This window comes from Streptomyces sp. NPDC056452, assembly GCF_042796085.1.
GTDB lineage: Bacteria > Actinomycetota > Actinomycetes > Streptomycetales > Streptomycetaceae > Streptomyces.
Genome location: NZ_JBHTRI010000033.1, coordinates 1 through 95670 on the forward strand (window position 1 = coordinate 1; position 95670 = coordinate 95670).

86 protein-coding genes are annotated in these 95670 nt (G+C 70.6%); 44 read left to right on the forward strand and 42 right to left on the reverse strand.

Annotated elements, in window-relative coordinates:
- Positions 1-53 precede the first annotated feature (53 nt).
- The 8 genes from ACFQ6X_RS27835 to ACFQ6X_RS27870 form a co-directional block, all read right to left on the reverse strand.
- Complete coding sequence (locus ACFQ6X_RS27835; RefSeq protein WP_383185307.1) at positions 54-1256, reverse strand: oxygenase MpaB family protein; 1203 nt, start codon at positions 1254-1256, stop codon at positions 54-56.
- A gap of 274 nt (positions 1257-1530) precedes the next feature.
- Entirely contained in the window at positions 1531-3522 is a 1992-nt protein-coding gene (locus ACFQ6X_RS27840) for an acetoacetate--CoA ligase (protein WP_383185309.1), read from the reverse strand.
- A 47-nt stretch (positions 3523-3569) separates the two neighbouring features.
- Positions 3570-4154 carry an RBBP9/YdeN family alpha/beta hydrolase gene (locus ACFQ6X_RS27845; protein WP_383185311.1) on the reverse strand — a complete coding sequence of 195 codons (585 nt, stop codon included), beginning with the start codon at positions 4152-4154 and terminating at the stop codon, positions 3570-3572.
- A complete protein-coding gene (locus tag ACFQ6X_RS27850) occupies positions 4151-5485 on the reverse strand; it encodes an MFS transporter (RefSeq protein WP_383185312.1) in 1335 nt (444 codons plus the stop codon). Before ACFQ6X_RS27850 ends, ACFQ6X_RS27845 begins: the two co-directional genes overlap by 4 nt.
- Positions 5486-5514: 29 nt before the next feature.
- Positions 5515-6432, reverse strand: a complete 918-nt coding sequence (locus ACFQ6X_RS27855; protein ID WP_383185314.1) for a TauD/TfdA dioxygenase family protein — start codon at positions 6430-6432, stop codon at positions 5515-5517.
- Positions 6433-6498: 66 nt separating this feature from the next.
- Positions 6499-7470 carry a quinone oxidoreductase family protein gene (locus ACFQ6X_RS27860; protein ID WP_383185316.1) on the reverse strand — a complete coding sequence of 324 codons (972 nt, stop codon included), beginning with the start codon at positions 7468-7470 and terminating at the stop codon, positions 6499-6501.
- An 87-nt stretch (positions 7471-7557) separates the two neighbouring features.
- On the reverse strand, positions 7558-8616 hold the full coding sequence (locus tag ACFQ6X_RS27865; RefSeq protein ID WP_383185317.1) for a 3-keto-5-aminohexanoate cleavage protein: 1059 nt from the start codon (positions 8614-8616) through the stop codon (positions 7558-7560).
- A 337-nt stretch (positions 8617-8953) separates the two neighbouring features.
- Positions 8954-9976, reverse strand: a complete 1023-nt coding sequence (locus ACFQ6X_RS27870; RefSeq protein ID WP_383185319.1) for an AraC family transcriptional regulator — start codon at positions 9974-9976, stop codon at positions 8954-8956.
- A 176-nt stretch (positions 9977-10152) separates the two neighbouring features.
- Between ACFQ6X_RS27870 and ACFQ6X_RS27875 the strand changes: the two genes are divergently transcribed.
- Both ACFQ6X_RS27875 and ACFQ6X_RS27880 read left to right on the forward strand, forming a co-directional pair.
- Positions 10153-11181: a TauD/TfdA family dioxygenase gene (locus ACFQ6X_RS27875; RefSeq protein WP_383185321.1), complete on the forward strand. Its 1029-nt coding sequence runs from the start codon at positions 10153-10155 to the stop codon at positions 11179-11181.
- Between the two features lie 48 nt (positions 11182-11229).
- Positions 11230-12717: a long-chain fatty acid--CoA ligase gene (locus ACFQ6X_RS27880; protein ID WP_383185323.1), complete on the forward strand. Its 1488-nt coding sequence runs from the start codon at positions 11230-11232 to the stop codon at positions 12715-12717.
- Positions 12718-12797: 80 nt separating this feature from the next.
- Here the strand turns inward: ACFQ6X_RS27880 and ACFQ6X_RS27885 are convergent, their stop codons facing one another.
- Both ACFQ6X_RS27885 and ACFQ6X_RS27890 read right to left on the reverse strand, forming a co-directional pair.
- Complete coding sequence (locus ACFQ6X_RS27885; RefSeq protein WP_383185325.1) at positions 12798-16187, reverse strand: S8 family serine peptidase; 3390 nt, start codon at positions 16185-16187, stop codon at positions 12798-12800.
- Between the two features lie 215 nt (positions 16188-16402).
- On the reverse strand, positions 16403-17476 hold the full coding sequence (locus ACFQ6X_RS27890; RefSeq protein WP_383185327.1) for a helix-turn-helix domain-containing protein: 1074 nt from the start codon (positions 17474-17476) through the stop codon (positions 16403-16405).
- 384 nt (positions 17477-17860) lie between these two features.
- Here ACFQ6X_RS27890 and ACFQ6X_RS27895 point away from each other — a divergent pair, with 384 nt between their 5' ends.
- Positions 17861-19420, forward strand: coding sequence for a PQQ-dependent sugar dehydrogenase (locus ACFQ6X_RS27895; protein WP_383185328.1), 1560 nt, complete (start codon positions 17861-17863; stop codon positions 19418-19420).
- Between the two features lie 146 nt (positions 19421-19566).
- Here ACFQ6X_RS27895 and ACFQ6X_RS27900 read toward each other — a convergent pair whose 3' ends face one another.
- Positions 19567-20010: an SRPBCC family protein gene (locus tag ACFQ6X_RS27900; protein WP_356422939.1), complete on the reverse strand. Its 444-nt coding sequence runs from the start codon at positions 20008-20010 to the stop codon at positions 19567-19569.
- 257 nt (positions 20011-20267) lie between these two features.
- Between ACFQ6X_RS27900 and ACFQ6X_RS27905 the strand changes: the two genes are divergently transcribed.
- Complete coding sequence (locus tag ACFQ6X_RS27905) at positions 20268-20708, forward strand: ATP-binding protein (protein WP_383185331.1); 441 nt, start codon at positions 20268-20270, stop codon at positions 20706-20708.
- A 145-nt stretch (positions 20709-20853) separates the two neighbouring features.
- Here ACFQ6X_RS27905 and ACFQ6X_RS27910 read toward each other — a convergent pair whose 3' ends face one another.
- Positions 20854-21582: a type 1 glutamine amidotransferase gene (locus ACFQ6X_RS27910; RefSeq protein ID WP_383185333.1), complete on the reverse strand. Its 729-nt coding sequence runs from the start codon at positions 21580-21582 to the stop codon at positions 20854-20856.
- A gap of 386 nt (positions 21583-21968) precedes the next feature.
- Between ACFQ6X_RS27910 and ACFQ6X_RS27915 the strand changes: the two genes are divergently transcribed.
- Positions 21969-24062 (forward strand): SpoIIE family protein phosphatase, encoded by a 2094-nt coding sequence (locus ACFQ6X_RS27915; protein WP_383185335.1) that lies wholly within the window; start codon positions 21969-21971, stop codon positions 24060-24062.
- An 85-nt stretch (positions 24063-24147) separates the two neighbouring features.
- Here the strand turns inward: ACFQ6X_RS27915 and ACFQ6X_RS27920 are convergent, their stop codons facing one another.
- Entirely contained in the window at positions 24148-24273 is a 126-nt protein-coding gene (locus ACFQ6X_RS27920; RefSeq protein WP_383185336.1) for a hypothetical protein, read from the reverse strand.
- 334 nt (positions 24274-24607) lie between these two features.
- Between ACFQ6X_RS27920 and ACFQ6X_RS27925 the strand changes: the two genes are divergently transcribed.
- Positions 24608-25210 carry a hypothetical protein gene (locus ACFQ6X_RS27925; RefSeq protein ID WP_383185337.1) on the forward strand — a complete coding sequence of 201 codons (603 nt, stop codon included), beginning with the start codon at positions 24608-24610 and terminating at the stop codon, positions 25208-25210.
- 172 nt (positions 25211-25382) lie between these two features.
- On the forward strand, positions 25383-26879 hold the full coding sequence (locus ACFQ6X_RS27930) for a PepSY-associated TM helix domain-containing protein (protein ID WP_383185339.1): 1497 nt from the start codon (positions 25383-25385) through the stop codon (positions 26877-26879).
- Between the two features lie 276 nt (positions 26880-27155).
- Here the strand turns inward: ACFQ6X_RS27930 and ACFQ6X_RS27935 are convergent, their stop codons facing one another.
- Positions 27156-27824 carry a response regulator gene (locus ACFQ6X_RS27935; RefSeq protein WP_383185341.1) on the reverse strand — a complete coding sequence of 223 codons (669 nt, stop codon included), beginning with the start codon at positions 27822-27824 and terminating at the stop codon, positions 27156-27158.
- Positions 27821-28948 (reverse strand): sensor histidine kinase, encoded by a 1128-nt coding sequence (locus ACFQ6X_RS27940; protein WP_383185343.1) that lies wholly within the window; start codon positions 28946-28948, stop codon positions 27821-27823. The genes ACFQ6X_RS27935 and ACFQ6X_RS27940 overlap by 4 nt, the downstream gene beginning before the upstream one ends.
- Positions 28949-29143: 195 nt before the next feature.
- On the opposite strand from ACFQ6X_RS27940, the gene ACFQ6X_RS27945 reads away from it, so the two are divergent.
- On the forward strand, positions 29144-29560 hold the full coding sequence (locus ACFQ6X_RS27945) for a DUF6223 family protein (protein WP_383185344.1): 417 nt from the start codon (positions 29144-29146) through the stop codon (positions 29558-29560).
- A gap of 28 nt (positions 29561-29588) precedes the next feature.
- Here ACFQ6X_RS27945 and ACFQ6X_RS27950 read toward each other — a convergent pair whose 3' ends face one another.
- Positions 29589-30860: an APC family permease gene (locus tag ACFQ6X_RS27950; RefSeq protein WP_383185346.1), complete on the reverse strand. Its 1272-nt coding sequence runs from the start codon at positions 30858-30860 to the stop codon at positions 29589-29591.
- Positions 30861-30962: 102 nt separating this feature from the next.
- Positions 30963-32783: a cholesterol oxidase substrate-binding domain-containing protein gene (locus ACFQ6X_RS27955; RefSeq protein ID WP_383185348.1), complete on the reverse strand. Its 1821-nt coding sequence runs from the start codon at positions 32781-32783 to the stop codon at positions 30963-30965.
- Positions 32784-33026: 243 nt separating this feature from the next.
- Here ACFQ6X_RS27955 and ACFQ6X_RS27960 point away from each other — a divergent pair, with 243 nt between their 5' ends.
- The 5 genes from ACFQ6X_RS27960 to ACFQ6X_RS27980 all read left to right on the forward strand — a co-directional run bounded on the left by ACFQ6X_RS27960 (position 33027) and on the right by ACFQ6X_RS27980 (position 36135).
- Positions 33027-33353, forward strand: coding sequence for a PadR family transcriptional regulator (locus ACFQ6X_RS27960; RefSeq protein ID WP_383185350.1), 327 nt, complete (start codon positions 33027-33029; stop codon positions 33351-33353).
- Entirely contained in the window at positions 33350-33706 is a 357-nt protein-coding gene (locus ACFQ6X_RS27965) for a DUF1048 domain-containing protein (protein ID WP_383185352.1), read from the forward strand. Before ACFQ6X_RS27960 ends, ACFQ6X_RS27965 begins: the two co-directional genes overlap by 4 nt.
- A 1-nt stretch (position 33707) precedes the next feature.
- Positions 33708-34034 (forward strand): DUF1048 domain-containing protein, encoded by a 327-nt coding sequence (locus ACFQ6X_RS27970; RefSeq protein ID WP_383185354.1) that lies wholly within the window; start codon positions 33708-33710, stop codon positions 34032-34034.
- 326 nt (positions 34035-34360) lie between these two features.
- Complete coding sequence (locus tag ACFQ6X_RS27975; protein WP_383185453.1) at positions 34361-35347, forward strand: ATP-binding cassette domain-containing protein; 987 nt, start codon at positions 34361-34363, stop codon at positions 35345-35347.
- Positions 35344-36135: an ABC transporter permease gene (locus tag ACFQ6X_RS27980; RefSeq protein WP_383185356.1), complete on the forward strand. Its 792-nt coding sequence runs from the start codon at positions 35344-35346 to the stop codon at positions 36133-36135. Before ACFQ6X_RS27975 ends, ACFQ6X_RS27980 begins: the two co-directional genes overlap by 4 nt.
- A 1-nt stretch (position 36136) precedes the next feature.
- Here the strand turns inward: ACFQ6X_RS27980 and ACFQ6X_RS27985 are convergent, their stop codons facing one another.
- Positions 36137-36502: a YybH family protein gene (locus ACFQ6X_RS27985; RefSeq protein ID WP_383185358.1), complete on the reverse strand. Its 366-nt coding sequence runs from the start codon at positions 36500-36502 to the stop codon at positions 36137-36139.
- A gap of 98 nt (positions 36503-36600) precedes the next feature.
- Between ACFQ6X_RS27985 and ACFQ6X_RS27990 the strand changes: the two genes are divergently transcribed.
- Entirely contained in the window at positions 36601-37497 is an 897-nt protein-coding gene (locus tag ACFQ6X_RS27990) for a LysR family transcriptional regulator (protein ID WP_383185359.1), read from the forward strand.
- A gap of 23 nt (positions 37498-37520) precedes the next feature.
- Here the strand turns inward: ACFQ6X_RS27990 and ACFQ6X_RS27995 are convergent, their stop codons facing one another.
- From ACFQ6X_RS27995 to ACFQ6X_RS28005, 3 genes are all read right to left on the reverse strand, one after another.
- Positions 37521-37664, reverse strand: a complete 144-nt coding sequence (locus ACFQ6X_RS27995; protein WP_383185361.1) for a hypothetical protein — start codon at positions 37662-37664, stop codon at positions 37521-37523.
- Positions 37665-37833: 169 nt separating this feature from the next.
- On the reverse strand, positions 37834-38082 hold the full coding sequence (locus ACFQ6X_RS28000; protein WP_383185363.1) for a hypothetical protein: 249 nt from the start codon (positions 38080-38082) through the stop codon (positions 37834-37836).
- 57 nt (positions 38083-38139) lie between these two features.
- On the reverse strand, positions 38140-38652 hold the full coding sequence (locus tag ACFQ6X_RS28005) for a universal stress protein (protein WP_383185365.1): 513 nt from the start codon (positions 38650-38652) through the stop codon (positions 38140-38142).
- 196 nt (positions 38653-38848) lie between these two features.
- On the opposite strand from ACFQ6X_RS28005, the gene ACFQ6X_RS28010 reads away from it, so the two are divergent.
- The 6 genes from ACFQ6X_RS28010 to ACFQ6X_RS28035 all read left to right on the forward strand — a co-directional run bounded on the left by ACFQ6X_RS28010 (position 38849) and on the right by ACFQ6X_RS28035 (position 45574).
- Entirely contained in the window at positions 38849-39184 is a 336-nt protein-coding gene (locus tag ACFQ6X_RS28010; RefSeq protein ID WP_383185367.1) for an SAV_915 family protein, read from the forward strand.
- Positions 39185-39222: 38 nt separating this feature from the next.
- Positions 39223-40557 (forward strand): diaminopimelate decarboxylase, encoded by a 1335-nt coding sequence (lysA, locus tag ACFQ6X_RS28015; protein WP_383185369.1) that lies wholly within the window; start codon positions 39223-39225, stop codon positions 40555-40557.
- A gap of 462 nt (positions 40558-41019) precedes the next feature.
- Entirely contained in the window at positions 41020-41109 is a 90-nt protein-coding gene (kdpF, locus tag ACFQ6X_RS28020; RefSeq protein ID WP_383185371.1) for a K(+)-transporting ATPase subunit F, read from the forward strand.
- An 8-nt stretch (positions 41110-41117) separates the two neighbouring features.
- On the forward strand, positions 41118-42782 hold the full coding sequence (gene kdpA / locus ACFQ6X_RS28025; protein ID WP_383185373.1) for a potassium-transporting ATPase subunit KdpA: 1665 nt from the start codon (positions 41118-41120) through the stop codon (positions 42780-42782).
- On the forward strand, positions 42779-44887 hold the full coding sequence (gene kdpB, locus ACFQ6X_RS28030; protein ID WP_383185375.1) for a potassium-transporting ATPase subunit KdpB: 2109 nt from the start codon (positions 42779-42781) through the stop codon (positions 44885-44887). Before kdpA ends, kdpB begins: the two co-directional genes overlap by 4 nt.
- 6 nt (positions 44888-44893) lie before the next feature.
- Positions 44894-45574 carry a potassium-transporting ATPase subunit C gene (locus tag ACFQ6X_RS28035; protein ID WP_383185377.1) on the forward strand — a complete coding sequence of 227 codons (681 nt, stop codon included), beginning with the start codon at positions 44894-44896 and terminating at the stop codon, positions 45572-45574.
- 172 nt (positions 45575-45746) lie between these two features.
- Here the strand turns inward: ACFQ6X_RS28035 and ACFQ6X_RS28040 are convergent, their stop codons facing one another.
- Positions 45747-45914 (reverse strand): hypothetical protein, encoded by a 168-nt coding sequence (locus ACFQ6X_RS28040; RefSeq protein ID WP_383185379.1) that lies wholly within the window; start codon positions 45912-45914, stop codon positions 45747-45749.
- Between the two features lie 478 nt (positions 45915-46392).
- On the opposite strand from ACFQ6X_RS28040, the gene ACFQ6X_RS28045 reads away from it, so the two are divergent.
- The 3 genes from ACFQ6X_RS28045 (at position 46393) to ACFQ6X_RS28055 (ending at position 51616) form a co-directional block, all read left to right on the forward strand.
- Positions 46393-47511 carry a lytic polysaccharide monooxygenase gene (locus ACFQ6X_RS28045; RefSeq protein WP_383185381.1) on the forward strand — a complete coding sequence of 373 codons (1119 nt, stop codon included), beginning with the start codon at positions 46393-46395 and terminating at the stop codon, positions 47509-47511.
- A gap of 258 nt (positions 47512-47769) precedes the next feature.
- Positions 47770-49980 carry a cellulose binding domain-containing protein gene (locus ACFQ6X_RS28050; protein ID WP_383185383.1) on the forward strand — a complete coding sequence of 737 codons (2211 nt, stop codon included), beginning with the start codon at positions 47770-47772 and terminating at the stop codon, positions 49978-49980.
- Between the two features lie 235 nt (positions 49981-50215).
- Positions 50216-51616, forward strand: coding sequence for an MFS transporter (locus tag ACFQ6X_RS28055; RefSeq protein ID WP_383185385.1), 1401 nt, complete (start codon positions 50216-50218; stop codon positions 51614-51616).
- A gap of 65 nt (positions 51617-51681) precedes the next feature.
- On the opposite strand, the gene ACFQ6X_RS28060 is transcribed toward ACFQ6X_RS28055, so the two are convergent.
- The 4 genes from ACFQ6X_RS28060 to ACFQ6X_RS28075 all read right to left on the reverse strand — a co-directional run bounded on the left by ACFQ6X_RS28060 (position 51682) and on the right by ACFQ6X_RS28075 (position 55270).
- Positions 51682-52167 (reverse strand): NUDIX domain-containing protein, encoded by a 486-nt coding sequence (locus ACFQ6X_RS28060; protein WP_383185387.1) that lies wholly within the window; start codon positions 52165-52167, stop codon positions 51682-51684.
- A gap of 9 nt (positions 52168-52176) precedes the next feature.
- On the reverse strand, positions 52177-53799 hold the full coding sequence (lnt, locus tag ACFQ6X_RS28065; protein ID WP_383185389.1) for an apolipoprotein N-acyltransferase: 1623 nt from the start codon (positions 53797-53799) through the stop codon (positions 52177-52179).
- 51 nt (positions 53800-53850) lie between these two features.
- On the reverse strand, positions 53851-54414 hold the full coding sequence (locus tag ACFQ6X_RS28070; protein WP_383185391.1) for a hypothetical protein: 564 nt from the start codon (positions 54412-54414) through the stop codon (positions 53851-53853).
- A 70-nt stretch (positions 54415-54484) separates the two neighbouring features.
- The gene (locus tag ACFQ6X_RS28075) at positions 54485-55270 is read right to left on the reverse strand and encodes a glutamate racemase (protein WP_383185392.1); all 786 of its coding nucleotides are present in this window, start codon (positions 55268-55270) and stop codon (positions 54485-54487) included.
- A gap of 58 nt (positions 55271-55328) precedes the next feature.
- Here ACFQ6X_RS28075 and ACFQ6X_RS28080 point away from each other — a divergent pair, with 58 nt between their 5' ends.
- Entirely contained in the window at positions 55329-56510 is a 1182-nt protein-coding gene (locus ACFQ6X_RS28080) for a glycosyltransferase (protein WP_383185394.1), read from the forward strand.
- Between the two features lie 36 nt (positions 56511-56546).
- On the opposite strand, the gene ACFQ6X_RS28085 is transcribed toward ACFQ6X_RS28080, so the two are convergent.
- Positions 56547-57866 carry a TerD family protein gene (locus ACFQ6X_RS28085; RefSeq protein ID WP_383185395.1) on the reverse strand — a complete coding sequence of 440 codons (1320 nt, stop codon included), beginning with the start codon at positions 57864-57866 and terminating at the stop codon, positions 56547-56549.
- Positions 57867-58123: 257 nt separating this feature from the next.
- Between ACFQ6X_RS28085 and ACFQ6X_RS28090 the strand changes: the two genes are divergently transcribed.
- The 4 genes from ACFQ6X_RS28090 to ACFQ6X_RS28105 all read left to right on the forward strand — a co-directional run bounded on the left by ACFQ6X_RS28090 (position 58124) and on the right by ACFQ6X_RS28105 (position 62877).
- Entirely contained in the window at positions 58124-58594 is a 471-nt protein-coding gene (locus ACFQ6X_RS28090) for a DUF6643 family protein (RefSeq protein ID WP_383185396.1), read from the forward strand.
- Positions 58595-58642: 48 nt separating this feature from the next.
- The gene (locus ACFQ6X_RS28095) at positions 58643-59500 is read left to right on the forward strand and encodes an MOSC domain-containing protein (protein ID WP_383185397.1); all 858 of its coding nucleotides are present in this window, start codon (positions 58643-58645) and stop codon (positions 59498-59500) included.
- A 103-nt stretch (positions 59501-59603) separates the two neighbouring features.
- A complete protein-coding gene (locus tag ACFQ6X_RS28100) occupies positions 59604-60221 on the forward strand; it encodes a hypothetical protein (protein ID WP_383185399.1) in 618 nt (205 codons plus the stop codon).
- 220 nt (positions 60222-60441) lie between these two features.
- Positions 60442-62877, forward strand: a complete 2436-nt coding sequence (locus ACFQ6X_RS28105; RefSeq protein WP_383185401.1) for a right-handed parallel beta-helix repeat-containing protein — start codon at positions 60442-60444, stop codon at positions 62875-62877.
- Here ACFQ6X_RS28105 and ACFQ6X_RS28110 read toward each other — a convergent pair.
- Complete coding sequence (locus ACFQ6X_RS28110) at positions 62847-65315, reverse strand: hypothetical protein (RefSeq protein WP_383185403.1); 2469 nt, start codon at positions 65313-65315, stop codon at positions 62847-62849. The two genes, ACFQ6X_RS28105 and ACFQ6X_RS28110, sit on opposite strands and share 31 nt — an antisense overlap.
- Positions 65316-65452: 137 nt before the next feature.
- On the opposite strand from ACFQ6X_RS28110, the gene ACFQ6X_RS28115 reads away from it, so the two are divergent.
- The 3 genes from ACFQ6X_RS28115 (at position 65453) to ACFQ6X_RS28125 (ending at position 69719) form a co-directional block, all read left to right on the forward strand.
- Entirely contained in the window at positions 65453-66283 is an 831-nt protein-coding gene (locus tag ACFQ6X_RS28115; protein WP_383185405.1) for a DeoR/GlpR family DNA-binding transcription regulator, read from the forward strand.
- Positions 66284-66349: 66 nt separating this feature from the next.
- Positions 66350-66787, forward strand: coding sequence for an SRPBCC family protein (locus ACFQ6X_RS28120; protein WP_383185407.1), 438 nt, complete (start codon positions 66350-66352; stop codon positions 66785-66787).
- A gap of 1378 nt (positions 66788-68165) precedes the next feature.
- Positions 68166-69719 (forward strand): PQQ-binding-like beta-propeller repeat protein, encoded by a 1554-nt coding sequence (locus tag ACFQ6X_RS28125; RefSeq protein WP_383185409.1) that lies wholly within the window; start codon positions 68166-68168, stop codon positions 69717-69719.
- Between the two features lie 385 nt (positions 69720-70104).
- Here ACFQ6X_RS28125 and ACFQ6X_RS28130 read toward each other — a convergent pair whose 3' ends face one another.
- The gene (locus ACFQ6X_RS28130; protein ID WP_383185410.1) at positions 70105-71238 is read right to left on the reverse strand and encodes a PLP-dependent cysteine synthase family protein; all 1134 of its coding nucleotides are present in this window, start codon (positions 71236-71238) and stop codon (positions 70105-70107) included.
- Positions 71239-71475: 237 nt separating this feature from the next.
- Here ACFQ6X_RS28130 and ACFQ6X_RS28135 point away from each other — a divergent pair, with 237 nt between their 5' ends.
- On the forward strand, positions 71476-71793 hold the full coding sequence (locus ACFQ6X_RS28135; protein WP_329213767.1) for a hypothetical protein: 318 nt from the start codon (positions 71476-71478) through the stop codon (positions 71791-71793).
- 217 nt (positions 71794-72010) lie between these two features.
- A complete protein-coding gene (locus ACFQ6X_RS28140; protein WP_383185412.1) occupies positions 72011-72532 on the forward strand; it encodes an ATP-binding protein in 522 nt (173 codons plus the stop codon).
- 46 nt (positions 72533-72578) lie between these two features.
- Here ACFQ6X_RS28140 and ACFQ6X_RS28145 read toward each other — a convergent pair whose 3' ends face one another.
- The 3 genes from ACFQ6X_RS28145 to ACFQ6X_RS28155 are packed head-to-tail and all read right to left on the reverse strand — an operon-like array spanning position 72579 to position 76215.
- Positions 72579-75149: an ABC transporter permease gene (locus ACFQ6X_RS28145; protein WP_383185413.1), complete on the reverse strand. Its 2571-nt coding sequence runs from the start codon at positions 75147-75149 to the stop codon at positions 72579-72581.
- Entirely contained in the window at positions 75146-75925 is a 780-nt protein-coding gene (locus ACFQ6X_RS28150; protein WP_383185415.1) for an ABC transporter ATP-binding protein, read from the reverse strand. The genes ACFQ6X_RS28145 and ACFQ6X_RS28150 overlap by 4 nt, the downstream gene beginning before the upstream one ends.
- Complete coding sequence (locus ACFQ6X_RS28155; protein WP_383185417.1) at positions 75922-76215, reverse strand: SHOCT domain-containing protein; 294 nt, start codon at positions 76213-76215, stop codon at positions 75922-75924. The genes ACFQ6X_RS28150 and ACFQ6X_RS28155 overlap by 4 nt, the downstream gene beginning before the upstream one ends.
- Positions 76216-76417: 202 nt before the next feature.
- On the opposite strand from ACFQ6X_RS28155, the gene ACFQ6X_RS28160 reads away from it, so the two are divergent.
- The 3 genes from ACFQ6X_RS28160 to ACFQ6X_RS28170 are packed head-to-tail and all read left to right on the forward strand — an operon-like array spanning position 76418 to position 78510.
- The gene (locus ACFQ6X_RS28160; RefSeq protein WP_383185418.1) at positions 76418-76987 is read left to right on the forward strand and encodes a TetR/AcrR family transcriptional regulator; all 570 of its coding nucleotides are present in this window, start codon (positions 76418-76420) and stop codon (positions 76985-76987) included.
- A gap of 36 nt (positions 76988-77023) precedes the next feature.
- Positions 77024-77605 carry a DUF4865 family protein gene (locus tag ACFQ6X_RS28165; RefSeq protein ID WP_383185420.1) on the forward strand — a complete coding sequence of 194 codons (582 nt, stop codon included), beginning with the start codon at positions 77024-77026 and terminating at the stop codon, positions 77603-77605.
- Entirely contained in the window at positions 77599-78510 is a 912-nt protein-coding gene (locus ACFQ6X_RS28170; protein ID WP_383185422.1) for a phosphotriesterase, read from the forward strand. Before ACFQ6X_RS28165 ends, ACFQ6X_RS28170 begins: the two co-directional genes overlap by 7 nt.
- On the opposite strand, the gene ACFQ6X_RS28175 is transcribed toward ACFQ6X_RS28170, so the two are convergent.
- Positions 78511-79725: an ROK family protein gene (locus ACFQ6X_RS28175; protein ID WP_329213751.1), complete on the reverse strand. Its 1215-nt coding sequence runs from the start codon at positions 79723-79725 to the stop codon at positions 78511-78513.
- A 121-nt stretch (positions 79726-79846) separates the two neighbouring features.
- On the opposite strand from ACFQ6X_RS28175, the gene ACFQ6X_RS28180 reads away from it, so the two are divergent.
- The 3 genes from ACFQ6X_RS28180 to ACFQ6X_RS28190 all read left to right on the forward strand — a co-directional run bounded on the left by ACFQ6X_RS28180 (position 79847) and on the right by ACFQ6X_RS28190 (position 82298).
- Entirely contained in the window at positions 79847-81076 is a 1230-nt protein-coding gene (locus ACFQ6X_RS28180; protein ID WP_383185424.1) for an MFS transporter, read from the forward strand.
- 79 nt (positions 81077-81155) lie between these two features.
- Positions 81156-81524 (forward strand): SCO4225 family membrane protein, encoded by a 369-nt coding sequence (locus tag ACFQ6X_RS28185; protein ID WP_383185426.1) that lies wholly within the window; start codon positions 81156-81158, stop codon positions 81522-81524.
- Positions 81525-81545: 21 nt separating this feature from the next.
- The gene (locus ACFQ6X_RS28190) at positions 81546-82298 is read left to right on the forward strand and encodes a maleylpyruvate isomerase family mycothiol-dependent enzyme (protein WP_383185428.1); all 753 of its coding nucleotides are present in this window, start codon (positions 81546-81548) and stop codon (positions 82296-82298) included.
- A 33-nt stretch (positions 82299-82331) separates the two neighbouring features.
- Here ACFQ6X_RS28190 and ACFQ6X_RS28195 read toward each other — a convergent pair whose 3' ends face one another.
- Positions 82332-82733, reverse strand: a complete 402-nt coding sequence (locus ACFQ6X_RS28195; protein ID WP_383185429.1) for a MarR family winged helix-turn-helix transcriptional regulator — start codon at positions 82731-82733, stop codon at positions 82332-82334.
- A 126-nt stretch (positions 82734-82859) separates the two neighbouring features.
- On the opposite strand from ACFQ6X_RS28195, the gene ACFQ6X_RS28200 reads away from it, so the two are divergent.
- Positions 82860-83156, forward strand: coding sequence for a DUF6332 family protein (locus tag ACFQ6X_RS28200; protein WP_383185431.1), 297 nt, complete (start codon positions 82860-82862; stop codon positions 83154-83156).
- Here the strand turns inward: ACFQ6X_RS28200 and ACFQ6X_RS28205 are convergent.
- From ACFQ6X_RS28205 to ACFQ6X_RS28215, 3 genes are all read right to left on the reverse strand, one after another.
- Positions 83117-83782, reverse strand: a complete 666-nt coding sequence (locus ACFQ6X_RS28205) for a response regulator (RefSeq protein ID WP_383185433.1) — start codon at positions 83780-83782, stop codon at positions 83117-83119. The two genes, ACFQ6X_RS28200 and ACFQ6X_RS28205, sit on opposite strands and share 40 nt — an antisense overlap.
- Positions 83779-85047, reverse strand: a complete 1269-nt coding sequence (locus tag ACFQ6X_RS28210) for a sensor histidine kinase (protein ID WP_383185435.1) — start codon at positions 85045-85047, stop codon at positions 83779-83781. The genes ACFQ6X_RS28205 and ACFQ6X_RS28210 overlap by 4 nt, the downstream gene beginning before the upstream one ends.
- 145 nt (positions 85048-85192) lie before the next feature.
- Positions 85193-85933 (reverse strand): TetR/AcrR family transcriptional regulator, encoded by a 741-nt coding sequence (locus tag ACFQ6X_RS28215; protein WP_383185437.1) that lies wholly within the window; start codon positions 85931-85933, stop codon positions 85193-85195.
- A gap of 125 nt (positions 85934-86058) precedes the next feature.
- On the opposite strand from ACFQ6X_RS28215, the gene ACFQ6X_RS28220 reads away from it, so the two are divergent.
- Positions 86059-86508, forward strand: coding sequence for a nitroreductase family deazaflavin-dependent oxidoreductase (locus ACFQ6X_RS28220; RefSeq protein WP_329213733.1), 450 nt, complete (start codon positions 86059-86061; stop codon positions 86506-86508).
- Between the two features lie 58 nt (positions 86509-86566).
- On the opposite strand, the gene ACFQ6X_RS28225 is transcribed toward ACFQ6X_RS28220, so the two are convergent.
- Positions 86567-87853, reverse strand: coding sequence for a geranylgeranyl reductase family protein (locus ACFQ6X_RS28225; protein ID WP_383185439.1), 1287 nt, complete (start codon positions 87851-87853; stop codon positions 86567-86569).
- Positions 87854-88048: 195 nt separating this feature from the next.
- Here ACFQ6X_RS28225 and ACFQ6X_RS28230 point away from each other — a divergent pair, with 195 nt between their 5' ends.
- Positions 88049-89413, forward strand: a complete 1365-nt coding sequence (locus ACFQ6X_RS28230) for a dipeptidase (RefSeq protein WP_383185441.1) — start codon at positions 88049-88051, stop codon at positions 89411-89413.
- Between the two features lie 99 nt (positions 89414-89512).
- On the opposite strand, the gene ACFQ6X_RS28235 is transcribed toward ACFQ6X_RS28230, so the two are convergent.
- The gene (locus tag ACFQ6X_RS28235; RefSeq protein ID WP_383185443.1) at positions 89513-90550 is read right to left on the reverse strand and encodes an NUDIX domain-containing protein; all 1038 of its coding nucleotides are present in this window, start codon (positions 90548-90550) and stop codon (positions 89513-89515) included.
- Between the two features lie 207 nt (positions 90551-90757).
- Here ACFQ6X_RS28235 and ACFQ6X_RS28240 point away from each other — a divergent pair, with 207 nt between their 5' ends.
- On the forward strand, positions 90758-90934 hold the full coding sequence (locus ACFQ6X_RS28240) for a hypothetical protein (RefSeq protein WP_383185445.1): 177 nt from the start codon (positions 90758-90760) through the stop codon (positions 90932-90934).
- 32 nt (positions 90935-90966) lie between these two features.
- Here the strand turns inward: ACFQ6X_RS28240 and ACFQ6X_RS28245 are convergent, their stop codons facing one another.
- The gene (locus ACFQ6X_RS28245) at positions 90967-91935 is read right to left on the reverse strand and encodes an ROK family protein (protein WP_383185447.1); all 969 of its coding nucleotides are present in this window, start codon (positions 91933-91935) and stop codon (positions 90967-90969) included.
- 197 nt (positions 91936-92132) lie between these two features.
- Here ACFQ6X_RS28245 and ACFQ6X_RS28250 point away from each other — a divergent pair, with 197 nt between their 5' ends.
- Positions 92133-93161 carry a LacI family DNA-binding transcriptional regulator gene (locus tag ACFQ6X_RS28250; protein ID WP_329213721.1) on the forward strand — a complete coding sequence of 343 codons (1029 nt, stop codon included), beginning with the start codon at positions 92133-92135 and terminating at the stop codon, positions 93159-93161.
- Between the two features lie 81 nt (positions 93162-93242).
- Here ACFQ6X_RS28250 and ACFQ6X_RS28255 read toward each other — a convergent pair whose 3' ends face one another.
- Positions 93243-93968 carry a dienelactone hydrolase family protein gene (locus tag ACFQ6X_RS28255; RefSeq protein WP_383185449.1) on the reverse strand — a complete coding sequence of 242 codons (726 nt, stop codon included), beginning with the start codon at positions 93966-93968 and terminating at the stop codon, positions 93243-93245.
- 139 nt (positions 93969-94107) lie between these two features.
- Positions 94108-95406, reverse strand: a complete 1299-nt coding sequence (locus ACFQ6X_RS28260) for a DUF6986 family protein (protein WP_383185451.1) — start codon at positions 95404-95406, stop codon at positions 94108-94110.
- Positions 95407-95670: the final 264 nt, after the last annotated feature.

The window sequence follows — 95670 nt, forward strand, 5'->3', positions numbered from 1 at the left end:
GCCCCTCGGCTCGACGGCCGAGGGGCGGGCACCTGTGGGTTCGGACCGGCACCTCAGCCGGTCGGCCTGTTCCCGGTCGGGATCGTGATCGGGGTGGTGGTCCCGGAGCTGCCCTTGTTGAGGAACAGCATCGCTACGCCGCGAAGGAACTGGTCGAACATGTAGAAGGCGCCGGGCGCGACGGGCGACAGCCCCTCGCGGAAGAGGATGAAGGCCGGCCACACCGTGCGGATCAGAGCCGCTGCCGCGTAGTCGCGCGGCAGCCCCAGCCAGTCGCCGACCTCGTTGCTGAGGGCGTAGCGCACGAACTCGTTCAGGAACCCGCGTGTGACACCGAGATCGATCTCCGCGGTCAGACCGAGCAGCACCTCGGCCAGGTCGAGGCCCTCGGGCGTCGGGGCGAGGATCGGCGTGAGCACCTGTGCCGACTGGGCCTCCGCGGCCGCCCAGGTCTTCGGAATGAACTCGTCCGGCACGCCGAGCAGATGAATGGCGACCTGCCACGAGTGCAGGAACGCTTCCTGGTCCGCCGCCGACATCGGGATCCTCCAGTCGAGCATCTTCCGGCGGACGAAGGTTCCCAGGCTGTGGAAGGTGACCAGGATGTCGGCGGCACTGATCGGGATGGCCTGGTCGGCGCCCGCCTTCCAGTGCGGCGACTGCGGCAGCAGGTGACGTACCGCGCCGTGCACCAGTCGCGTCTTGTTGGCGGTGACGACGAACTGCCCCGTCGGCTTGAAGGCGTCCAGCTGGGCCAGGTCGTAGCCGAACGTGAACGTCTTGGCCGCGCGGTCCTTCATGTCGGCGCCGCCCACGGACCAGTAGACGCTTCTGGCCTCCCGCGGGATCACGGTGCTCATGATCCCGCTGCCGAGGCCGTACAGCATGAACAGGTAGGTGTCCTTGCGCCGGTTGAAGTCGGCGGCGCGGGCCAGCTTGACGGGGTCGGCCCAGGACGGCAGCTTGTTGGCCGCCTCAAGATGCGCCCTGAGTTCGGCCGGCAGACCGCCGGGCAGCGCGTCACCGTTGTCCACCCACCCCGCCATCGCGGTGTTGACCGACGGAACCTGGCCGTTCGTGAGCAGCGAAACCATCAGAGGATCCACCGCACTGTCCCAGACGTACTCCGGGTCGACGCCCGTGCCGGTTCCGGCCACCGAGTCCGTCGACGCCCATGCCTTGGCGGGGGCTGCCACGCCCACGAGGCCGAGTGCGACACCGAGGGACAGGAATCGTCGCCTGTCGGGATTGTGCATTAACTTACCCACTTCCCTGCTCGACCAGTTGGCGCTACATGTCCTCTCTCCATTGCCAGTTGCGTCACGACCACGTTTCCGATCATGCTGAGCAATGTGATTATCAATTAACATAGCGAGGTGCACTGTCGTCGGCAATGGCCGTGACAGAGGCTGTGCACGACCATCCGGGCACGGGCAACGCAACTCACCACGGGGGGACTTCGGCTCCGCAGCGATCCCGGCAGGCCCGGCGTGGTCCGCCGGCCGCACCCGTGGCGCCCCTCGGACTTCTTCAGCCGCGGGTCGGGAGCAGGGCCGCGAAGTCCTCGAACCAGGCAAGCATCTCCGGGTGGGTGACCGCGCCCTCGGCGGTCACCTCGGCGGCACGGACCCCCTGGAGGATCCGCTTCACGGGGACCTCCAGCTTCTTACCGGTCAGGGTGCGGGGGACGGCGGCTATCGGAACGATGGCATCCGGAACGTGCCGGGGCGAGAGCTTGTCCTTGATGGATGCCGCGATCGCCGTCCGGAGGGTTTCGTCGAAGGATTCCCCTTCGGCCATGACGACGAAGAGCGGCATGAAGTAGCGGCCGTCCGGCAGTTCGGCACCGATGACCAGGCTGTCCGCGATCTGGGGAAGCTTCTCGACGACGGAGTGGATGTCGGCGGAACCCATCCGCACGCCCATGCGGTTGAGCGTTGAATCCGAGCGTCCCGCCACGACGACCGACAGGTCGGCGTAGATCGTGGCCCAGTCGCCGTGCCGCCACACCTGGGGGTAGACATCGAAGTAGCTCGCCAGATAGCGCAGGTTCTCCGGATCGTCGACGAAGCGCAACGGCATCGAGGGCATGGGAGCGGTGACCACCAGTTCGCCCTGCTCGCCGACGAGCGGCTGTCCGGAAGCGTCCCAGGCGGCAAGGGCGACGCCGAGCGCGGCGCACTGGATCCGGCCGGCCCGCACCGGGAGGAGGGGGGAGCCGCCGGCGAGGACCGAGCAGACATCCGTTCCTCCGCAGATCGACTGCAGCCACACGTCCGGGGCCAGACGGTCGTACACCCAGTGCCATGTGGTGCCGGGTAGCGATGAACCGGTCTGCAGGATCGACCGCAGGGCGCTCAGATCGGTCTCGGCCGCCGGGTGCGCATCCGCCTTCTCCGCGGCGACCAGGTAGGCCGCTCCCACGCCGACCATCGTCGCCCGGGTCTGTTCTGCGATCTTCCACACGGCGTTGACGTCGGGGTACGTGGGGCTGCCGTCGTACAGGACGATCGTGGCGCCGTGCAGCAGGCCGCCGACCATGAAGTTCCACACCATCCAGCTGGTGGACGTCTGGAAGAAGTAGCGGTCGTCGCTCCGCAGATCGACGCCGAGGCCCAGGGCCTTGAGCAGTTCGACGACGATGCCGCCGTGGCCCTGCACAATGCCCTTCGGTACGCCCGTGGTGCCGGATGACCACAGGATCCACAGCGGGTGGTCGAAGGGGACATCGGCGAAACTGAGTTCCGCCCGACGGGCGAGCAGCGTGGACCACTCGTGCTGCACCACCTCGGGCCGCCGGCACCATGGCGTCGAAGCGGTGGACGGGTGGAGGTGGTCGACCGCGATCAGATGCCTGACCGTGGGCAGCCCGTCCACGATCTCGGCGGCCGCCGTGCGCCGGTCGAAGTCCTTGCCCCCGTAGGAGTAGCCATCGGCGGCCACCAGCACCGTGGGCTGCGCCTGCCGCAACCGGGCGAGCACGCTGGGCGTGCCGAAGTCCGGCGAGCACACCGTCCACACCGCCCCGACAGCGGCACTGGCCAGCAGTGCGACCACGGCGTGCGAGGTGTTCGGGAGGTAACCGGCGACGCGGTCACCAGGACCCACACCCATCTCTCGCAAGGATGCGGCGACAGCGGCGACGTCGCGGCGGAGCCGGCGCCACGACGTCTCCACGGGAACACCGCCCTCGGAGACGCTGATCAGGGCCGGGCGTTCGTCGGTGGCACGGGAGAGGCACCGTTCGGCGAAGTTGATCCGTGCGCCCGTGAACCAGGTGGCCCCGGGCATCGACGTGTCGGCCAGCACCTCGTCGTACCCGCTGACGGCATCGAGGCCGTAGAACTCCCATATCGCGGACCAGAAGGCGGGCGTGTCGGTGGTGCTCCAGCGCCACAGCTCCGGATAGCCGGAGAAGTTCAGTCCCCTCGTCTCGCTCAGCCAGAGCATGAAGCCGGCCGTGTTGGAGCTCTCGGCAGTGGTGCGGCTCGGGGACCACAGAAGGTCGGTATCGGTGCTCATCAGCGCCTCCGGGGGCGGGGTCGTGCGGGTGGGGAGAGGTGCGCGGGTCAGGTGGACCGGTCGGACGGGGTCCGGCCGAGCTCGCGGACGAACTCCTCCGCCCGGGGCCATGCGCCGTAGCCGGAGGCGGGGTTGAGATGCCCGACCGGGCCGAGGTCGACGAGGCTGCTGCCCCACGCCCGGGCCAGGCCGGCGACGCGACCGGCATCGGCCAGGGGATCGTTCGTGCTTGCCGCGACGATGCTGCGGAAGGGCAGGGCTGTCCGCGGCACGGGTGTCCAGCCGTTGTCGCGCAGGGCCTCCGCGGTGGGATAGCCCTCCGGGAGCCTGGTCTCGAAGTCGGGCGGTGTCGCGAGCAGCGCCCCCCGGACGGGACGCCTGTGTCGTTGCGCCCAGTGCACGGTGGTCATCACCCCGGCGCTGTGCGCGACGAGTACGACAGGGCCGGAGATCTCCGACAGCACCTCGTCCAGTGCGGCGACCTGGGCGTCGCGGCTCAGCCTGTCCTTCTCCAGCGGGGGTACGGTCCGGGCGTCGGCGATCCTGTGGGCGAGGACGGTCTGCCAGTGCTCCGGCACATGATCGCGCAGCCCCGGGACGATCACGACCGTCGGCTCTGCGGTGGGCCTCATGACTGCGACTCCGCTGTCTTGGGCGCCGGGTCGGGCAGCAGCCCCAGGCGGCGCAGATCCCTTTCGTAGGAGAACATTCCGATCGTGAAGACCACGCTGGTCACGAGGGCCACGAGCGGGATCACCCGCAGCGCGCCGAGCAGGCCCAGGCTGTCCGCGAGCATGCCCGTCACCGCCGGCCCGGGGGCGAGACCGAGCAGGCTGTTGGCCAGGGTGAGGGTGGCGAAGGCCGTCGCCGCGATGGCGGCGGGGGTCAGATTGGCGACCATCGCGGCCGCCGGTCCGGCGGTGCCCGCGGCCACGAGGGTCCCGGCCCCGATCAGCACGAGTTGCGGCGAACCGGTCGGCAGATGGAATCCCGCCATCAGCAGCACGAGCGACCCGAGGCTGCACGCAATCGCGACGACCCACTTCCGGGCCGCGGCCTTCCGGCTCAGGCGGTCCGCGACGATCCCGCCGAGGACCATGCCGCTGCCACCGACCAGCGCGAAGACGCCGGCTCCGAGGCCCGCCTCACCAGGAGTCATGTCGTAGTACCGGTTGAGGAAGCTGGGCATCCAGGCGAGCAGGGCCATCGCGATGAACATCTGCAGCCCGCTGCCGATGTACGCGCAGACCACCGAGACCGACGAGAACAGCCGCGGCAACTGGACCCGGATGGGCCCACGTTCGCCGGCCGTCGGCTTGTTTCGGCTCGTCGAGGCCGAACCGAGCCTCTTCTCCGTGATCACGAGACCGTAGACGGCGGCCAGCGCGAGCCCGAAGAATCCCATCGCGCCGAAGGCCCAGCGCCAGCCGAACTCCTGGGCGATGGCACCGCCGATCGACACGCCCAGCACGGATCCGAACGACCCTCCCGCGATGAAGGCCCCGGAGAGCGTGGCCCGTACGCCGATGGGGAACACGCTCAGGACGACCGCGATGCCCACACTCCCGTAGGCCGCCTCCCCGACTCCGACCATGAACCTGCCCAGGAGCATCTGGCCGTAGCTCGCGGCTACGGCGCAGCCCAGCGTGGCAAGGCTCCACGCCGTCGCCGAGAGGACGAGGATCCTGACCCGGCCCCACCGGTCCGCCAGCAACGACAGGGGGAAGGTGAGCACACCGACCATCAGGGCCACGACGCCGCTGAGCGTGCCCAACTCGGCGTCGGAGACCAGCCATTCCGCTTTCAGCAGGGGAAAGACGGCGTTGAGGACCTGTCGCGACATGTAGTCGGACAACAGCAGCCCGAAACTCAGGGCGAACACCAGCCAGGCATAGCCACGGGACACGGCCGGAGTGGCGGGAAGCGTGTCCGGCACCTGGGTGCCGGCGGTGTGAAGTCTCATGGGCGTCACCTTTCGTCTCCGGTCGGGGCTCAGAACGTGGCGTCGCCGACGATCCCGGCGCGCTCCATCTTTCGGACGGCGGGCCAGTAGTCCTGGACGGCGTAGTGCTGGGTGGAGCGGTTGTCCCAGATGGCGACGCTGTTCCTCTGCCAGCGCCAGCGCACCTGGTATTCGGGGACGGCCGCCTGGCTGATCAGATAGTTCAGAAGGTTGGCGGCGCCGGGCGCGTAGTCCTGGCCGAAGCGCACGTTCTCCGGTGTGTGGTAGTTGACGAAGTGCGTGGTGAAGGCGTTGACGAAGAGGATCTCCTCGCCTGTCTCCGGATGGGTGCGCACCACCGGGTGCTCGGGGTCCGGGAAGCGGGCCTTCAGTTCACGGCGTCGCTCCGCCGGCATCACGGCGCCGAAGGTCGCCTCGATGCTGTGCCGCGCGCGCAGGTCCGCGATCTGGGCCTTGATGTGCTCGGGCAGCCTGCGGTGGGCCTCCGCCATGTCGACCCAGATCGTGTCACCACCCACCTCCGGCGTCTCCACGCAGCGCAGTACGGCACCCATGGGCGGGGCCGCGCGCCAGGTCGCGTCGCAGTGCAGGGCGTTCTCGTAGTGCTCGGCCTTGCTGTCCAGGTCCTTGTAGATACGGACCAGGCCCGGGTGTTCGGGGTCGCTGCCGGCCACCGGGTGGTCCTCCAGCGGTCCGAAGCGCGCCGCGAAGGCGACGTGTTCGGCGCGGGTGATGTCCTGGTCGCGCAGGAAGAGGACCTTGTACCGCAGCAGCAGTTCCTTGATCTGTGTGAACAGGTCGTCGTCGCGCGAGGCGTCGCCGAGGTTCACGCCGAAGAGTTCGGCTCCGATGGTGCAGGTCAGAGGCTCGACCCTGATCGGGGCACGGCGGCTGCCGGTGCGCACCGGAGCCGGTGCGCCTTCCCTCGGGCGAATGGTCTGGGGCATCGTGCTCTCTCCTGGTTGTCGTGGGATCGGTGCCGTGGGTTGCGCGATGTGCTCGTTGCGGCGTACTCAGACGACGAAGACGGAGGATCCCGTGGTGCGCCCTCCTTCGAGATCCCGGTGGGCCTGCGCCGCGTCGGGAAGGGCGTAACGCTGGTTGGTCTCGACCTTGATGCGGCCGGACGCGACGTGTCCGAACAGCTCACCGGCCAGTGCGGCGCGCTCCGCCGGTTCGGCGATGTAGTCGGCCAGGGCCGGCCGGGTCACGAACAGCGAGCCGTGGATCGCCAGTTGCATGGCATCGAGCGGTGGCACCCCGGAGGCCGTGCCGAAGCACACCAGCAGGCCGCGGCGTTGCAGCGAGGCCATGGATCCGGCGACGGTGTCCTTGCCGACGCTGTCGAAGACGACCGGGACTCCCTTGCCGTCCGTCAGCTCGCGCACCCGCTCGGCCACGTTCTCCCGCCTGTAGTAGACGATGTGGTCGCAGCCGTGGGCGCGGGCGATCTCGGCCTTCTCCTCGCTGGAGACCGTCCCGATGACGGTGATGCCGAGCAGCTTCGCCCACTGGGAGAGGATCAGGCCGACGCCGCCGGCCGCCGCATGGAGCAGTACGGTGTCGCCTGACTTCAGCGGGTGGATGCGCCGCAGCAGATAGGCGGAGGTGAGGCCGCGCATGGTCATGGCCGCCGCGGTCTCGCAGCTGATCCCGTCCGGCAGTCCGATCAGTGAGTCCGCGGGCATGACCCGCTCCGTGCTGTAGGCGCCCAGGGGGCTGCCGGTGTACGTCACCCGGTCGCCCGCGGCGACATCGGTGACGCCCTCGCCGACGGCCTCGATCACACCCGATGCCTCCACACCGAGGCCGGCGGGCAGCGGAGACGGGTACAGGCCGGTGCGGAAGTAGGTGTCGGCGAAGTTGAGTCCGACGGCGACGTGGCGGATCCGTACCTCGCCCGGGCCGGGATCACCGGCTGTGACCTCTTCCCACTTCATGACGTCGGGGCCACCGGTTTCATGGAAGCGAATGGCGTGTGCCATGACGTGCTCCGTTTACTCGTGTGCAGTCTGGGTGGGGTGGTGCGGGGCGGCGGCAGGGTCCTCCGGCCGCCGCCCGCGGGAGCCGGGTCAGCTCGTCACGTCGCGCAGCATGGAGCCGCGCTGTCCGGGGCGGCGGTTGGGCACCATGCCGAGCCGGGCGAGGGTCTCGTCGGCGTCCGCGTACCATTCGCCGATCCGGTAGATCCGCTTGGCGTCCTGCCCGGTGGCGACGTCACGGCCCAGCGCGTCGGCGATCCGGACCATCTGCTCGACCTGCTCGACGGACGACATCCGCTCGCCCTTGCGCTGCCACAGGTTGTCCTCGTTGCCCACCCGCACGTGCGCACCCAGAGCGATGCCGACCGCGCCCATGGGCGCCACCGCGCGCATGGAGGCCTCGATGGTGAGCACGGCGCCGTCCGGGACGCGGCGGATGAACTCGACCAGGTCGGCGGGGTGCCGGCCGGCGAATCCGCCGCCGATGGCGACGTAGTTCAGGACGAGGGGTCCGCTGTAGGCGCCCTTGCGGATCAGTCGCTCCACGGTCTCCAGCTGCGCCATGTTGGCGAGCTGGAAGTGCGGCTGGACGTCCTTGGCCCGGAGCCTCTCGAGATGTTCGAGGTAGAAGTCCGGCCCGGCCTCGACCACCATGTCCCGGTAGGCCTTGTAGTACCCCGGCTTGGCGATCGAGGTGCCTTCGATGTCCTCGTCGTCGAAGAGCTCGACGATGTTCATCTGGTTGGTGTTGATCGCGATCGTCACCTGGTCGGGCCGCGGGGTGATCTCGGCCAGCATGTGGCGGGTGTCGTAGCTGAGCCACTTGGCGTCGCCGCCCTCGTCCTCGGGGGCGAAGGATATGGATCCCCCGATCTGCAGGACCATGTCCGGCACGGCCTCGCGCAGCCGGGCCATCAGCTCGTTGAACATGGAGATGCGCTTGGAGCCGTGGCCGTCCAGTTCGCGTACGTGGATGTGCAGCACCGTGGCGCCGGCGTTGTAGCAGTCGACGGCCGCCTGCACGTGCTCGTCCATGGTGAGCGGAAGGTCGTCGGCGTCACCGGGCAGCCACTCCGGCCCGTAGGGCGCGGCCTGGATGACCAGCTTCTCCTGGTTCTCCGGGTACAGGGAGTCGTCGAAGAAATGCATGGTCCATCTCCTTTGTGGAACGGGACTTCTGTCGGTGGGGCTCCACTCGCTGCCCGCAGCGCTGCCTGTGACGTGATGCCGGAAGGGCAGGCGAGGAACGGACGCGAGGGTGCGGAAGGGATTCCCGGGTTCGCCGGTCGCTCGGATGCGACCGGCGGGCGGTGGTGGAGGGGTCACGCGGCATCGGGCAGGGGTTCCTGCTCGTCCTCGTGGGCCGACCGTCGTCCCTTGCGGTGATCCCACGTTAAGCGCGGGTTACGGCACGCGCTTGACCGAAGGTGACAGAAGACTTATCGCTTGGGGACATGCGCAGCGGACTGCGGGCGGTTGCCTCCGGTCATTCCTCGCCCGTGCGCCGCTGCGCGGTCCCGCGGACCCGCCAGTCCCTCGGGCTGCAGCCGAACCGTTCGCGGAACCAGCGCGAGAAGGCGCTCGGTGCGGAGAATCCCAGCAGTCCGGCGATCTCCGTGAACGATCGGCGGGGGTTCGCGACGAGTTGTTCCGCGAGCTGGACGCGTGTCGCGTTGAGTACCGAGGAGAAGGTCTCGCCCGAAGCCGCCAGGTGCCGGTGCACCGTCCTCCGGTCGATGCCGAGGCTGTCCGCGACCTGCTCGATCGAACAGCGTCCGGTGGGCAGCAGGACTTCGATCAGCTCGCTCACCCGGTCCAGCACGGTGGTGTCCCTGGACACCGCGATGGACTCGAAGTACTGCCGGGCGTAGGTCCGCAGCAGCGGGTCCGACATGGGGTTGGGAGCCTTGAGTTCGCTGGCGTAGAAGACGATCCCGTTGAACTCCCGGCCGAACTCCACCACCGGGCCGAAGAGACGCCGGTGGGTGCCGAGATCCGCCGGCGCGTCGTGCGTGAAGCACACGGACAGCGGCTGCCACCGGTCACCCAGAAAGCTGCGGAGCACGCCGTGGAAGGCGCCCACGGCAAGTTCGGTCGCCTGGCGGGTGGACATGGCCTCACCCACTTCGAGACTCACTCTGAGGGTGGCGAGGCCACGCGCCTCGGAGAGCCGGCTGTGGAGCATCTCGTTGTACATGTACTCGTGGCGGACGAGGAGTTCGAGGGCACTGCGGACATCGGGCTCGTCGCGCAGGACCAGACTGATCGGGCCGAGATTGGAGAAGCGGCGCCGCTCGGCGAGGAGCAGGCCGAAGTCCGCCCGGTGTGAGGCCTCCGCGGAGAGTTCCAGCAACTGGATGACCGCCGCGCCGGGGATCCACCGGTCCTGGACCGCGAGGCCGACGGGGTCCAGGCCCACGCGCTTCATCAGGGCCCGCGGATCGATGCCGAGCGACTGGCTGACCTCGACATAGCTGTTCAGCGCTGCGTTGCGGACAAGCGGCTTCATGACGCACTCCAGGGGGCCGAGTCCCCAAGTGATAAGTGAGATGTCACGTCAAGTCAAGTAACGCGTCACTTCGTGACCTAGCGTTGCACCACCGCGGCGGAGCTCTCCGCCTGGACGCGGCGACCCGGACGGTCGGAGTTCCTTCGCTAAGGAACCAGAGAGCAAGGGAGGCCACCATGACGAGCGAGATCAGCGTGCTGCGCCGGCCCCATACCGGGCCGGCCGTGTGGAAAGGACCGGAGCAGGCCGCCTCGGGGGATGACGTCCTACGGCTCTCACCTGCGCAGATCGCCGAACTCGACGCGGCCCTGCAGGCAGTGCACGAGCGGAGCATTCCGCTGCTGAAGGTCACCTCCGGTGATTTTCCGCTGCCCACGTTGGCCGGCGAGCTGGAGCACATCGCCGACGTACTGAAGAACGGCCGGGGCTTCGTACGTGTGAAAGGCGTTCCGGTCGAGCGGTACGGCCAGGCCGCGGCGAGCACCGTCTTCTGGGGAATGGGCCGCCATCTGGGTACGCCGGTCTCCCAGAACGCGTCGGGTCACATGCTCGGCCATGCCCGGGACACCGGCCGCAGCCTCACCGACCCGGCGACACGCGGATATCAGACCCGCGAGCGACTGCCGTTTCACAGCGACGGTTCCGATGTCCTCGGACTGCTGTGCCTGCGAGCGGCCCGCTCCGGCGCGCGGAACGCCCTCGTCAGCTCGGCAGCGGTCCACAACGCCGTCCTGGAACGACGGCCGGATCTGGTCGAACGGCTGTACCGCACCCACTTCTTCGACCGTCGGGAGGAGCAGGGCCCCGGTGACCTCCCGTACGCGGCGCTCCCGCTCGCTTCCTGGAGCCGGAGCGGGCTCAGCATGCGCTACAACCGCTGCTACCTCGAATCCGCACAGCGCTTTCCTGACGTTCCCCGCCTCGACCCGGCGGACAGGGAGCTGTTCGACCTCCTCGATGCACTCGCGGAGTCCCCGGAGTTCCGGCTCGATGTCGGCTTCGAGGCCGGCGACCTGCTGTTCGTGAACAACCACACGGTTCTTCATTCCCGCACGGGCTACGAGGACTTCGCCGAGCCAGGAATGCGGCGCCACGTCCTACGGCTGTGGCTTGCCCTGGGGCGGGGACGCGGCGGGGTTTCCCCTCGCGACGTCGTCGCGACACAGAATTCCGCACGTCTCCGCGGCTTCCGTCCCTGCCGGTGACCGTCACCACGTGCGCCCCACCGACCCAGTCCGAACAGGAGAGACCTCATGGACAACCTCGCCTCACTCCTGGTGAAGTCCGCCCGGTCGGGCGGCGACCGCGTCGCAGTCCGCCAGGACGACATCGCCCTCACCTACGCCCGACTCGACGACGCGAGCGCCAGGTTCGCCACACTGCTGCGGAACAGAGGGGTACAGCCGGGCGATCGCGTCGCACTGGTCATGCCCAACATCTGCTGTTTTCCCGTGGCGTACTACGGCATCCTCCGCTGCGGTGGCGTGGTCGTGCCGATGAACCCGCTGTTGAAGTCCCGTGAAGTCGCCTTCGCTCTCAGGGATTCCGGATCCCGGATCGTGGTGAGCGCGCCTCATTCCGCGCAGGAGGTGGCGACGGCCGCGGCAGAAGTCGACATCGACTGCCTGGTCACCGACACGGCGACGTTCGACACGTTGGTCCAGGACTCCGAGCCGATGCAGCGGGTCGCCGACCGGGCGGCGGACGACACCGCCGTGATCCTCTACACGTCGGGCACGACGGGAACCCCCAAGGGGGCCGAGCTGACCCACCGCAACCTGATGACCAACGCGGCCACCACGGCCGGGACCCTGCTCCACGTCGGTCCGGCCGACGTGCTGTTCGGGGGCCTGCCACTGTTCCACGCCTTCGGGCAGACCTGTGCCCTCAACACCGCCGTCGCCGCCGGCGCCACGCTGACCTTGATGCCGCGGTTCGATCCGGCCGGGGCGCTGGAGATCATGCGGCGGGACGGGGCCACGATCTTCCTGGGTGTCCCCACGATGTACTCGGCGTTGCTCAACTACAGGGTTTCCGGCGGGCACGCGCTCCCACGCCTGCGTCTGGCCGTTTCCGGCGGTGCTTCCCTGCCGGTCGAGGTACTGCACAACTTCGAACGGGAATTCGGCGTCACGGTGCTGGAGGGCTACGGCCTCTCGGAGACGTCGCCGGTCGCCTCGTTCAATCCTCCGGACCGGCCCCGCAAGGCCGGCTCGATCGGTGTCCCGGTCCACGGCGTCGAACTCAGGCTCATGGCCGACGACGGCACTCCGGTGGGCCCGGGCGAGGTGGGCGAGATCGCGATCCGCGGCGACAACGTGATGAGGCGCTACTGGAACCGTCCGGACGAGACCGCGGAAGCTGTCCGGGACGGGTGGTTCCACAGCGGGGATCTCGCTCGGGTCGACGACGACGGCTACTACTTCATCGTCGACCGGAAGAAGGACCTCATCATCCGTGGCGGATACAACGTCTATCCGCGCGAGATCGAGGAGGTCCTCTACGAGCACCCGGCCGTCGCGGAGGCCGCGGTCGTCGGCGTGCCGCACGCGATCCACGGCGAGGAGATTGCCGCCGTCGTCACTCTGCGGGACGGTTCCCGGATCACTGCCGACGAGATTCGCGACCACGTCAGAGCACGGGTGGCTGCCTACAAGTACCCGCGGATCGTCACCTTCGCCGACGCGCTCCCGAAGGGAGCGACGGGCAAGATCCTCAAGCGGGAGATCGTCGTGGAGTAGAGGGCGCCACGGCCCCGAAATCGTGCTGCTGTACGGCCGGGCGGTCCCCCGTTGCGGGAGACCGCCCGGCCGGACCGTGGTTACCGCACGTCGTAGGCGCGGGTGACGGTCTGCGTGACCGCGTTGCTGTGGGAGTCGGTGAGGCCGACCCTCAGCATGACCTGCTTGCCGGCGGCACCGGTGTGGTCGAGGACCGCCGACCACTTGCCGTGCCGCTGCGTGGTCGGCGCCTTCGTCCAGGTGGCGCCGCCGTCGTAGGAGTAGGACAGGGAGGCTGCCTCGATCGTCCCCGGGGTGTATCCGGCGTGCCCCTCGGCCGACAGGCCGACCTTGATGCCGCTGACCGCGGGCAGTGTGTTCGTACCGTCCGTCGGCAGGTCGTACGCCGGGAAGAGGATCGGCAGGCCGCGGGAGTAGACGTCCGACTCCAGGTGGGAGCGGAAGCTCCAGGTGGTGGTGACCGCGGTGGAGCGCAGCCAGTTCCGGTCCGAGGTGGGAATCTTCTCCAGATTCTGGGTGAGCTCGTACGCGGAGTCCTCGGCCGGCACCCTGAAGGCGTCGTACGGATAGGCGCTGGTGGCGATCTGCTCACCGTTGCGCTTCAGCACCAGGTTGCCGAGGTCGCCGAACGATCCGCCGTAGGACCAGTGGTCACCGGAGGCGTCGAGCCAGAGCGCGCTCTGGAAGCCGATGAGTTCGCCCTGCCGCTCGGCCGCCAGTGCCGGCTTTCCCGCGCTGTCGCGCGCCGCCGCGGGCCGCAGGAGTCCCCCGTACCACTCCTCGGTACGCCGGTCTCCGGGCCGGTAGGTGCGGTCCTGGTCTCCCATGAACGCGGCGAACGGGAAGCTGGTCATCGCGCCGTGCAGCCAGGCGTCGTCGCCGGTCGAGTAGTAGGCGGTACGGGTGCCCGGCACGTGGACGGTGCCGAACGGGCTGACCGGAACACTGGTGTTGCGGTTCCAGGACGGAACGAGGAACAGGGCGTCGATGTAGTCGGCCTCCTTCCCGAGGGCATTCCACTTCTCCGTGACCTGGGCCAGCCTGTGGTCCCGGAGCTGGTAGGTCCGGTCGGAGCGCAGCGGACCCTGGGTCGGGAACGAGAGGTTGTAGACGTAGGACGAACCACCCTGCGAACCGGTCGTACGCCAGGTCGGCCGGAACTCGAAGTAGCCCTTCTCGGCGCGCCCGTCGACGGAGGCGTAGAACTTCTGCACGGTGCTGCCGGCCATGAGTGAGCCGCTCAGCTGCCAGGTGTCGTCCCAGGTGCGGCCGTAGCTGAACGTGGTGCTGCTCACCGTCGAGGGGCGGTCGGTGCGCACGCTCAGCCGGTTGGCCTTGCGAGCGTCGAGAACGATGGTGGTGTCCCGGGTGACCCGAAGCTGCGGGCGCCCGAGGTAGCCGATGGATTCGGCTGCGTTGTCCGCGCCGTAGGTGGCCGTGAACGCGGAGAGGGAGTAGTCGCCCGGACGCACGCTGAACCTCTGCTCGGCCGCTCCCTTGTTGATGCGGCGCTCGCCCGTGTCGGTGTCGAGACTGACCAGGTCCAGAGAGGAAGAGCCGTCCGCGGGCTTGCCGTTGCGGTCGATGACCTTGACCCGGAGGATGGCTGTTTCCGGCTGGACATGGAGGGTGACGGGCACGGAGACGTGCGTGGTGCCGCCGGAGGCCATGATCCTGCCCGTCACGGCACCGTACTGGGCTGCCTCGAGGCGGGCGGCGGGGTCGATCCGGACCGGCACCTGGACCGCGGCCCCCGCGGGAACGGTCACCTTGCCCTGCTCCAGCCTGATGACATCGGAGTCGACGTCGCTGCCGTCGTTGCCGTGCACACCACTGACCTTGAGACGCAGGTCGAGGTCGTCGGCGCCGGTGTTGGTGAAGGGCACCTGCACGGTGGTGCGGTCCGAGGCGTCCTGCGGCCAGTTGTAGTCACCGCCCTGGACCGCGGGCGCGGAGAGCACCTTCTGATGCACGGCTGCGGACACGTCGAGCACGCCCGCCCCGGTCTGGTCGGCTCCGGCCACCTTTCCGCCGGTGCGGGCGGACGAGACCAGGGAGGCCTTGATCTGCTGCGCGGTCCAGTCCGGGTGGGCCTGGCGAACGATGGCCGCTGCGCCCGCGACGTGCGGGGTCGCCATGGAGGTGCCCGACATCTCCCGGTAGGCGTAGACGCCGCGGCCACCGGCCGCGGCGGCCGAGATGGCGACGCCGGGGGCGGCGATCTCGGGCTTGAGGGTGTGGGTGACGGCCACCGGACCGCGGCTGGAGAACCACGCGGTGGTGTCGTCGCGGTCGACAGCGCCGACGGTCAGCACGCCGGGCGCACAGCCGGGCGAGGAGACGGTCTCGACGGCCGATCCGGCGTTGCCGGCGGCGACGACGAACAGGGTGCGGGTGCTCTGCGACAGTTGCTTCGCGGCTTCGGCCAGTGGATCGGAGCAGTCGCCGATCACCGGGCTGCCGAGGCTCATGGACACGACATCGGCCTTCTGGTCGACGGCCCACTGCATACCCGCGATGAGCCAGGAACTCGCCCCGGAGCCCCAGTCGTTGAGGACCTTCCCGATGAGCAGGGACGTACCTGGGGCAACGCCCTTCCTGCTGCCGTCGCCAGCCGCTCCGGAGCCGCCGACCGTGGAGGCGGTGTGGGTGCCGTGGCCCTGCCGGTCGTCGGTGCTGCTGGAGTCCGTGAAGTTCTCCGACGCGGCGATCCGGTCCTTCAGGTCCGGGTGCTCGGCGTCCACACCCGTGTCCAGTACGGCGACCTTGGTGCCCTTGCCGTCGTAGCCGGCCGCCCAGGCCTCCGGGGCGTGCACCTGCTTGGTGGAGCGGTCCAGCGTGGCCTCGACCCTGCCGTCCAGCCACAGCTTCTTCAGCGTGGAGGTGGATCGCGAGCGGGCGTCGGTGACGTCCTGCCAGAAGGTGGTGACGGTGTCCTTCCGGGCCTTGAGGGCGACGCCGTTGACCGCGGGGAGGCTCAGGCCCCGCTCGGCCCCGCGAGGGGCGGCCTGCGCGCTGCCGGCGACGTCCGCACCCTTCTCGTAGGTGGCGATCAGCGGCAGCGTGTCGGAGTCCGCGTCGTCGTATCCCTGGCGGATGAGCCCGGTGACGTTGAACAACTGCTCGTCGACCTTGCCTTCGGCGATCGCCCGGGAAGCGTGCTCCGGGTAGACGTAGAGGTCCTTGCCCATCTGATGGGTCTGTACGAGCGGCTGCGTGCCGTCCTCGCGGGGCAGCACCGCAGCCGAACTGCGGCCCGACGGGTCCGTGGTCACCAGGACCTTGTCGCCGGTGACGAGCGTGACGGTGGTCTGCTTGCCGCCCGTCGCCGGTGCCTCGCTGCCGATGACGGGTCTCTTCCCCGAGGCGCCTCCGGACGGCGTATCCGCCGCTCCCGAAGGCGTGACCGCGGTGACTGCCAGGACGGCGGCGGTCGCCGCACCCAAGGCCATGCGCGATATGGGATGCATGAGTCTCCCTCGTTGACGCCGTGAACATGCCAGGTAGCGGCTGAATCCTGGCAGACACGCGGATCACCCAGGGGCGTCGGAACGTGGCGGATATCCCACTTGGCGGTGTTCCGTCACTCGCGCACACCCATCGGTCCGAGCAGGTCCCGGAGTCGCTCGGACTCGTCCCGTGAGGCCGATTCCTCCCGGTCCGGACGATGAGGACCGAAGGAAGGTCAGAGCCAGCCCGCCCGTGCGGCGTGCCATCCCAGCTGCAGACGCGACTCCGCTCCGGCGAGGTCCATCAGGCGCCGGATCCGCCGTTCCACCGTGCGTATGGAGAGACCGAGTTGGGATGCCACCCGCCGGTCGGAGACCCCTGCCAGCAACAGGGCGAGGACCTCCCGCTCCTCCCCGGTCGGCTGCTGATCGGCCGCCGTCCCCTCGCGCACGCCCGAGGCCGTGGTGTACATCGGCCGGGCCTGGTCCCATTCCTTCTCGAAGAGGCGGACCAGGGCCGCCAGCAGACCACTTCGGTGCACCACGATCGCGCTCGGCTCACCTCCGGAGTCCGACATGTCCAGGGGCACCATCGCGCGCTCCCGGTCCGCCACGACCATTTTCAGCGGCAGCGAGTCGACCACCCGGAGCGCGACGCCTGCCATGACGGCCGCCCGCACGTCCTGGACGACATCGTGGCCGTCGAGATAGCCCTTGTCGGCCACGATCCGGAAGTCGACTCCGCGCTCGAGCGCGGAACTCTCCGACGAGTCGGTGTCCTCGCGCGGCACGGCGATCGGAGCGCCGACGAGGAAGACGAGCAGCTCGCGCTGGGCGCCGGACTGCAGTTGGTGAAACCGGTGAGCGACCTGCTCCACTCCGACGACCACCTCCACGACACCGCCCGCGGTGTGTGCGGCGGTACTGCGGTACTGCTCGGCCAGTATCGAGAACGCGGCTTCGGCCTTGTGCAGTGCGTTGCGCTGTTCGACGAGGAGCGGGGCCAGGGCCACCGAGGGCGGCGTGAGCCGGTAGCGCGCGGGCGGGTTCCCCGTCTCCCCGTCGGCCGGTCCGCGCACCCCGCCTTCGGGCTCCACGGCCGCCAGGCCGCGCGCCGCCAGGTCGGCCAGGACCCGGGCACTGTCCGCGTACTCGAGTCCGGTCCGCCGGGCGAGGTCCTGCGCGGACGCCGGCTGACGGGCCATCAGCGCCGTATAGACGGCCTCCTCGGCCGGGCCCAGTCCGAGCGCCTCCAGCATCCGGCTCCCCTCGCGCGGTCCCGCGTCCGGCCCGGCACACCTGATACGCACCGGGCGGATCTTCCCCGCCGAAGCCTATCCCTCGACCTTGTCGGCGCCTCGGGCTGCCCGCTACGGCCAGGAAGCCTCCGGCCGGGCGTCGTTCGACGATCGCATCGTTTGCGCCACACGGTACGGAAGTGGCGCAAACGAGTGTTGCCCGCTCCGCCTCTTCACGAGCAGTCTGGGGTCGCGGGAGCGCTCCCACATCCAGCTTCGCCGGGAACCGGTACCCCCACCGGAAAGAAGGCGGGCCTGGATTGTCATGCGCATGCCATCTGACCGGCACCGGTGACATCCGCTACGACAAGCGTCCGTGCGGGACGCGTCACCGGGTGCGAACCACTTGTGTGCGCCTTCCACCGCCGTGCAAGCGTCCTCGACACTGGAGCCGACATGTTACGACGCCGCTGGACCGGACAGTTCCTGCTGGCCCTCCTGCTGACCACCCTTGCTCCGTTGCCCGCCGCCGCGACCCAGTCCTTCGCGGCGGCCCCGACCGCGACGGCGGACACAAGGGCGACCGGCGCGGAGGCTGCCCCCTCCTCAGTTCCCCTGCCGTCGCTCCGTGCGACCACTACCCAGGTGGCCTCCGGGCTGAGACGGCCCACCGCCCTTGTCGCCCCCGACGACGGCACGGACAGGTTGTTCATCACCGAGAAGTCCGGCACCGTACGCGTGTACCACCCTGACACCGGCCTGGCCGCGGCCCCGCTCCTCGACATCAAGTCGGCCGTGGACGAATCGGGCAACGAGCGCGGTCTGCTCGGCATCGCCGCCCCGCCCGACTTCGCCGACAGCCACTACCTGTACGTGGCGTACACGGCACTGCCCGACGGCGCGGTCACTCTCGCCCGCTACCGCCTCGACGAATCCCGCCTCGAGGTCCTGCTCTCCCAGCCGCACGCCGAGTACAGCAACCACAACGGCGGCCAGCTCGCGTTCGGCCCCGACGGCCACCTGTACTGGAGCATCGGTGACGGCGGCGGCTCCGCGGACCCCTTCCGCTCCGGGCAGCGACTGGACACCCTCCTGGGCAAGGTCATGCGCATCGACGTGAGCCGCGGCTGCGGCCCGCTCCCCTACTGCGTTCCCGGCGACAACCCCTTCGTGGGCACCCCCGGCGCCCGCGAGGAGATCTGGCTCTACGGTCTGCGCAACCCGTGGCGGTTCTCCTTCGACCGCGCCGACGGCTCGATGTGGATCGGCGACGTCGGACAGGGCCGGTGGGAGGAGGTCGACCACCTCACGCCCGGAGAGGGAGGGCTGAACCTCGGCTGGTCCTGCTACGAGGGCCTGGAGAAGTTCGGCGGCGGCGACTGCGTTCCCGGCGAGAAGTACACCGAGCCGGTTTTCACCTACTCCCCGTACACCGGGGGCTGCTCGGTCATCGGCGGTCACGTCTACCGGGGCCAGAAGTACGCCGGCCTCGTCGGCGGTACGTACATCGCGACCGACTACTGCTCGTCGACGGTCTGGGCGCTGCGCCCCGATGGCGAAGGCGGCTACGAGCAGGCCGAGATCGGGGAGATGCCCACCCAGGTGACGTCCATCGGCACCACCGTCGACGGCGAGTTCTACGTGGTCAACGACCTGCCCGGCGGCCTGCACCGCGTGTCCTTCGCGCGGGAGGAACCCGCCTGCCGTGTGGACCTCACCGTGCAGACCTGGGGCACCGGCACGACGGTCGACCTCACCGTCACCAACACCGGCAGCACCCCGGTGAACGGCTGGACGCTCGAGTTCCCGCTGGCCCTCGGGCAGACCGTCACCTCCGACTGGAACACAGACCTCACCCAGGGAGGCAACACGATCACGGCCACCAACGCCTCGCACAATGCCACGATCGCTCCCGGCGCGAACATCACCCTCGGCTACCTCGCCGCGCACACAGGTGACTCGTCGTCGCCGCCACGGTTCATGCTGAACGGAGACGCCTGCGCCGTGGGCAGCTGAGCCGTCTGAACCCGAAGCCGGTCACACCGCGGACCATCGCCGGCCAGGCTCTCCGTACGACGCAGAACCGCCCGTGCGCACGTCGGAAGTGCGCACGGGCGGTTCCGTGTCTGCGGGGCGCTCCACACCCGGCAAGCGGTCCGTGGTCACAGGCCCCGAGGGCCGTCACCCGCCGCGGTGGACTCGGCCAGCTTCTGGAACTCGCCCAGGTCGTAGTTGGTGAGTGCCGAGTCGAGGTTGGTCAGGGCACCCAGGTGCTCCACGAATCCGCTGGGGTCGTACTCGATCTGCAGGGCGACCCGGCTGGAGGTGTCGTCGAGCCGGTGGAAGGTGACCACGCCTGCGTGATGTACACCCTCGATCGTCTTCCAGGCGATCCGGTCCTGCGGGACGACCTCGGTGAGCTCCGCGACGAAGCTCTTGTCGGCGCCCGGCAGGGACAACTGCCAGGAGAACCGGCGCTCGTCCATCGGATCGACCCGTCGCACGTGGCTCAGGAACTTCGGCCACTGCGACACATCGCTCCACAGGGCCCAGGTGACGCTGACAGGCGCCTTGATGTCGACGGTCTCGACGAGGGAGGAGGACATGAGCAACAACCTTTCTTTCGCTCGGTTACGCCTTGGGCTGCCGACTACCCGATAGGCGGCAGCCCACGCATGCCCCGCCGCCACCCGGTCGCGGCGGCAGGCGCCCGGCGGTCCTCACGGCCGGGATCCCTGCCCCGGTCGGCCCCCGCTTCCGCTCCGGCTTCGGGACGTCGGCCGGGCCGCGCGCCGGGGCTGCCATGGTGGGCCTCGAATGCGGGGGTAGACGAGAAGGAGAGAGCCGAGCGAGGAGGGGCCGAATGACGAAGGACATGTCGCTGTGTGCGGTGGGATGGGCTCAGTCGTTTCCCGTATCGCACGGGGTACGGGCCGGCCGCCGCTGGACGCGGGACCACCTGGCGTCCCTGGGGTGGACTGAAGCCGCTCCCGAAACCGTGGACGCGATCCTGCTCACTGTTTCCGAACTGATCACCAACGCGCACGTGCACGCGCACAGCGACGCCCAGCTGGTCCTCACCTGGGACAGCCGCTGCCTGCATGTGAGCGTCCACGACTCCGATCCTGTGCCCCCCGCCCAGCAGCCCGAAGACCTCACGACGACCGGTGGGCGCGGACTCGCCATCGTCGACGCGCTCGCCGACGGATGGGCCACGCACCCCCAGGCGTCGGGCAAGACGATCACCGCCTGCTTCGTTCCTCCCGGCGCTCCGAAGCCCCCGCACGGCGAGGCCATCGGCTGATCCCGTGCACGGGCGCGAGGTAGCCCCGCCCGACCGCCGGCGGCGCTACCTGCTGGGGGCTGCTCGCGGGCGTGCTCGCCGGCGTCATCGCATCAGAGATACGGCGGCAACCGAGTCGCCGTATCCGCGACCGCACCGCTGCCGGTCACCGCAGCCTCGCGCACACCTGGGCGAACCGCCGTGTGAACACCGACCACGCCGAGACCGCCGCGTCCTCGTGGGCCAGGGCCTCGGTGTGCAGCCGGTCCCGGTCGAAGCCCTGCCGGGCCAGCCGCTCCCGGTCCCAACCGCCGATCCGCCGGGCCTCCGCCTCCGGGTGGAACTGCACACCCCAGGCCCGCGCCCCGACCCGGAACGCCTGGTGGGGGCAGGCTGTGCTGGACGCCAACCAGGAGGCACCCGGCGGGAGTTCGGTGATCGCGTCGACGTGCCGCTCGATCGCGGGAACCGTCGCACCGAGCCCGTACAGAAGCGGGTCGTCGGCGGCTTCGGGGCGCAGCCGGATCTGTGTGCTGCCGCATTCGGGCTGCCCGTGACGCGCCCTTACGCTGCCGCCCGCCACCTGTGCGAGCATTTGGCCGCCGAGGCAGATACCGAGGAAGGGCGTGCCGTCGTCCAGGGCCTGCGCGACGAGGCGGCGGGTGGCCGGGAGCCAGGGCGCGCGCTCGTCGTCGTCCGGCAGGAAGTCGCCTCCGAGCACGAGGAGCGGCCTGCTGCCGAGCGTCCGGGGCAAGGCCTCACCCTCGTAGGGGCGCACCACTTCGAGGTCGATCCCCGCCTCACGCAGCCAGGCCCCGACCCGGCCGGGACCGCCGTTCCTGGTGTTCTGTACGGCCAGGGCGATCGGTGGGTCCGGTACGTGCGAGGGCGTCATCCGCCTCGGCTCCCCTGCTCGGCATCTGCGTTCGCTGCGGTGATCTCTTGCTGGTCCTCGTACGGTCCGGCCGTCCACATTCTCACCTGTTCGCTGCCCGGAAGTCGGCGGAACGGCAGCTCCGGCGGCCCGGCTGCCGCCGGCACCTCACCTGGACCGGCGATACCGCCGCATCTGTTGTAGCGTCGACGAAACCGGCACTGAGCTGCACAAAGAGCCGTCAGCTCGCCTCACACCTCCATTCCTGTCCGAGCGATTCGGCCGTTGTGCAGCTGGACGGCCGTGATGTCCGAACGGCGCGGGGCGGGCAGAATTGCCCTGACAGCCCCGTCCACCAGCGACTGAGTGCACACGGCCGGCCCGTGCGCGCCTGAAAAGGGGGCCCGGTGTCATCCGACCGGCCGGGGGAAGAGCGTGCTCCTGGTCCGCTGTGGTCGGAGCCGGGCACCCTGCTGGAGCATGTGTCCGTGGCTGTGCTGGGCATCGACGACCACGACCGGATCTGCTACTGGGGGCCGGGCGCTCAGCGGCTCTTCGGCTACGCGGCCGCGGATGTCCTGGCCAGGCCGGCCGCCGCCCTCTTCCCCGAGGCCCCGCAGGACGGTACGGGCGCGGCCGAGCGACTCGCGGAGCGCGGCCGGACCCTGGGCTACTGGCGGGCGAGGATGCCGGCCCTGCACCGGGACGGCACCCTGTTCGACTGTGGCTTCCGGGTCTTTCCCGTGACGGGCGAGCACGGCCGTTCCGTCGTCGTGGGCCTGGCCAGCAGTGGCGACGAACTCGACCGGGTGAAGACCAACCTCGCCTTCCTCGACGCACTCTTCGAGACGTGCCCCATCGGCCTCGTCATGCTCGACGAGGACCTGCGTTACGTCCACCTCAACCAGGCCCTCGCCGACATGGACGGCATCCCGATCCAGGACCACATAGGGCTGCCCATGACCGACATCATGATCACCTCGGACGGCGGTGAGTACGGGCGACTGCTGCGCGCCGTCGCCGACGAGGGCCGGCCCGTCGTCAGCGCACTGGTCGGTTTCCGCACGCCCGGACACCCCGACCGCGACCAGGTACGTTCCGTGAGCTTCTTCCCTCTGAGCCAGGCCGTGGGCACGCGGCCGGGGCTGGGCGGCCTGCTCGTGGACGTCACCGACCGCGAGCGGGCGATCGTGGAAGCGACCGCCGCGCGGCAACGCCTGGCTCTCCTCGACCGGGCCTCCACACGGATCGGCACCACCCTGGACGTGAACGTGACCGCCCGCGAGCTGGTCGAGGCGGCCGTTCCGGACTTCTCCGACGCGTCGGTCGTCGAGGTCGTGGAGTGGGCGGACGAGCGTGAGGTGTTCGACCCGGCTGCTCCGCTGATCACCCGCCGGATCGCCTCCGGAACCAGCCTGCCCCCTCCCGCCACCGAGCTCGTGAGCGGACTGGCGAAGGTCACCTACCCGCCGGGCTCCACGATCCACGAGATGATCCGCACCGGCGGCCCCGTGTGCGTCCCGGTCGACGACGAGTTCATGACGCGCACCGTCATGCACCAGTCCCGCGTCCGGCTGCTTATCGACAGCGGCCTGACCAGCCTGCTCCTCGCCCCCCTCATCGCGCGGGGCACGGTGCAGGGCATCGCCATGTTCGGCCGCTCCGCCGCCCGCCCCGTCTTCACCGAGCTGGACCTCAGCCTGGCCGGCGAACTCGCCTCGCGCGCCGCGCTCTGTCTGGACAACGCCCGCCTCTACAGCCGCGTCCAGGACATCGCGCTCACCCTCCAACGCGCCCTGCTCCCCACCGCCCTCATGGCCGGCCCGTATGTGCGGACCGCACACAGGTACCTGCCCGGCAGCCGTATCAGCGAGGTCGGAGGCGACTGGTACGACGCGATCGAGCTGCCGGGCGGCCAAGTGGCGCTCGTCGTGGGCGACGTGGTGGGACACGGTGTACCGGCGGCCGCGGCGATGGGCAGACTGCGTATCACCGCCAAGACCCTGGCCCGCCAGAACCTGGAACCGCACGCCGTTCTCGAAGAGCTCGACGTGTGTGCGCAGGAAGCCGGGATCGAGCTGGCGACCTGCCTCTACATCCGCTACGACCCCGCGACCGGGGAAGCCCGCATCGCGAACGCGGGCCACCCTCCACCTCTGGTCCGGCAGCCCGACGGCACGGTCGACATCATCGACGAGGTCCTCGGGGTTCCCCTCGGCGTGGGCGGCTTCCCGTTCCGCACGACCGGGATCGCACTCCAGGAGGGCGCCACTCTGGCCCTGTACACCGACGGTCTCGTCGAAGCGGGTGGGGACATCAGCGAGGGCATCGAAGCGCTCCGGTCCCAACTCGTCCGCGCCGAAGGGGGACTGGAAGCGACGGCGGAGAGAATCCTCGCGAGCATGCTGCCGTCCGCGCCCACCGACGACACGGTGATCGTCCTCGCACAGGTGAGCCGGTCATCGCCTCATCCGGCCGGGGCGAGCCCGGGTGACGGTTAGCGAGTTCGCGGTCGGTCCTGCCGGTTGCAACGGCCACCAGCCACGTCATGACCCGGCATCGGGCTCGTGTGTCGACGGGATGCTCTCACAGCCGCCGGACGCGCAGCACGCCGGTCAGCATCGGGAGAGTGAACTCGCCGCGGGTCTCCGGCCGGCTCGTGAGGAATGCGCGGATCCGGCCGAGCACGGCCTCCTGTTCCTGTTCCGGCATGACCAGCACCCCCGCGCGCGTCGCGATTGGTTGCGAGGTGGGAGTCGCCCGTGCGGCGCTGCCCGTGCGGGAACTCCGGCGCCGAGGTCGAGCACACGCGGGCCTGGGGCGAGGCCGAGCGCCCAGCACACCGCGGCCTGCGCGTAGTCGGGACGGTGCTCGGCGTATGCGGCCGCCGCCGCCGAACGACGAGGAATGAAGCAGCCGTTCGCCCTGATCCATCCGGCCGCTCCATTGATGCTGCGGGCGGTCGGCCACGCCGCCTCCACCCGGTGACTCGTGCACCGTACAGACACACACGCGCCGCCGTGTACATGCTCGATAGGTTGTATCCGTGCGCGGGCCGGGAGAATGGACCGGGCGGACCGGCAGAGGTCTGCTCTGCGCTTCGGCATGCCTTTTTCTGGGCGCGGTCAGCCATGCCTCCGCCGGTGGGCGGCTGCCGGGCGCAGGTCCGCTGGTACTCATCCTCGCCACGCTGACCGTGCTCGGCTCGGTGTTCTTCGCCGACCGCCGGCGCCGCTTCGACGTCACGGTGCTGGCAATGGCCGGAACACAGTTCGCCCTCCACCTCGGTTTCCACCGTCTCTCGATGCCCGAAGCCGGCCATGCGGTACACCACATGACGGGCCGGCACATGGTCATGGGCCCGGCAGACATGGCCGAGCGCGGTGTCGGGCATTCGCTGTCCTCCGCCATGACCTCGGCCCATGCGGTCGCCACGGTCGGGACCGCGCTGTGCGTCATCTACGGAGAACGCGTTCTGCGGGGGCTGGCCGCCCTGGTCGTCCCGGCCTTCTCCTTTCGCGAGCCCCCGGTCCTCCCTGCCACCCCACGGCTTCGGCCCGTACCCCTGTCGTCTGCGCACCCCCGATTCGGGGTACTGCTCGCTCGTTCACGGACCCGGCGGGGTCCTCCCTCGGCGGCCCCGGCCTGACGATCCCCTTCTGCGCTACGTCGCACCGGCTGTTCACGGTGCGACGGTGCATGCGTGCGGGCGGAGCGGGGCCGGGGCACTGGCGCCGCACCGTCTCCCCAGGCGGAAACACCTCACCGACTTCGCGGCGTCCCCGGCTCGTCCGGCGGACCCGTCAACCTGAGGAATACGCATGTCTTTCGGAACCGAAGAACCACCACAGAACGACCGCCGTCGTATCGACGCCCCGTCTGCCGCGGCGGCAACAGTCGCCGTCGCCGAACCCGCCACCACCCCTGCGGACGAGCCCGGGCCCGGCCGCTCCTGGCAGGCCGTACGGGGCCTGCTCGTCCGCCTGCACTTCTTCGCCGGCATCTTCGTCGCCCCCTTCCTGATGGTGGCCGCCCTGACCGGGCTGGCCTACACCTTCACGCCACAGCTCGACCAACTCGTGTACGGCGACCAGTTGCGCGTCGAGCAGGTCGGCGAGGCGCCCCGTCCGCTGGCGGAGCAGATAGCCGCCGCAAGGACCGCCCACCCGGAGGGCAGCCTGGCCTCGGTCGTCACCCCTCCCGGACCGGAGGACACCACACGTGTGGTGCTGTCCCTGCCGGAGCTCGGTGACAAGCAGCGCACCGTGTTCGTCGATCCCTACACCGCCGAGGTGCAGGGCGACCTGACCACGTGGTTCGGCTCGACGCCGCTCACCACCTGGCTCGACGACCTCCACCGCAATCTGCACCTGGGCGAGACCGGTCGCCTCTACTCGGAGGTCGCCGCGAGCTGGCTCTGGGTGATCGTCGCGGGCGGTCTCGTCCTGTGGCTCGGACGCAGCCGCGGGCAGCGGGCCAAGTCCGCACGGGGCGTTCTGCTGCCCGACCGTTCGGCCCGGGGCGTGCGCCGCACCCGCAGTTGGCACGCGGCCACGGGTGTGTGGCTGGCACTCGGTCTGTTCTTCCTGAGTGCCACCGGCCTGACGTGGTCGCACTATGCGGGCGACCGGTTCGGGCAGCTGCTGGACGCGGCCAGGGGCAATGCTCCCGCGTTGGACACCACGCTGCCCGGCGCTCAGCCACCCGCGGAGGACGAGGGCGGGGAGCACGCCGGGCACGGCGCCGCGGAGGAGTCAGCCGCGGCGGATCCGGCCGACTTCGACGCGGCTCTGGCCGTGGCCCGGGACGCCGGGTTGGGCGGCACCGTGGAGGTGACGCCTCCCGCCGACAGTGCGGGCGCGTGGGTCGTGGCCCAGGGCGACAACGTCTGGCCGGTGCACTACGACCAGGTCGCTGTCGACACCGAGAAGGGCGAAGTCACCTCCCACAGCCGGTGGGCGGACTATCCGCTCCTCGCCAAGCTCAGCAAGCTCGGGGTGCAGGGGCACATGGGCGTGCTGTTCGGCATCGCCAACCAGATCGTGCTGGCCGCGATCGCGCTCGGCCTCACCGCCGTGACCGTCTGGGGCTACCGCATGTGGTGGCAGCGCCGCCCGACCCGCGACGATCGCAAGGCGGTGCTCGGCACGGCGCCTGCCCGCGGAGTCTGGCGCCGGCTGCCGCTGCCCGTGCTCGTCCTGGGCATCCCCGCCGTGGCCGCTCTCGGCTGGGCGCTGCCGCTCCTGGGGGTGACCTTGGCCGCCTTCCTCGTCCTGGACGTGGTGACAGGACTGGTCCGGCACGTGCGGGCCGCATAGGAGGCAGAGGGCCCGGAGGACGGGGCAACAGATCCTGTCCTCCGGGCCCGGCGTCGGCCCGCTCCGTCAGGCGACGCACGGCGAGTCGAGCGTCAGAGCGTCGATGGTGCGGAACACACGACGCACTCACTCCGGAGCTCGACATCATCCCGGTCGACCTCCCTGCTGACAGCAGCTCACGACTGGTCGTCATGTGCTCGGGGGGATCCGCTGTGAGCGGGTGGACCTTGTGGCTCTCATCAGGTGGACATGTGGTTGGACGATGAGCGTCGTTCGTCAGGAGTTGTGGGGCCGTACCAGGCCGGATTCGTAGGCAAGGACTACGAGTTGGGCGCGGTCGCGGGCGTGGAGCTTGGTCATGGCGCGGTTGATGTGGGTCTTCGCGGTCAGCGGGCTGATCACCATGCGGTCTGCGATCTCGTCGTTGGAGAGGCCGTGCGCGACCAGGACGACGGCCTCGCGTTCGCGGCCGGTCAGCTCCTCCAGAGGCTTGCCGGTGCCGCTGGAGGTGGGGGGCGGCTGGGCGACGTACCGGTTGATCAGCTTGCGGGTGATCGAGGGTGCGAGGAGGGCGTCGCCGCGTGCTGCGACGCGCACGGCGTGCAGGAAGTCCTCCGGCAGGATGTCCTTGACGAGGAATCCGGCGGCGCCGGCGCGCAGGGCGTTGTAGACATGTTCGTCCAGGCCGTAGTTGGTCAGGATGACGACGTGGACGCCGGTCAGTGCAGGGTCGGCTGCGATGTGCCGGGTCGTCTCGATGCCGTCGAGGACCGGCATCTGGATATCGATGAGTGCGATGTCGGGGAGGTGCTCTCTGGCGAGCTGCAGGCCCTCCTGGCCGTTGGCGGCTTCAGCCACGATCTCGATGTCGTCTTCGAGGTCGAGGAACGCGCGGAATCCGCTGCGGATGAGCGGCTGGTCGTCGATCAGTAGGACACGGATCATGAGGCTCGTTCCACGGGAAGTTCGGCCTGGATGGTGAAGCCGCCCTCACTCCTCGGTTCGGCGCGGAGCCGGCCGCCGAGGGCGGTGACACGTTCGCGCATCCCCAGGAGCCCGATGCCGGGTTCCGGCGCACTGTCCGGCGTGGCTTTGCCGTCGTCGTCGATGCGGATCGCGAGAGTGTCCGGCCGGTAGTCGATGTGGACCGATGCCGTGACCGTGTCCGCATGACGGGCGATGTTGGTCAGCGATTCCTGAACGACCCGGTAGGCGGTCCTGCCCACTGCGATGGGCACGTCGTGTCGCTGGCCTTCGATCGTCAGCGTCGCCTCCAGGCCGCTCCTGCCGGCCCGTTCGACGAGTTCGGGGATGTGGTCGAGGCCGTGTGGTGGGGTGGTGTCGTCGTCGCGCAGCGCCTCCAGGGTCGCGCGGAGCTCCCGGGACGCCTCCCGGCCGGCCTCCCGGATCGCCAGCAGGGCCTCCGGCACCTCTTCGCCCCGCTTGCGGGCCACGTGGACGGCGGCTTCTGACTGCACCTTGATGACCGAGATCTGGTGGGTGAGCGAATCGTGCAGCTCCCGCGCGATGTGCAGCCGCTCCTCGTCGGCGCGGCGCCGCGCCGTCTCCTCCCGGGTGCGCTCGGCTTCGTCGGCCCGCTGCTCGGCCTGCCGGAGCGCTTCACCGGCGGCTCCGGCGGCGATGAGCCAGGCGACCTGGAGGGCGCCTCGGGCCTGCGCGAACGCCTCACCCGTGTCGTGGAGTCCCGATACCAGGGCCGCGAGAGGGAGGGAGGCCAGCACGACGACGCTCACCACCGCCGTGACGATGCGGTGTCCCGCCCGCATGGCCGCGTACACCGCGAAGAGGAACGCGACGGCGGCCACGTCGAAGCCCGCCGCCTGGTAGCCCACCGCGCACAGCCCGGCGACGGCGAGGACGGCAACCGGAGCCCGCCGTCCGGCGGCGAGTGCCAGGCCGCCGGCTACCAGCAGCACGTAGCCGAGAAGGCCGAGGCCCATGGCGGAGTGCTGCCCGGACAGACCGGTGACCAGCAGCGCCGCCGCCACGCCTACGGCGATCAGCCAGTCCCTGACACCGGCCCGAACGCGGAACCGTCCTATGTTCATGCGCGCACCGTAGCCCGCGGCTGCCGCGGGCGAATCCCGCTCGCGGACGAGCGGTCGACTACCACGCGCGCAGTAGCTCCCCCGCGTCTGCCGCGTTCGCGGTAGCGCGAAGTGCCTGCGCCTGCTGGACGACCGGCCATGGGCCCGGCCGACATGCTCGAACCACATCCAGCCGTGGAAGAGAAGGAGCACCCCATGTCCGCTCGTCGCCTGTTCGCCGCCTCCGCGACCGCCCTGTTCGCCGGGCTCGGTCTTGCCGCACCAGCTGCCGCGCACGACGGGGTCCAGCCCGTCGCCGCCGTCACCGACTTCAGCATCGGGAGGCTCGGAGCCACCACCGGCGGGCTGCTGGGACTGGCCGCCGTGATCATCGCCGTGCTCGCGCTGAGGCCCTTCGGTCGTCTCAGCATTGCCAACGGGTCGCTCGGTGCCGCGGCGGCCGTGGGCTCGGGACTGATCGCCACGGCACTCGGCGCTCTGGTCGCGGCCGGCGCCGACGGTGGACTCGGCACCGGCAACGGGCTGGGCGGAGCGTACGTGGCCCTGCTGCTCGGCCTGGCCGGCACTGCTCTGGGCGGGCGGGCTCTGGCCCGTTCCCGGTCCAGCCGTTGAGCCACGGCGGACACCTGTTCTGCCGCGGTCACGCCCTGCGGGCGGTTACCGCCCGACGTACCGCGTAGGCAGCGGCGCCGACGGTCAGGACTGCGGCGCCGCTGATCACCGAGGAGGCCGGGAGGGCGAAGGCGAGGACGAGGCAGCCGGCCAGCCCGACAACCGGGATGATCCGCGCCGGTCGGCCCTCGTCCGGTGTGAGCGTCCAGGCGGAGGCGTTGGCGATGGCGTAGTAGGCGAGCACCCCGAAGGAGGAGAAGCCGATCGCCCCGCGTACGTCGGCGCTCGCGGCGAGCACGGCGACGAAGGCGCCGACCACGAGTTCGGCGCGGTGCGGCACTTGGAACTTCGGGTGGACGGCGGCCAGGGCGTGCGGCAGGTGGTGGTCGCGGGCCATGGCCAGGGTGGTGCGCGAGACCCCGAGGATCAGGGCGAGGAGCGAGCCGAGCGCGGCTACCGCGGCGCCCACCCGTACGACCGGAGCCAGCCAGTCCGCGCCTGCGGCCCGTGCGGCATCCGACAGCGGAGCAGTGGAGTCCCCCAAGCGCTGCGGGCCGAGCACGAGCAGGACGGCGACGGCGACGGCCGCGTAGACGACCAGTGCGATACCGAGGGCGAGTGGGACGGCCCGCGGGATGGTGCGGGCGGGGTCGCGGACTTCCTCGCCGAGCGTGGCGATGCGGGCGTAGCCGGCGAAGGCGAAGAAGAGCAGGCCCGCGGCCTGGAGCACCCCGCCGAAGGACGCGTCGTCCCCGATGCCGAGTCCGGCGGTGTCCGCGTCGCCGGAGGTGGCCGCGGCGACCACCACTGCGGCCAGCACGGCCAGGACCACGGCGACGATGACGCGGGTGAGCCGGGCGGACTTCCGCACCCCGGCGTAGTTGACGGCGGTCAACGCCACCACGGCCGCGACCGCAACCGCATGTGCCTGGCCTGGCCACACGTAGGACCCGACGGTCAGCGCCATGGCCGTGCAGGAGGCGGTCTTGCCGACCACGAACGCCCATCCGGCGAGGTAGCCCCAGAATTCGCCCAGCCGCTCCCGCCCGTAGACGTAAGTGCCTCCGGAGGCGGGGTACCGGGCAGCCAGGCGCGCCGAGGACATCGCGTTGCAGTGTGCCACCACCGCTGCCAGCGCCAGGCCGAGCAGCAGCCCCGACCCGGCCGCACCGGCCGCCGGAGCCAGGGCCGCGAAGATCCCGGCCCCGATCATTGACCCCAGGCCGATCACCACGGCGTCAAATACACCCAGGTGCCGCTTCAACTCGCCCGTGCCCGCCGGTCCCGACACCGCACCCATCGCTTGCTCCCCAACCCCACTCCGGCAGACGTACCGGCGCACCGTATAGGAACGAGGTGACGAAACAACTTGGTACAACGCGACCAGGGCGTTTCTTTCGGGTCATCGTTGAGAAGCGGCCCGGCGCACCAGTTGATCCGTGAAGCCGTTGCCGAAGACCCGGTGGGGGTCGAGCCGATCCAGGAGGGAGACGGCTTCGGACCATTGCCCGGCGCCGTACGAAGCGGGCACCGCGGACTCGATGATCTGCTCGTCGGCCCAGGCCGCCGTTTCCGTATAGCCCCAGCCCTTGGACCACTCGACGCGCGCGAGCGCGTATTCGCCGTCGAAGGTGCTCATCAGGAAGCGTTCCAGTTCCCGGTAGAACGCGTGGGCTCCCGGTGAGGTCGGCTGGGTCAGCACGTCCACCCACACCACGCAGTCGTACTCCGGGTGGTCCGGGTGCGGGCGGACGACGGAGAGCAGCGGCGGGCGTGCGCCCGGCGCGGCGGAGTCATCGGGCTGGTCGAGGCCGCTGACCCTGATCTCCACCTGGCCGTTGATCGGGAATCTGCCCGCTGCGGCCCAGGCCGCCAGCCTCTGCTTGTAGTAACCGGCGAACTCGGAGACGACGCGCTGGACGTCGGCGCGGCGGGTGAGGATCCCGTACCCGTTCGCGGTCTCGCGAAGTGTTGTGGGGCGCAAGTAGAACTGGAGGGTGTGCGAGGGGCCCCACAGGTCCGTCGCGAGGGTGGCGGTCAGTCCGGTCGCCGCCACCGTGTACTGCGCGGCGCCGAGCAGTGGCGCGAGATGCCAGGAGCCTCCGACGAGGAGTCCGGCCAGCCGGGCGACCGGGGTCGGGACGACGTCGCTGAACGGGTAGTTGTACGGGCTGTGCACCGGCCTGGAGCTGACCGGGCGCTCGGGGCTGAGGCTCCATACCTTGAGCCAGGGCCGGTCGGTGAAGGCGAACCAGATCGTCTCCACCCGCCCCGACTCGGCCATGAAGTCCGCGAAGGTGTTGCCCCGGGCGGCGAGGGCGCTGCCCGGGGCGGCGAACAGTTCGTCGGCGGTGAGATCGACGCGGCTGCGGCAGCGCAGCGGGATGTCCTCGCCCGCCTGGATCTCGGCCTCCACGATGAGGCCGCGCCCGAGGTGGGTGGCCAGCGCCTCGCACTCCTCGTCGGTTCCCCGGTGGAAGGTCTTCACAGCGTAGGCATCCTGGTCCGGGTCCCAGACGACGGCGGTGAGGGACAGGACGAGGTTGCTGAGGCTGCCGTAGGTGTGGCCGGGGCGGGCGGACTCGCCGTCCGCGGGGACGCTGGTGCCGTGGGCGTCGATGGCCAGCGTGCCGCCCAGGGTCAACTCCCCGGGTGCGGGAGTGTTGGTGACGCCCAGTCCGTGGTCGGCGAGGAAGGCCATCAGCGTTTCGAGGGTCACTCCGGCCTGTGCACGCACCGCGCCGGGGGCGCCGGCGGGCGGGGTCGTGAGTTCCATGTGCGTGAGATGCGCGGTGGTGTCCAGCAGGAGGACCTGCGCGTCGCGCTCCGTGGTCGAGGTGATGGTCAGGGGCGACCAGTTGTGCGCCTTGCCCCGGGCGCGCAGCCGCCAGCCGTTGGCATGGGCCCAGTTGGCGAGGTCGGCGAGGTCCTGCCCGGTGCGGGGGGCGCACGCCCACAGCCCGCCGTGGGTGATCTCGCCGGCCCAGTTGATGTAGGGGGAGAGGTAGGGCACGAGACCGGCGGGCAGTTCGGGTGCGGCCGTCGGAACGATGACCGGCGCCGCCGCGGCCGGGGAGGTCCCGGCTAAGGCGGCGCCGAGCGGGATGCCCAACGCTCCGGCAGCCGCTGCGGCCCGCAGAACACCACGGCGGGAGAGGCCGGAGGGTTCGGAGGGATGGGAGGAGGCGGCAGGACGCGAGGGGGACTCCGAGTGATCAGACATGAACTGAATGTATGGGCTGCCGGCACGTCACCGACGCTCCATGCCAAAACTGCCGAGAACCCGCTCCAAAAGGTCGGACACCAGCGCGTCGAACCGTCCGCGATCAGTTCGTTGCCGCTCAGCCCCTCCGGCGCGGTTCCCGAAAGTCCGTGTCCGACGATCGCTGACACCCCCACTACTCGGTGATACGGTATAGCAGTACTCGGTAGCACGTAGTACCGAGAGCGCCGAGGAGGATTCGCCATGGACGACCTGACGGAGATGCTGAAGGGCACGCTCGAAGGATGCGTGCTCGAAATCATCGGCAGCGAGGAAACCTACGGGTACGCCATCACCCGTCAGTTGAACGAGCTCGGCTTCGCCGATGTCATCGAGGGCACGGTGTACACCATCTTGCTGCGGCTGGAGAGGAACGGACTCGTCCAGGTGACGAAACGGCCCTCCGGGGTCGGTCCGCCGCGCAAGTTCTACGCGCTCAACGACGCCGGACGCGAGGAACTCGCGAAGTTCTGGGCGAAATGGCAGTACGTCTCAGCACGCATCGACAAGCTCAAGGAGGGCGGGAGATGAACTTCTGGGAGAAGATCACAGGCAGCGATCTCACCAGGGAATGGAAGGCGTTCGCGGCCCGGGCCGAAGCCCTGCCGGACGACCACCGGGCGGCGTGGGAACAGATCATCGCCCACCTCTTCCCCTATGGGGACTTCACCGGCCGCAACCTGATGCCGATCCTCGACACCGCCCTGGGACTGCTCGAAGACACTGCGGCGGACGGGCTGAGCATCCACGAGGTACTCGGCGACGACATCCGCGGCTTCTGCACGGCACTCGCCGGCGGTGAAGGGGCTCGAACGCATCGCGACCGCTGGCGCGAGCAGCTGAACAGGAACGTCGCAAGGAAACTGAGCCGGCTGGGAGGCTGACGTGAGCATCCAGGACATCATCGAGGGCAAGAAGCAGTGGCGGGCGCACATGGCCCGGGTCAAGGCGCTCCCACCGGACTACCAGATCGTCTACAAGGAGATGCAGAGGTACCTGTTCAAGGTCGGCCCGGTCGACCTGCCCGACGGGCCCCTGCTCCCCGGGATCGTCGACTTCTTCGAGGAGGGCGCCGCGACGGGCAGGGGGGTTCTGCAACTCATCGGCAACGACGTCGCCGCGTTCTGCGACGACCTGGTCAAGGACTCACGCACCTACGCGGACCTCTACCAGGAGTCCATCAGCGGGAAACCCGGCTCCGCCGAGAAGTAGCACCCTGTCACCTCAAGCCCGCGGGCGAAGCCCGCACGCACGCCAGCTCCGCCTCCGCGCAGCGCGAACATGCGCAAGCAGACCGGCCACCGGCAGCCGCCGCAGGCCTGCCGCCGAAAATGGTCGAGCAGGCCGACGAGACCTGACTCAGCCCTGCCGACACCCGCAGGCGAGCAGGTCTCCGCGGCGGGGCCGCTCGACACCGTTCCCCAGGACGACACGACTGACGTGCAGTCACGGACAGTCCCTCGATCCCAGCCCCGAGACAGCTTCCACTCCCCCTGCGCCTTCAGCCTCCGCAAGGAAGTCACATGCCTTCATCTGTCATGCCCACATCCAGACGCGGTGACGGTCACCCGTCGCCGACCGCCGTCTCCGCCGTCGGGCTGAGCAAGTCGTACGGCGACAAGCTCGTCCTCGACGGCATCGATCTGCACATCCCGGCCGGGTCCGTGTTCGCGCTGCTCGGCCCGAACGGTGCCGGCAAGACCACCGCCGTGAAGATCCTCTCCACCCTCGTCACCGCGGACGCCGGTGACCTGCACGTCGGCGGGCACGACCTGGCCGCCGACCCGCAGGCGGTGCGTGCCGCGATCGGTGTCACCGGTCAGTTCTCCGCCGTCGACGGGCTGATCACCGGCGAGGAGAACATGCTCCTCATGGCGGACCTGCACCACCTGCCCAAGAGCGAGGGGCGGCGGGTCGCCGTCGAGCTCCTGGAGCGCTTCGACCTGGTGGAGGCCGCGAAGAAGCCCGCCTCCACCTACTCCGGCGGCATGAAGCGCCGCCTCGACCTCGCGATGACCCTGGTCGGCAACCCGCGCATCATCTTCCTCGACGAGCCGACGACAGGGCTCGACCCCCGCTCCCGCCACAACATGTGGGGCATCATCCGCGGCCTCGTCGCCGACGGCGTCACCGTCTTCCTCACCACCCAGTACCTGGAGGAGGCCGACGAACTCGCCGACCGCATCGCCGTGTTGAACGACGGCAGGATCGCCGCCGAAGGCACCGCCGAGGAGCTGAAGCGGCTCATCCCGGGCGGGCACGTCCGGCTCCGCTTCACCGACCCGGCCGCGTACCGTTCCGCCGCCGACGCCCTGCGCGACGTCACCAGGGACGACGAGGCACTGTCGCTGTCCATCCCCAGCGACGGCAGCCAACGCGAACTGCGCTCCATTCTCGACCGCCTCGACTCCGCCGGTATCGAGGCGGACGAACTGACCGTTCACACCCCCGACCTGGACGACGTGTTCTTCGCCCTGACCAGCGGCACCGCAGTCCCCGCCCCGTCCAAGGAGACCGTACGATGAGCGCCCTCTCCCTCGCCGTACGCGACTCGAACACGATGCTGCGCCGCAACCTGCTGCACGCCCGGCGCTACCCGTCGGGGACCCTGAACCTGCTGCTCACGCCGATCATGATGCTGCTGCTCTTCGTCTACATCTTCGGCGACGTGATGAGCGCGGGCATCGGTGGCGGCGGCGCGGACCGCTCCGACTACGTCGCCTACATCGTCCCGGGCCTGCTGCTGATGACCATCGGCAGCACCGTGATCGGGGCTGCGGTGAACGTCTCCATGGATGTGACCGAAGGCCTCATCGCCCGCTTCCGCACGATGGCTGTCTACCGCCCTTCGCTCCTCATCGGGCACGTCGTCGGCAGCGTGCTGCAATCCGTCATGAGTGTGGTCCTCGTGGGCGCTGTCGGCGTGGCCATCGGCTTCCGCTCCACGGACGCGACCGCCCTGGAGTGGCTGGCGGCTTTCGGGCTCGTCGTGCTCTTCGCCCTCGCGCTGACCTGGATCGCGGTCGGCATGGGCTTGGCAAGCCCCAACCCCGAGGCGGCCGGCAACATGGCCATGCCGCTGATCCTCCTCCCCCTCATCTCCAGCGCCTTCATCCCCGCAGCCACCATGCCCGACTGGTTCCGGCCCATCGCCGAGTACCAGCCCTTCACGCCGGCCATCGAAACCCTCCGGGGCCTTCTCCTCGGCACGGAGATCGGCACCAACGGATGGCTCGCGATCGCCTGGTGTGTCGCCCTGATCGCGCTCGGATTCCGCTGGTCGACGGCGCAGTTCAACCGCGATCCGAAGTAGCTCAGGGGGTGGGTGGGACGAACTCGGGCTGGTCGAGCAGGCGCAGCCAACTTCCGTCGGACTGGAGCCTCACGACCTGCGCCCGCGCGCCGGCACCGTCCTTCGGCGGGGTCGAGGTGAGGGCGATGTCGCCGCTGATCAACGTCGGCAGAGACTGTTCCGGCTCGAAGCGGGGGCCGTTGGCCAGCACCTTCTCCCACAGCGCGCGGATCGCGTCCCGCCCCACCGTGAGCTCTCCGGGCGGGTAGGCCATCACCGCATCCATTTCGTAGAGCGCGGCAACCCCGGCCGCGTCACCGGCGTTGGATCGCTCGACGAACAAGCGGGTGATGTCCTCGGGCCGCATGGCCTTCTCGTACTCCGGCATGGGTTCCTCCTGACGTAGAACTCCGGCGTTTCTCAGCCTGGTCGCCCCCCGGCCAGAAGTCCAACAGATGGATCTTCTCCAAACTAGAATCTGCAGTCATGGAGCTGAGACAGCTGGAATACCTCGTCGCAGTCGCCGAGGAGCAGAACTTCACCCGTGCGGCCGAGCGTGTGCACATCAGTCAGTCCGGCATCAGCGCACAGATCCGGCAGCTCGAACGGGAACTCGGTGCCGAGCTGTTCGACCGTTCGGCCCGAACTGTCACCCTCACCGTCGCAGGGGAGGCCGCGCTCGAACACGCCCGTGCCGCACTCGCCGCAGCCGGGGCGGTCGGCCGGGCGGTGGGCGAGGTGACCGAGCTGATCCGGGGTCGCCTCACCGTCGGAATGGTCATCGGCTGCACCGTCACCCCGTTGTTCGACGCTCTCGCCGCGTTCCACAAGACGCATCCCGGTGTGGAGATCTCGCTGCTTGAGGACAGCTCCGACCGGCTCGTCGACGGGGTGCGTACCGGCGCCGTCGACGTCGCACTCATCGGGGCCGCCACAGCCGCCCCCGACGGGCTGGAGGCGCTGACCATCATCAGCGAACGGCTCGTCGCGGCAGTCCCGGCCGGGCACCCCTTGGCGAAGCAGCGGCGGGTCACTCTGCGCGACCTGATCGCGTACCCCATCGTGTGCATGCCACCGGGCACCGGCCTGCGCACGGTATTCGACCAGGCTTGCGCCGCACGGAGCCTCCGACCGTCGATCGCCCTGCAAGCCAGCGCCGCGGATGCCATCGCCGACCTCGCCGCCCGCGGGCTCGGCGTCGCCATCCTCAGCAACTCGATGGCCGCGAGCTACCGCGACCGGCTCACCGCCCGCACCATCGATGACGTCGACACACCAGCATTGCTCGCCCTGATCTGGAAGAGCGCACACAACCCCTCGGTACGCGAGCTGCTCGTGCACAGCCGACAGGCATTCACGGACCTTCTGGAGCCGCACCGGTAGAGGTTGACCAACTGCCGACGGCATCAGGGCCGGTAGATCATTTCGATGAGCAGCGCGCCGATCAGCATCCAGGCCCCGATCCCGAGCAGCCACAGCGACTCGGCGAGGAAGCCGACGACGATCAGCACCGTTGCGGCCGACAGGAGAGCGTGCAGAAGCCGCTTCATACCGCGGTCACTACGAGGAAGAACGATCACTCTGCCTCCTCCGGGCATCGAGCTGAAGTGCAGACGCCAGAAGCACCGAGAGTCTCCAACGGTGGGCAAGGACCCGTCATGGGCAGACCGTAGACGTGATCGAGCGCCAGACCGAGGGCGGCGTACAAGCCCCGCCGTTTCATGACGGGCCTCTAACGGGTCTGGTTCGGTCAAGCTGCCGACGCACGGTGCGGAGCCGAGAAATGGCCCGCTGCAGATCGTCATAGGCCCGCTGTTCGTCCCGGGGGCTGAAGCGGACAGGATTGAGGATGCTGTCACGTGCCCTGCGGAAACGGGCGTAGACGTCGAAGCAGCCGAGCACTTCCTCAACGATGGTTTCCTCCGGCGCGGAAGGGGACGAACCTGAAGCATTTTCCGAGAAGGACATCACGGTGCTCCTTCCTCTCGTGCATCCCGCTCCGGCGCTGACGCCGCCGTGTCCCCCTCATCGCCCTGGTTCCCGCGTCATGTACGGCACGGACCACGTCCTGCGACGTACCGATGCGAGTTCGGCTTCGAGCGGGTTCGGGGGGACCGCGAGCACGGGGCACGGTGCATGTGCCAGGCAATGCCGGGCCACCGGCGCCCGTAGCCCCGGGAGCCACCTGCCGCGCGGGCCCGTGCCGACGACCAAGAGGTCGTCGGCGGACCGAACGGCCTCGACGAGCACCGCCCCGGGCTCGCCGCGCACGGTCAGCCCGATCAGCGTGACTCCCGGCCTTCCGGCGGCGAACGCTGTGTCCAGAACCGTGCACAGGTCTTCCACGGCCGCTTCCCGGCACTCCCTCAGCACAGCGGTGCCGTACGTGGCACGGCTGCCCAGCCCTCCGCCGGGAAGCTGCCAGGCCAGGACCGCGCACAGCTCCGCGTTGCGCTCCTGGGCCTCGGCGGTGGCCCGGTGCAGGGCCGCGAGGCTCCCCAGGGAACCGCTGACACCGACCACAATCCTCCGCCGCACTGCATGTCCTCCTGGTCGTCCGGTACCGGACTTCCATTGAACGGCGGTCCGAGGGCTCCGAGCGTCAGTGATCCGTATGAACCGGACGACAGCCGTCAAAGTTGCGTCAGGTGACAGACCACTGCGGACGGGGACGGGCATAGCTTCGACGTCACGCGCCGGGCATCAGCCTCGCGCAGATCCTTCGGAGAAACCCATGTGCCTCTTCCAGTACGACGACGACCCCGACCCCGAAGAACAGGCCCCGGCCGGGCTCCTGTTCGTGCCCGTCCGGCGGGGAACAGCGGGACCCGCGCTGCGGATGTTCCGCACTCCCCTGGGGGAGCGGACCGCAGTCGGCTTCACCCGCCAGGACCTGCTGACCGCGATCCTCGGAGCCGGCCAGTCCTCGATCAGGATCTCCGAGCCCGCGCTTCGCTCCCTCGCTGCTCCTCTCGGCATCGAACGGCTCGTCCTCGACCCCGTCCTTTCGGCTCCTGCTGTCACTGCCGAGCCGGTACGCGCAGCCGACGAGCCCGTCCGCGCGCTGTGACCCACGCTTCGATACCCGTCTCTCGAGGAGATGCCGCCATGTCCGCTCCCGTTCTCACCGAGCTCCCGACCGGACTGGACGACCTGTCCGTCTGGCCGGCCTCCACCACCCGTCTCCCGAACGGAGATCTGAGTGTCGGCGGGGTCTCGCTCGCCGACGTGGCCGACCGGTTCGACACCCCCGCCTATGTGTTGGACGAGGACGAGGTGCGGGCACGGTGCCGGACGTACCGGGCCGCCTTCCCCGACGCGGATGTGCTGTACGCCGCCAAGGCGTTCCTGTCCCGGGCGATGGTTCGGTGGATCGACGAGGAGGGCCTGGGGCTCGACGTCTGCTCCGCCGGTGAACTCGAACTCGCCGTCCTGGCAGGGTTCCCAGCAGCGCGGATGGTGCTGCACGGAAATGCGAAGAGCCCGCGCGACATCGAGACCGCACTGCGGCTCGGGGTCGGACGGATCATCCTCGACAGCCCCTCGGAGATCGCTCGCGTCGCCGCACTGGTCGGCCCCGACGGCCGGCAGAAAGTCATGGTGCGGGTGGTACCGGGGGTCTCCGCCGGTGGGCACGAGAAGATCCGGACCGGCACGGACGGGCAGAAGTTCGGCCTCTCACTCACCGACGGGTCCGCCCAGCACGCCGTCGCCAGGGTCCTCGGCCAGCCACAGCTCGAACTCAGCGGCCTGCACTGCCACATAGGCTCCCAGATCACCGACGTCAGGCCCTACCTGGTGGCCGTGCGCCGGATGGTCGGGCTGATGGCCCGGATCAAGGAAAGCCATGGCGTGACGTTCCCCGAACTCGACATGGGCGGCGGGCACGGCGTGGCCTATCGGCCTGGGGAAGCCGCCCTGGACCTGACCTCGCTCGCACGCCGCCTGGGCCGGGAGCTCTCCTCGAGCTGCGCGGCAGCGGGACTGCCCGTGCCCAGGCTCGCCATCGAACCCGGACGGGCGATCGCGGCCCCGGCCGGAGTGGCGCTGTACCGCGTACTTGCCGTCAAGCACACCGGGTCGACGGTGTTCGTTGCCGTCGACGGCGGTATGAGCGACAACCCCCGGCCCGCCCTGTACGGGGCACGCTACGCACCGCGCCTGATCGGCCGCTCGGCGACGGCCGAGCCGGTCGCGACCACGGTCGTGGGCCGGCACTGCGAGGCGGGCGATGTCCTCGCGGCCGATGTCCTTCTGCCCGGCGACGTCCGTCCCGGCGATCTGCTCGCCGTGCCGGTGTCCGGCGCGTACCAGCTGTCCATGGCTTCCGCGTACAACCTGGTCGGCCGGCCTCCGGTCGTCGCGGTGCACGACGGTGCGGCGCGCCTGCTGGTCCGACGCGAGACCCAGGAAGACTTCCGACGGCGCGACATCGGCGCCTGATCGCGAGGATCCACGCAGCCCCCTGAGCTGTAGGGGGCCCGCCGTCTCGTGCCTGAGTCCCTTCGACGCGGAGGAGTAGCGGGCGCATTCCCGTGCCCCTCGGAGCCGGATTGCCTGCCGAGGGGCCGCTCCGTCCTGTCCTCACGGCGGCAGGACGAGCGGCCGGTGGTGTCCCCGCACAACGCGTCGACGCACGTCGGCGTCACGTGTTCGGCAGCAACGCTCCGTAGCCGGTGGAGGTCGACCGCATCAGGTTGGCGTCAAGGGAGCCCCCGTCCTCGTATGGACCCCGTCAAGGCGGCTTATCACCGGTCAAAAGCCGAGGTTTCCTCATCTTGGCCGCACGGCCGATTCCATTCCTCACGTCAATCAGGAGCTCACGATGGCCGACCTGGCCTTCGTCGTCACCACAGTCGCGGTGTTCGCGCTGGTGGCTCTCATCGCCCGGGGGGTGACCAAGCTGTGACCGCCGAGAACATCGTCGGCCTCATCGTGGCCGTCTCCCTGCTGGGATATCTCGTGCTCGCCCTTCTCCACCCGGAGAGGTTCTGAGCGCCGCTATGAGTCCCCAGACCGCTGGTGTGCTCCAGCTGCTCGCCCTGATCGCCGCCCTCGCGCTCGCGTACCGTCCGCTGGGCGACTACATGGCCAGGGTCTACTCCTCCGAGAAGCACTACCGACCGGAGAAGTGGATATACAAGGCCATCGGTGCCAACCCTGCCGCCGAGATGAGGTGGCCCGCCTACCTACGGGGCGTGCTCGCCTTCTCGGCGGTGAGTGTTCTCTTCCTGTACCTCATGCAACGGGTACAGGGCTCGCTGCCCGGTTCGCTGGGCTTCTCCTCCATCGACCCGGACCAGGCGTTCAACACGGCCGCGTCGTTCGTGGCCAATACCAACTGGCAGTCGTACTACGGCGAGCAGGCCATGGGCCACGTCGTGCAGACCGGCGGCCTCGCGGTGCAGAACTTCCTCTCCGCCGCCGTCGGCATGGCCGTTGCGGTGGCGCTCGTCCGGGGCTTCGCACGGGCACGTACCGGTGAACTCGGCAACTTCTGGGCCGACCTGGTGCGCGGCACCGTCCGCATCCTGGTGCCGATCGCGGTGATCGGTGCGCTCGTTCTGGTCGCCTGCGGTGCCATCCAGAACTTCTCCGGCATCCACGAGGTCGGCCAGTTCATGGGCGGCACGCAGGAGTGGAACGGTGGCGCGGTCGCGTCCCAGGAGGCCATCAAGGAGCTGGGCACCAACGGCGGCGGCTACTTCAACGCCAACTCCGCCCACCCCTTCGAGAACCCCGATCCACTCTCGAACCTGTTCGAGATCTTCCTCATCCTGCTGATCCCGTTCGCGCTGACCCGCACCTTCGGCCGCATGGTCGGCTCGCTCAGGCAGGGGTACGCGATCCTCGGCACGATGGCCACCATCTGGCTCGGCTTCACCGCGCTGATGATGTGGACCGAATTTGCCCACCACGGACCTGCGTTCGACATCGCGGGCGGGGCGATGGAGGGCAAGGAGACCCGCTTCGGGATCGCCGGCTCCTCGATCTTCGCGGTGGCCACCACGCTGACCTCGACCGGTGCGGTGAACTCCTTCCACTCCTCCTTCACCGGCTTCGGCGGAGGCATCACGATGCTGGGCATGCAGTTGGGCGAGATCGCACCCGGTGGTGTCGGATCCGGCCTCTACGGCATGCTGATCATGGCGATCATCGCGGTGTTCATCGCGGGCCTGATGGTCGGACGGACCCCGGAGTACCTGGGCAAGAAGATCGGCACGCGCCAGATCAAGCTCGCGGCCTGCTACATCCTCATCACCCCGGCACTCGTGCTCGGTTTCACCGCCGTGGCGATGGCTCTGCCCACTCCGGGCAACTCGATGACGAACTCCGGGGCGCACGGCTTCTCCGAGATCCTGTACGCCTACACCTCCGGGGCGAACAACAACGGATCCGCCTTCGCGGGACTGAACGCGGACACCCAGTGGTTCAACAGCACCATCGGCATCGCGATGCTCCTCGGCCGCTTCCTCCCGATCGTCTTCGTCCTGGCCCTCGCCGGGTCGCTGGCCGAGCAGAGGCCGGTGCCCGAGACCGCGGGCACATTGCGCACCGACAAACCCCTCTACGCGGGTCTTCTCGTCGGCACCATCCTGATCATCACCGGTCTGACCTACTTCCCCGCCCTTGCGCTGGGTCCGCTCGCCGAAGGGCTCGCCTCATGAGCACCGTCACCCCCACTCACGCTCCGCACGGAGACCTGCCGCCCTCCGGCAACCACGCGGTCACCGACCGCGTCGGCAGCGGCCTCTTCGACCCGAAGCAGCTGCTGAAGTCCTTCCCGGACGCGGTTCGCAAGCTCGACCCGCGCGTGATGATCAAGTCGCCCGTCATGTTCGTCGTCCTGGTCGGCTCGGTGGTCACCACCGTGCTCGCAGCGCTGGACCCGACCGACTGGTTCGGCTGGGCCATCGCCGGCTGGCTCTGGCTGACCACCGTCTTCGCGAACCTCGCGGAAGCCGTGGCCGAGGGCCGGGGCAAGGCCCAGGCCGACACCTTGCGCAAGGCCAAGACCGGAACTGTCGCCCGCCGGGTGATCGGTTCCGACGAGGAGCGGGTCGCCGGGACGGAGCTGCGCATCGGGGACCTGGTGGTCTGCGAGGCCGGCGACACCGTTCCCGGCGACGGCGATGTCGTGGAAGGCGTCGCCTCCGTCGACGAATCCGCGATCACCGGAGAATCGGCCCCGGTCATCCGCGAATCCGGCGGCGACCGCAGTGCGGTGACCGGCGGTACGAAGGTGCTGTCCGACCGCATCGTCATCAGGATCACGACGAAGCCGGGCGAGACCTTCATCGACCGGATGATCAGCCTGGTGGAGGGCGCGGCCCGGCAGAAGACCCCCAACGAGATCGCCCTGAACATCCTTCTGGCGTCCCTCACCATCGTCTTCCTGCTGGCCGTGGTCACCCTGAAGCCGTTCGCCGTCTACGCGGGCGCCGACGGCCAGACCTCGATGATCGTGCTCGCCGCGCTCCTGGTCTGTCTGATCCCGACCACCATCGGCGCGCTGCTCTCCGCGATCGGCATCGCCGGTATGGACCGCCTCGTCCAGCGCAACGTCCTGGCCATGTCGGGGCGCGCGGTGGAGGCGGCGGGCGACGTGTCGACCCTGCTCCTCGACAAGACGGGGACCATCACCCTGGGCAACCGGCAGGCAGCCGAGTTCCTGGCGGTCGAAGGCGTGACGGAGGGCGAACTCGCGGATGCCTCGCAGCTGTCCTCGCTCGCCGACGAAACCCCCGAGGGCCGGTCGATCGTCGTCCTGGCCAAGGAGAAGTACGGGCTTCGGGAACGGGACCAGGGCGAGCTGGCCGATGCCGCATGGGTCGCGTTCACCGCGCAGACCCGCATGTCGGGCGTCGACCTGGACGGGCGCAAGGTCCGCAAGGGGGCGACCGGTTCCGTCGTCGCCTGGGTGAAGGAGCGGGGCGGGGTTGTCGCCGAGGACGCACACGCACTCACGGACGGGATTTCCCAGGCCGGCGGCACGCCGCTGCTGGTGGCTGTGGAAGACGCTCGCGGTCCGCGGATCCTCGGGGTCATCCATCTCAAGGACGTGGTGAAGGAGGGCATGCGCGAGCGGTTCGACGAGCTGCGCCGCATGGGCATCCGTACGGTCATGATCACCGGCGACAACCCGCTGACCGCGAAGGCGATCGCCGAGGAGGCGGGGGTCGACGACTTCCTGGCCGAGGCGACGCCCGAGGACAAGATGGCCCTCATCAAGCGGGAGCAGGCCGGCGGCAAGCTCGTCGCCATGACGGGTGACGGCACCAACGACGCCCCGGCCCTCGCCCAGGCGGACGTCGGTGTCGCGATGAACACCGGTACCTCGGCCGCCAAGGAGGCCGGGAACATGGTGGACCTCGACTCGAACCCCACCAAACTCATCGAGATCGTCGCGATCGGCAAGCAGCTCCTCATCACCCGCGGCGCCCTCACCACGTTCTCCATCGCCAACGACGTCGCGAAGTACTTCGCGATCATCCCCGCCATGTTCGCCGTGGCGTACCCGTCGCTGGACAAGCTGAACGTCATGGGCCTGGCCTCGCCGGAGTCGGCGATCCTGTCCGCGGTCGTCTTCAACGCTCTGATCATCGTCGCTCTGGTACCGCTGGCCCTCAAGGGAGTGCGCTACCGGCCGGCCGGTGCTGACAAGATGCTGCGCCGCAACCTCGGCATCTACGGCCTCGGCGGCCTGGTCGCCCCGTTCATCGGCATCAAGATCATCGACCTGCTCATCTCCCTCATCCCCGGAATCGGCTGATCCGCCATGACCAACACCTCCGTCAGCAACACCGTGCGCCTGTTCGGGGCCGGGCTGAGGGCCCTGCTCGTCCTCACCCTGGTGTGCGGGGTCATCTACCCGCTGGCCGTCACCGGGATCGCCCAGACCCTCTTCAACGACAAGGCCAACGGCTCCGAGATCAAGGACAAGAGCGGGCAGGTCGTCGGCTCCTCCCTCATCGGGCAGACCTACAACCTCCCGAAGAACGACCCGAACGACGCCGAAGAGGCAGCCAGGCCGGACCTGAAGTGGTTCCAGCCGCGCCCCTCCAACGGCCTGGGCAGCAACAGCGTCAACACGCAGTACTCCCTGATCCTCTCCGGCGCCACCAACCGCTCCGGCGACAACGAGGACCTGATCAAGTGGGTCACGGACGCCAAGGCGGCCGTGGTCAAGGACAACTCGACGGCCTCGTACAAGGTGAAGCCCGCGGACGTACCGGCAGACGCGGTCACTTCCTCCGGCTCCGGTCTGGACCCGGACATCTCTCCTGCGTACGCGAAGCTCCAGATCCACCGGGTCGCGGAGGAGAACGACCTCCCCGTCAAGGACGTCGAGGGCCTCGTCGCCGATCACACGACGGACCGGCTCCTGGGCTTCATGGGCGAGCCCCGGGTGAACGTACTCGAGCTGAACACCGCGCTCCGGGACCTGATCCAGGGCTGACGGACCTGGGACGAGGAACCGGGAACCGGTGGGGTGCGAAGGCTCCGCACCCCACCGGCCGGGCGCCGTTCCTCTGGAGCCGGCCTGCCGCGCCGTCCCCTCCGACGCCCCCCTTGCCGAACATCGGGGCCATCCCCTGCTCGCCGAGATCCGCAGCGTCGTCCACAAACGCTCACTTCCCCTCACCACCGGCAACCTGCCGATCGTCATGTCCGAACTCGGCCCCCGCGCGGGGGCCGTGGGCGCAGCGCTCCTGGCCGGTGAACTCGCGTACGGCGAGGCGTCGGTGGCCGGGGACGCCGGGCGGGAAGACGTCACCGGGCAGAGCCTTCTCCGGCACCGACCACCACCCAGGCTTCGCCTCCAGGCCTGGACGGCCCACCGCCCTGAGCAGCCCCGAAGACGGCACGGACCGGTACCCGGCACACACCGCACCGCCCGGCCAGGTCTCGACGGCCTCCCGACGGCCTCCCGAAGGCCTCCTGACGGCCTCCCAATGGCCAGGTTCTCGGGAGCGCTCCCAAATCGGCACCTGCCGGGAGGGGGCCGTCGCATCCGCCTACCTCTCCGACCTGCCTCTTCGGAATCCGTGCGACGCATTTCGCCCCGATGGGTTGTCAGGGACACGCACCGCTCTTACAGTCCCCTACAAACCAGCGGATGGGAGCGCTCCCATGTCGGGTGGTTGCGCGCTCCGATTCCCTGCTCGCCCATCCGGCCATGCGCCTTACCCGGACAGGTGAGGGCCGTCACGGAACGGTGCCCGCACGAGACAGGCCCAACCGGAAGAAAGTCCCCACACAGGCACAGGAGACACCATGACTCGACGTAAGAAACAGCTTGCCTCCCTGGCAACGGTGCTCGCGACGCTGCTCGGCGGGTTAGCCCTGACGCTCCTCGGCCAGGGCAATGCGCAGGCGCACGGCGTGACGATGACGCCGGGGTCGCGTACCTACCTCTGCATGCTGGACGCCAAGACCAGCACCGGCGCCCTGGACCCGACCAACCCGGCGTGCAGGGCCGCGCTCAACGAGAGCGGTGCGACCGCGCTGTACAACTGGTTCGCCGTGCTCGACTCCAACGCGGGTGGGCGAGGGGCTGGTTACGTCCCGGACGGAAAGCTGTGCAGCGCCGGCGACCGGTCGCCGTACAACTTCACCGGATACAACGCCCCCCGCGGCGACTGGCCTCGGACGCACCTGACCTCCGGGAACACGATCCAGGTCAAGCACAGCAACTGGGCGGCGCACCCGGGCTCGTTCCGGGTGTACATGTCCAAGCCCGGCTACTCGCCCACCACCGCACTGGGCTGGGACGACCTGGAGCTGATCGAGACCGTCACCAACCCGCCGCAGACCGGCTCGCCGGGCGCGGACGGCGGCCACTACTACTGGGACCTGAACCTGCCCTCGGGCCGCTCGGGTGACGCGGTGATGTTCATCCAGTGGGTGCGCTCGGACAGCCAGGAGAACTTCTTCTCCTGCTCCGACATCGTCTTCGACGGCGGCAACGGGGAAGTCACCGGCATCCGCGGCTCAGGCAGCACTCCGACACCGACGCCCACGGACCCCACGCCCACACCGACGCCCACGGACCCCACGCCCACACCTACGCCCACCGACCCGCACTCCGGGTGCATGGCCGTCTACAGCGTGACCAACTCGTGGAGCGGCGGATTCCAGGGTTCCGTCGAAGTCATGAACCACGGCACGACGCCGCGTGAGGGCTGGGCGGTGAAGTGGACACCGGGTACGGGCGCCAAGGTCAGCAGCGTGTGGAACGGCGCGCTGACCACGGGGTCCGATGGTTCGCTCACGGTCAGGAATCTCGACTACAACCGGACCATCCCGCCGGACGGCAGCGTCACCTTCGGATTCACGGCGACATCGACCGGCAACGACTTCCCGATCGGCTCGATCGGCTGCGTCAACCCGTAGCCGCTGAGTGAAGCAGTGCCGGTTCCCGCACCGCGCAGGAACCGGCACCTCCGTGCCTCCGGACTCAGGACGGCTCACGACCTCAACGCACCGCGCCACCCCCCGCGTCCACGCACGCCGCACCACCCGCGCACCGTCCGTTCCCCGTGCCCGGCGAGAAGCACTCTGCCGCCGCGCCGGCGCCCGCCCGTCCGGCCGTACGGACTGCCCGGCACCCGCCGGCCAGTCCGTGTCGCCGGGCCCTAAGGAAGGACCCCCATGGCCTTGCCGCAGAGACCCGTCGGACCGGCCCGCGCCGGCCGCCCCCGTCACCTCGCACGCACCGCCGCCGCTCTGGCGGCCACGCTCGCCCTGCTGTCCCCGTTCGGCGCCGCCGGTGCCGCGTCCGCCGCCGAGCAGGAGGCGCCGACCGCGGACGTCGATGTCCGGGTCAACACGCAGGCGTCGCTGGGCCGGCTGTCCGACACCGCGCGTGGTGTCAACGCCGCTGTCTGGGACTCGCACATGAACGACCCGGAAGTGGCCGCCCTCATGAAGACGGCAGACGTCGGGGCGATGCGCTACCCGGGAGGTTCGTACGCCGACATCTACCACTGGGAGACGCACACCGCGCCCGGCGGATACGTCGCCCCCGGCACCGGCTTCGACGCCTTCATGGGCACCGTCCGGGCCACCGGGGCGCAGCCGATCCTCATCGCCAACTACGGCTCCGGCACGCCCGAGGAGGCGGCCGGCTGGGTCCGGTACGCGAACGTCACCAAGGACTACGACGCCAAGTACTGGGAGATCGGCAACGAGATCTACGGCAACGGCCACTACGGCAGCGGGTGGGAGCACGACGATCACGCGGACAAGAGCCCCCGGGAGTACGCCCGTCAGGTCCGCGCCTACGCCGCCGCGATGAAGGCCGTCGACCCGACCGTCAAGATCGGCGCGGTCCTCACCACCCCGGGCAACTGGCCGGACGGCGTCGTGGGCGAGGGCGATCCGGGCGACTGGAACCACGCCGTGCTCTCCGAAGTCACCGACGTCATCGACTTCGTGAGCGTCCACTGGTACGCGGGCGGTTCCGACACCACCGCCGACGCCGCCATGACCCGGCTGACCCGGCTGCCCGGCGAACTGCGGGAGGTGCGCAACCAGATCGACCGGTACGCGGGCGCCGACTCCCCGCGCATCGGCATCGCCCTCACCGAGGTCAACACCAACACCGGCGGCGCCATGCTCACCGCCCGCCCCAACGGGCTGTTCGCCGCCGATGCCTTCATGACGGCTCTGGAGAACGGTGTGTTCAACGTCGACTGGTGGAACACCCACAACGGGCCGGGCGCCATCACCACCGTCGACGGCGACACCGACTACGGCGACATGGGCATGCTGTCCGGAGGTTCCTGCACGGGTGACGTCTGCCAACCGGCGGCGAACACGCCGTTCCACCCGTACTACGGCATGAAGATGACCAGCGAACTGGGCACCGCCGGCGACACCATGGTCGCCGCCTCGTCCTCCGCACAGGAAGTCTCCGCGCACGCTGTGCGCCGTCGCGACGGGCGCCTGAGCGTCCTGCTCATCAACAAGAACCCCGACGCGGCACGGACCGTGGACCTCGCATACGCGGGCTTCACCCCGTCCGCCGCCGCACCCGAGGTCAGCCGCTACGCGCGCGGCGACAACGACATCACCGACGTCACCGGCAGTGGGGCGTCCGCCTCCCAGGTCACCGTGCCGCCGTACGCGATGCTCACCGTCACCCTCACCCCGCAGCCCGGCACCGGGCCCGGGGCCTCGGTCGCAGGCGCTCCGGGCACCCCGAAGCTGGAGGCGCTGACCGACTCCACCGCGCGCCTGTCGTGGGAGGGGGCGGCCGGTGCGGCCCGCTACCTGGTCCAGGAGCGGGACGGCGCGCACACCCGGCTGGTCGGGGAGGCCACCCGGGCGGCCGGTGCGGCCCGCTACCTGGTCCAGGAGCGGGACGGCGCGCACACCCGGCTGGTCGGGGAGGCCACCGGCACGTCCGTGACCCTGCGGAACCTGCCACCCGGCAGCTCCCACACGGTCAACGTGCTGGCCGCCGACGCCGCGGGACGGATATCCGCCCCGTCCGATCCGCTGACCTTCACCACCGGCACCCCGCCGGACGCCGCCTGCGCGCTGACCTTCCACCGCGACACGAGCTGGGGCAACGGCTTCGTCACCACGGTCACCGTCCAGAACCTCTCGGACACCCCGATCACCGGCTGGACCGTGGACTGGGACTGGCCGACCGACGGCCAGTCGGTGTCCTCCGGCTGGAACGCCACGTTCCAGCAGACCGGTCGGCACGTACGGGTGACCGCACCCGAGGGCGCCGGGCCGCTGGCCCCGGACGGCGCGTCGACGGCTTCCTTCGGTTTCGTCGGTGCCAACGACGGCCCCAACCCCGATCCGACGGCCTTCCGGCTCAACGGCACTGTCTGCTCCGGCGGTTGAGATCCGGTCCGCCCGGGAGCGGCGGCAGGACGACCTGCCCCGGGCGGACCGGTTACCGATCCGGCTCGTCGCCGCCCCCAAGGCGGAAAACAGGACCGCAGCACCTCCCCCGTAGCGCCCGCCCGCACACCCGTGACCCCAACTATGGTGTCCCGCCACATACGCCCCTGACCTGCCCCTTCCTACGGTATGGCGACACGGAAACGTCCCCGCCAACCGTCCGGAAGTGGTATCCATGGCCGCCCCAGCAACCGCTCCCCCACCCCCCTCGAACCTCCGCCGCGTCGTCGCGGCGAGCCTCGTCGGGACCACTGTGGAGTGGTACGACTTCTTCCTCTACGGATCGGCTGCCGCGCTGGTCTTCAACAAACTGTTCTTCCCCGGCTCCGAACCGCTCGTCGGAACCCTCCTCGCCTTCCTCACCTACGCGGTCGGCTTCGCCGCCCGGCCCCTCGGGGCGCTGGTGTTCGGGCACTACGGTGACCGGCTCGGCCGCAAGAAGCTGCTGGTACTGAGCCTCCTGCTGATGGGTGGCGCGACCTTCGCCATCGGGCTCCTGCCGACACACGCCACCATCGGGCTGGCCGCCCCTGTCCTGCTCACCGTTCTGCGGCTGGTGCAGGGCTTCGCCCTCGGCGGCGAATGGGGCGGGGCGGTACTGCTCGTGTCGGAGCACGGTGATGCCAAGAGGCGGGGGTTCTGGGCGTCATGGCCCCAGACCGGTGCACCCGCGGGGCAGCTGCTGGCCACCGGGGTGCTCTCCGCGCTCACCGCGCTGATGTCCGACTCCGCCTTCGAGGCGTGGGGCTGGCGCATCCCCTTCCTGCTCTCCGGGGTCCTCGTGATTCTCGGCTTGTGGATTCGTCTCTCTGTCGATGAATCACCGGTGTTCAAAGCCGCCCTGGCCCAGGCCGAGCAGCGCAGGACCACGGCTGCGACGGCCGAGAAGATGCCGCTCGTCGCCGTGCTCCGTGATCACTGGCGCGATGTGCTGATCGCCATGGGCGCCCGGATGGCCGAGAACATCAGCTACTACGTGATCACCGCGTTCATCCTCGTGTACGCGACCACGTCCGCGGACCTGAGCAAGCAGACGGCGCTCAACGCCGTGCTCATCGCGTCCGCCGTGCACTTCGCCGTGATCCCGGCCTGGGGCGCACTGTCCGACCGCATCGGGCGCAGGCCGGTCTATCTGGTCGGCGCGATCGGCGTGGGGCTGTGGATGTTCCCGTTCTTCGCGCTGATCGACAGCCGGAGCTTCGGGAGTCTGCTGCTCGCCGTCACCGTGGGGCTGGTCTTCCACGGCGCGATGTACGCGCCCCAGGCGGCGTTCTTCTCGGAGATGTTCTCGACGCGCATGCGCTACTCGGGTGCCTCGATCGGAGCGCAGTTCTCGTCGGTCGCCGCGGGTGCCCCGGCGCCGCTCATCGCCACGGCCCTGCTCGCGGACTTCGGCACGTCGACGCCCATCTCCCTGTATGTCATCGCGGCCGCGCTGATCACGGTGCTCGCGATCGTCTGCGCCAAGGAGACACGGCACAGGGACCTCGGCGACATCGACGCGGAGGCCGGAAAGGGGGCCGGGGTCGTCCCGGGTGCCCGGACCGCGCTGCCCGCCGACTCCCGTACTTCCTGAGCCGTTCACGCCGAGGGGCCGGCCGCCACCCGACGGGTGGTGGCCGGCCCTCGGCGTCGTGCGCGTCAGACGCCGGGCTCGGGGGTGGGCTCGAACCAGGTGGGGCCGTCGCTGAGGGCCTGCTTGATGCGGAACAGGGAGAACTCGTTCAGCGGCGGCAGGGAGTCGACGGGGAACCACGCCACTTCCAGCGACTCGTCGTCGTTCACCCGTGCCTCGCCGCCGGTGGCCCGGCAGCGGAAGGTGATGTCGAGGTACTGGCACCGGTCGCCGTTGTCGTACTGCACGGGCTGCAGTGCCTGGGTGAGCACGACCCGTTCCGCGACGCAGTGCACGGCGGTCTCCTCGTACACCTCCCGTTCCGCGGTCGCCGCGGGCTCCTCGCCGGGCTCGGAGATACCGCCGATGACGGCCCACATACCGGTGTCGGACCGTCGGCCGAGCAGCACGCGGCCCTCGTCGTCGAAGACGATCGCCGTGATGCCCGGCAGCAGCAGCAACTGGTGCCCGGCGGTGGCGCGGATCTCGCGGATGAAGTCGGGAGTAGCCATGCGGCGAGCCTACGTGGCCGTGGGGCTGTTCCCGGGGCGTGCCCTCCGGTCGTTCCTGGCACGCGCGGACCGGATCGTCACCCAGCCGAGGCCGGCCACCGCGAGCAGCGCCAGGATGCCTTCGGGCAGGGGACCCATCCGAGTGGCGGGCGTGAGCGAGGACCGCAGCGGCACCTCGTCCACCAGGGCGTCCGCGGTGAACATCCCGGTCTTCTGCACGATGGTCCCGTCCGGCCGGATCACCGCACTGACGCCGCTGGTGACGGGCACGACGACCGCCCGGCCGTGTTCGACCGCACGCACCTGGGACATCGCCAGCTGCTGGTAGGTCATCTCGCTGCGCCCGAAGGTCGCGTTGTTGCTCGGCACGGCGATCAGCTGGCCGCCGTTCTTGACGGTGTCGCGCACGGCGTCGTCGAAAGCCGCCTCGTAGCAGGTGACGAGCCCCACCTTGGTGCCCGCCAGGTCGAATACGCCGACCTTGCTGCCGGATCCGAAGTCGCGCTGGACCCGGTCGACGTCCTTGCTGAAGATCCGCACGAAGGACCGCATGGGCATGTACTCGCCGAACGGCTGGATGTGCCGCTTGTCGTAGGTGTCCACGGGGCCGCTGTCCGGGTCCCACTCGATCAGGGTGTTACGGAGGTTTCCCGTGTCGGGCGCAAGCACGGCGCCGATGACGGTGGGGACACCGATGGCCTTGACCGCCTTGTCGATCACGTCGCGGGCGTCGGCGTTGCGGTACGGGTCGAGGTCGGAGGAGTTCTCGGGCCACAGGACGAAGTCCGGCTGGGGCACCTTCCCCGCCTTCACGTCCTGGGCCAGCTGCTCCGTGCGCTTCGCGTGGTTGTCCAGGACCTGCCGGCGTTGGGAGTTGAAGTCGAGGCCCAGGCGCGGCACGTTGCCCTGGACGGCGGCGACTGTCGCGGTGCCGTCCTCGGCGGAGTCGTCGACGAGCGGCAGGGACGCGAGGGCGGCGACGACGGGGACCGCGACGGCTGCGGCGGCCGCCGCGACGGCGATACGGGGCACCGTGCCGGTGGCGCGGTACCTGCGGATCTGTCGCAGGGCCTCGAAGAGTCCGAAGCCGCACAGCACCACGGCGAAGGAGAGCAGCGGGGTTCCGCCCAGCGCGGCGAGCGGCAGGAACACGCTGTCCGCCTGGCCGAAGGCGATCCTTCCCCAGGGGAAGCCGCCGAACGGCACGCGGGCGCGGACCGCTTCGTCGAGTGCCCAGACCGCGGCAGCCCAGAAGGGCCAGTACGCGAGCCGGGAGACCGCGGCGATCCCGACACAGCCCACCGCGATGAACACCGCCTCGGCGAGCGCCAGGGCGAGCCACGGGACGGGGCCGACCTCTTCGCCCGTCCAGTGCAGCAGCGGGAGCATGAAGCCGAGACCGGCCAGGAGGCCGAGGCCCAGCGCGGCGCGCAGCCTGCGCGCGAACAGGACCCATCCCAGCAGCGCGAACCCGGGCAGGACCAGCCACCACAGGGGCCGGGGCGGGAAGCTCGCATAGAGCAGCGCACCGGACAGGATGGCTGCGGCCGGCCGGACGAGCCGCGGCCACAGCTTCCTGCTGCGGGGCACGGGGGCGGACGGCGGTTCGACTGTGGTGATGGTGGCGCTCACCTGGCGGAGTCTACGGTGGGCGGCTGTGGGAGCGGCATCCCGCTCCGGCCGTCACGACTCCGCGGACTTCCCGGTGGTGCTCAGGTGCAGCCGGTCGCGGATGAACCGTACCGCCGCTTCGGCGTTGTCCACCGTGACGGTGAAGGTCCTGCCGTCGCCGAGTCTCAGCACCAGCCCCTCGCCCCGGCGCACCACCACGGCGGTTCCCTGCTCGGGGCGCCAGCGGTAGCCCCAGCCACCCCACTGGCGCGGGGTGACCTGGGGGGCGAAGTCCGCGCCGACCACATGGGTAAGCAGGATCCGGCGCCTGGGCAGTCCGATGTGGCCGCAGCGCACCTCGAGGGCGTCGCCGTCGACCTTGACGGCCACGTGGACGAAGGCGAGGGTCCCGAACAGGATCAGCAGTCCGGCGGCGAGGCAGCCGATGACGGACATGAGCAGGGGGGCGATTCCGGCACTCCAGGCCGAATCGACAGCGAGTTCGATGCCGAGCGCCAGGCATCCCGCTCCGGCGGCCGCGAGCAGCCACTGGAAGCGGTTGCGGGCCCTGCCCGTCCAGATGGTGGCCGGGGCCTGGCTCGAACCGTGCCTCGCAACGCCGGGGTGGTCCGTCATGCCAAGCAGCGTACCCACGTTCCGCGTCCCGAGGAGGGGGCCCGCAGGCCCGGCAGGCCGCGCGGGAGGGTCAGAGCGCGGGGCTGACGGCCTTGAGGAGCAGGCCCTCCGCGTAGGCCAGAGCGGTTTCGGGCAGGTCGGCGGCGTGTCCGCCGAGGAGGACCGCGAGTGTGCCGACCGGTTCGGCCGACGGAGCGGGTTCGGAACCGATACGGCGCAGCGCGTGTGTGGCGACCGCCACGGCGGAGCCGTGCAGGACGACCCCCGGCCGGCCGGGCTGCTGCACAGCGGCGCGGATGCGCTCGGCCACCAGCTCGTAGTGGGTACAGCCCAGGACCACGTCCGTCACGCCGGGCGGGGTGAGGGCGGCGGCAGCGGCCACCGCACGGTCGATCCCCGCCTCGTCCGCGTGCTGTACGGCGTCGGCGAGCCCGGGGCAGGGGACTTCGGTCACGTCCACCGATCGGGCGAAGTCGCGGATCAGCCCGCGCTGGTAGGGGCTCCCGGTGGTGGCCGGGGTGGCCCAGATGGCGACGGGGCCGCCGCCCGCCGCGGCGGGCTTGATCGCGGGGACCGTGCCGATGACCGGCAGTCCGGGTTCCAGTTCGGCCCGCAGGGCAGGCAGCGCATGGACGGAAGCGGTGTTGCAGGCGACGATCAGGGCGTCCGGCCGGTGGGCCGCGGCCGCGCGTGCCACGGCGAGCGCGCGGGCGGTGACGTCCTCGGGAGTACGGGGGCCCCAGGGCATCGAGCCGGGGTCCGAGGACAGCACCAGATCGGCGTCGGGCCGTATCCGGCGCACCACGGCAGCGGCGGCGAGCAGGCCGATTCCCGAGTCCATCAGTGCGATCTTCACCCGGTCACCATAGTCGACAGCCCTTGCGGCACCGCCGATGTGGGGCAGACTTCGGCGGATGAGCGCCGTTGCCTGGATCGCCGTGGGTTCGCTGGTCGTGTGGGTGTGGCTGCTGCTGGGGCAGGGGTTCTTCTGGCGGACCGACCAGCGGCTCCCCAGGCGTGCCGACCCGGTGCGCTGGCCCTCGGTCGCCGTCGTCGTGCCCGCCAGGGACGAGGCCGAGATGCTGCCCGTCAGCCTCCCGTCGCTGCTCGCCCAGGACTATCCGGGGGACGCGGAGATCTTCCTGGTCGACGACTGCAGCGAGGACGGCACCGGCGCGCTCGCACGCGCGCTGTCGGTGAGGCACGGGGGGCTGCCGCTGACGGTGGTGTCGCCGGGTGAGCCGGAGTCCGGCTGGACGGGCAAGCTCTGGGCCCTGCGGCACGGAATCGCGCTGGCCAGGCAGCGTAAGCCGGAGTTCCTGCTGCTGACCGACGCGGACATCGCGCATGAGCCGGACAGCTTGAGGGAACTGGTCGCCGCGGCCGGCGACGAAGGGGCGGGCGGCTTCGATCTGGTCTCGCAGATGGCCCGGCTGAGGGTGACGAGCACCTGGGAACGGCTCGTCGTGCCGGCCTTCGTCTACTTCTTCGGGCAGCTCTACCCCTTCCGCCGGGTGAACCGGGCGGGCAGCCGGACGGCGGCCGCGGCGGGCGGCTGCGTGCTGCTGCGCACCGGGGCCGCCGAACGGGCACGCATCCCGGAGTCCATCCGGCAGGCGGTGATCGACGACGTGTCGCTGGCACGCGCGGTGCAGCGCAGCGGCGGCCGGATCTGGCTGGGGCTCGCGGAGCGGGTGGACAGTGCGCGGCCCTATCCGCGGCTCGCTGATCTGTGGCAGATGGTCTCGCGCAGTGCGTACGCGCAGTTGCGGCACAGCCCGCTGCTGCTGGCCGGGACCGTTCTCGGCCTGGGTCTGGTCTACGTCGCCCCGCCGGCGACGCTCGCCGCCGGGCTGCTGACGGGCGACGCGGTGGCCGCCCGGGCGGGCGCGGCGGCATGGGCCGTGATGGCGGGGACGTACATGCCGATGCTCGGCTACTACCGGCAGTCCCTGTGGCTGGCACCGCTCCTGCCGTTCACCGCCGTCCTCTACCTCCTGATGACGGTGGACTCGGCGGTACAGCACTACCGTGGCCGAGGCGCGGCCTGGAAGGGGCGTACGTACGCCCGTCCCGAGGCCGCACCGGAGCCCTGAGCCCGGCCGTGGGAGGCCGGGCTCATCCGGCCGGGGTCACTTGCGGCCGGGGGTCCAGTTCATTCCCCAGCCGTAGGCGGCGTCTATGGTCCGCTGGGGGCTCACCCCGCGCTGCGGGACGAGATAGCGTGCCTCCCGCTGCACCGTGAGCTCTCCCCCGTTGTTGGTGATCAGCGCGAGAGCGCAAACGGTGGAGGGCACGGTGCATTCATCGAGAGAGAAGTCGATCGCCGCTCCGTTCTGTGGCTGCAGAGTGACGGTGGCATGCAGATCGGCGAAACTCCGGGCGCCTTCGTAGATGGTTACGAAGATCAGAACGCGGCGCAGCCGGTCCTTGTGGTCGAGGTTGACCGTGAGGTTCTCGCCGGTGGAGAGCGCGCCGGTGCGGTCGTCTCCGTCGAGGTGGATAAAGGGGGGCCGCCGGAGATCGCCGAAGGCGTTTCCGAGCGCCTGCACAACTCCCTTGCTTCCATCGGTGAGTTCGTACAGCGCGCAGAGATCGAGATCGAGGTCGGCGTGCATGGCGACGGCCCTGCCGAGTTTCGCGCCCCAGCTCTTGAACTGCTTGCGCACTTCCCAGTTGAGATTGACGCGCAGGGCCCCGGAGGTGCCGCCCTGCTTCGAGAGGGAGACGGACGGCGCCTCCTTCGTCAGGGTGACCTTGGTCAGCCTCACCGGCTGCGTGACAGGGGGTGCGGCGGGAGGCGCGACCGGGGGCGCGGCCTGCGGGGCGGGGGCGGCCTGGGGTGCGCGGTGGGGCGCCGGGGGCGCCTGCGCCGGCTGCGGGCGGGCGGCCTGCTGAGGTGGTGCCGGCTGCTGCGGTTCGTCGACGGAGATGCCGAAGTCCGTCGCCAGACCCGCGAGTCCGGTGTCGTACCCCTGTCCGACGGCCCGGAACTTCCACGCGCCCTGCCGCAGGTACAGCTCACCGAGAATGAACGCGGTCTCGACCGTCGCGTCCGCGCTCTCGAAGCGCGCGATCTCGGAGCCGCTCGCGGAGTCCACGATCCGTACGTAGAGGCCAGTGACCCGGCCGAAGGTGCCGCCGTCCGCCGAGGCCACGACGACCACGCGGTCGATCGCAGGCTCCATCGCCGCGAAGTCGACAACGAGGCTGTCCGTGACCGCGTCTCCCGCCGTCCGCTTGCCCTCGTGGCGCACCGCGCCGGATGCGTGTGCCGACTGGTTGTAAAAGACGAAGTCCGCGTCGCTGCGTACCTTTCCCGACACGAGAAGTAGCGCCGAGGCATCCACGTCCGGCGCCCCGGGGGAGGTCCGCCAGCCCAATTCGACCTGTACGACCTGAGCAGGCACAGGAACATTGGTTCCCTTTTGCATGGTCATGCTCGCCCCCATCACGAGTCCGGCTGCCCGGAGAGTTTCACGCCAACCTAATCCCCGGCCCGCCGAGGAGCCCACAGTACGGCGGAGACTGCTCCCGGCGATCCGCCGGTAACCCCCCGTGAACTCGCTCTTTACACGATCACAACGCGGCTCGGTGCCCCTTTTTGCCAAGTTCGCTCGCATTGGGGAACGCGGTTCACTCACAACGCGTAAAACAACCCTCTTATCGGGCTCCCCAACCAGCACATCGTGGGCTTAACTTATGTGTCATGACCTCCCCCCGCTCCACCTACGGCGGCGGCTACTACGCCGCGCCGTCGTTCCCCGACACCCCGATCTACGACTCCCTGGTCGCCGAGCGGGGCACTCCTCAGATCGCGCCGATCCGAGTCCCCGCCGCGTACGACACGGGCAACAGCTATCTGCCGGCCCTGCCGTCGTCGCTTCCCGCCCTGCCCGCGGCCCCGTCCAACGGGTCCTACGGCTACCCGCAGCAGGCGCCGCAGCCGCAGTACCAGAACGCCGGCATGCAGCACGCGCCGATGCAGCCCGCACACCTGCAGCACGCGCCCGCCCCGTACATCCCGCAGCAGCCCTCGGCGCCCCGCGGCTACCAGCAGCAGCCGCAGCGCCCCGGCACGGGTTACGAGTCGATGCGCCCGGCTTCGCCCCGGCCCGCCCCGAATCCCTCTCCGTACGAGGACCCGTACAACCGTCCGTACCAGAGCCGGGGGTACTGAGCAGGGGCGCTCCTGCCCGCTGTCGGATTCGGCTGGCAAAATGGATGCATGGTCTCTCCCGTACTCAGGGCTGTCCACATCCACCCGGTCAAGTCGCTGGCAGCGTGCGCGGCCGAACAGGCCGTCGTCGAGCCATGGGGACTCGACGGCGACCGTCGCTGGATGCTGATCGACGGCCGGGGCAAGGTGGTCACCCAGCGTCAGCAGCCGGGCATGGCCCAGCTGTCCGCGATGCCCCTGCCCGGTGGCGGGGTGACCGTCTCGGCGCCGGGGAGTGCCCCGCTGACCGTGGACGTGCCGGAACCGCTCTGCACCGTCGGCGCGGAGCTCTTCAGGGACAAGGTCGAGGTGGTGGAGGCGGCCGAGGCCGCGCACTCCTGGTTCAGCGCGCGCCTCGGTACGGAGGTCCGGCTCGTCCATCTCGACGCGCCGTCGCACCGCAGGCCTGTCGATCCGTCGTTCGGGCGCCCGGGCGAGACCGTCTCGTTCGCCGACGGCTACCCCCTTCTTCTCACGTCGTCCGCCTCGCTGGATGCGCTCAACGCACTCGTGGCACGCGGTGACCACCCGGAGGAGGGCCCGCTGCCCATGAACCGCTTCCGGCCGAACGTGGTCGTGGACGGGACGGACCCGTGGGCCGAGGACGACTGGGACCGGATCGCGATCGGGGAGGTCGCCTTCCGCGTGGCGAAGCCCTGCGGCCGCTGCATCGTGACCACGACCGACCAGCGGACGTCGAAGCGCGGCAAGGAGCCCCTCCGTACGCTCGCCCGCCATCGTCTGGTCGGAAGGGACCTCCTGTTCGGCCAGAATCTGATCCCTGAAGGCACCGGGGTGATCCGGGTCGGGGACCCGGTGCGGATCCTCGGCCGAACGCCGGGCCACCCGGCACCGGCGGGGAACTGACCGGAGTGGCCCGGGCGTTGGACGGCGTGAGGTTGCTCTCTCTTCGCCGCCCCAGCAGGTGATCAGTGCCGTTCCGGGCTATGACGGATACGGAAGGGGGTGCATGACTGTGCGAGCAGTCCTGGGAATCCGGCGGTGGCGGCACAATCCCCTGTGCAGGCCCACCGACCGCCACGAGGCATGGGGGGCACTGGCAGCGCTGCTGCTGATGCTGATCGCCGCCCCGGTGCTCGGCTGGCTGTGCGGTTCACTCACCGACGAGGCCCTCCAGCAGGCGGTGCGGGCGCAGCATGCGCAGCGGCACCTCACCACGGCTGTCGTCGTGCGCGGACCCTCCGGCGTTTCGCGCTTCGCCCAGGACCCCGAGGCCGCCGTCGCGGAACGCGCCGCGCGATCCTCCGCGGTGGCCCGGTGGCATGCCCCGGACGGTACGGCCCGCACCGGCAGAGTGTCCACGGCGTCCGAGGTCACCGCTCCCGGCGCGCGGATACGGATCTGGACGGACGGCCAGGGCAACCCGGTGATCCGCCCCATGGACACATCGACGGCGCGCACCCATGCGGTCCTGGCCGGAATCGGTGCGACCCTGCTCGTGGCGGGTCTGGTGGAATCCGCACGCCGACTGGCCGTATGGCGCATGATGCAACGGCGGTACGGTCGTCTCGACCGGGCCTGGGCCGAAACCGGTCCCGACTGGGGCCGGACCGGGACGGGCTGCTGAACCCACCGGTGCGCGACGTCGGGTGCCGGGCCGCTCCATCTGTTTCACCGGCCTCATGAGCAGCCGACTCGTCAACTCGCCGCCGCCGCGCGCGCTACGGTGGACCGGCCCGCCCGACTCCTCGGCAGGCGGGCCCGGAGCTGCCGCGACACCGGTGGCACGGGCATGCGGACAGGCACGAGGCAGCGCACACGGCACGAGGTGGGGGCACAGCAGCACCATGGCACAGGGCACGGTCCAGGTGACGCACACCGGCACATCGCGATGGCGCCGCCGCACGGGCGAATACGCTTCCCTCACCGCAGCCCTGGAGGCCGCAGCGGACGGTGACGTCCTCACCGTCGCACCCGGTACCTACCGGGAGAATCTCGTCGTCCACCGCGCGGTGACCCTGCGCGGCCCGGAGGGATCCGTCGGTTCCGTGCGCATCGCGCCGGTCGACGGCGTACCTCTGACCGTGCGCGCCTCGGCGGTGATCCAGGATCTTCACGTGGAGGGCCAGGATTCCGCCGCCCCGGCGCTGCTGATCGAGGAGGGCGCTCCCGAGCTTTCCGATCTGCGCGTCGTGACCCGGTCGGCCGCCGGGATAGAGGTGCGGGGCGCGGCCCGGCCCACCGTGCGCCGCTGTACCGTCGACAATCCGGCCGGCGTCGGCATTGCCGTACTCGACGGTGCCGGGGGCGTGTTCGAGGAGTGCGAGATCGTGTCGGCCGGGCAGTCCGGCGTCTCGGTCCGCGACGGGGCGCACCCGAGGCTCGAGCGGTGCCGTGTCCACCACGCTTCCGGGGCGGGGCTGAGCGTGACCGGCGAGGGCAGCGGTCTGGAGGCGGTCGGCTGCGAGGTGTACGAGATCAAGGGCAGCGGGGTGCAGGTCACGGCCCGCGGTGCCGCTCATCTCACCGACTGCACCGTGCACCGCACCTCCGCGGACGGGGTCACGCTGGACACCGACGCGGTCCTCACACTCGCCGACTGTGACATTCACGACATCCCGGAGAACGCGGTCGACCTGCGGTCCCGCTCCGTCCTCACACTGACCCGCTCGACCGTGCGCAGGTTCGGCCGCAACGGCCTGTCGGTCTGGGACCCGGGCACCCGTGTCGATGCCAACCAGTGCGAGATCCACGACAGTACGGGCGACTACCCCGCGGTGTGGGTCAGCGACGGCGCCACCGTGATACTCGATTCGTGCCGCGTCCACGACGTTCCCGATGCCCTCTTCGTCCTGGACCGGGGTTCGCGCGCCGATGTGGTGGACAGCGATCTGTCCCAGATCCGCAACACGGCGGTCTCGGTGAGCGACGGCGCCACCGCCCAGCTCGACGACTGCCGGATCCGCGAAGCGTCGACCGGAGCGTGGTTCCGTGATCACGGCAGCGGCGGAACCCTGAACAACTGCACCATCGACGCCGCCCAGACCGGTGTCATCGTGACCAAGGGCGCCGACCCGACGATCGAGCGCTGCACGGTCACCTCGCCCGCCGAGGCCGGCTTCTACGTCTCCGCCGAGGGCCGCGGCACCTTCGACACCTGCCGTGTCACCGGGAGCGAGGGCTACGGCTTCCATGTCATGGACGGCTGCCGCTCCACGCTCACCCGCTGCCGCACCGAGCGGTGCGCCCGCGGCGGGTACGAGTTCGCGGAGGGCTCGGGCTTCCCGGGCGACGGGCTCAGCGGTGGTCCGGTGGTGAAGGACTGCACCAGCGACGAGAGCGGACTGCGCGGTGCCACTCCCCCGGCCCCGCCGGTCCTGACGGCGACCCAGTCGACGCCCGGACTGCTCGGCGCGATGCCGGGACAGCGCGCCGCCGAACCCGCCGCCCCGCCCGCTCCGGCGGAGCCGGTGCGCGATTCGGGCGCCGTCCTCGGGGAGTTGGACGCGCTGGTGGGTCTGGACAGCGTCAAGCGCGAGGTGCGGGCGCTGACCGACATGATCGAGGTCGGCAGGCGCCGCAGGCTCGCGGGCCTCAAGGCGGCGTCGGTGCGCAGGCACCTCGTGTTCACCGGCTCCCCCGGTACGGGCAAGACGACGGTGGCCCGCCTGTACGGCGAGATCCTGGCCTCGCTCGGCGTGCTGGAGCACGGCCATCTCGTGGAGGTGTCCCGGGTCGACCTGGTCGGCGAGCACATCGGTTCGACCGCGATCCGCACGCAGGAGGCGTTCGAACGGGCCCGTGGCGGAGTCCTGTTCGTCGATGAGGCGTACGCGCTGTCGCCCGAGGACTCCGGCCGGGACTTCGGGCGGGAGGCCATCGACACGCTGGTGAAGCTGATGGAGGACCACCGGGACGCCGTCGTCGTGATCGTGGCCGGGTACACGCACGAGATGGAGCGCTTCCTCACCGTCAACCCGGGTGTCGCGTCGCGTTTCTCACGGACCATCACCTTCAGTGACTACGTTCCCGAGGAGCTGTTGAGGATCGTCGAGCAGCAGACAGAGGAGCATGAGTACAGCCTCGCGGACGGAGCCGGGGAAGCGCTGCTCAAGTACTTCACAGCGCTTCCCAAGGGCCCCGCCTTCGGTAACGGCCGCACGGCCCGTCAGACCTTCGAGTCGATGGTCGAGCGGCACGCGGGCCGGGTCGCCCAGCTCGCCGAGCCGAGCACGGACGACCTCACCCTGCTCTATCCGGAGGACCTTCCCGAACTCCCCTGAGTCTCCCCGCCGGTCTGGTGGGGCACGACCGGTCCGAGCCGTTCCAGGAGTGCGGCCCGCTCCACGGCGAAGACCGGGTCGGCCTGGTAGTCCGAGTGTCCCAGGATCGGTTCGGGCAACGGGTGTTCAGGGGTGCGGCCGTAGACCAGCGGGTCCTTCAGGGGGCCCCGGTCCACCTCGGGGCCCTGGCTCTCGTCGATGCGGACGGGGCCGCCGATCGGGTCCGTCGCCCGCCAGAGGTTGCGCCAGCAGTGCACGGACCGGTGCAGCCCGTCCAGGGGTACCGGTCCGAAGTAGGCGGGGAACCAGCGCCCGTAGAGCCGCTCGATCGGTGAGCCGTAGGTGAGCAGTGCGACCCGGCGCCGTGTCGCGTCGGGCAGCTGCCAGACCGCGGACGCCGCAAGGACGCTGCCCTGGGAGTGGCCCGAGATGACGAGCCGGCCCCGGGTGCGGGCCGTCCAGGCGGACATCCGGGAGGAAAGGTCGGGCACGGCACGCTCCGCGTAGCAGGGCGGCGCGAAGGGATGGGCGGCGCGCGGCCAGAACGTACCGACGTCCCAGAGGATGCCGATCGTGCGCCGGGCGGACACGTCGCGGTAGGCGCGGCGGCCCCAGGTGACGAACAGGACGAATCCGAAGCCGATCATCCAGGACCCGGTCGACTGGGCCGCCTCGGCGAGGGATTCGACGAGGGGAACCGCACCGTCCATCGCCCGGCCGGGCACCTCGCCGGTGAGCCAGGACCCGGCGACCGCTCCGGCGCCGAGGAGCAGGGTGGCGCCCGAGACCAGGGCGACGAGCCAGGGCACTGAGTCGGTGAGGGCGGCCGTGGCCCTGGTCCCCGCGATGGCCCGGGTGCGGGCGCGGTCGGGCCGTGCCTGTTCGTACTCCGCCTCGACCACGGGTCCCAGCCGGCGGGCGCGCAGCCCGGTGCGGACGGCCAGCCAGGCGAGGGGGGCGAGCAGGAGCAGCAGGAGGACCGGGATGACGGAAGCCTGCCAGCTGAGAAGCACGGGCGGCCCCTCTATGGTCGAGCCGGCGCCCATGCCGGGTGTACCGGAGCCGTCGAGCCAGTCGGCGACACGCTGGGCGACCCCGCCGGTCATCACACCGCCGAGCGCGCAGGCGAGCATCGCCACGGCGGGCCCTCCGAGGCCGCGGAGGGTCGTGCGCGGCTCGGGAACGCGGTGGTACAGGCTCAGCGCCACCGCGGCGAGCAGGACGACGAGAGCGCCCTGTCCGACGGCGAGCACGCGGAAGGCGGTCTCTCCGGGGAGGGTGCCCGAGGACGCCCAGGCGGGACGGGACCAGGCGGCGTACACCGTGCCGACGAGCAGCAGCGCGAGCGCCGTCCCCGGCAGGAAGGTGATGACGGCACGGTCGAGGGTGTTGTCGAGGCGTCGCTCGCTGCGGCCCCGGCGGCAGACCACCGCGACCACCACCAGAGCGCACACGGCGAGGGCCGTCTCGAACAGGCCGCCGATCACCGCGGGCACGGGACCGTCGGTGACCCTGTCGTGCCGGGCGGCGGCTCCCCCCACCGCGGCTGCGACGGTGAGGAATCCGGCGGCGGTGTGGGCGGCCCGCAGCCGGGCGACCAGTCGGCGGCCGTACCAGAACCCGGGCCGGCCGAGGGCGGGACGGACGGGCGGTGCGGCGGACGCGGAGGTCTCCGGGGTGTGCGCGGTGTCCTCCTCATGTTCGTCCCCGCTCAGCGGGCGCTGCGACTCGTACGCGCTCCAGGTGCGGTTGGACAGGTACCAGAGCAGTCCGACCAGGGCCGTGGGCACGAGTGCGGCGACCGCGAGCCGGCGTCCGGGCTGGGACCACCAGCCGCCCTGCTCGGTCGACAGGAAGCCGAGCCAGGACCGCCGGCCGGAGCAGTCGGGTGCACCCGCGCACTGCCAGGCCACCAGGTCGAGGGCGACCTCGCAGACGGCGGCGGTCAGCAGCACGGTCAGGCTGAGCGCGATGAGCCGCACCACCGTGCCGTACAGCCGCACCGACACGGTGCGGCCCCGTGCCGTGGGCCGCATCCAGTGGGCGAGGTTGACCACCATGAAGGGGAGCAGCAGCAGCCACAGGGCGCGGGAGCCGTTTCCCGAGGTGAGGTTGGACCAGCAGTAGGCCTCGGCGACGGGTCCGTCCCGATGGCGTTCGGGGTGCTGTTCGGCCTCGATGTCCTCGGTACGCCGGTAGATGGCGGCCGTCGCGTCACCGGTGATCCTGGTCGTACGGGGGTCGCCGAGCATCTCCTGGGGAGTGGCTCCGCCGACGCCGTGGACGAGCAGTTCCAGCGCTGCCCCGGTGCTCTGCGGGGCCTGGGTGGCAGGGGGCAAGGTCGTCTGCTCGCTCTCTGGTCCTGCCGGCCTGTCGGCCGGCGGGGAAGGGACGGGGGCACGGCGCGGAGCTACGGGCTGACGCGCAGTCACCACCATCTCCGACGGAGGGTGCCTGCCGCATCGCTCTCACCGAATCTCCCCAGTGACGCCGCCGGCAGGGCTGCGTGGCAGGATGAGGGCGTCCCGCAGGCCGGTGTCGGACCTGCGGCCAGAGGGAAGGACCGGACCCGGCGTTGAGCGATAACCAGAACCTGCTCGCGGAACAGCGGCGCGCGCTCATCCTCGACGAGGTGCGCAAGCGCGGCGGGGTCCGGGTCAACGAGCTGACCCGCAGGCTGAATGTCTCCGACATGACCATCCGCCGGGACCTGGACGCGCTGGCCCGACAGGGCGTCATCGAGAAGGTGCACGGCGGGGCCGTTCCGCTGGTCGAGGCGAGTACGCACGAGCCCGGGTTCGAGGCCAAGTCGACGCTGGAGCTCAGCGCCAAGGAGGACATCGCGCGGGCGGCGGCGGCAATGGCCGTGCCGGGCAGCGCGATCGCCCTGTCCGGCGGCACGACCACGTTCGCGCTGGCCCGGCACCTCCTGGACGTTCCGGCCCTGACCGTGGTGACGAATTCGGTGCGGGTCGCCGACGTGTTCCACGACGCGCAGCGGCCGACGGCCGGGGGTGGCCCCCGGGCCGGAGCGGCCACCGTGGTGCTGACCGGCGGGGTGCGCACGCCTTCGGACTCACTCGTCGGGCCGGTCGCGGACCGCGCGATCGGCTCGCTCCACTTCGATGTGCTGTTCCTCGGGGTGCACGGGATCTCTGTCGAGGCCGGTCTCTCGACACCGAACCTCGCGGAGGCCGAGACGAACCGCCGCTTCGTGCGCGCCGCGCGACGCGTCGTGGTGGTGGCCGACCACACCAAGTGGGGCACGGTCGGCCTGAGCTCGTTCGCGACGCTGGACGAGGTGGACTCCTTCGTCACCGACGCGGGGCTGCCGGACGGCGCCCGGCAGGAGATCGAGGAGCATCTGCCGGGGCTGGTCGTGGCGGGCGATTCCGCACCCCGGTAGCCGCGCTCCAGGACGCGTGGGTTCCGCTCAGCCTCTGACAGGCCGCGGACGTCCTAGGATCGGGCCGTGGCCGTCTTCCGGATCGAGCGTTTCACTCCCCTCCCCGCCGCCGAGGCGTGGCGGCGGGTGACTGCCTGGGAGGCGCACGCCGGCCCCGTGCCGATGACGTCGGTCACCGTCCCGACAGGTACGCCGACCCGGGTGGGGACGGTATTCGTTGCTCGTACGGGTCTCGGGCCGTTCGGGTTCGACGATCCGATGGAAGTGGTGCGGTGGACGCCGCCGGTGGCCGGCCGTGCCGGGATCTGCCGGCTGGAGAAACGCGGCCGGATGGTGCTGGGCAGGGCGTCGATCGATGTCCGGCCGACCGGCGAGGGTTCGCACGTGGTGTGGGTGGAGGAGCTGCGCGTACGGCTGCTGCCCGGGTGGGGCGATCCGCTGCTCTCGGGTGCGGGCCGCCGGGTCTTCGGGCGGGTGCTCGACGCCCTGCTCGACAGCCCTTGAGCCAGGACCTGCTCGGAGCATCTGCCTCTTCGTCGCGCCCGAAGGGTCGTCGTCCGAGAGGCAGTGAAAAGTCTCTCGTGGAGTCTCCCACCTCACGACATTCTGTCCCTGACCGGTCTCACGGATTCATAGGCGTTCGGCTTTCTGGCGTGCCGCAGGGGGAGGAACTCGGCCGGCCGGCCCTTGAGTGCCCGCAGCGCCATAAGCTCCCGCAGAAGGGGCAACCGGCATCCGGCGGTCACGGTCACCACCGCCGCCCAGAGGCCAGCCCGCTCTGCGGCTCATCCCGCCACCACCAGCGGAATCCGTCAGCGGCCCGGCATTTCCTCGTCACCTGCCTGCCGAGCAGGGCGTTCTCCCGCAGACGTCGTCAACTCAGGCGCATACAACGTGGCCAATGGTTCGGGGCCCGCATACTGCCGACACCTGCATCGCCGGGGGGACCTTCCAGCGTCGCCGTTACTGACCTTATCTCCGTTGCCGTCCTTGACGGATGCGTAGCAAAGCCCCTCCTTGGCATCGTGATACGCAAGGTGATGCCCACATCCGCAGACTGGTTCGGGCCCTGCCAGCACCTTCTCCTTCGCCCTTCGGCGATCGGCTATGGCCCCCTTCACACGGTCATACGCTCCGCCGGCCACATAGCCGCTCGCCAGGATCACTAATGCGACTTCGAACCCCGTCACAGTTCCCCCCACCTCGACTGATGACCTGATCATGACAGTCACGCCTGCGCGAACTCCACCAAGGATCAGAAACAGTCACGAAAAGAGCGTTCTCAATACCGCCTGACGAGCGTTGCCGACGACGGCCCACGAGGGGCCGTTTCCAGCCCTTCGCTCCTATCTGATCCCAAATCGACTCCGCTCACCCCTGATTGCGCCCTGTGACGAGCCGATGCTCGGCATACCGAAGACCATCCAGGCCCGAGCGTCAGCTCCGGCTGGAGGCCCAGTTTGCGGACAAGCTCCGGGTGGGACAAGCCGTCCTCGCTGGTGACAGTCGCGGCGCGCCGGCAGCCGCCGGAACCGCAGCTGGTGCCTTCGTCAATCATCGTGATGCCTGGCGGCAATGAGGGGGGGGCTTGGGACGACGGGGCGGCCGAGACTTCGCTGATCATCGGCGCGTGCAGGAGGCCGACCACGAGAGCGAGGGCGAACTGCGTCCCCAGGAAGCCGCGTCGAGGGTGGTTGACGGCTTCTCAGCGAACGTGCGGTCCCTTGCCGTTGCGGGAGAACCGCATCGGCGCGTGTCGCGTCCATACCAGTGATCTTCGCGGGCGGCCTCGTGAGACGACGGAGCACACCTCCGCCCCGGCGTCTCCCGAGCCTGAGCCCGAGAAGTCCTGACCGAGTGGCACGTCTCAGGGGGAAGACCCATGCCCAACCCGCCGCAGCCCTGGTATACACCGGGCTCGCCGCAGCAGCCCGTTCCCGGCAACCCGTATGCCTCGCAAGGCTTCGGGCCACCGCCCGGACCGCCACCGCGCCGGCGGCGCTTCGGCGGAGCACCGGTCATCGCGGCCGCCGTCGCCCTTCTGCTCGTAGCCGTGGGAGGAGGGGTGTACGCCCTCGTCGACCGGGGAGAGGACGGGTCCGCCACCCCCGTGGCGAAGGAATCATCCAGCCCCTCCGCGCCGACGGCCCCGCCCGGTTCCCCGGCGGTCAGCACCCCGCAGGCGAAGCACATCCCGACCCCGGAGGAGATCAGTGCCGCACGGAAGCCGGGGGACGCAGCGGCATGGGTCGTCGACGACAGCACCGATCTTCCCAGGGGGCGCCAGAAACTCTACGACCTGTGGATCGTCGGCGACACCGTCGTCCAGGCCCTGCACAGAAGGGTCGCGGCCTACCGCCTCTCGGACGGTGCCGAGGTCTGGAGCATGCCGTTGCCCACCCCCGTCTGCGAGACACCGGTCAACCCCACGCCCGACGGCAAGGTCGTGCTCGTCCACCACAAGAGGGCCGACTCCGGGAGGAACAACCGGTGCAACCAACTGCAGATGGTCGATCTGAGGACCGGGAAGCCGGGATGGCACAAGGAGCTCCCCGAGACCGGTGACGGGGACAACACGTTCATCGTGCACAGCGCCATCAGCGCCGGTACTTTCGCGATCGCCCGGAGCATGAAGGCGACCGCCTATCGGGTCGATGACGGTACCGAGTTGTTCGACATCCCCTGGGAGAACCCGGGGAAGTGCTTCCCCGACGACGTGGCGGGCGGTTCCCGGCTCCTGGTGAAGTCCGACTGCGCGATCGACATCGACCAGAGCAAGAACCACAGCCAGCTCCGCGAGATCGACCCGCTCACCGGCAAGGTCCTGTGGCGCCACCGGACCAGGACCGGATGGCAGGTCGGAAGCATGATCTCCGTCGATCCGGTCGTCTTCACCACGGAAAACGCCGTGGACCACATCGACGACTGGCGGGTCGTGGCCCTGGGCCCGGGAGGAAAGCCCGGTACCACCATCGACCCACGGGGCAAGAGTATCGAGCGATGCGCCGGGGACGGGAGCGGCGGCGACATCCAGCCATGTCGCGGCACCGCGGTCGGCAACGGCCACATCGTTCTGGGCGGCAACGACAGGATCGGCTTGTACGACCTGGCCACCGGGAAGTTCCTCTGGGGGGTCAAGAACAACGATCTGCGCACCTTGCACCCACTGCGTGCGGAGAAGGGCAAGGCGGTGCTCGTCTACGAGTCGGCCACACCGAGCCGCCCCGGCCGGACCTTCCTGATGGGCCCGGGGGCCGCAGGTACGGAGAAGGTGGTGCTGCGACACCCCGCATCGACCACGGCGCAGGAGTACGAGATGGCCGGCGGGCGGCTGGCATACGCCGGCGGACGGGTCGTCCTCACGCCGGCGGGCCTGAGCGGCGACGACGACCAACGTGAAGCCCGCATGCTGTCCTTCGCTCCCGGCCCGCCCTGACCGGGCACCGGGTGGGTCGACCACCGCGCACGCCGGGCACTGGGCTTGTTCTTTTGTGACGCCTCCGCGAACGCTTCCCTCCGGACAGCATCAGGCAGAGGACTCACCCTCACGGCTTCGTCGTGGTCACGTGCACCTCGGTCGGAGCACATGATCAGACGAAGGCCGCCCGCGCGCCCGGCGAATCCCCAGGTGAGCGGCTCGGTTCGAGGCCGCTGGACAAAGAACAAGCTGAGGGTGCCGCCGAGGCCCCACGGCTGAGGGCGGCTCACCGGACGACGGTCCGGCTGTCTTTCGCTCGATCATGCGGTGATCTGTGCAGGTGGGCTCGGGGCGGACGAGAGTCGCACTTCGGATGGGTACGACGAGAACGAACGACCCCGGCTCAGGCGGGCCAGCTGCCGGTGGCCAGGAAGTGGTCGATGGTCCGCGTGTACGGGTCGATGTCCAGGCCCTGCTCGCTCAGCCAGCTGTCGGAGTAGTACTTGTCGAGGTAGCGCTCGCCCGGGTCGCAGAACAGCGTGACGATGCTCCCGGTGCTGCCCTGGCCGACCATCTCCGCGACGAGCTTGAACGCGCTCCACAGCCCGGTGCCGGTGGAGCCGCCGGCCTTGCGGCCGATGGCCCGCTCCAGTGCGCGCACGGCCGCGATGCTCGCCGCGTCCGGCACCTTCATCATCCGGTCGATGGCGCCGGGCACGAAGCTCGGCTCCATGCGGGGCCTGCCGATGCCCTCGATGCGTGATCCGCAGTCGCTGGTCGCCAGGGGGTCCTGCCGGGTCCACCCGTCGAAGAAACAGGAGTTCTCCGGGTCGGGTACGCAGATCTTCGTGTCGTGCTGCATGTAGCGCACGTAGCGTCCGATGGTCGCCGAGGTACCGCCGGTTCCGGCCGTGGCGACGATCCACGCGGGCTCCGGGTACCGCTCCAGCCTGAGCTGCTGGTAGATGGACTCCGCGATGTTGTTGTTGCCGCGCCAGTCCGTGGCCCGCTCGGCGTAGGTGAACTGGTCCATGTAGTGGCCGCCGGTGCGGGCGGCGAGGGCTGCGGACTCCTCGTACAGCTTCCGCGAGTCGTCGACGAAGTGGCACTGTCCGCCGTGGAATTCGATCAGCCGGCACTTCTCGGGACTGGTGGTGCGAGGCATCACCGCGATGAACGGGACACCGATCAGCTTCGCGAAGTACGCCTCCGAGACGGCTGTCGAGCCGCTGGACGCCTCGATGACCGGCTTGCCGCGACGGATCCAGCCGTTGCAGAGCCCGTAGAGGAAGAGCGAACGAGCGAGCCGGTGCTTGAGGCTGCCCGTGGGATGCGTCGACTCGTCCTTGAGGTAGAGGTCGATGCCCCACTGCTCGGGCAGGGGGAAGCGCAGGAGGTGGGTGTCCGCGGAACGGTTGGCGTCCGCCTGGACCTTGCGCACGGCCTCCTTGAGCCAGGCACGGTAGTCGGGATCGCTGCGGTCGATGTCCGTGGTGGTCGCGATCTCGCCGTCACGTCTGTGCTCACTGGTGTCCATCAGCGATCTCCTCCTCGTGTCACCGGTACCCGACACCACCACGATATTCCCCCCACCTGCGCAAACGATCGCTTTGATACCCCATAGCCCTTCCTTGGCCCTGCGTGGCAGCAGGTGCCCGTGGTGCCTGGGATCCGCTCCCGAAACGCACGGTTCCGGCCTGATGCGACCTGGTGCAAAGGCCCCGATGCGGGCAGACTTCCCATCAGAAGCCGGTACAAGGGGGGCGAAGTCGCCATGTCCGAGGCAGAGTTCAGTGCGAGTGGAGTCAGGATCGAGCGGTGGACCCGTTCGCTGACCCGGGCCGGTCAAGTCGTCGTCAAGGACGGCCGGCTGGCGCTGCTGACCAGTAACGGCCGGGAGATCGACAGCGCCCCGGTGACCACCGTGAGCGCGGGCAAACGATGGTTCCTTGCGGCGGACTCCGCGGTCGCGCGGGTCAACGGAGTGCGCTACCGGCTGACCATGGGGCAGCGCAACCGAAGGCCCGGCGGGGCCGCTCCGGTGCGCAGGTTCCTGGAGGCGCTGCGCCGCGCGGGCGGGCGGCGGACCTGACGCAACGGTTCCGTACGGACACCGCGAGTTGCGGACCCCAACCCCCTGAGTCACGCTGGTAACACGTCACTGATGGTGTACCGGCGGTGACCGCGCAAGCCGCTCCGCCGGGTGCCACAGGGCGGACCACGCACGACCAGACCAGAAACAGCAGCGCGCCACACTGCTGGATCCGTTCCTTCGTCTTCTTCCGGACCTATTTCGGGGAGTCGCAGCCGTGATCAGCGAGCCAAGCAGGCACTGCGCGGTGGAGCTCCAGGCCCTGCCGTCGCGGATCGGTCAGGTCCGCAGAATCATTTCGGCGCAACTGCGCTACTGGCATCTCGATCCTCTGATCGATCCGGCAGCGCTCGGCGTCACCGAACTGCTGACCAATGTCCACCGGCATGCACAGCCGGACAAATCGTGCACCGTCGAGATCGAGCTGCTGCTCGACCGCCTCACGGTTTCCGTCCACGACCACGACCCACGGCTGCCGACCGTGTGCGATGCCGATGCGTCCGCCACTTCGGGGCGCGGACTGGCGATGATCGCCGCGGTCAGCGAGAGCTGGGGAGTACGACCGACCGACGACACGGGCAAGGTCGTCTGGTTCACCCTTCCGGCCCCGTCCTTCGCCACCGCCCTGGCTCCTCTCCCGGTGTACGGGTCGATGACCGACGGTCCTTTCGGCTCCGGACGGGACACCCTCGTGGAGCACACGGCACAGACCCGGGCCCGGTCGGCCGTCGTCGGCTGACCGGGCAGGGGGCGAGCGCGTCACTTCCTCGGCGCGATCGTGCGCGCTACTGCGTGGCGATCGCGCGGAGCACGTCGAGTCGTGCGGCGCGCCGGGCCGGCCGCCAGCCGGCCAGGGCGCCGGCGGCGAGCCCGACCAGGGCCACGACCAGCAGCTTCAGCGGCGGCAGCGCGAAGACGAACGCCGTGTCGCCGGTGCCCTCCGACGCCTTGACGAGGACCCAGCCCAGGAGCGCACCGAGCAGCAGGCCGCCCGCCGTACCGAACGCGGCGACCAGGAGCGATTCCCAGCGCACCATGCTCCGGAGCTGGCTCCTGGTCTGTCCGACCGCCCTCAACAGGCCCAGTTCCCTGGTGCGTTCGTGGACGGCCAGGGTGAGGGTGTTGGCGATGCCCAGCAGAGCGATCAGCACGGCGAGTGCCAGCAGCGCGTAGACCAGCGTGAGCATCATGTCGATGCCGCCCGCCGAGGACTCGGCGTACTCCTGACGCGTCTGCACGTCCGGGTCTCCGTAGGCCGCAGCGATCTTCTCGACCGCGCGCTTCCCTTCGTCGGCCGAGACGCCTTCCCTGAACGAGACGGCGACCAGGGTGTCGGACTCCTGGCCCCTGTGCGGCGCCCAGGCCTCGCGGGTGATGACGTAGTCGCCCGCCAGCTCGGACTGTTCGAAGACGGCGCGGACGGTGAAGTCCGCTTCCGTGCCGTCGGTGAAGGTGAGCCGGGCGGTGGATCCGGTGTCCAGGTGCCGCTTGCCGGCCTCGGTGTCCGAGAGGGCGATGCCGTTCGTGCCGAGCGAGTCCAGCGAACCCTGGACCGCGCCTAGAGCGAACACGTCGGCGAGGCGGGCCGGGTCGGTGACGGTCAGCGCACGGCCGGAGCCGTTTACCTCCGCAACGCCCTTGCCGAGCCCGACCGCGGATTCGACCTCGGGCTGCCGCTGTACCGCAGGGGCGAGACCGGGGCTCAGTCCGCTGCCTCCGGCGCCGAACGCGGGTGCGCTGATGGCCACATCACCCGCGAAGGACCTGTCGACCGTCCGGTCCATCGTCGCCTTCAGTGAGGCGCCGAAGACCGTGAAGAGCGAGACGACGGCGACACCGATCATCAGCGCGGTGGCGGTGGCGGCGGTCCGCCTGGGGCTGCGCAGCGCGTTGCGCCTGGCGAGTCCGCCGGTGACGCCCCGCAGCCGGTCGAGCGGTGCGCCGAGGATGCGTACGGCGTACGAGGAGGCGACCGGGCCGAGCACCACGAACGCGGCCAGGGCCAGAACCGCGCCGGCTGCCGAGAGCCAGAGGGAGGGGGCGGCCAGGACCCCGGTCAGGATGACGCCGACGGCCGCCGCCAGGAGCACGCTTCCGGTGAGGGTCCTGCTCCGGGAGACCGCGGAGTCGTCGACGGTGCTCTCGCGCAGGGCCGCAAGGGGGGCGGTACGTCCTGCCCGTACCGCCGGCACGAGTGCGGAGGCCAGGCAGACGAGAATGCCGACGCCCAGGGGCAGCAGCATCGAGAGACCGCTGATCACCAGCGCGCCCTCGGGGAACGGGAATCCGATGGCCGGGAACAGTGCCTGCAGTCCGGCGGCGATCCCGATGCCTCCGGCCAGGCCGGCGACGGACGCGGCAGTCCCGACGGCGAGGGCCTCGACGAGGGTGGATCCGACGACCTGGCGCCGGGCGGCGCCCAGCGCCCTCAGCAGGGCGCTCTCCCGTGTCCGCTGGGCGACGACGATCGCGAAGGTGTTGTGGATGGAGAAGGTGGCGACCAGCAGGACGATGCCGGAGAACACCAGCAGGAGCGTGGTGAACAGGCTCAGGAACGCGCCGGAGATCATGTCCTGGTTCTCGGCGGCCGAGGCGTCGCCGGTGATGGCTTCGGTGCCTTCCGGGAGCACGGGCGTGAGCGCGTCCACCAGTTCCTGCTGACCGGTGCCGGGCCCCGCACGCACCTGGATGCTCGCCGCCTCACCGGGCTTCGGGGTGAGGTACTTCTCGGCGTCGGCCCGGGTCAGGCCCGTGTAGGTGACCTGGGCCATGCCGTCCTCCCCGCCGAAGGTGGCCAGGCCGACGACGGTGACGCGGACCGGGTCGGGGGTGCGCAGGACCGTGGTGTCGCCGATCTCCAGGCCGCCCCGCTCGGCCGTACCGCGGTTGACGACGACCTCGCCGGGTGCGGACGGTGCCCGTCCGTCGGCGAGACGGTACGGGTTGAGTTCGGGATCGGCGATCCAGTTCCCGGCGAGGGTGGGCGGCCCCTGGCCGCCGATGGGTTCGCCGTCGGCCCCCAGGAGCTGCCCCGCCCCCTCGATCTTCGGAGCGGCCGCGGCGACACCCGGTACCTGTTCGATCCTGCGGACCAGATCGGCGGCGACGGGCTGCCGGGTGCCCTGGGCCTCGCCGGCGACGGTGACCACGTTGGTGCTGCGGACGACCACGTCCGTGCCCTGCGCGGCGTTGCCGAACATGGTGTCGAATCCTGCCCGCAGGGTGTCGCCCATGACGAGGGTTCCGGCGAGGAAGGCGACACCGAGCAGGACGGCGGTGAAGGTGCCCATGAAGCGCCGCTTGTGGGCGCGCAGGGAGGAGAGGCTGAGGCGCAGCGAGGCGCGGGTTCCGGTCATGGCGTCACCGCCGGTGTGCGGGCCGCGGTGTCGAAGGCCTTGAGGCGGTCGAGGACGCGTTCCGCCGTCGGGCTCTGCATCCGGTCGACGAGCCTGCCGTCCGCGAGGAAGACGACCTCGTCGGCGTGCGCGGCCGCGACCGGATCGTGGGTGACCATCACGACGGTACGGCCCGTCCGGCGTACGGTGCCGCCGAGGAGCCGCAGCACCTCTTCCCCCGCCCGGGAGTCGAGGTTGCCGGTCGGTTCGTCGGCGAACACGACATCGGGGCTGCCCGCGAAGGCGCGGGCCACGGCGACGCGTTGCTGCTGACCGCCGGAGAGTTCGCTCGGCCGGTGGCGCAGCCGGTCCCGCAGCCCGACGGTGTCGATGAGGGCGTCGATCCACTCACGGTCGCCACGCTCCCCCGCGAGGTCGAGGGGGAGCGTGATGTTCTCGGCGACGGTGAGCGTCGGGACGAGGTTGAAGGCCTGGAAGACGAAGCCGATGCGCCTGCGGCGCAGCAGGGTGAGCCTGCGGTCGTCGAGTGCTCCCAGCTCGGTGTCGCCGATGAAGGCGGATCCGGAGGTCAGGGTGTCGAGACCGGCGGCACAGTGCATCAGGGTCGACTTGCCGGAGCCGGAGGGCCCCATGATCGCGGTGAAGCGGCCGGCCGGGAAGCCGACGCTCACTCCGTCCAGGGCCCTGACCTCGGTGTCGCCGGTGCCGTAGACCTTCACGGCGTCGGCGACCCGGGCAGCTGCGGTGCTACCGGTGGTGGTGTGGGCGGTGGTCATGCCGGTCCGTCCTTGTCGAAGCGTCCGAAGGGCTCGTCCAGGACGGAGAGCCGGCGCCAGTACTCGTCCTCGTCGATCTCGCCTGCGGCGAACCGCCTGCCGAGGAGGTCGATCGGCGAGTGCTCGCCGGTGCTGCCCCGGCGGACGCCGCGGGACTGCCACGGGCCGCGGCGGCCACGCCAGACGGTGCGGCGCAGCAGGGTGACGACGCCGACGACGACGGCCGCCCAGACGATCGGGAAGAAGAGGATCCAGGGTCCGGGTCCGCCGGAGTGGGCCAGGGTGTTCATCTCGGTCAGCTCCCTCGGTCAGGGGGTTCGTTCGCGTTCTTCTGTCGCTTACGAGCCTGTCTCCGGGAGGGGGTCCGGGGCGTCGTACGGCCAGCGGCAGTGCGCGTACCCCCGTGGGAGTACGCGGCGCCCGCGCGTCTGCTCCCCGCATCGGTCCCGGCCGCGCGGGGACGTTGTACCTACTGGTATGTACAGTGGAGGTATGAGCACTCCGGACCGTCTGATCGAGGCCACCCAGGAGCTCCTCTGGGAGCGCGGCTACGTGGGCACCAGCCCCAAGGCCATCCAGCAGCGGGCGGGTGCGGGCCAGGGCAGCATGTACCACCACTTCGCCGGCAAGCCGGATCTGGCGCTCGCGGCCATCGACCGCACCTCGGCGCAGTTGCGGGAGGCCGCGGGGCGCGTGCTGGACGGACCCGGAACGGCGTACGAGCGGATCTCCGGCTACCTGCTGCGCGAGCGCGATGTGCTGCGGGGCTGCCCGGTGGGGCGGCTGACGATGGATCCGGACGTCGTGTCGAGCGACGAACTGCGCGCACCGGTGGACGAGACGCTCGCCTGGCTGCGGAGCCGGCTCACCGAGATCGTCCAGGAGGGCCTGGACAAGGGCGAGTTCACCCCGGGTCTCGTTGCGGGCGAGATCGCGGCGGCCATCGTGGCGACCGTCCAGGGCGGCTACGTCCTGGCGCGCGCCTCCGGGTCGGGCGCCGCCTTCGACTCGGCGGTCACGGGGCTGCTCTCCCTGCTCGCCGCACGCACCCCGTCGGCCTGAACCGCGAAGTCGGTTCCCTGCCCGAGGAGTCACCCCATGCACGCCATGCAGTACGAGATCACCCTGCCCGCCGACTACGACATGGAGATCATCCGCAGTCGCGTCGCGACGAGGGGGCACCTCCTCGACGCGTTCCCCGGCCTCGGCCTCAAGGCGTATCTGATCCGGGAACGCGGCGGGGGGTCACCGGTCAACCAGTACGCCCCGCTGTACCTGTGGTCGGCCCCCGAGGGGATGAACGCCTTTCTCTGGGGCCCCGGATTCCAGGGCATCGTCGATGACTTCGGCCGCCCCGAGGTGCAGCACTGGACGGGGCTCGCGTACCTGGACGGTCCTGCCGCGGGCGCCCCCGCCCGGACGGCGGTCCGCCGCCGGGTGCCGGTCGCGGACACGGAGCGGCCCGCCGGGGCGGTCGACGCCGCACTGGAGGAGGCCCGCCTGCGGGCCGCGTCTCCCGGGGTCGTCGCCACGGCGCTGGCCGTGGATCCGCGCCGCTGGGAGCTGCTCCACTTCACCCTCTGGGAGCAGGAGCCCGCCGCGGCCCCCGGTGACCGTTTCGAGGTGCTGCACGTGTCGGCGCCGGAACGCGACCGGCTGGGGCGGGACAGGCAGTGGTGACCCGGGTCCGCACCGTCCTCGGCGACATCCCCGCCGAGGACCTGGGTGTCTGCGACGCACACGACCATCTCTTCATCCGCACCCCGCTGCTGCCCGGCCAGGAGCTGGACGACCCCGGGCGGGCCCAGGAGTTGCTGCACAGCTTCCACGGACTCGGGGGCCGGTCGGTGGTCCAGTGGACTCCGTACGGGATGGGCAGGAGGCCCGGCGACCTGGTCGCCCTGTCCCGTGCGACCGGGATCCAGGTGGTCGCGGCCACGGGGCTCCATCAAGCCGTCCATTACCCAAAGGAGTTGCTCGGCCGGATCCTGCCGGAGCTGGAGGCCCTGTTCGTCCGGGAACTCACCGAGGGCATCGGCGGTACGGGAGTGCGGGCGGGGTTGATCAAGGTGGCCGGATCGTTCCACGGCATCGACGCCCACGCCCGGCTCACCATGGCGGCGGCGGCCGGGGCCCATCACCGGACCGGCGCGCCGATCGCCGTGCATCTGGAGCTGGGTACGGGTGCACTGGACGTACTGGACCTGCTGTGCGGGGAGTTGGGGGTGGATCCGGGGCGTGTGGTCCTCGGCCACCTGGGCCGGTTCCCCGACGGCGTGGTGCAGCGCGAGGCCGCGCGGGCGGGTGCGTTCCTGGCCTTCGACGGCCCTTCACGGGCCAACCACGCGACGGACTGGCGGCTGCCGGACCAGCTCGCGGAGCTCGCCGATGCCGGCTTCGGCGGCCGGTTGCTGCTCGGTGGCGACACCACCGTGCCCGGGACGCCAGGGATGCCCCACCTCCTGCGAAGGCTGCGTCCCCGGCTGGAACAAGCCCTCGGGAAGGACCTGTTGCACTCCGTCCTCGTCACCGCACCGGCGCGCGCCTTCGCGTTCGCCGCCCCGCGGGAGGGGCCCCGCCCCTGATCAGGCGAGGGCGGCGAGCGGGTCGTCGAGCACGGGCTGCCAGGCCAGCTCGGCGGCGCCCACCAGGCTGTTGTGGGCCAGCGTGCACGACAGGATCGGCACACTGCCGCTGCGCCCCCACAGGCTGCGGTCGGCGACGACCGCCCTGAGCCGTTCGGGGTCGGCCTCGAGGAGGTCGCGGTGCAGTCCGCCGAGGATGATGCGGTCGGGGTTGAGGATGTTGACGAGTCCGGCCAGGCCCAGGCCGAGACGGTCGATCAGCTCCTCGGCGGCTGTCCGTACGCAGGGGTCGGCGTACTCCGTGCGCAGCAGGTCGCCGGCCTGCTTGAGGAGCGACTCCTCGGGGCCGGGTTCCCGGCGCGCCGCGGTGAGGAAGGCGAGGGGGTCCGTCTCGACGTCCAGACAGCCACGTCCGCCGCAGTGGCAGGGCCGCCCCTCGGGGTTCACCGTGAGATGCCCCACTTCCAGGGCGAGTCCCGAACTCCCGCTGTGCAGGCGCCCGTCCAGGACGAGCGCACCGCCCACTCCACGGTGTCCGGTGGCCACGCAGAGCAGGTGCTGGGCGCCGCGTCCGGCTCCGTGCCGGTGCTCGGCGAGGGCGGTGAGGTTGACGTCGTTGCCGGTGAACGCCGGTCCGGTGATACCGGCCGCGCGCACGCAGGCGGTGAAGATCTCCCGGACGGGGGCGCCCGCGGGCCAGGCGATGTGCAGGGGGTTGAGGGCGGTGCCCTCGGGTTCGGCGACGGCGGAGGGGACGGCGAGCCCGGCTCCGACGCAGCGCAGTCCGCTGTCCCGCAGCAGCCGGGCACCGGCTTCGACGACCTCGCCGAGGACCTGCGCGGGATCGGCCATGACCGCGACGCAGCCGGGTGCGGTGGCGACGATCCTGCCGCCGAGCCCGACGAGTGCGGCCCGGAAGCCGTCGGAGTGGACCTGCGCGGCGAGTGCGACCGGCCCGCTGTCCCTGACGGCCAGCCGGTGCGAGGGGCGGCCCTGCGAACCGGCTGCGGAGCCGGGGCTCGAGTCGACCCGGATGAGCCCGAGCGCCTCCAGCTCCGCGGCCACCGCTCCCGCGGTGGCACGGGTGACACCGAGTTCGGACGTCAGCACGGCACGCGTGGGCGCGCGGCCTGTGTGGACCAGCTCCAGCGCGGGTCCCAGGGCGCTGCGGCCTCGCTCCAACTTCTGCCGGGTGGTGGTCGACTTCCCGTTCATGGGGGCGAGTCTCCCATGATCCGGAGCCACCGTTGACGCCCGTACGCCCCACATCGTTCACCGGACCGTCACGGGGTTCTTCATGTTGCGTACGGCGTCCGCGCGGCCCTATGCTGAGTTTGTGCCGCAACTAAACAAACTGCGGACGGCCCTACCGGGGGGACTTGGCGGAGACACCGCCCCACCCCCGTCGGCCCGCCTCCGTACCGCGCTGACCGTGTTCTTCGCCCTCGACGGGTTCCTCTTCGCCGGCTGGGTGGTCCGTATCCCGGCCATCAAGCACCAGACCGGAGCCTCCCCCTCCACCCTCGGACTCGCCCTGCTGGGCGTCTCGGCGGGTGCGGTGATCACCATGATGCTCACCGGCAGGCTCTGCCGGCGCTACGGAAGCCACGCCGTCACCGTGGCCTGCGGTGTGCTGCTGTCGCTGAGCATCGCCCTTCCCGCGCAGACGCATTCGGTCCTGGCTCTCGGGCTGGTCCTGTTGCTGTTCGGAGCCGCCTACGGCGGCATGAACGTGGCGGCGAACAGCGCGGCCGTCGATCTCGTCACCGCCATGCGCCGCCCGGTGATGCCGAGTTTCCACGCCGCGTTCAGCCTCGGCGGCATGGTCGGCGCCGGGCTCGGCGGCCTGGTCGCGGGCGGCCTGCCGCCCTCGACGCACCTGTTCGCCCTCACCGGAATCGGGCTGCTCGTCACGGCCGTCGCCGGCCCGGCACTGCTGCGCCACCGGCCGGCCACCGCCGTCGCCGCCCCGATGCGGCGGACCTCCGGTACACGGGAGCGCCCGCAGCGCATGGACGGCCGGGCCCGCCGGATCGTCATCCTCTTCGGCGTCATCGCGCTCTGCACGGCGTACGGCGAGGGCGCGCTGGCCGAGTGGGGCGCGCTGCACCTCACGCAGGACCTGCACGCGAACCCGGGGCCCGCGGCAGCCGGTTACTCCCTGTTCGCCCTGACCATGGCCATCGGCCGGCTCACCGGCACCACGCTCCTCGAACGGTTCGGACAGACCCGCACCCTGGTGGTCGGCGGGACGACGGCCGCGGCGGGGATGCTGCTCGGAGCCCTTGCCCCCACGCTCTGGCTCGCCCTGCTCGGATTCGCCGTGACCGGCCTCGGCCTGGCCAACATCTTCCCCGTCGCGGTCGGCAGGGCGGGCGCGCTGGCCGGTCCGAGCGGAGTGGCCGCAGCGTCGACACTCGGCTACGGCGGGATGCTGCTGGGACCGCCGCTGATCGGCTTCCTGGCCGACTGGTTCTCCCTGCCCGTGGCGCTCACGACGGTGACCCTGCTCGCCGCGACCGCGGCGCTGCTGGGATACGGCGCACGCCGCGCAACGCACACATGAGCGATTGAGTAGGCGTACTCAGGCACGGACGGCTTCCCCGGCGCACGATGGAGACATCAACCGACCACGGGGAGCGGACATGAGCCACCAGCTGATGAGCAAGCGGCAGCTGCGCGCACTGGCACGACTGACCTTCGGCAACACGACGTCACGGATCTACCTCGGCCTCGTCCTCGCGGCCACGGTCTTCGTCGCGGTGGACACGCTGTTCGTGGCCCACGAGGATGCTTCGTTCGCCGGGGTCTGGGTGTTCTTCCTCGCGGCGCCGACGGTCTTCGTCTTCCTCGTCGGCAGCTCCGTGGCAGGCTCCGACACGGGCGGTCCGGCCTGGTTCGTCTACCTCGCCCTGATCGTGTCCGTCCTCGTGCAGGCCTGCGCCCTCGGCTGGTTCGCACGGCTGGTGCGCCGCGGCGGCCGCAGCAGCTCCGCCCACCCCCAGGGCGCCTGACCGACCTGCCACAATCTCAACGTGGAGACAACCGAGCACATAGCATCCCTCGCCCGGGAAGGCCGCCTGCTGGCCGGGGCGGCCGGCGAGGCGGGCCCGGACGCACCGGTTCCGACCTGCCCGGGCTGGCAGGTGCGCGATCTGCTCAGGCACACCGGCGTGGTGCACCGCTGGGCGACCGCGTTCGTGACCGAGGGACACCGGACGTACGTTCCGGACGGCGGCGAGCCCGATCTGGACGGCGACAAGCTGCTCGAATGGTTCACGGACGGGCACGCGCTGCTGGTGGACGCGCTGCGGGCCGCGCCCGCCGACCTCGAATGCTGGGCCTTCCTGCCCGCACCGTCCCCGTTGGCGTTCTGGGCGCGCAGGCAGGCGCACGAGACCAGGATCCACCGGGTGGACGCCGAATCGGCGCGCGGCGGAGCACTGACACCGGTGGAGGCGCCCTGCGCCGTCGACGGCATCGACGAACTGCTGACCGGCTTCCACGCCCGCCCCAGGAGCCGGGTGCGCAGCGGCACACCCCGGACCCTGCGGCTGCGTGCGCCGGACGCGGACGCGGTGTGGACCGTGCGGCTGTCCGCCGAACCGCCGCAGACAGTGCGTGGCGCCGCCGCGGAGGCGGAGCAGGCCGACTGCGAGGTGAGCGGAACCGCCTCGGAGCTCTGTCTGGCCCTGTGGAACCGTCTGCCGCTCTCGTCCCTCGTGGTGGGCGGGGACCAGGAGGTCGCCGTTCTGTGGACGGAGAACTCCGGAGTCAACTGGTCGTGAACGGGCCGGCCGCACCGGCCGGGACGGTCCCGCTCAGCCCCGGTGCTCGCCCAGCATCCGGGAGAGCACCGCTCGCTGCAGCGGCCTGACCTCCGTGTGGAGGGTCCGGCCCTTCTCCGTCAGCTCGACCCGTACGCCGCGACGGTCCTCGCTGCACATCCCGCGGCAGACCAGCCCGTCCCGCTCCAGCCGGGCGACCAGCCGGGACAGCGCGCTCTGGCTGAGATGGACCCGGGAGGCGAGCTCCTGCACACGGTAGGCGCCGCCGCCGTCGTCGGCCGCGCTCTCCGCGAGGACGTCCAGGACCTCGAAGTCGCTGGCCCCCAGGCCGTGCTGATGGAGCGCACGATCGAGCTCGGAGAGGGTCCTGGCGTGCAGCGCGAGAAGAGCCCGCCACTCGTCGACGAGCATCCGGTCGGACGTGTTCGCTGCCATGTCCGCACGCTAGCAGAGCACAGGGAGGTCGTTGCGTCGGAATTATATGCACGCGCATGGAACGAGTGGAGCGGTGGCCGCCGAGGGCTCCTTGCCGCCGGCCACCGCTCCTGTGACACTTCGGACATGGGGCGACGCACTCAGGCGGACCGGGACGCGATGACGGTCGAGATCGGCTACGCACTGGTGAGCGGAGCCCTGGTGGCCGCGGCCACGTTCGCCGGGATCTTCCTCCCTGCCCTGTTCCTCGATCTAGCACCTACGGGTGAGCGCGTCCTGTTCCGCGTCGGCGCCGTGCTCGGTTCCCTGACGTTCGTCGTCCGCGTGGTGCACGTGCTGTGGCGCTTTCCTCGGGCGCCGCACGAACAGCGCGTCCCGTCCGCTCAGCCGAGCCAGCCGGGCCGCACGAGCCCCGACTCGTAGGCGAGCACGACGAGCTGGGCCCGGTCCCGTGCGCCCAGCTTCACCATCGCGCGGCTCACATGTGTCTTGGCGGTCAGCGGACTGACGACGAGCCTGCGGGCGATCTCCTCGTTGGAGAGCCCGATCCCGACGAGGGCCATCACCTCCCGTTCCCGCTCCGTCAGCTCGTCCAGGGCCGTCGCCGCGGCAGGCTCCTTGGACCGGGCGGCGAACTCGGCGATCAGTCGGCGCGTCACTCCGGGCGAGAGCAGGGCGTCGCCGCCGACCACCGCGCGTACCGCGCGCAGCAGTTCCTCCGGTTCGGTGTCCTTGACCAGGAAGCCGGAGGCGCCGGAGCGGATCGCCTCGAACACGTATTCGTCCAGCTCGAAGGTGGTGAGCATGACCACCTTCACCTCGTTCAGCTCGGGGTCGCCGGTGATGGCGCGCGTCGCCGCGAGGCCGTCCAGGTGCGGCATGCGGATGTCCATGAGCACCGTGTCGGGCCGTAGTTCACGTACGAGGCGCACCGCTTCCGCGCCGTCGGCCGCCTCCCCCGCCACCTCGATGTCGGGCTGGGCGTCCAACAGGGCACGGAAACCTGCCCGGACGAGCAGCTGGTCGTCGGCGAGCAGTACGCGGATCACGATGTCTCCTCCGTGGGCCGGGCCGGATCCCGTGAGTCGGACGGCAGTGGGAGCTGGGCCCGCACGCGGAAACCGCCGCCGGGCCGTGGTCCCGCGTCGATCGTGCCACCCAGGGCGGCGGCCCGCTCCCGCATACCGACAAGACCGTTGCCGCTGCCCCCGGCGTCGCCGCCGGTCGCGGGCCCCTCGTCGTCGATACGGAGCCGGATGCCCTCGCTCCCGTACGCGATCCGGACCTCCGCGCTGCGCGACCCGGAGTGCCGCACGACGTTGGTGAGCGCCTCCTGCACGATGCGGAAGGCCGCGAGATCGGTGCCGGGCGGGACCGCGCCCGGCGCCCCGTCCGCCTCGACCGTGACGGTGAGGCCCGCAGCGGCTGCCTGGTCGACGAGTTCGGGGAGCCGGTCCAGTCCCGGGGCGGGGGCGCGGGGCGCGTCGCCCGGGGCGCGGAGATTGGCGAGGACCTGACGGACCTCGCCCAGTGCCTCCTTGCTCGCGGACTTGATGGTGGTGAGAGCGGTGCGGGCCTGTTCCGGATCCGAGTCGAGCAGCGCCAGTCCGACGCCGGCCTGGACGTTGATGACGGAAATGCTGTGGGCGAGGACGTCGTGGAGTTCACGGGCCATGCGCAGCCTCTCCTCGTCGGCCCGCCGCTTCTCGGCCGCCTCGCGCTCCGCCCTGGCCGCCGCCCACTGCTCACGGCGTACCCGCAGCAGCTCCGCGGCGGCGACGATCGCCACCACCCAGGCGGTGACGAACGCCTCCTGCCCCCAGGGGGCGGAGTCGTCCCCGTCCGGCGGCAGCCACTGGTACAGCCAGTGCGACATCAGCACATGGCCTGCCCACAGCGCGCCGAGCGACCACCAGGCGGCCTTGCGGTGCCCCGAGACGATCGCGCTGAAGCAGCCCACGGCAACGGCGAGGAACACCGGGCCGTAGGGATACCCCAGCCCGAGGTAGACGAGTGTCGCCGCCGACGTTCCGGCGACGGCCACCACCGGGTGCCGGTGCCGCACGAGCAGAACGGCGACGGCGGCGAACAGCAGCAGCCGCGCGACGAGGTCGACCGGCTGACGGTCCTGGCCCTGCGCCGCGAAGTTGGTGCCCACCATCACGAACACACCGAGCGCCACGGTCGACGGCCACGGCAGCCGCGCGGCGTACCGGGTCCGCACTCCGGACAGCCACCGCGGCGGCCCCTCGTCCCAGGGGCCGCCCGGTCCCCTGCGGGGTGCCGCGCTTGTGTGCGCTCGCTGCTCGTCCATACCGGCAACGCTAGACGGGCCACCCCCTGCCGGGCGTCCGCCGGGCGTGGTGATCACACGTACTCCCTGGGGAGTACCTCGTCCGGGCGGGCCGGCGCCTGCGGGGGCCCGCCCCGGTGCAGGCCCTGCGCCTGCGGGGGCCGCATCAGCGCCGCGCGCTGCCCGCCCGGTCGGTGGTGGTGGTGGCCGGACCGTCCAGGAGGCCCACCGAGCGGGCGAGATCGTGGGCGCCGCGGCGGAACAGCAGGTCCCGCGCCTCGACGACCCGGTTGAACTGGCCGAAGACCTCGAAGGAGATCAGGCCGAAAAGCTGCGCCCACGCCGGGACGAGCGCGGCGACGACACCGGGCGGGAGGTCCGGGGCGAGGTCGGCAGCCATGCGTTCGGCCTCGGGGCGCAGCTCGCCGGCCAGCGGCGGGACGGCCAGACCGTCGCTGAGGAAGGCGTCGCGGACGAGCCCGATGAGGACGAGCCCCACGCGCGACGCGGGACCGATGGTGTCCTGCGGGGCGGTGTAGCCGGGGACGGGCGAGCCGTAGATCAGTGCGTACTCATGGGGATGGGCAAGGGCCCACTCCCGTACGGCACAGGCGACGGTGGTCCAGCGGGCGGTGTGCGGTCCGGTGGAGCCGCCGGGCGTCGCGCGAGCCGCCTCGGCTGTCTCGCCGACCGCGCCGTACGCGTCGACGATGAGGGCGGTGAGGAGGTCGTCGCGGCTCGGGAAGTAGCGGTACAGCGCGGAGGAGACCATGCCCAGTTCGCGTGCGACGGCGCGCAGGGAGAGCTTCGCCGCGCCGTCCGCGGCAAGCTGTCTCCTCGCCTCGTCCTTGATGGCGGCGGTGACCTCGGTGCGAGCTCGTTCCCTGGCTCCTCGGATGGTGCTCATGGGCTCATTCTGACACGGAACGGATCACTGACCAATAACGAGAGCAGTGCTCTTGCTTTTGAGCACCCATTACGTGCACACTGATCTCAAGAGAGAGCAGTGCTCACGCTTGCGAAGGGGATCCCATGTCCGCACATGTACAGAAGCCTGGCTGGTTCACGGTGAACATCCTCAACCGGACGGTCGCCTGGATCACCCGGCGCGGCATCAGCGTCTGGGGATCCCGCGTCCTGGCGGTCCGTGGCCGCAAGAGCGGCGAGTGGCGCCGCACCCCGGTCAACCTCCTGACCGTGGACGGGCAGCAGTACCTGGTGGCGCCCCGCGGTCACGTCCAGTGGACGCACAACATGCGGGCGGCGGGCGGCGGCGAGCTCCACCTCGGAAAGAAGAGCACGGCCTTCACCGCCACCGAGGTCCCCGACGACGAGAAGCCCGACCTGCTGCGCGCCTACCTCAAGCGCTGGAAGGCGGAGGTCGGGGTGTTCTTCAACGGCGTCGGCCCGGACTCGTCCGCCGAGGAGCTGCGCCGCATCGCCCCCGACCACCCGGTCTTCCGGATCACGGTCGAGGGCTGAGGCGGCTGAGGCGGCTGAGGCACCCTCAGTGAGCCGAGGCCCCCGTGGACGGGAGCCCTCAGCGAACCTCGGAATCCTCGGACACCGGCACTGTCTGCTCCCGGAGCGCCGCCTGTTCCCGGAGTTCCCTGCGGTCCATCACCGACAGCGCCCGCTGTGCCATCGGGTGCGAGCGCACCAGCTCGGCCAGTGACGTCGTCCCCCGGGTGACCCCGGCGAACGCGGTCCAGGCCGGGCGGAATCCCGTCAGCACCGCGTGGAGAATTCCCGGGCGCCGTTCGAACAGCTTGAGCATCCGCCGGCCCACGCCCATCTCGACGCCCAGCCCCGCCTTGATCGCGAACGCGTAGTTGAGTGCCTGCCGCCGGGCGTCGACGGCGTCGTGGGCCTCGGCGATCCGCACCGCCCACTCACCGGCGAGCCGTCCGGACCGCAGGGCGAACGAAATGCCTTCCCTGGTCCACGGTTCGAGCAGCCCGGCCGCGTCCCCGCAGACCACCACCCTGCCGCGGGAGAGCGGCGAATCGTCGCTGCGGCAGCGGGTCAGGTGACCTGAGGAGATCTTCGGCTCGAACCCGGCAAGCCCGAGCCGCCCGATGAAGTCCTCCAGATAACGCTTGGTCCCCGCGCCGTCGCCGCGCGCCGAGATCACCCCGACCGTCAGCGTGTCGCCCTTCGGGAAGACCCACCCGTAACTTCCGGGCATCGGGCCCCAGTCGATGAGCACCCGCCCCGCCCAGTCCTCCGCGACCGTCTCCGGGACCGGGATCTCCGCCTCGAGGCCGAGGTCCACCTGGTCGAGCTTCACCCCTACGTGTGCTCCTATGCGGCCCGCGCTGCCGTCCGCACCGACGACCGCCCGGGCGAGAACCGTCTCCCCGTCGGACAGCACCACGGCGACCGTGCGCCGGTCGGGTACCGCGGGGCCGTGCTGCTCCACCCGCGTCACCGCCGTACCGGTGCGCAGCTCGGCGCCCGCCTTCTGCGCCTCCTCCACCAGACCGGCATCGAACTCCGGACGGTTGATCAGCCCGAAGAGCATGCGCTTGGACCTGCGGGTGCGCGACAGCTTCCCGTTGAGCGAGAAGGTGACCGCGTGCACGCGGTCCCTCAGGGGCAGTTCGAACCCCGGGGGCAGGGAATCCCGCGAGAATCCGATGATTCCGCCGCCGCACGTCTTGTAGCGGGGAATCTCCGCCTTCTCCAGCAACAGCACCCGACGGCCTGCGACGGCTGCCGCATACGCCGCGGAAGCTCCCGCCGGACCCGCACCGACCACGACGACGTCCCATACGGACGACGACTCTTCCGGCTCACGTCCGGCGTCTGCGTTCTCGCTGCTCACGATGTGCTTCTGCTCCTGATCCCGACCAGTGGCCCCAGCTGCTCACGGCATCCTACGGCGCGTTGCGGCCGAGCCCCGCTGTGGGAGGATCAGCCATGATTTCGTCGTACACGCAACGCCGCACCCACGGCGTCGCACACCGTGGCGCACACACCGCGCCATAGACCTAACGTCGTACCCATCAGGAGCGTGCCCATGACCGCCCGTCCGATTTCCGAGACCGTTGCCTCGCTGATGCCCCGCGCGAAGGCGGAGCTGACCGAGCTGGTGGCTTTCCGGTCGGTGGCGGATCCCGCGCAGTTCCCGAAGAGTGAGTGCGACGCGGCGGCCGACTGGGTCGCCGACGCGCTGCGGGCCGAGGACTTCCAGGACGTCGCCCTGCTCGACACCCCGGACGGAACCCGTTCCGTGTACGGATTCCTGCCCGGACCGGCCGGCGCGCCGACCGTGCTGCTCTACGCGCACTACGACGTCCAGCCGCCGCTGGACGAGTCCGCCTGGATCTCCCCGCCGTTCGAGCTGACCGAACGCGACGGCCGCTGGTTCGGCCGGGGTGCCGCGGACTGCAAGGGCGGCTTCATCATGCACCTGCTCGCGCTGCGCGCCCTCAAGGCGAACGGGGGCGTGCCCGTCTCCGTCAAGGTGATCGCGGAGGGCTCGGAGGAGCAGGGGACGGGCGGCCTCGAACAGTACGCCGAGGCACACCCGGAACTGCTCGCCGCCGACACGATCGTCATCGGTGACACCGGGAACTTCCGGGTCGGTCTGCCCACCGTCACCTCGACGCTGCGGGGTATGACGATGCTGCGGGTGCAGCTGGACACCCTCGAAGGGAACCTGCACTCCGGACAGTTCGGCGGTGCGGCCCCGGACGCGCTGGCCGCGATGATCCAGCTGCTGGCCTCGCTGCGCGCCGAGGACGGGTCGACGACGGTCGACGGGCTGACGTCGGACGCGGAGTGGGACGGACTGCAGTACTCGGAGGGCGAGTTCCGCAAGGACGCCAAGGTGCTCGACGGCGTGGGGCTGATCGGCACCGGCTCGGTCGCCGACCGGATCTGGGCGCGGCCCGCGGTGACCGTCATCGGCATCGACTGCCCGCCGGTGGTGGGTGCCACACCGTCGCTGCAGGCGAGCGCCCGGGCTCAGGTCAGCCTGCGGGTGCCTCCGGGCCAGGACGCCGCGGAGGCGACGAAGCTGCTGACCGCCCACCTGGAGTCGCACGCCCCGTGGGGCGCGCGGGTCTCGGTCGAACTGGTCGGCCAGGGACAGGCGTTCCGTGCCGACACCACGAGCCCGGCGTACACCTCCATGGCGGAGGCCATGCGGGTGGCCTACCCCGGCGAGGAGATGCAGTCGTCCGGCATGGGGGGCTCGATCCCGCTCTGCAACACCCTGGCGGGGCTGTACCCCGAGGCAGAGATCCTGCTGATCGGGCTGAGCGAACCCGAGGCCCAGATCCATGCGGTGAACGAGAGCGTGTCCCCTCAGGAGCTCGAGCGCCTGTCCGTCGCCGAGGCGCTGTTCCTCCACAACTACGCGGAGTCGAAGAGGGCCTGAGGGAGCGCGCCTCCGAGGACCCGCCGCCCTGAGCGGACTCCCGGGCGACGGGCTCCCCACCGGTGACGGCGCCGGGTGGGCCGAGAGGCGGCCGGCCTCTCAGCCCACCGGCACACCGGCCTCCAGGTTGAGCACGGTGGACCGCTCGCGGGCCCTCAGTGCCCAGCGCAGCCGCTCGTAGCGGGTGGGCGGGAGCATGACGGCCGCTTCCTCCTCGGTGACGAAGCGCCAGCCGCGCAGCTCCGAACCGGGGAGCAGGAGCCGCGCGGCGTCCTCGCCGCTCAGGCGCCCGCCGTCGAAAAGGAAGCGCAGGCCTCCGTATCCGGGCGGTCTGGGCGCCTCCCAGTCGACGAGCAGGAGTTTCGGTACGGTGCCGAGGCGGAGCCCGAGCTCCTCGGCGACTTCCCGTATCCCGGCTTCCGCCGGCGCCTCGCCCGCCTCCACCACCCCGCCGGGGAACTCCCAGCCCGGTTTGTAGGTCGGGTCGACGAGCAGGAAGCGGTCCTGCTCGTCGAAGAGAAGGACCCCGGAGGCGACGGTCTCCGCACGCGGCTCGGGGGTCTGCACGATCTCGCACTCACGGGCGTCCCCGGTGCGTACGGCCTCGGCTATCCGCTCGGCGGTCTCGTACGGTGTGAGGGCGCTGGTGTCGATCGTGTGGGCGTCCGCGGTGATCCACTCGAGTGCCGCCCGGTAGGGCTCGATGTGCTCGTAGGCCCACTGCCGGATCCGCTCGCTGTGCTCGGGATCGTCCGCGAACTCCTCCCGGCCGGCGATCCGTCTCCGCAGGATCGTTTCCTCAGGTGAGAGCAGTACATGACGCACCGGAATGCGCCGCGCGGCGAGTCCGCCGAAGATCTCGTCGCGATACTCCTGCCTCAGCAGCGTCATGGGCACCACGAGCACCCCGGACAGCTCGGCGAGCAGAGCGGCGGCCGTGTCGACCACCAGACGGCGCCAGATCGCCAGGTCCTGGAAGTCGGTCACTTCGGCGAGCTTCTTCTGGGGCAGCAGGTGGCGCAGTCCCCCGCCGATCAGTTCGGGGTCGTAGAAGGTGCTGTTCGGGATCAGATCGATCAGTTCGCACGCGGCGCTCGTTTTGCCCGCACTGAACGCACCGTTGATCCAGACGATCACGGTTCCCCCTCTTCCGTAGCCCTCTGTGGCTTGCCCGCAACACCCCGCTGCGGAAACCCGCCCGGGCGACGCTGTTGCACGGAGTCGGCAACCGGCGCCTGTCGGAGGGCGTCCCACTGTACGAGCCCGGCCGCCGGCGCGGCCGTAACGGTGGGCGGCCGGACGTCGTTGGAGCGATCAGCACAGCAACGACGAGGGGGGTGCGCGGTGCGCCGTACGGTACTTGAGCAGTTTCCCGCGGGGGGACCGCGGGGCAGCTGGCCCGCGGAGGAGTTCGCGGCCGCCCGGCGCTGCGAGGGCATGGCCGCCGAGGTCGTGATGGACCTGGAGCGGGACGCGTTCCTGGTGGTCGTGCCGCAGCAGGCGACGGACCGGCGGCGTTGAGCCGGGCGCGGGGCGCCCCGTCCGGCAGGCCGCTACTGGGCGGCGACGGCCCGTACCCCGTTCGCGCCTCCGGGACGGACCGCCGATGCGGCAGCCGCCGCGCCCACCAGTCCCGCGTCGGTGCCCATCACCGCGGGGGCGACCGTCAGCTGCTGGACGAAGGACAGGGTGGCGTAGTCGCGCAGGTAGCGGCGCAGCGGGGCGAAGAGCACCTCGCCCGCGCCGGCCACTCCCCCGCCGATCACCGCGATGTCGATCTCGGCCAGCGTGGCGGTGGCGGCGATTCCGGCGGCCAGCGCCTGGGCGGCCCGCTCGTACGAGGCGACGGCGACCGGGTCGCCGGCCCGCGCGGCGGCGGCCACCGCGGCTGCCGTGGCATCGCCGTCCGGGCCGGGGAGCCAGCCGTTCTCCAGGGCGCGGCGCGCGATGTTGGGCCCGCTGGCGAGGCGTTCGACACAGCCGCGCGCACCGCACGGGCAGAGATCGCCGTCCAGGTCGACGCTGATGTGACCGATGTGCCCGGCGTTGCCCGAGGGGCCCGGGTGCAGTTTGCCACCGAGTACGAGGCCGCCACCGACGCCCGTGGAGACCACCATGCAGAGCGCGTTGTCGTAGCCGCGGGCCGCGCCGAGCCAGTGCTCGGCCGCCGTCATCGCGACGCCGTCGCCGACCAGCGCGACGGCGAGTCCACCCGTCGCCTCGCTGACCCGCTCCACGAGCGGGAAGCCCCGCCAGCCCGGGACGTTGACGGGGCTGACCGTGCCGTTCGATGCGTCGACCGGCCCTGCGCTGCCGATGCCGACCGCGCTCACCCTGTTCCAGAGCGTGGAGCCCGTGAGCTCGGACAGGACCTCGCTCACCGCCCCCATGACCGTCTCGGCGTCCTCACGTGCGGGTGTCGGCCGCTGTGCCCGCAGGAGAAGGGTTCCGCCGCCGTCCACCAACGCGCCGGCGATCTTGGTGCCGCCGATGTCGAGCGCTGCGACGAGGTCGGTATGCATCGGTGTGGTCTCTCCGGATGGGTGAGGAGGGGGCGAAGGTGCGGACCTGCGACTTCCGTACGTGGTCTGCATAGTCTCCATTCTGTTGACAACGTTGTCCAGGGCCTATGCTCGACGCCACAGGCTCCGAGCCCTCCCCAGCACCGCATGCGGGGCGCCGCCGGAACCTCCCGCACCCGACGACAGGACAGCGCACCGTGGCCGAGACCACCCGTCATTCCGAGTCCCGCTACGGCAACCGGCCCACGATGAAGGACGTGGCGGCCCGTGCCGGAGTGGGCCTCAAGACGGTATCCCGGGTGGTGAACAGCGAACCCGGTGTCACCCCCGACACGGAGCGCCGCGTCCAGGAGGCGATCGAGGCCCTCGGCTTCCGGCGCAACGACAGTGCGCGCGTGCTGCGCAAAGGCCGCACGGCCTCCATCGGGCTCGTCCTGGAGGATCTCGCCGACCCGTTCTACGGCCCGCTGAGCCGCGCGGTGGAGGAAGTGGCGCGCGCCCACGGTGCGCTGCTGATCAACGGCTCCAGCGCCGAGGACCCGGAGCGCGAGCAGGAGCTCGTGCTCGCCCTCTGCGCCCGTCGCGTCGACGGCCTCATCGTGATTCCGGCAGGCGACGACCACCGCTACCTGGAGCCCGAGATACAGGCGGGTATCGCCACCGTGTTCGTGGACCGTCCGGCGGGCCGGGTCGATGCCGACATGGTCCTCTCGGACAGCTTCGGCGGCGCACGCGAGGGCGTCGACCACCTGCTCGCGCACGGCCACCGCAGGATCGGCTTCATCGGCGACCAGCCGCGCATCCACACCGCGACGGAGCGACTGCGCGGTTACCACGCGGCCATGACCGACGCCGGGATCACGGTCGAGGACTCCTGGGTCTCCCTCGGATCCACCGATCCGGAGCGGGTCGGGGCAGCCGCCCGGGCCATGCTCTCGGGTCCCGAGCCGGTCACCGCCCTCTTCGCGGGCAACAACCGTGTGACGGTCACCGCCGTGCGCGTCCTCGCGGAGTACGAACGCCGGATCGCCCTGGTCGGCTTCGACGACATCGAGCTGGCCGACCTGCTCGGCATCACGGTGATCTCCCAGGACGCCGCGGCGGTCGGCCGCACCGCCGCGGAGCACCTCTTCCGCCGCCTCGACGGAGCCGACCACCCTCCGGTGAGGGTGGAGCTCCCGACGAGGCTCATCCCCCGCGGCTCGGGCGAACTGCCGCCCGCCTGACGCTTCCGTACGGGGCCCCCGTGTCTCTTGTCATCGAACCTTGAGCAGGTTCACCGAAGCTTGATGATCGATAAGTTCGTGTCATCGAAGGTTGAGCAGGCACTCGGCGAGCAGGTCGACGACGTCGCGCCAGGCTCGCTGCGCGTGCTGTGGGTGGTAGCCGACGCCGGGGACCGTGGGGTGGTCGACCGGCGGGTGGTGGAATGCGTGCAAGGCGCCACCGTAGACCGCGAGGCGCCAGTCGACGCCCGCGGCCTGCATCTCGGCGGTGAACGCGTTCCGTTGCGCGGGCGGCATGATCGGGTCTTCCGACCCGACCCCGGCCCACACCGGGCAGCGAATGCGCGCTGCCTCGCCCGGTCGGCCGGTGGTGAGTGCGTTGACTGTCCCGATCGCGCGCAGGTTGACGCCGCCGCGCCCGAGTTCCAGCCCGACGGCGCCCCCGGTTCCGTAGCCGACGGCGGCGATTCGGTCGGGGTCGGTCCGCGGTTCGGTACGCAACACGTCGAGCGCCGCATGACCGATTCCCCGCATCCGGTCGGGGTCAGAGAGCAGCGGCATGCAACGGGCCAGCATCTCCTCGGGGTCGCCCAAATAGCGCCCGCCGTGAAGGTCGAAGGCCAGCGCTACATATCCCAGCTCGGCGAGAGCATCGGCCCGACGGCGCTCGACGTCGCTGAGCCCCATGCCCTCTGGTCCGAGCAACACCGCAGGCCGGCGGTCGACACCGGCCGGGAGCGCGAGGTGCCCGACCATCGTCAAACCGTCCGCCGGGTACTCGACCGTACGCGTCGTAATCGTCGTCATGAGACTGGACGGTAGTGACCGTCGACCCCGGTCCGGCCGATGTTCTGCCGCTGGCAGAATCACCCCCCGACAAGGTCGGCGAACACATCACTCAGCCTTCGGGGACAACACTCAAGGTTCGATGCAACGGACACCCCGGCTACGGCTTCGTCACCGTCAGCCCGCCGCGCCGGGGCGAGGCGAAGGCGTCCAGGTCCGCGCGGGTGAGGCCGGTGAGCCGGGCCACCTCCGCGGTGTCCAGGGCGCCGCAGTCGATGCCGCGCAGCAGATAGCCGCTGAGCGCCTTCGCGGTGGCCGGCTCGTCCATGACGTCGCCGCCCGCCTTGGCGACATACGCGGCGAGGCGGGAGGCGGCCTGCTCGAGACCCTCCCGGTAGAAGGCGTAGACGGCCGCGTAGCGGGTCGGCAGGTGCCCCGGGTGCATGTCCCAGCCCTGGTAGTAGGCGCGGGCCAGAGCGCGGCGGGTGAGGCCGTAGTGGAGGCGCCAGGCCTCGTGGACCTGCTGGGCGGGGCCGACGGGGAGCACGTTGGTGGACCCGTCGCACACGCGCACGCCGGTGCCCGCGGCTGCCACCTGCATGACGGCCTTGGCGTGATCGGCGGCCGGGTGGTCGCTGGCCTGGTAGGCGGGGCTGACCCCGACGCAGGCGCTGTAGTCGAAGGTGCCGTAGTGCAGGCCCGTCGCACGGCCCCGCGCGGCGTCGATCATGCGGGCCACGGCCGCGGTGCCGTCCGCGGCGAGGATGGACTGGCTCGTCTCGATCTGGATCTCGAACCCGAGACGGCCTGCGGGCAGCCCGTGAGCCTGCTCGAATGCCTCGAGCAGTCGGACGAAGGCGGTGACCTGTTCGGGGTACGTCACCTTGGGCAGCGTCAGTACGAGCCCGTCGGGGAGGCCTCCTGCCCGCATCAGGCCGGTGAGGAAGATGTCCGTGGTGCGGATGCCGCGGTCGCGCACCCCGGCTTCCATGCACTTCATGCGGATGCCCATGTACGGGGCGGCGGTCCCGTCCCTGTACGCCTCGGACACCAGCCGGGCCACGCGGGCGGCGGCCTCGTCCTCCTCCGCGTCCGGGCGGGGCCCGTAGCCGTCCTCGAAGTCGATGCGCAGGTCCTCCACGGGCTCGCGCTCCAGCTTGGCGCGTACGCGGTCGTGGACGGGCCCCGCGAGCTCCTGCGGGATGCCCAGGACCCCGGCGAGTGCGGCGGCGTCGGGGGCGTGTTCGTCGAGCGCCTTCAGGGCCTGGTCGCCCCAGGAGCGGATGGTTCCGGCGGTGAAGATGTCGGCGGGGACGTACACGGTGTGGACCGGCTGGCGCGTGCCGGGGTCTCCCGGATAGCGGCGGGCGAGTTCGGCGTCCACCGCCGCGAGGGAGGCGCTGATCTCCTCGCCCACCGCGCCGGCGAGGCTCGTTGCCACCTTCTCCTGCTGACCCATGACCGTACCCTCCACGCTCTCGCAGTTTCCGCTTCCCGGAAACACTCATTCGCATAGTGAAGTTATAAGCCCGTCTACCCTTGCGTCAATGGTGATCGGAAACGGTCCGGGGCCGCGCGGTGAAGAACACCGCGCGGCCCCGGACCGTCGAACAGGCACTGCTCCTGGCGGGTCAGCCCTTGCGGGTCTTGACCTCGTCGGTGAGCTGGGGGACGACGTTGAAGAGGTCGCCGACGACGCCGTAGTCGACGAGGTCGAAGATCG

What these genes read in the sequence shown, in the direction of transcription:
- ACFQ6X_RS27835 (WP_383185307.1), bottom strand. Translation starts at nt 1,256, where the DNA reads ATGCACAATCCCGACAGGCGACGATTCCTGTCCCTCGGTGTCGCACTC.
- ACFQ6X_RS27840 (WP_383185309.1), bottom strand. Translation starts at nt 3,522, where the DNA reads ATGAGCACCGATACCGACCTTCTGTGGTCCCCGAGCCGCACCACTGCC.
- ACFQ6X_RS27845 (WP_383185311.1), bottom strand. Translation starts at nt 4,154, where the DNA reads ATGAGGCCCACCGCAGAGCCGACGGTCGTGATCGTCCCGGGGCTGCGC.
- ACFQ6X_RS27850 (WP_383185312.1), bottom strand. Translation starts at nt 5,485, where the DNA reads ATGAGACTTCACACCGCCGGCACCCAGGTGCCGGACACGCTTCCCGCC.
- ACFQ6X_RS27855 (WP_383185314.1), bottom strand. Translation starts at nt 6,432, where the DNA reads ATGCCCCAGACCATTCGCCCGAGGGAAGGCGCACCGGCTCCGGTGCGC.
- ACFQ6X_RS27860 (WP_383185316.1), bottom strand. Translation starts at nt 7,470, where the DNA reads ATGGCACACGCCATTCGCTTCCATGAAACCGGTGGCCCCGACGTCATG.
- ACFQ6X_RS27865 (WP_383185317.1), bottom strand. Translation starts at nt 8,616, where the DNA reads ATGCATTTCTTCGACGACTCCCTGTACCCGGAGAACCAGGAGAAGCTG.
- ACFQ6X_RS27870 (WP_383185319.1), bottom strand. Translation starts at nt 9,976, where the DNA reads ATGAAGCCGCTTGTCCGCAACGCAGCGCTGAACAGCTATGTCGAGGTC.
- ACFQ6X_RS27875 (WP_383185321.1), top strand. Translation starts at nt 10,153, where the DNA reads ATGACGAGCGAGATCAGCGTGCTGCGCCGGCCCCATACCGGGCCGGCC.
- ACFQ6X_RS27880 (WP_383185323.1), top strand. Translation starts at nt 11,230, where the DNA reads ATGGACAACCTCGCCTCACTCCTGGTGAAGTCCGCCCGGTCGGGCGGC.
- ACFQ6X_RS27885 (WP_383185325.1), bottom strand. Translation starts at nt 16,187, where the DNA reads ATGCATCCCATATCGCGCATGGCCTTGGGTGCGGCGACCGCCGCCGTC.
- ACFQ6X_RS27895 (WP_383185328.1), top strand. Translation starts at nt 17,861, where the DNA reads ATGTTACGACGCCGCTGGACCGGACAGTTCCTGCTGGCCCTCCTGCTG.
- ACFQ6X_RS27900 (WP_356422939.1), bottom strand. Translation starts at nt 20,010, where the DNA reads ATGTCCTCCTCCCTCGTCGAGACCGTCGACATCAAGGCGCCTGTCAGC.
- ACFQ6X_RS27905 (WP_383185331.1), top strand. Translation starts at nt 20,268, where the DNA reads ATGACGAAGGACATGTCGCTGTGTGCGGTGGGATGGGCTCAGTCGTTT.
- ACFQ6X_RS27910 (WP_383185333.1), bottom strand. Translation starts at nt 21,582, where the DNA reads ATGACGCCCTCGCACGTACCGGACCCACCGATCGCCCTGGCCGTACAG.
- ACFQ6X_RS27920 (WP_383185336.1), bottom strand. Translation starts at nt 24,273, where the DNA reads ATGCCGGAACAGGAACAGGAGGCCGTGCTCGGCCGGATCCGCGCATTC.
- ACFQ6X_RS27930 (WP_383185339.1), top strand. Translation starts at nt 25,383, where the DNA reads ATGTCTTTCGGAACCGAAGAACCACCACAGAACGACCGCCGTCGTATC.
- ACFQ6X_RS27935 (WP_383185341.1), bottom strand. Translation starts at nt 27,824, where the DNA reads ATGATCCGTGTCCTACTGATCGACGACCAGCCGCTCATCCGCAGCGGA.
- ACFQ6X_RS27940 (WP_383185343.1), bottom strand. Translation starts at nt 28,948, where the DNA reads ATGAACATAGGACGGTTCCGCGTTCGGGCCGGTGTCAGGGACTGGCTG.
- ACFQ6X_RS27945 (WP_383185344.1), top strand. Translation starts at nt 29,144, where the DNA reads ATGTCCGCTCGTCGCCTGTTCGCCGCCTCCGCGACCGCCCTGTTCGCC.
- ACFQ6X_RS27950 (WP_383185346.1), bottom strand. Translation starts at nt 30,860, where the DNA reads ATGGGTGCGGTGTCGGGACCGGCGGGCACGGGCGAGTTGAAGCGGCAC.
- ACFQ6X_RS27955 (WP_383185348.1), bottom strand. Translation starts at nt 32,783, where the DNA reads ATGTCTGATCACTCGGAGTCCCCCTCGCGTCCTGCCGCCTCCTCCCAT.
- ACFQ6X_RS27960 (WP_383185350.1), top strand. Translation starts at nt 33,027, where the DNA reads ATGGACGACCTGACGGAGATGCTGAAGGGCACGCTCGAAGGATGCGTG.
- ACFQ6X_RS27965 (WP_383185352.1), top strand. Translation starts at nt 33,350, where the DNA reads ATGAACTTCTGGGAGAAGATCACAGGCAGCGATCTCACCAGGGAATGG.
- ACFQ6X_RS27975 (WP_383185453.1), top strand. Translation starts at nt 34,361, where the DNA reads ATGCCCACATCCAGACGCGGTGACGGTCACCCGTCGCCGACCGCCGTC.
- ACFQ6X_RS27980 (WP_383185356.1), top strand. Translation starts at nt 35,344, where the DNA reads ATGAGCGCCCTCTCCCTCGCCGTACGCGACTCGAACACGATGCTGCGC.
- ACFQ6X_RS27985 (WP_383185358.1), bottom strand. Translation starts at nt 36,502, where the DNA reads ATGCCGGAGTACGAGAAGGCCATGCGGCCCGAGGACATCACCCGCTTG.
- ACFQ6X_RS27990 (WP_383185359.1), top strand. Translation starts at nt 36,601, where the DNA reads ATGGAGCTGAGACAGCTGGAATACCTCGTCGCAGTCGCCGAGGAGCAG.
- ACFQ6X_RS27995 (WP_383185361.1), bottom strand. Translation starts at nt 37,664, where the DNA reads ATGAAGCGGCTTCTGCACGCTCTCCTGTCGGCCGCAACGGTGCTGATC.
- ACFQ6X_RS28000 (WP_383185363.1), bottom strand. Translation starts at nt 38,082, where the DNA reads ATGTCCTTCTCGGAAAATGCTTCAGGTTCGTCCCCTTCCGCGCCGGAG.
- ACFQ6X_RS28010 (WP_383185367.1), top strand. Translation starts at nt 38,849, where the DNA reads ATGTGCCTCTTCCAGTACGACGACGACCCCGACCCCGAAGAACAGGCC.
- lysA (WP_383185369.1), top strand. Translation starts at nt 39,223, where the DNA reads ATGTCCGCTCCCGTTCTCACCGAGCTCCCGACCGGACTGGACGACCTG.
- kdpA (WP_383185373.1), top strand. Translation starts at nt 41,118, where the DNA reads ATGAGTCCCCAGACCGCTGGTGTGCTCCAGCTGCTCGCCCTGATCGCC.
- kdpB (WP_383185375.1), top strand. Translation starts at nt 42,779, where the DNA reads ATGAGCACCGTCACCCCCACTCACGCTCCGCACGGAGACCTGCCGCCC.
- ACFQ6X_RS28035 (WP_383185377.1), top strand. Translation starts at nt 44,894, where the DNA reads ATGACCAACACCTCCGTCAGCAACACCGTGCGCCTGTTCGGGGCCGGG.
- ACFQ6X_RS28045 (WP_383185381.1), top strand. Translation starts at nt 46,393, where the DNA reads ATGACTCGACGTAAGAAACAGCTTGCCTCCCTGGCAACGGTGCTCGCG.
- ACFQ6X_RS28050 (WP_383185383.1), top strand. Translation starts at nt 47,770, where the DNA reads ATGGCCTTGCCGCAGAGACCCGTCGGACCGGCCCGCGCCGGCCGCCCC.
- ACFQ6X_RS28055 (WP_383185385.1), top strand. Translation starts at nt 50,216, where the DNA reads ATGGCCGCCCCAGCAACCGCTCCCCCACCCCCCTCGAACCTCCGCCGC.
- ACFQ6X_RS28060 (WP_383185387.1), bottom strand. Translation starts at nt 52,167, where the DNA reads ATGGCTACTCCCGACTTCATCCGCGAGATCCGCGCCACCGCCGGGCAC.
- ACFQ6X_RS28070 (WP_383185391.1), bottom strand. Translation starts at nt 54,414, where the DNA reads ATGACGGACCACCCCGGCGTTGCGAGGCACGGTTCGAGCCAGGCCCCG.
- ACFQ6X_RS28080 (WP_383185394.1), top strand. Translation starts at nt 55,329, where the DNA reads ATGAGCGCCGTTGCCTGGATCGCCGTGGGTTCGCTGGTCGTGTGGGTG.
- ACFQ6X_RS28085 (WP_383185395.1), bottom strand. Translation starts at nt 57,866, where the DNA reads ATGGGGGCGAGCATGACCATGCAAAAGGGAACCAATGTTCCTGTGCCT.
- ACFQ6X_RS28090 (WP_383185396.1), top strand. Translation starts at nt 58,124, where the DNA reads ATGACCTCCCCCCGCTCCACCTACGGCGGCGGCTACTACGCCGCGCCG.
- ACFQ6X_RS28095 (WP_383185397.1), top strand. Translation starts at nt 58,643, where the DNA reads ATGGTCTCTCCCGTACTCAGGGCTGTCCACATCCACCCGGTCAAGTCG.
- ACFQ6X_RS28100 (WP_383185399.1), top strand. Translation starts at nt 59,604, where the DNA reads ATGACTGTGCGAGCAGTCCTGGGAATCCGGCGGTGGCGGCACAATCCC.
- ACFQ6X_RS28105 (WP_383185401.1), top strand. Translation starts at nt 60,442, where the DNA reads ATGGCACAGGGCACGGTCCAGGTGACGCACACCGGCACATCGCGATGG.
- ACFQ6X_RS28110 (WP_383185403.1), bottom strand. Translation starts at nt 65,315, where the DNA reads ATGGTGGTGACTGCGCGTCAGCCCGTAGCTCCGCGCCGTGCCCCCGTC.
- ACFQ6X_RS28125 (WP_383185409.1), top strand. Translation starts at nt 68,166, where the DNA reads ATGCCCAACCCGCCGCAGCCCTGGTATACACCGGGCTCGCCGCAGCAG.
- ACFQ6X_RS28130 (WP_383185410.1), bottom strand. Translation starts at nt 71,238, where the DNA reads ATGGACACCAGTGAGCACAGACGTGACGGCGAGATCGCGACCACCACG.
- ACFQ6X_RS28135 (WP_329213767.1), top strand. Translation starts at nt 71,476, where the DNA reads ATGTCCGAGGCAGAGTTCAGTGCGAGTGGAGTCAGGATCGAGCGGTGG.
- ACFQ6X_RS28145 (WP_383185413.1), bottom strand. Translation starts at nt 75,149, where the DNA reads ATGACCGGAACCCGCGCCTCGCTGCGCCTCAGCCTCTCCTCCCTGCGC.
- ACFQ6X_RS28150 (WP_383185415.1), bottom strand. Translation starts at nt 75,925, where the DNA reads ATGACCACCGCCCACACCACCACCGGTAGCACCGCAGCTGCCCGGGTC.
- ACFQ6X_RS28155 (WP_383185417.1), bottom strand. Translation starts at nt 76,215, where the DNA reads ATGAACACCCTGGCCCACTCCGGCGGACCCGGACCCTGGATCCTCTTC.
- ACFQ6X_RS28160 (WP_383185418.1), top strand. Translation starts at nt 76,418, where the DNA reads ATGAGCACTCCGGACCGTCTGATCGAGGCCACCCAGGAGCTCCTCTGG.
- ACFQ6X_RS28165 (WP_383185420.1), top strand. Translation starts at nt 77,024, where the DNA reads ATGCACGCCATGCAGTACGAGATCACCCTGCCCGCCGACTACGACATG.
- ACFQ6X_RS28175 (WP_329213751.1), bottom strand. Translation starts at nt 79,725, where the DNA reads ATGAACGGGAAGTCGACCACCACCCGGCAGAAGTTGGAGCGAGGCCGC.
- ACFQ6X_RS28185 (WP_383185426.1), top strand. Translation starts at nt 81,156, where the DNA reads ATGAGCCACCAGCTGATGAGCAAGCGGCAGCTGCGCGCACTGGCACGA.
- ACFQ6X_RS28195 (WP_383185429.1), bottom strand. Translation starts at nt 82,733, where the DNA reads ATGGCAGCGAACACGTCCGACCGGATGCTCGTCGACGAGTGGCGGGCT.
- ACFQ6X_RS28200 (WP_383185431.1), top strand. Translation starts at nt 82,860, where the DNA reads ATGGGGCGACGCACTCAGGCGGACCGGGACGCGATGACGGTCGAGATC.
- ACFQ6X_RS28210 (WP_383185435.1), bottom strand. Translation starts at nt 85,047, where the DNA reads ATGGACGAGCAGCGAGCGCACACAAGCGCGGCACCCCGCAGGGGACCG.
- ACFQ6X_RS28215 (WP_383185437.1), bottom strand. Translation starts at nt 85,933, where the DNA reads ATGAGCACCATCCGAGGAGCCAGGGAACGAGCTCGCACCGAGGTCACC.
- ACFQ6X_RS28220 (WP_329213733.1), top strand. Translation starts at nt 86,059, where the DNA reads ATGTCCGCACATGTACAGAAGCCTGGCTGGTTCACGGTGAACATCCTC.
- ACFQ6X_RS28230 (WP_383185441.1), top strand. Translation starts at nt 88,049, where the DNA reads ATGACCGCCCGTCCGATTTCCGAGACCGTTGCCTCGCTGATGCCCCGC.
- ACFQ6X_RS28245 (WP_383185447.1), bottom strand. Translation starts at nt 91,935, where the DNA reads ATGCATACCGACCTCGTCGCAGCGCTCGACATCGGCGGCACCAAGATC.
- ACFQ6X_RS28255 (WP_383185449.1), bottom strand. Translation starts at nt 93,968, where the DNA reads ATGACGACGATTACGACGCGTACGGTCGAGTACCCGGCGGACGGTTTG.
- ACFQ6X_RS28260 (WP_383185451.1), bottom strand. Translation starts at nt 95,406, where the DNA reads ATGGGTCAGCAGGAGAAGGTGGCAACGAGCCTCGCCGGCGCGGTGGGC.